We start from the raw sequence: 107,135 nt of genomic DNA, 5'->3' as shown, positions 1-107,135 counted from the left end.
ACTCGAATCCTTGCATTTATTGCCTACTTCAACCGTACGATGGCAAAGCCTTTTAAGTGGACTTATAAAGGAAAGGCTCTGGCAGTTTAACGGTAGACATTTTTACGCCGTAGTGTACTAGTAGTTTTCCTCGCCCAAATTCTATGCCTGACGCAGCTCAGGGAAGTCTACGAGTGGGTAATCGTACCGATAGTCCTGTTAGAATTGTCCTTTTGCTCCGCAAAGGTTCGCAAACATCGTGGAATCAAGTCGAACCTTTAAACTGGGACTTTGCCCCCAAAGAGGGTGGTTCAGAGGGGTTGCTGCTATCTTTACCCAGTGAAAAGGTGGTACTGCGTAAGGGAGATATTATTTTTGCCTTTGCGATCGATGGCTCTAGGGCCTATTGGGGACCTAATGTTGTTGGGGAAACCGATGCTCCCTTTTGGGACAAACAGCACAAAGAATGGAGCATGGTCTTACAGCCCTAAGTTGAATAAAGTTGAATAGGACACTCTCAACGTTCGATCAATAGCAATGTCCAGTTGCAGGGCTGTTGTAAATCGCCAAACGCTCCCTGCATCATAAATCCTAAAGCTTCACGGGTGGGAACGTAGCTGCGCGACAAATAATATCCTGGTTCTGCAGTGACTCCATCTAGATATTGGAGATCGGAGGTTGCATCCACGGCAAAGAGGTGATTGGAACCTTTTACTGCCATCGCGATCGCATACTTAGGACTGTGTTTGTACTGTTCTGGAATCATAAATATGCCGTAGACATTGTGTTGCCCAAACCAAGGTTGCACGATTACTTTTACGGCACGAATTTCGCGAACTTTGGGGTTATTACTCATGCGCTCTGAGCTACATAGGTTAGTAGGAGGCTTTAGCCATAGCCATGTGAAGATGCCTACGATCGCAATGGGAATGCTGACGCACAACACTACTAAGGGTTTAATTTTTTGCCTGTCGATCATCCCCATCCTGCACGCTCAAAATCTCGACAACGAATTGCTGACTCAGTCAGGGCTTCGAAAGGATGGAGCGGACATTTGAGCCGATAGTTCCCTGTAAAGTAAACGCAATTGCTACAAGGAATTTGATGCAAATATTGAATGCGCTTAATACCTCGAACCACTGAGGCGATCGCATCCCAGATGAACCAAGCGATCGCGAACCAAATTATGACAGGTAGTACAAATTGAGTAATGTATGTCTGTATCATTTTTATATCCAGAAAGCCTCATGTGACAATGCTATGCCCCAATCCGATCGTCCATTATCCTCTTTTTCTCCGTCAAATTTCGGTGCGGAAGCTTACTTTCAGCAGGGGATCGAACTTAGCAAGATCGGGCAGTATGAGGCGGCGATCGCTTCCTTTAGCAAAGCCGTAGAAATTCAGCCAGATTTTGCCGAAGCCTGGAACGATCGCGGCATTGCCCTTAACGATCTAGGACAGTATGAAGACGCCGTGCATAGTTACGATCGCGCGATCGCGTCGCAACCTAACTTGCATCAAGCTTGGTACAACCGAGGTATTGCTCTGGGGAATTTGGGGGATTACGAAGCCGCAATTGCCAGTTGGGACAAAGCGATCGCCTTGAATTCTAATTTTGCGGAGGCTTGGTTTAATCGCGGCTGTGCCATGGGCAATCTAGAGCATTACAACGGTGCGATCGCCAGTTGGGACAAGGCAATTGCCCTAAAACCCGACTATGCTGCGGCTTGGTTTAGCAAAGCCTGTATTTATGCGGTTCAGTCCGAGTTGGAACTAGCCTTGGTGAATCTCAAGTCTGCGATCGATTGCAATCCTGCTGTTTATTGTCGTTTGGCAAAGGCTAATCCTGCGTTTGCTGGCTTACGCCAAGATTCGAGATTCCTAGAGCTTTTAGAGAATACCAGCGGATTCGTATAAACGCCTGATAATTGCCATAATGCGGCGATCGTAGTTAGGGTCAAGCGCCCAGCGATCGGTGAGTTGACCTAAGAGGGGTGCAACTCCACGCGTAATGTAAGGAAACCTCGGATCGACCACTGCCAAAACCAACGGAGCAGTACTGGCATAGGCTTTTAATCGTTGAATCTGCGCTCTCACTCCCGTTCTCTGGTCGGGGAAGCGATCGCCATGCAGCCCACCGCCCACTACCCCCAGTCCGCCAAAGTTGTTTTGCTCGGGCAAAATATCGCCGCCAAATTGTAAAAAGTTTGTCTCCAGACACATTTGGCAAAAAGCAATGTCGTGATTGACGCCTTCGATCGCAGCTTCCTCGCGATAGATTCTAGGTAAGTCGCCATATTTAGCGATCGGAACCTCATTGATCTTGAGGAAGGAAAGCAACTGGGCTTCGGATGTATTTCCACTTCCCATAATCCGATCGATTTGACCGAGGCAAGCCTTTAACACCATTTTGAGAATCACCATACGCCGCAGAGAATCAAAGGAAATTGAAATACTCAGATCTCGCAGGGCGATCGCTTGTACGTAGACGGTTTTGCGATAAATGATGCGTCGAATATTCACAGTTTGCTGGACAGTTAATCCCAACAAATCCAGTAAGGATTCTGGAATATAGGCATTACCAAATAGGATAATGCCACGTTGTTTTTGGATTTGACCATTGATTTGGATGGCAACGATGGGCAGATCGTCAGGCTCTGACGAGCGATCGCTGGAAGCCTGACTGAGCGCCTGATTCGATCCTCGATTTGCTCTCAATGGGGGAGGGTTAGTATGGTCGCTAGAAAAGGAAATAGAACTAGATGACTTGTCTCCAGAATCCGTGGTAGGAGGAACAACAGTAGGATTATTTTGGAGCGCCTCAATCGATCGCAACCATTTTTCTAAGCCATCTGCCAACCCTAAGGCAAAATCGCGACGGTGCGTTTGCAATAAGCTCCGATCTTGGGAATTCGTAAGAAATCCTAATTCGACCAGCAATGACTGAGGGATCAGATCGCGACAAAAAGCTAACCTTCCCAAAGATGCCTCTGTGTCAGGTTTTATGCCCCGACTCGGTAAACGTGGAACGCGTTTGATCAGAGCATTGAGCAAAAGTTCGGCTTGGCGGCGGCGATCGCTATTCAAGGCAATGTAAAACGCGGCGGCTCCCCGTATTTCAGGGTTATCCAACGCCCCCATGCGAATCTCTAGTGCCACATCCTGCATGTTACCGCGTGCGTTAATCCACTCTATCGTACTGGTTGCGTTGAGCGCATCATCAGGAGCCTCAACTGTGAGTCCGCGCGATCGCAGCTCCGCCACGATCAGATCTCGCGTAGCAATCATCTCAACCGCCTCATTTGTCCCCCCAACTTCGGCACCAGGATTTCGCAAAGCCCCCTCAAAGCCACCCCGTCCCGCCGAGATAAAGATCTTGCCAGTAGGAGCTTGGGCACGGGCAGTATATTGCGTGGCGATCGCGGTGAGAACTGCCCCTGCGCCAACCTGAAGAATAGTCCTTCTACCAATTCTTCTCATATCAAAACTTCAGGCTTACCCCCCATCCTTTCAACCATGATAGATATCTCTTCTGCGAATCAAAAAACTAGGAATTTCTGGTTTGCGGCGGGGCGTTTCCCAAAGGGAATCACTTTTCTCACTGCCGTCAGTTCTTTCTATCCTCTCATTTTTTTCACTTCTGTCGCTTTTACTATGCGCTTTAACCTGCTCGGCGATTTCCTTTAAGACGTTTGCCTCATCGTTAATACTGGCAAAGGTGACGAGCAAAGTTTCGATTTCGCTCATGACCGAAGCAATGCGATATCTGGATTTAATCTGATCGGCTGATGCCCAAAAAGTTTCTGCTTCATGGGCGGTACAGTTCGCTAGCAGATTCTCAATTTCTTGTAAAACATATTCAATCTGAGTGTTTTGTGGTGAGAACTCAACGACCTTCGGATGGGAATTGGAATTAAAACGGTGGGAGAGGATAGAGGGGGTAGGATGAGCATCACTTTGCATAGGGAATCTCCTGAGCTAATTTTTGAAAATCTGAAATTGGGATACGCTATGTGCAAGAATCTATCTAACTATTTTGGGAAATTAGTTGGGATAAAGTTGGTTAGGGGATTCTGTACTGTTTGATATGCCGCCCACTGAGTTCTTGTTCGATTGGGCGATTAAATTGCGAAAGCCCAAATCGGTCAGCGTAACCAAAATGCGCGTAATGTTTCTGCGAACGCGTCTTTTTTGCAGAAAACTGGGTAAATCAGGACGATATTGCCGAATTGTGTTTCTCATATCCTGTAAAGCAACCCAAACACTAGAAATTTCTTCATGCGTACAGACAAGCAACAAGTTCTCGATCTCTCTTAATGTCGCCACGATGCGGCGGTGCGCATCCCAAAAGGAATCGCTGATACTTTCGCTGATACTTAGTGGCAGTAAATCAGGCGCGAGCCAAGGGAAAACAAAATTTGGTCGAGTTTGGGTGCTCATGTTTCGATCGCTTTGTGTTTGGGTTACTGCGGTCTGCACCGCTGCGCCAGAGGATGATTTCGCTCTAACTTCTAAAAAATATTCATAATTTAGCGAACCTAGTTGCGTTTTTTTAGACACTGATAATGAACTAGCGTTGCAATACCAGTGTGCGCCTACAACCTTAGTTTTCTTAGGCAGGTTTGTAGACCAGAAAAAAACAGTGCTTTTGTCTGCAAACACATGAACAATCAAGCTATCTGCGTTTGACTTTTCGCGAATGTTGATTCAGGATGAGTTTGCTCGACAAAAAGGTTGATTGTCCGAAGCATAGTGTAGGGAGCAGAACTGGCTCAAATCAAGATGACGCATGCAGTGCAGCAAAACTAACAGCGATCGCGCTCGAAGCGTTGTAGTCTGAAGCGATCGCAGGTTAAGTTTTAGACTTGCTGAATTTTGGAAACGCGCTGAGATCTTATGAATGGCAATCGCTTCTGATTAGATGAGGCGATCTCTGGAAAACAGAATTGTAAAACCCTCTTGAACAAAATGGCGATCGTGAGTCAATATTCGCTCGATGTCCATTTGCCGCATTGTTACCATTGAGATGCAGTCTGTGAGGCTATATCCCTTATCTAGTCGCTGTTCGTATAATTCCAATCCACCCAAAAAGGTCTCATGAGACTGAGGTAACACGATTACCTTGTCCGAATCTACATTAAGCAGTTTCCGAACTGTAGTTACTGCTCGATTGCGTAGTTTTACGCCACCTTCAGACAAGAAATTGAGAACTTCTGTAAGTACTTCATCGGTCGTAATAATCTTTGTTTTACCTAGCTTTTCTGTAATTGCGATCGCTTGGTTGTGGAAATTATCGCGAGGGCTGAGTAATGCAACCCAATAGAAGGTATCGGCAAAAATCAACTCGGTCATAATTGCGAATTGTAGAGATAGCGATCGTGATGCTCGGCACCATCAGTGGGCAAACATTCCAAATCTTTGTCTGATAGACCAGTCGCAAAAGACGTAGCGATTCCCAATAGAAATGAACTTGTATCTTCTTCTGATTCTCTCGCTAAATTCTCTTCTACCAGTTTAGAGCCTAGAACTGGGCGATGATTTGGATCCAGCCGCCACTCTAAATAGCTGACAAAATCTAAAACCTCTTGTAAAACAGGTTCAGATAAAGCTTCTAAATGCTCTAGCTTGCCTAAAATAAGCTCTTTTACAGCGTTCATGTTCCAAGCCTGATATCAATACACATATTTTACTTGTCCCTGCATAAATTTAACCAAATTGGCTCAATTTTCTTGTTTGATTTAGTTGTAAAAACCAGCAGCGATCGCGCTCGAAGCATTGCCGTCTGAAGCGATCGCAGGTTGAGTTTTAGACTTGGTGAATTTTGGAATTGCGCTGAGATGTTGGGACTAATCGCTTATTAGAGAATCGACTAACCAATCAGAGTTCTATTCTTTTGTGAGTTCTTCTAGCATGGGGAAGAGAATATTTGTGACTGGCTTCATCACTGACTCTAGAAGCTCTTTTTAGGTAAAAATGCGACTACTTTTAGGTCTTTTGAGTGGCAGGTTGAGTTTTAGACTTGCTAAATTTTGGAATCGCTTGTTTGGGGATGAATGCAAGCAAAATTAAGCAACCATAGAGTTATGTTCTATGTCTTGATATCTGCCACGAATTTGCACGTACTCATCTTCCAATAAAAAATCTTTTACTTTCTCATAGTCTCGCTCGGAATAGACTATTTTATAACCTTCAGTTGGATCGTACACTTTATAGCTACCGTCTGCATCTCCAACTAGCATTAACACATAGGGAAGGTCGGAAGTTGGATCGACCCACATTTCAATAAATTTCCAACTAGATAACTTCGCTTGGTTTTGTGCGCGGAATGACATGATATTCACCCTTAATGATTTTCATTTCTGCAAAATATAATGGCAATCGATTCCCTTCTAGATCAATTCTATATCCAATTGCCCGATCAAAATACATCCCATAGCGTTCGTGACCTCTTACAGTACCAATAAGTTGACCATCCTCAAACAAAGCCTCTGTAACCAAGAGTAAAGTTTCTCTATCGTTAAACACATGCGCCTTACCGTCTTCCTTTAACAGTTTTAACATTTGTGGTGTATCTGGCAAGTGCTTATGTATATGCTTTTCTGCTAAATTAAGCCCTCTTGGCGGTCTACGATTTTCCTCATCCTCTTGTGGCATAACCTTTCCACTTGATCGCCTTTTTGTGATGAACTGTAGATAAACAGCGATTGTACACTTAAACGATCTTGTTATAGGTAATCTTATTGAGCAACATGTACTTTGTCTATGTTCAGCATCCCCTTAGTTTTCGGACAATACTCAAGATTTCCCCTCTTCCAAAGAATGCGCCATAGTATGCCAAAAGAATTGAATTATAACTAGCCTCAAAGTCCTCAGATTTTGGAATAGTAGTCACATATAGATGCTGACCTCCTAAAGGATGACTATAATGGTATGCGTAATGTCCATCACTCATTTTCCCAGCGAGAACGGAACCTTCAAAATCTCCTCTTGATAATCCAACAATTCCACAATATTTGCTCCTTAAAAGCTCATCACGTAATTCATTTAGATTGTGAATCATGGGGTTGCTTGTAAATGGATCGTGATCGGTAAACATATGGGAAACACTTTGCTTAGAGTAGCCCGTATATCCTGTGACGTAATAAGCAAAATGTTCACAGTTTCGATGACCTAGATGATAGTCAATTCCTGTTGTCATCTCTTTAATCCTTTGATTAATCAAGGTTTTACTAGCTCCAGTGCTCTGTTCTAAAGTGATTTTTTTTAACTCTCCATCACTGCCTGGCAATTTGTAGCTTAAACCAGATCTGAACAATTCTTTTGTAAAGACATGACCTTTACTTCCCATCCAAGATGTTCCATCCCAAGGTCCCCACTCCACTATTTTCCCATTACCAATATACACAAAGAAATGTCGAGTATGAGCAACCAGTTCAACGGACAGAATATCACCTATTTGAAGTTCCATTTCTACAACACTATTCTTGTTTTTGCGAACACATCTATGATTAAAAGCTGTTACGTAGCAAAAACTAAGTGAAGTCGCGTCTGATTTTTTCTATAGCTTGATTTAAGCTATCGGTATGAATCCAACCAACAAAACCACCAAAAACCATGTTGCCTTCAGTATCAGCAATAAAAACATGGTTAACACCCACAGGATTTTTGAACATCTTTAGCACTGATCCATCACGAAGAGTAAAACGAGGTGTCGCTCGCTTGAAATCCCTGCTATGAGCTTGTGTCATACCTGGGACTTGATTCAGTACATCCACAACTGGCTCGGCTACGCTTGATATTTTGTTAGCACTTTGTGTAGGTCGATTCCATTCATTGACAGAATCATGAATCTTTTCATAGATTTTAGCAACAGGCTCTAATGATTCAAACATACTTTTCCTAGTGAGTTGATGACTATTATCTATTACATCACAAAAATCTCATACTAAATAGCTAAATTTTACTAATTTTAAGATCGTCACTTGACATCTTCAACCTGTTGAATTTGTAATTGCTGGCTGGAGATTTCAGATTTATGCGAGGTTGTGGTATCGAGAGTTAACTTGTAGCAAACCTAGGAAATTCTTTGCAGGCTGAGTTGTTTGTCAATGTCGATCGCTACGAGTTGTCCGCTGCGATCGAACGTCACAGAGGTAGAGATTTTTTGTTTGACGAAGGGAATGGAAATCGTCCCGACGAGCGTATTCTCCGATCTCCATTCGCCTCTATAGCTAGCGGAGCCTAGTGGTGCGTAGAGCGAACTACCAAACTGGTAAAACATTTGTCGCCATTGGGTCGTGACTAAACCGATGGGCACGTAATCGCACCAGAACTGTCCTTGTTTGCGCGACAGGGGTAGCCAAGGCATGGCGATCAAGAGAGCAGCGAGGGCGGGATCGTTGCCTACGAGGCGATGAAATACAAAGCCACTGTCATCGCGGCGGAAATATAACTTTGCTTTGCCCGAATCTAGATAGAACGTACCATCGATCGCCATCCGAACCGTCACTGTTAGAGGCGTTAGCGATCTCCCTTTCCGCAAGACTTGAAACTTAATTTGCGAATCTAGTGGTAAGGATAATGCTTGGAGCAAAGCCCGATCTAAAGACACAGCCTCAACCTCCGCAGATTCCGTTGGTGTGGATTCCGCACAAAACTCGTCGTTGACGCGTAGGTTGGCAAAGCTAAAGGGAACCGTGGTAGCACCAATCTCTGGTGTGAGTTGGACTTGAATGTGAATGTGAGGTTGCGGCGAATATCCTGAATTCCCACAGCGTCCGAGTAAAGTACCGCGTTCGATCCGATCGCCTTGATTTACGACAATACTATCTTGGGCAAAATGGGAAATCTCCACATAAAAGCCGCGATCGTCAACCAGAATCACATAATTCCCCCAATTCCGATCTTGGTCTACGGTTCCGATCGCACAGTCAGGCAGATCGCGCACCACGCGCGAGACCCAGCCTGAGACTGGCGACAGTACGGGCTTTTGAAAGGCATAGTAATCGCTGAGTTGGAGACCTGACTCCCGAAAGGTTTGTCCTTCCTCATCCCGAATCACAAAATCGTAGGCATAGCGCCAGAGTCCTTGATGCGTCCAGCGTCCATCGCAACCCTGCCAAACCATCCATCGTCCTGCAAAGGGTAAGGCGATCGCGTGACCGCTACCTTGATGGCGCTGTCTTTCCGTGAGTTCGTAGTCCAAAGTCTTTTCGGGGGAAGCCTGCGGATACTTGGCAAGTAAGCCTCTGCCCACGCTTCCCAATAGATACAACAGCGATAGGGTGACGACATTATAGGGAAAGGCATGGACGGGCAAACCGACCGCCGCCCAAAACACGCTGACCGCTTCGCCTAGAATTGCCGTCATCACCACTGCGATCGCGGCGAGAGCATAGCTGCGTACTGAGGGCAGCAGATAATATCCCCCGATCGCGAGGGCAACCAGAATATAGTTCAGCGTGGCTGGATCGTAATATACGTAAGCAAACGTGCCTGTGAGAATGCCGCGTGTATAGGTTCCCAAGGCATAGCCTGCGATCGCGAGAAAGAATTGAATGCGGGAGTTGATCAGCAGCAACAACATTACCACTATGCCCACCCAGATATTGGGCAAGAAGAAAATCAATCCCAAGGTTCGCAGAAAGCCTTCAAATTCTAACGGTAAGCCAATCGTGTAGGTGTGAACGGGCAGAATCGCTGCTTGCAAACCCGCATAGCGAAAGGCAGCCAGATGCACGATCCAACTTACAGCAACAAAGGGAAGGCTGAGGACGGGAAGTAGTAAAACCGTTCGCAAAATATGCGACAGCGACCATGTTAAGACAAAAGCAAAGGCTCCCGCCGCCGCTGATAGGAATAAGGAGGCAGGACTGAGTTGGAAGAGATATCCCACGCTCAATCCCGCCAAGAGTGGGTTGAAGAGTAACGGCGCGAAATTCAAATAGTCCTGCTTCAGCTTTGCCACGGTAGCGAAGGTAACCGCTGCCATCAGTCCTGTCAGTCCCATGATTAAAACCGAGGGCTGTAGGAACATTGCGATCAGCAGGCAGGCTCCCATACCCGCACCGCGCAAAAACATAATTTCGGCAATTGCAGCACAGACCGCTTGCAAGAAGTGCTGGGGGGCTTGCCGCCATTTCATCAAACGTTTCCAGTTTTGCCGTAAATACGGCTTGGATAGAATTGCCCAGTTAGAATTTCCGAGAGAAGGCGATCGCTGACGAATATTCAACATCGATAACTATTCCAATTTAATGTTTGTTTATGACAGCTTGGGAAAGGATGGCATAAGTTGGATGAACCTCTCCCTCCCAACCTCCCTCTCCTGATAGGAGAGAGAGGAGTAAGAAAATATAAAGCTTTTAAGCCCCTCTCCTCGCAGGAGAGGGGTTGGGGAGAGGTCTTATTTCCATCCCACACTTGAAAGTTGAGGCAAGGCGTTAAAAGCATTGGAGGCAAGTCTGGCTGGCAGGTGTTCGCGCCGTTCCAAATCGCTGAGGTCTTCCGCTGCTCGAATCAATTCCACTTCGCCTGTTTCTGTAACCAGCACGACATTGGGGCGGTATTCGATAAACTGGAGCCATTGCGTATTGTTGTAGGCTCCCACCGTAGAAATCACCATGCGATCGCCACGGGAAAGCGGTGGTAGCGAAATGCTTTCGGCAATCACATCAATATTCATACACATGGGGCCATAAACCACTGAGGGTTCGGCAGTTCCAGGTACGTGGCGATCGAGGGCAATGTCAAAACGATACCAAAAACTCGTGAATAGCAAATTCACCCCCGCATCCATGACATAGGCGCGAGTGCCATCGGGTAGGCGTTTTGTGCCGCAAACGCTGGTAATTAACGAACCTGCCTCATCGACCACAGCGCGACCTGATTCGATAATCAGTTTAGGTGTATGCCCCGATCTGAGATGTTTCCAAAGGGAATCGCAGATGGCATCGGCATATTCCTCAATCGATGGTAAGAGCACATCGGCGGCATGGTAGGTTCCTTTTAAGCGACTGCGTGATGGGAAACCGCCACCAATGTCAATGTATTCCATCTGCCAGCCATAGAGGGTTTCGATGTCATAGCCAAATTTCACCATTTTCTCGACTTGGCGACCATAGGCACTAGGTTCCATGATATACGTGCCAATGTGGCTATGCAGCCCGTTAATCTTTAATTTACCGCCCCGCGCAATTCGATGAATCGCTTCCATCGCCTGTCCTGATTCCAAATTGAAGCCAAAGCGCGACCAGCAAGGTTGAATCCCCGCATCGAGGTTGAGGCGAATGCCCACAGAAATGGTTTGACCGAGTCGCGTAGCGATCGCTTCCAAATCCTCAATTTCATCCAAGTGATCGATATTGATCGTGACACCATCGCGCACGGCTGCCTCCAACAGATCGAAGGGTTTGTGGGGGCCATTCAGAATGATATGCTTGCCGGGAATGCCCAAAGCTTTTGCCTTGTCATATTCCATTTTGGAAACCAACTCGGCGATCGCGCCCTCTTGATGCAAAATCGCGCAAATGGCTTTCAAATAATTGGTCTTATACGACCAACCAAAGGTGACATCGGGATAGCGGGTGGTGAAGGCATGACGCATCGTGCGGAACTTACGGCGCAGCGATCGCTCGGAATAGACAAATAGGGGCGATCCGAACTGGGCGACGAGATCGTCAACGGAAACGCCAGCGATCGAGCTTTTGATTTGGTTGTATGCCGAGGTGTGACCTGTAAATTTATTCATTAGCCCGCTCTTAAGTTGTTGAATGGAAGGCTTTTCATAGGTGGAAGTAGCAGTTTTCATTTATCTTTCTCCTGAAGTGACTAAGGTTTGAAAAGGGGCGGCATCTGTGACCATTTCATAGGTGTAGCGCACCAGCAGTTTGCCAGCTTTGTAAGGCTGTAAGGGCGGCATGGGCAATCCTAGGGCTGCTCTTACCATGCGGGACGGTAAATTGATGCCCACGGCAGTGGCAAAGTATGTCCAAGCAGGGAATCGCGGATTGATTTCAATTAAATAAATGGTTCCATCGGTGGTGGCGATACATTCCAGTTCAAATGCTCCTCTCCAATGGGTATGTTCTAGAAAAGCTTTAGCTGCTTGGAATAGCCCCTCGTGATGGATGGTCACACCACTCCAGATCTTGCCCAGTTCGGTCACGGTCATTTTTTTGATCGCCACCAAGCCCAGATCGCCGCCAGTGCCGTCTCCCACGCCAACGAGGTTGAGTTCGGCTCCTTTCACTACTTGTTGCAGGATCACGGGATAGCCCCATTCGGCGGCTAACTGATGAAATCGTTGGATAGCTTCTGCTTGCGTCCAGACATGATATGCCTTGCAATAGGTTCCCTTCACCATTAAGGGCAATCCCAACTCGGCGATCGCGGTCTGTAATTCCACCACGGAGGTGACTGTAGCAGTGCGTGGGGTTTGCATACCAAAACTAGCGGCGGTTTCTGCCAAACGGGCTTTATTGCGTAAGGCAAATTGGGCTTTGGTCGGCAGATAGGTGTGAATTCCCCGCGATTCTAATTCCGTAGCGCAATGGATATAGAGGGGCAGTTCCACATCAAAATTGGGGATAACGCAATCGAGTCCCATCCGTTCTTTAATCCTCTCCAATCGTTCGATCAAAACCTCTGGTTCTGAGGAGGGGTAGGGCATGATGTAACGGCGATCGAACAGCCAGTCCATATATAGCCCCGGTTCCATGGCATCGTAGGCGAGACCGACAATCTGCATATCCAGTGCTTCGTCTTCGCGCAGGCTGCGGGCAATGCCAGTGCCGGGTCCTGGATTGTCAACGGCATTGATCCCTGAAACGGCGATCGTGGGATGGCTCATCGTTTTGCTCCTGTTAGGTTTGATTGGATGAATCCGAGCATTTCCAGTTGTTGCATAAAGTCTGAGACATCGCGTTCTGTAGAACTTTGAGCGATGCCAAATTGTTCGGAGAGAAGCAGGGCGATTTGGGTGCGATTTTTGCCCTGTTGGAGTTGTTGCAGGACTAAATGACCACAAGAATTGAGCGTATAGGTCTCGCCTGTCGAGGTATCGAACCCAAATCCATCGTCGGCAACTGTAAGTGTTTGTAAGGCTGTCATCTCTATTTCCTTATCTATGTTTAACGTCAATTTTGGATTTACCCCCTTTATCCCACCGAAAGATCGGAACCCTAGCTCCCTTCCCTTTGAAAGACTGCGATCGCATAAACTCTTGCTTCGCTTAGGGGTTCGATCCCCCCCAGCCCCCTTATTAAAGGGGGGAGAAGAATCGAAGTCCCCCTTACTGAGCCGCGAAGCGACTTCCCGAAGGGTAGGGGGATGCCCGATAGGGCAGGGGGATCGAACCTCTCGGATAAATGGGATGTGTGTAGGAGGTAGCGTGCAAGGGTGGCGTAAATTCTTTAGGTGGAAGAAACGTTCTACATCTCCTATTAAGCTGCCTCAAGATGACAACTCAAGCCACAATTTGATTACAGTTTTGTAATTTTGGCGGAGGCGACTGCCAGTAAAATAGGTTGCATATGCACATCCTTTACGTTGAAGACGAATTAAAAATTGCCAACTTTGTCTGTGCCGGTCTGAAGGAACAGGGGTTTGTTGTGGACTATTGCGACAATGGCAACGATGGCTATCAGTACGCCCTCGATCGCGAATACGATGCGATCGTCCTAGACATCATGCTACCGGGTAAAGACGGGCTGGCGATTCTCAAAAGCCTGCGCCGTGAGGGGCGAAACGTCCCCGTGATTTTATTAACGGCTCGTAACGAGTTGGACGATCGCTTAGAGGGGCTAAATTTGGGTGCAGATGATTATCTTGCCAAGCCCTTTTTTGTCGAAGAACTGGTGGCGCGAATTCACGCACTGGTGCGGCGAATTTCAGGCGATCGCCAAAATATTCTCAGTGTGGATCCAATTAAGCTAGATCGCATCACCCGCGAAGTCACCTGCAATCAACAATCGGTCGAACTCACCTCTCGCGAATTTAACCTACTGGAATACCTGATGCGATCGCCTGGGCGCGTATTTACCCGCACGCAGATTCTCGAACATATTTGGGGCTATGACTTTAACCCGAGTACGAATTTGGTGGATGTTTGCATTCAGCGCATTCGCAAAAAGCTCGATCGCGTCGGCGGGTCAGGTTGCCTAGAAAGTATGCGCGGAGTTGGTTATCGTTTTCGCAAACCTGAGATGAAATCGTGAAACTACCTTCTTTTCGGCTACATTCTTTCCGTTTGAGGGTTGCCTTGCTCTCGGCTCTACTGGCAGGGGGGGCGATCGCGGGGTTTAGTTTTCTCTCGTTTTTGCTGTTTTACCAAGCCAAACTCTCCAGCCTTGACAACGAAATCAAAGACCAGTTACTGCGAGAGGCTTCAGCCCCCAGACCGACTTCCCATTGGGAATCCTATGCGCGATCGCGTTCCTCTTTTTTTGGTGAAGATACCCAGCCTGCGATCGCCCTGATTGCGATCGACCCAGAGGGGAAAACGCTCTATAAATCTGATAGCTGGAGTTCCGAGTTCGATCGCACGGCACTATTCCCACAACAGACTTCCTTAAAAAATGACCTGCAATTCCCGAGCGCTTCCCTGATGTTTGCTGGTAACAGAACCATGGTCTATCAATCGGTTGCTTGGAACTCCGATCTCGAACCCATCGCTCAATTACCGCCCCCTCCTCCCGATCGAGAGGCACAATCTCGACAAACCCGCCCGACACAACCCCTGCCCCCACCCGACCGACTGCCTCCACCACAATTCAGACCGCCATCCCCCCAACCGTCAGGACAAATTCTACCGCAGCCATCGCCACCCGTAAGCCAACCATCATCCCCACAACCATCCCCACAGCCATCAGGGCAAACTCCAACGGTGAGAGTGACATCCCCGACCACAATCCCCACGCCCACAAACACGATCGTACCTCCATCCCCACAACCGTCAGGGCAACCCACAGACTCTCAAGGGATACCATTGGGACTTCCTGCACCCACAGGCACGATTGCGCCATCCCCGCAAATCAACTCGGGTGGGCAAACTCCAAATAGCAAGGAACCATTATCCCCAAGTAAATCTGGAGGACAACTTCCAGAGTTGAAGCCACCTGACGGACTGCCGCCGACGGTCGAACAAGCAGGCAAACTCTCTAGTTTTGTCACCCAAACAACCAGCACGGGAACTTGGCGAATTGGGGCTGTGTCTTCTCCTTTTGTGCGGATGGCGATCGCGGTGAATTTGCAAACCATCGATCGCGAAATGGGGGCAATTCGTAATGTCTTTTTCCTGACGATTCCCTTGACGCTACTTTTAGTCATGCTAGGGGCATGGTGGATGTCTGGAGGGGCTTTAAAACCGATCGAAAAGATTACGGGAACCATTCGACGCATCACAGCAAAAGGACTGAGTCAACGCCTTCCGATTGCGGGTACGGATGAAGAATTGGTGGAACTACTGCAAGTCTTCAATCAGATGCTGGAACGTTTAGAGCGTAGCTTTACCCAAGCATCTCGCTTTAGTGCGGATGCCGCCCACGAACTCAAGACTCCCTTAGCGATTTTACAGGGAGAATTGGAACGTACGCTCCAAGAAGCCGATGCGGGTTCGGAATTTCAACAGCGCCTGAGCAATCTGCTCGACGAAGTGCGTCGGCTCAACTCAATTACCCGCAAACTCTTGCTGCTCTCCCTTGCCGATGCGGGGCGCATGTCTGTACATAAGATCGCGATCGATCTATCGCAGGTTCTATCCGAAATGGCGGAGGATCTTGAAATGCTAGCGCCCGATCTGGAGATTCACGTCCAAATTGAAGCTGGGTTGCAGGTGCAGGGCGATCGCGAACTCTTGACTCAAGTGCTACAGAATCTCATGGGGAATGCCATAAAATACAATCTCCCCGAGGGTTGGCTGCGGATTAAATCTGGGCGGGACGGTAATTTTGTGTTTATTACGATCGCCAATCGTTCCAAGGATATTCCTGAAAGCGATCGCGCCAAAATTTTCGATCGCTTCCATCGCGGCGATGCTGCCCGTACCCGCCATGTGGAGGGGTTTGGGTTGGGACTGAGTTTATCCCAAGAAATTGCCCGCGCCCACGGTGGCGACCTCAAACTAGATCGCACACCTGCGGGGCATACGGCTTTTACCCTGACGATTCCCGCTGCCAAGCATTATTAACGCGTGAAATTAAGGCTCGAAATTTGTGGGGTCTGACGCGCTTCCTGTCGCGAGAATACCAGAATCAGGCGATCGCCACTGTACAGACGCAGCTTATCCGTTTCCACTTCAAACCGAGTGGTTGTTTCTAGTAATTTGAGAAAAGTTGGCTCCACGTTATTCTCATTCAGACAAGCCATTTTCGTGCTAATAATCTGAGAGAATTTCAATTTTGAGCCTTCAACCTTGACACTTCCCGCAATGCGATTGCAGCCACCTGAACCTGAAAATCGTCGCAGTTCTCGATCCAGCTCGATATAAGCATCGTTGGCTTTGACTGGACGACTGTTCATTTCGACAAGCTTCCATTTCTTACCCCAAAGCGTGGCATTGGCATTCACATCTGCTTGCTGTTGGCTATTGGAACAGGTTGGGCGATATTCCCCAACATTTACAGGCTTTAAATCAGGCACATCATCGGGCTTGAGCGTAAAGGTAACAAAGCTTTTCCCAGAAGGGCAACAGAGGGCATCGGAGGCACGGTATCGATTAAACTCTGTCAATACATTGGTGGGACTTGTTAGGTGAATATTGGCGATCGCGCCATCGGTGCGCGAGTCCATGGCTACAGGAGAGAGCGTACCCGCATATCTTCCTTCCCAATACACAAAAGATTGGTACTGCATCGGACGGCACATGCCATCAAAACCAGAAGTTGCCGTGATAATTTGAGTTTCACCATAGCTCTGCACCGAGCCGTAAAGCTTCCAGCCTTGACGTACTAACGCTTCCTCTGCGGGGCTGTTAGGCGATCGCACTTGACTGAGGCAGCGTTTGTCAATCTCTCCACTATCTGCCGCAGGGCGAGGCAATTGGGGTAAATTCCCATTAACTCGATTCCAATTTTGCAAGGGGCGATCGAGCCAAGATGCCTTTGTGGACTGGGCTAATGTGGATTGGGCGAATACCGAGACAGATGGAAGGCTGAGACAAAGGCAGATAGAGAAAAGCAGATGAGATTTTTTATAGACCATGACTTTGCTTGACTTGAATTCGGAATAAGGATTGTAGGACGAAACACTGGGCGTATGGGCGATGGAAGGCATGTATCATCCACTGCCCTATGAAAATTAGGTAGGGGCGATGCCCCCCCGTGCTCGCCCTAATTGTCTGGATAGGTAGAATTTATCTAGGCGAATTTGGGATGATGGAGAGACGGGAGGAATTAACCAAGATCGAGAATCTTAGGAATTCTTATCCCAATGATAAAGGGCTGAAACCAACTCTTTTCTTAGTTTAACGCGAATAGAGGCAAAGATCTTGCTAATGTCACAAACCTATCGAAAGGATAGAATTTTGAGTAGGTTATGTAGGATCTTTGGGGGTTGGTATTGGGTGTGGGGCATTTTGAGGAAGATCGTCGATCGCATCGCGAGAAGGCTCTACCCACATCTGTTGTGGAATTCCGATTTGAATGCCTTGCAGATCGAAGGCGATTTTGAGGCGACGGCGCAACTCCCGCGCTACATCAAACTGTTTTAGAGGAAGCGTTTTAATCCATATTTTGATTTCAATCCCTGCATGGGAAATTTTCTCTATGCCAAAAACTTCGCCAACATCGAGGATTTGGGGTTCCCATGCTGGATCGTTGGCTAATTGCCTTGCCTCTTGCAATACAATTGCCAGTGCTTTATCGACATCCGTATCGTAGGCAACCTCCACCGAGAAATCACTGCGCGACCAAGTGCTGGTCAAATTGTCAACTTGGGCGATCAGGCTATTGGGTAGCGTGATCAATCGCCCATCACCCGATCGGATCTGGGTAATGCGCAGGTTAACATTTTCCACAATCCCACTCGCTGAACCAATAACGATATAGTCTCCAACAGCGTACTGATCTTCCATCAAAATCATTAAGCCATTCACTAAATCTTTGATCAAGTTCTGTACCCCAAAGGAGACCGCTAAAGCCAGCAAGGTTCCGAATGCCAGTAAGGAGATCGGCGCAATATTGAGAAATTGCAAAACCCAAACAACCGCAAAGCAGTAAATCAAGACCGTTTTCATTCCCTTCAAGGCATTTACGGTCGTTGCCAGACGCTGCGATCGCCTTTGGGAGTTCTCAATCGTTAGGGTGTTTTTTTCCCAGATTTGCAGCAGCCCGTCGATCGCTAGATTCGTCAAGCGGTTGGTGAAGCCCGTGACAAACCAGACGATCAAAATCAAAATGGGGGTAGACACGACGCCCAGTGCAAAGGGACGGGTCTGGGGAAACTGATATAGAGCTGCGGCAATGCCACAAACCCAAACAAATACTATTGCCCAAAATACCAACCACCGCAGGAGTCCCACGATTTGCAAGCGCCGCTGAATGTTGATTTGACTGCTAAATTGTTGCCGTAAGTTCTCTAATAACTGAAGTTTATACTCATGAACTGCTTTACTCGCGAGTGTTTCATCGCTGACCTGTGCGATCGCGTGACTTTCTAAATGCTTCGTCAATATTTCTTCTCGCCATCCCAATCCCCTCCAAATTATCCATAGCAAAATACTGGAAGCGATCGTCGCGATCGAGATTTTGACGGCATCGCTAATTTGCTGTTTAAATGCTTCTGGTTTGCGCAGTTCCAAAGCCTGTTGTAATTCTTTCTCTAGTGATTTTTGCCAACGCGCGGCTAAGAGTTCCTTCGTTGTAGCATAGTACTGAGCGTCTGTATCCGTGACCGTCAATAACACCCTTGGTTCCGCTAGACTCGCATCTTTCGCAAACAAAAGCGGTTGCTGATTGAGCGTTTCGCTAAACACCTGAATGGTGTCTGGATCGAGAGGGGTGGGACGTTCCCCTAGGGAGTCGAGAGATATCGACCGTTTTCCCAATGAATCAAGGGCTGAAGATTGATTGGATTTTAGGATTTGCTCTAGATTGGCTTCGATTTGATGCGCCCTCACCTCGACGGGAATCTGATTGCCCAATTCATTACGGTTGAAGACTGCGGGGGAAGCAATTTTCAACACTTCTTTCCCATCCAATTTTACATCGGTCACCTCTAGCAATCCTTGTCGAGTCACGCCCATCGGGAGTTGAGGTGTATTTGACTGGGGCAATGTTGGCATCTGACCGAACGCGATCGGACTCCAAACAGTTAAACCAAGAACTATCAAGAAACCCACGAATACCCAGATTAGAAAATACCTTACTCGTGAAAAAATTTGTCCCATAAAATCCTCCTTGCAACCGCCCTGTTCCTTGAAAGGTGGATGCAAGTATCATATACCTGATGGCACAGGAAAATCTAAAAGTCCATTTTTTAGGCGCGGTGAGTAAAGGATCTTTCCTTCTTGAGTAACTACCTCTCCACCAATCCATTCACTTGTGTCTGATGGTAACATTATGCAATTAGAAGCGCTCAACTTCTGGATTGGTGTTGATTTTACCAACCACAAATTTTACTTGCATTCCAGAATTATAGGTGGCTCCAGCTCTTGTGGTTTGATCGATGGAAATTAGGTAAGCCATTGGTTTGTCTGGTTTAAGCAGAGGACTAAAAGCGTCACCAAAGTCGAGGGTATAGGAATTATTCGCAATGGAAACTCCTTGGGGCGGATCTACTCTGGGTGCGATCGCATAGACCCGTTCTTTAAGCTTATTCCCTATTTGCTTGCCATTGCGATCGTAGAGGCTCACCGTAACCTTGACTTGCTTCAACTCATTTAAGAGGTTTCCTCGATCTTCCAAGTAGATTTTGCTGGGATCTTTGAAAAGATAGAATCCCTTAAATTGAAATTGCCGCAGTCGATTTGGATGAATTCCATTCGCGATCTTTACAATGGTTATATCTTTTTGGATATCCACATCTGATTCCAATGTACCAGGAATCGTGAGGTTTAGCATTCCCGAAGCTACAATCGTAGACTCGATCTCAGGATCGCCAAGATCGGTGAAACTCTTTTCGGTTGCCCAGACGACTTTGAGCGATCGCCGTTTGGTATCAAGTAATGCGTAGGCATCGCTCGCATTTGAGCCCGACGCTAGGAGTTGCCCCAGCCCATTTTTATCTAACCAGTTGTTTTTAACGAACGGGATGGTTTTTCCTGATAGTGTAGACACCTTTTCACTGTGGGTGAGCTTCTCTGTGGGAATCGTGGTTCCCTGAACTAACCAAACACGACCATAGGCACCAGGAGTTCCATCACTTCCGTTTCTGCCATTCTGACCTTGGCTACCATTCTTACAGGTGTGGCGATCGCGGCGATCTACCCCAATATAGTGCCAACGATAGCGATAATTATTATCGGAGCCTACATGGCTGGGTCTGCTAGGCTCGTTGTCGCCTAAAAAAGGAATCCCCGAACAAAGAGTAGTTCTTTGGCGAATGGCTTGCCAAGGTTGTTTTTCATCTTTAATCGGTTGCGATCGCAATTCCCATATGCAGTAAGTAACTTCCCATGAGGACTGTTGACAAGTGCAGCCATTGCCCCCCTGTGCGCCCAAGCCGCCGCGTCTGGGACGACCGCCATTATTTTTAAGCAGAACATTTTTTAGCTGGGAAATTTCGTCAAAATAGATCGTAGCGTTGCCGCCGTTCCCACCATTGCCGCCACTTCCCCCGTTACCGCCATTCCCACCCTGTGCGCCCATGATGCTGAACTCAGGTTGCGGCTGCTGGCATTGGGTGGCATTTTCGCCCAGTGATGCATTTTCGCCATCATCGCCTTCACCCCCAGATAGGTCATAGGCGATCGCTTGGTTTCCTGCCCTGATGATTTGCTCCTGTCCATTCAGCCCGTTGCGCCCACTTCGACCATCCATGCCATTGCGACCGGGAACCCCAAAGATTTGCGACTGCGCATAAATCGTAGTCGCTGCAAAAATACTAAGGAGTAACGTAAATAAAGAAAATTTGAGTAATATTTTTCCTGCGATCGACCCTGTTGTCCCCAGCCCAAAAAAAAGCATGAATTTACGCAGCTTCATGTGGTTGTCCCATCCTTCGTTTTTCTACAAATCACACGCGATCGCCAACTTACCTTGAAATCATCCTTATGCATATCTTGAAATGAGACAAGATCCCTTCACAATAATTTGGCTGATTACTACCGACCGACAGAAGACTAGATTTTGTTCCCACCGATCTAGAAATTACAAAGCTCACACCCCTAAAGGTTGGCGACTACCAGCTTGTTCTAGTAACGATTCTACTTTTTGTAAAAGCTCAGCTGTCGTAAAGCCTTTGGTGAGATAGTCCGTTGCTCCGAGACGTTGCGTTTCCCTAGACCATTCTTCAGCTAAGCGCGATGAAATCACCAAAATCGGCATATCCATGCCAGCTTGACGGCAGCGATCGATCAAGGTAAAGCCATCCATTCTAGGCATCTCAATATCCGTAATCAAAATCGATGGCTGAACCTGCGCTTGTAACCATTCCCAAGCCTCTTGCCCATCACTACAGGTGCGAACGTTATAGCCTTGCGAACTCAGGCTGCTCTCAATGCGCCTGCGCATCAGCGCTGCATCATCAACCACGACTATCTGTCGGGCAATTAGTTCGCTGGTAGTCCCTGAAATTGCCTGCATGGGGCTATCTATGCGCATACTTGTGGACTCACCTGAATGAGATTCGAGCAGCAAGGCATCAATCAGAGATAGGGCATCAATTACAGGAATGAGTTTCCCTTCAGATGTCAGGCTTACACCGACGATCCCTGCGGGTGCAATCAGGGGGTGAGGCAGGGGATTGACCAACAGATCGCTTTGCCCCATCAGGTTATCTGCTACTAACCAAACTCCCCGATCGCTTTCTAAACGTTTGGCGCGCACTGCGATCGCGTTTGGTAACACAGGTCGTCCAGCAGTACTACTATGCCAATATTGAGATAGGTCGAGGGCAGGGATTTCACCTGTATTTTCTGAAATGATGAAGTTGTAGGGGTGGTTGTCTTGGGGATCGACCTGTTTCCAGAGTAGGTCGCCTAGCAGCATGGTTGTGAAAACTTCGGCCGTGGGAATGGCAAATATGCGATCGCCTGCTTGTAAGAGCATACAGCGCACAAAGAGCTGGGGCACAGGAATTTGGAGCGTGAAGGTAGTGCCCACGTCGATCTCAGAATGCAGCCGCAACTGTCCACCCAGCGTTGTAACTTGGCTGGCTACCACATCCATTCCTACGCCGCGCCCAGAAATATCGGTAATTGTTTGAGCGGAGGTAAAGCCTGGTTGACAAATCACATCCAGCAATCGCGCTGAGGTACTCGTATCGGTCAGAGACAAACCGTTCGCTTGGGCAATATTGCGAATCTTGGCAGGGTCAATTCCCTTACCATCATCTTTAACTTCTAAGAGAAACACATTCCCGCGACGGAGCAAAGAGATTTCGATGTTGCCCTGTTCGGGTTTTCCTTTGCTTTTGCGATCGTCGCGATCCTCTAACCCATGATCGTAGGCATTCCGAATCAGATGCAATAAAATTGGTTCGAGATTGCGAAGCGTACCCGCATCTAACTCCAATTTTTCGCCACGCACGGACATTTGAGCTGGCTTGCCAATCCGCGTGGTTAAGTCGCGTAAAATTCCTCTTGCACGAAAACTTAGCGCTTCAAAGGGGAGTAGACGGCTCTCTTCAAGGGTTTGCTGTAAACTGCGCAAACTGACATCGAGTTTTTGGAGGCTTTCGGCGGTGCGTCTAGAAGCTTCACCCGTTTCTGCCCCTAGCTCGATCAACCGCAAACTGATTTCTAACAGTCGATTGATGGCTAGATAACCTTGGCGATAGCGTTCTACTTTCAGTCCATCTTGTGAATTGGATGCCTCAGAAAGGGCGTAGTCATCCTGTACATCTCGCAATTGACCGATGTACTGCACGCTATCTTGGGCAAGGGCAACAAGCGGCATCAGGTTGGTTTGCACAGATTGATAAAAACCTTGCGTGGCACGGGCTGCCATCAGGGTTTCGATCAGATGCTGAGAAGAGCGATCTAAGCGTTCGAGGGGAACTGGGATTTGAATATTTGCGGTTGAAGTTGCCACGATCGCAGCAGGTGCTTTTTTCTCAGGTGCTCTGGTTTCTTTCGAGGGTAAAGCTGGCGAGGTGGAGGGAGTGGATTCTTGGGGCTTTGGCGTTTTTACGACAACAGGTTCGGCAACTTGGCTTGGAGGTTTAGGCGAATATCCGCCCAATTTGGCTGCAGCTTTGAGCGATCGCAGGTAAGGCATCCACTGTTCTACCCAAACGGCAGCGTCGGAATTAGCAATTAGTGTTTGACCTTGGGGCAAGAGCCGATCTTGCCATTCCGCAGCAAAACCCAAATCCGTGCCAATTTCTGCCAATTGCGCCAGGGTTTGCTGGGCAGTTTCTATAGTATCCAAGGGGACATTCCCTGAAGCTGGCAACTGCTCGATCGCCATCTCTAGCTCTAGAACCACCAGATCGAAGCCTTGCTCGGCAAATTCTCGATACAGTTGTTTTTGTTCGTTCCATTCGCTGAGATAGTCTTGCTTAATGCCTTCATGGAGCAACTGAATGCGCTGAATTGCATTGGAGGAACTATGGGCATCGGTTGATTGGAGGCTACCAATCAGTAATTCTCCTGTTTCGTTCAGAATTTGTTGGAGCTTTCCATCGGTAAGAGAAGGGGCTATTTCTAGATGACGCAGATCGGAGAGCAAATCTTCAAGCACGGTGGCAATCTCTAAGATTCTCTCTGCGCCTACGGTCACCGATCCACCTTTGATCGTGTGTACCGAACGATAAAGCTGTTGAATATCTTGCGTCCATGATGCTGCATTGAGCTGCGCGACTGTATCCACATACAGTTGCAGATCTTTTTGCGTATCTAGATAAAAGAGATCCAGCAGTTCTTGCTCAAGGGAATCGGTTGTAGTGTTGTTTTCGGGGCGATCGGGCTGCTCAGAATTCATCTTGGCGAACGGAACTGGGTCTGAGCCTTTACTGGTATCTAACTGAATGGCGTTAGGGATTTCCTGCTTTGCTGTTTCCTGTTTTGGCAAAGAGATCGCTGAATGCTCGGGAATGATATATGGAACCGGCGATCGCTTCGTGACAATTCCGCCATGTTTAGCACATTCTTTGAGCGATTTCAGATAGTTCGCCCAATGCGCCAACCAGTAATCGGCTTTGACATGCTCGAAGAGTAATTTACTTTGCGCGATCGTCTCATCCCAGTCTTTCCCTAACCTTAAATCGACCCCTATTTCTTGAAGCTGCTGGATCGTTTGCCGCGCGATCTCGATTGTAGAATTGGGGATTTGACTGTCTAGGGTAAGCATTTCTAGCCCCATCTCTAAGTCAAGCACCATTAAAGCAAAGCCCTGCTCGGCAAATTCTTGATGGAGTTGGCTATATTCATTCCACTCAGGTAAGAATCTGGCTTGTACCTCTGTGCGTAGGTCTTGAATCCTTGCGATCGAGGCTGAGGGGACTTCTAAAATCCGAATGCTCCCAACCAGAAGTTCGCCCGATTCTGTGAGAATTTGCTTGAGTTTGCCATCTTGTAGAGGTGGTGCCAGATCGATGTAGCGCAGATCGGAGAGTAGATCTTCTAAAACAGCGGCAACTTGTACAAGTGGTTCGGCTCCCACGGTGACAGCTCCACCTTTGATCGTATGCACGCAACGATAGATTTGCTGAATGTCATCTTTCCATGATTCGGCATTTAGCTGTTGTACTTTTTCTTCGTAGAGCTGTAAGTACTTTTCAGTGTCTAACTCAAATAGATCGAGCAGTTCCTGTTGTAGGTGTTGGATGTCAAAATTAGAATTGGACATTTGATCGGTTTCTATCTAGCTAGAGAATTGTTTCTAGTATCCTCTTCAGTTACGATTCTTACCAGTCAAGATCGATACATCTTCTATGGCGTAATCATTCTCATCCTTGCGATCTATGTAACCGACTGGAATAAATTTGGTGTCAACTGCCTCCAGTTGCGGATTGCTAGGCTGAAGCTGAAGTTGTTGAGGCAAACGGAAAAATTGTACTTTTTCCAGCAACTGCCTTGCCAATTCTCCCATTTGACCTGATTGCTCGCGGGTAAATCGGGCTTGGTTTGCCGATCGCTCTGCTACAACCGCAATATTTTGAATTGAACTCAAACTGAGTTTGACAGCTTGGGCAATTGAAGCAGATGACTCGGTTACCGAGCGACCGATCTCCGCTACCTGCTCTGTGGCAGATTTAATATTGTTAAAGGATTGACTGGACAACTCGATACTATTGGTAAATTCTTCTACGAGACCGCTAACATCTCGCACATCTTGGTCGATTCCCGATACGACGACTTCGACAAAACCCGTACGCTGTTGCAATACGATCAGCCCTTGATTGGTCTGGTTTGCAAGATTATTGACTTGATTGGCGATCGCTTCAAATTCTCTTGCCACACTGGCAAACTGATCGGGGTCTCTTTGTTCGAGGGCTCGTGCTGCCACCATAGAGGCATTCATTGCTAGAACCTGCGTTAAGGATGCCAGTCGCTTTTGATCGAGTACAAATTTCTTGGCTAAGTCCACAAACTCGCCTAAATTTTTAATTCGTTTTACCATTTGCACGGTGCCGTCTTGCAGGGAATCGATCGAAGCAATCAAACTGGCGATTTCTTGTTGACCTTTGGTGACAGCAATTTGGGCTAGCTGTACGGCTTGGTTGGTTGAAACTGCCTGTTGAGAAGCTTTCTGCGCCTGTTGGTTCATATTATCAATCCCTTCTCGCACCTCCGCGACCGATCTCGCTTCTTGCTGAGCATTTTGAGCAACGACGATCGCTTGCTTCTCTAAAAACTCTGCCCCTTGGTTTACTTGCTGTGCGGTATGCAACACAGCGGACATCACTTCACCCAACTGCTCGATCAGGCGATTGAGCGTGTCGGCAATTAACCCAGTTTCGCGATCGCTGACTTTTGCCTGCACCGTCAAATCCCCCATTTCTAGATCGGAGACAATATCTAATAACTGGGCTACATCTTCCTGCAATTGGAAATTTTGCAAGGATGTCTCTGATTGAATCTCAAGCTGTTCTAGCTCTCTTTGGTTGATACTGTCAGCCATTTGGTTAAATACAGTTGCCAAGACGCCAATTTCGTCCGTCGATTTGACATCGGCTTTTGCGGATAAATTGCCACGAGCGTACTCGCGAGCGACGTCCTCTAGCTTTTTAATCGGTTTGCTAATACTGCGTCCGATCGCCACACCAATTAAAGAACCTGCGATCGCCAGAAACGCACCTAATCCTACAATGAGCAGAACCGCTTGAGAAAGCAAACTACTCAACTGACTGTGGCTCGTACCGCGCAACATCACGCCTACAGGTTTACCTGAAGCATTTAAAACTGGCGTAGCTGTCACCGTAAATATTTGACCGTCTACAGTTACATCCTGAGAAACCAATGCATTGGGAATCAAGTGAGAAAAAGCCGCACCTCCTGCGGTTTGCCAAGTTGCAATGTTGGTTGGACTGACTGGGGTGAGTGCCCTATTAATCAGATCGGTGGAAAAACTGGATAAGAGTTGAACCTGCCCATTTTGACGAATTTGCCCAAGCAGGGGCGAACTCTTTACTGTAATCAGGGTTAACCCACTTTCTAAGGTTTGATTGCTGCGATCGGCGATCGCGATTTTAGGCGGAGCAATTACATCTCCAAAGATCAAGACACCCACGATCTGACCGCCAGAACGTACGGGAGTAACCACGTAGCGCACCAAAAAATTGGGCGTGTCGGTGGCACTTTTGCCCAACTTCTCTGCTAATTGAGGACTTTCTAGCGCTAGATCCCCATAAGGCAAAACTTCAGTAGAAATCACCTGCTTACCCGTGGCGATCGCCTGCGTGACTAAGCCGCTTGGATTGAATTCATTGCCAGTACGATTTGTATAAGCCGACTCAATAATTTGCTTATTGGGATTGACTAGGGTGGCAAATTCGATCTCGCGCACGTTAGCCTCATTTGCCAAGATCTCTTTAACGGTTGGGTTCGATTTATTCGCCAAAGCTGCGGCAATAATTGCCGTATTTTCAGATTGACCTCTAGAGCCAAAAGCCATTTGATTGACTTTGATGTTGTAGTTGGTAGCAACCACCGAAAGTTCGGACTTTGATTGACTGATCAACTGGGTACGCAAATTGCGATCGACGATCGCGATCGCCACAGCCAAACCAATTAATGAGAGCAATCCCGTGATTCCCAGCGCAACACTCAATTTGGTCTGAATGGAATTTTGGCTGGGTTTTGTCTTTTCTGCTGGATCTCGATCTACCTTTTGAAGTTGTTGCCTTGAAGTCTCGGAAACATTAAGACTTTTGCTTTTTGCAAGTTGTTGCTTTCTCAGAGCCAGATTTCTTTGAGCTACTGGAGAAAGATTTTGTGATGGCGTATTTTTTCCCATATTTCTCTAGGCACTGCTGTTGGTAATCAAGTTTTTGACTGAATTTCTGCTTGTGGGCTTACGCGCGCGTGCTATGGATTGGGAGTTTGTTTGGGCTCTTGATTAGGATTGGTTTTCTTGGCGATCGTGCTTGAGCCATCAAGCTTGATATCAAACACATCATCAAAGTTAACATGAGATAAGTCATCCTCCAATCCTTCAGCAGATGCGTCATGTAACGAGATATTAAAGCTAAAATCAGATTCTTTATAGGTTACGGGAACGGGAGGAGTAGGCGTACCAAAGGTAGGTTCGTCATCAAAATCATCAAATCCAAACGAAGATATGGCTTCGAAGTCCAGATCTTCATCAAAGTTTGCCAGAGATTTCAGCCCATCAAAGGGCGAACTTGGGATGGTGGGTGGAGCCTTGGGGCTGGGAATAGGGACAGAAAAGAATCCAGAAGTATCTCGATCGGAATCACCATTGGGAGCACCTTTAAATGACTGACTTGTATCTGGTTCTGGAATGTGGGTTTCCTGTTCGGCAGATAATTCTATCCCTGTATCAAGGAGATCTGGTTGGGATTCAACCGCATGAGTAGATCCATGACTGACATCGGCTGCCTCTATTCCAAAATCTACATTTCCAAGATCTATATTGAATTCATCACCAGAATTTCCAAGATCTACATTGAATTCATCGTCAGATTGAATGCTTGTAGAGAACACATCCATAGATGTGTCTAACAATTCTTCAGAAGCAATTGGTAAGGTTGTATCTTCCTCTGAATCGCTAGCTAATTCATCAGGATCGGAGGGGAGATCGTCTTTCTCTTCGATCAAATTTGAGCCATCCAGCGTGATTTCAGTTACCTCATCAAAATTAAGATCGAGCAATTCCTTAAATTCATCATCCTTAGGCGTTTCATCTATGGGTTTGTCAAAACTAAAATCAGGATCTAGATAGACAACTGGAATTGGGGCAGTAGGCATACCTAATGTAAAATCAGGAATGTCATCAAGCTCAACGATCGGGATGTCATTGAAATCCAGATCTTCATCAAAGTTGGAAAAGGATCTCAGCCCATCAAAGGATGAAATCGGCGTGGGTGGGGTCTTTGGCGTTGACATGGCAGCAGCAAAGAATCCTGAAGTATCTTGATCTGAATCTCCATAAGGAGTGCCTGTAAATACTTGACTCGTTTCTGAGGCGCGATCGCCATCTAAAGCTTCTGGTTCGGAAATCAATTCATGATTTACTTCAGGGGGCACTTCAGTCTCTGACTGAAATTCTGGCAGATAAAAAGATGCATCGCTCAACTCAGCAGTTACTTCATCTTTAAGCTCCGCGATCGCTTCATCGTCTAAGAAACCGTACGTTGAGTCATCCAGCAATTCTTCAGGATCGGGAGTGAAAAAGACCGCCTCATCTCCATCCTCTGAGCCATAAAGCCCTAAACTTGCGTCCTCTAATTCAGGATCGGGTTGTGGATCGTCATTCTGTGCGATCGGAGTTGAGCCATCCAACGTGATTTCTGTGACCTCATCAAAGTTAAGATCCATCAGATCGTTAAATTCATCGTCACTGGGTGCATCCTCTATGGGGGTGTCGAAACTGAAATCAGGATCGTGATAGGCAACTGGAATAGGGGCAGCAGGTGTGCCAAGCGTAGGTTCGTCAATATCGTCAAACTCAATCGTCGGTATATTGTCCAAATCTAAATCTTCATCAAATTTAGAAAAAGACTTTAGTCCATCAAAAGACGGAATAGGTTCTAAGGTATCTCTATCCGAATCTTCAGATGAACTATCGGCGATCGCTTGGCTTACTTCTGACTCTTCTTGAACCCCATCTATTGCGTCAGTGTCCTCTAATTCTGCGATCTCGGCAACGAATTCAGGAATTGCTTCTGCTTCTAATTCTAATGCGCGATCGGTTTCGATGCTAAGCTCAAAGATCTCGTCAATTTCAGTCTCAGCGTTAACAATTTCTGAACTGAATTCATCGTCTAGTAGAATACTAAAAGGAGAGGATTCGGTTGATGAGGTGTCTAGCAATTCCTCAGGAACAGAAATAGGTAGGTTTTCATTATCCTCATTTTCTTCTACTTCTAAGTCACGAACATCCGAGTCGTGCGTAGAGGAATGCAAGTCTGCGATGATATCTAAATCTTCTAAATTAACGGTTTCAGGAGTGTTTATGTCTGAGCGATCGCTTTGTTCGCTATCCAATCCAGAATCAGGTGAGGGAGCATCGAATTCTGCATCAAGCTGACGAAGAAGAGCCAAAGAGTCAGTTAGTTCCTGCTCAAATGCCTGCCTGTCAACGAAGGGATCGGACACTGTTGCTTCGAGAGGAAGCACTGGGGGAAGAAAATCAGAAGAAGCTGAGAACGCATCACTAATATTATTTTCTTCTTCTAAAACATCATTTTCTAAATCTCCAACAAAAGGATCGGATGGAGTCTCTGCCTCTAAGTCGGGTGTGTCTTCAAGAATCTCAAGATCGAGATCGGAAGAGATTGCAAATATGTTGTCAATGTTAGCGTCAAAAATATCATCCTCAAAATCAGAAGCTGGCTCAAATTGATAGTTTACTTGCCCTTCTTCTAGATCGTTGGCTAGCGTCTCCACGAGCGCTTGAACTTCTAGATCGGGAATCTCCATAGGACTCGCATCACTATCAGAGTCCACATCAGAAGTGTGCGATACTGCTGGAATTAGGCTTACAAACGGATCGCCAAGGGTAAGGCTCAGAGGTTCGCTTGGAACTTCGCCCATAGGATCTTCATCCATGAGATCTTCAACTTGGGTCGCATCTGGAGGAGTCTCGGTCATCTCAAGGTCGAGCATCATGGCATCAAATCTTTCATTGATATCAAGATCGGTCATCGCATCAAGATATGAAGCGTCAATTTCAATATCTTCTAATTCTTCATTGGGAGATATTTCTAGGTTGAAACTTTCTTCCGAGACATTGCCCTCTGAGATGTCAGGCACTGAAACTTTCGATTCTAAACTACTGCTTTCTCGAACAGTAGACTCTAGAGGTTTTAGAACGCTCTCAGGATTAGAAGCCAAAAGATTAGGCTCTACAATGTCGTTTTTTGGGTCGTTTTTGGGCGTGTTTTGGGGAGCTTTAGATCCTGGAACGCGCGACAAGATAATTGGTTTAAGTAGATTAAATCCTCGGAAGTCATCTTCTAAAATGCTTCGTTTGGGAAGATTCTCTTCTGAGATAGGAGGCTCTACCTTCTCTACATTCTCTGTCGGGATATTCTCTATAGTATTCGCCGTTGAGATATTCGCCGTTGGGATCTCTACCAGAGGCTCAATGGCATCGCTGGGAATGATTTCTGAAACAATTTCAGGATCTGACTCTGCTTGAATTTCTAGGTTTGCTACTGGATTTATCTCTGGGCTCACCTCTGCATTTACTTCTGTGTTGACAGGTGTGGAATCCTCGACTAGCTGGCTTTGCAGAAATTCGTTGGAGTCGTATGTATCTGTAATCGCCAGAAGTTCCTCATCGACTTCCAAGTCTGTAATGTCTTGACCCAACGTCAGATTGAGAGCGCTCTCAGAATTGGAGGTTAATTCAAATTGCGGCGTTGTTGTATCACCAGTCACCATAGAGAGCCCCGTAGCGATCGCCGCAGGTACTACGAGTGGCAGTACAGGGGATATCTGCGGTGATGCTTGCACCTCAGTGTCAAGCAAGGAGTTGGCGGAGAATTCTTCACGATCGTCTTGTGTTGCGATCGGAATGTCATCTGGTTCCAGCTCAGGTTCAATCTCAGATTCTGTCTTAGCTTCAGGCTCAATTTTAGACTCAACTTCAGGCTGAGTTTGAGGTTCTTCGGCTTCAAGTTCAGCTTCAGGTTCGGCTCGAAATGCAAGAGGTACAGAAGTGCTGAGGTCACTTGCCCCATTCGCGATCGCCAGCGAATCGCTTTCAGGACTTGCTGGCAAAGTGTCAGGTAAGCGGAAAAAGCGAATTCCCTCTAGCAAATGCTGTGCCAAACTTCCCATCTGTTCGGCTTGTTGTCTAGCACTGCCAGTCAAATCGGCTGTTCGCTGTGCCAGAGTTGCAATCTCACTCATATACTTCGCAGTGGAGTCAGAAGCCAAAGCGATTTCCAAACTTGACTCTGTAACTCTTTGACCGACTTCTACGACCTCTGTAGTTGTAGTCTGGACGCTGTTAAATGCGAGTTGTGACTGCTCAACCCCTGATGTAAACCCTGCAACCAGTCCGCCCAGATTTTGAACTTCAGCATCCACGGCTGACACAACCGACTGAATCTGACTCGTGCGTTGGCGCAAAACCGTCAAACCGTCACTCGTTTGTGTTGCTAGGTCGTTTACCTGTCCTGCGATCGCTTCAAATTCTCTCGCTACACCCGTAAACTGTTTGGGATCTTTTTGCTCGGCGGCGCGGGCAGCTACGAGTGTGGCGTTGATTGCCAGTACCTGGGTTAAGGAGGCGATTTGACTCTGATCTTGAACGAACTGTTCGGCTAAACCGACAAATTCTCCTAGGGTTTTCATGCGTTGCACGATCTGCGCCGAACCTTTTTGCAGCACTGTAATGCCAGCGGTCAGTTGATTAATCGCAACTTGACCTGCTGCCACAGTATTTTGGACATCTTGTAACGCTTGGTTGGCGATTTGAACTTGACTAGCAGAGTTTTGCGCCGATAGTGCCACCTGTTCCGTGAGCGCACGACCTTCTGCGACAGATTGTGCTTGGTTAACTGTATTCTCAGCTACCGTTCTTGCCAGTTTTTCTAAATCTTCGGCTCCACTCGCCACTCTTTGAGCGGTTCCCAAAACGCTAGCAATAATCTCAGAAAGTCTTTCCCGCAAACGATTTAACGTGTCGGCTACCAATCCTGTTGCGCGATCGCTAACTTCAGCTTCGACCGTCAAATCTCCTTCTTCTAGCGAAGATACCACATCTAGTAGGCTTCCGACTTCTCCCTCTAAGATTTCCGATTCTCTTTCCGCAAGTTTGATCACGTTAAGTCGCTCTTGCTCCTTAACTGCTAGGGTAACTTCCCGTTTGATACGTTCTTCGCTATTGGCTATCTGCGCCAGCATATTGTTAAACGAGGCATCTAAGCGATCGATTTCATCCTTGCCCCTAGGTAACAGTAGCTCTCCCCCTTTCTCTTCAGCCAGCTTGTCGCATTCGTTGAGAATAGGTCTCAGCCGTCGATTGAGCGACCAGACAAACCAGATCACAATCAAAATTAAAACGCTTCCTACCCCTACAGTCGTCCCTACTGCGATCGGCAGCACTTGCTCTAAAACGTAGGATTCGGGCAAGACAGCTAATACCCACCATTTAATGTCGCGAATTTGCCGATAAGCATAGTATTTGCCATCGATTTGGATAATTCCAGCCGTTTTTCCTTGTATCTGCGTCCAAATTGCCTTTAATTCAGGAACTGTTAGATAGCTTTCTCGTGCTTTTGCTTTGTTGACATCAGGGGGATAGGAAAGCAAATTTCCAGCTGGACTCAGAACAATAAAGGTGCCAGCATTTCCCAACACGTTACTGCTCACCTTCTGTGTGAGCGTTACAATACTTACATCTGCGCTGGTTACTCCCAGCAATTTTCTGTTGTCAAGTTGCTTGCTATCGCTATAAAAGGGCGCAACGTAAGAAGTAAGCGTCAACCCATTGCTGGCTTCATAGGGCTCCAACCACAGACCTTCTTCGATCGCTGTTGGTTCGCGCCAGTATTTTTTATCTGGGTAGTTGTCTGATTCAAATAGCTCTGAATAGATCGTATCTGCATTCGGCGCCGGTAAACGTTGACCTGTTTTTAAATCAGCTTTAACGCCAGGCAATTCGCGGTAAAAGGATGGGTAGTACCACTTGCGATCTGCGACCAAGGTATTGGGAGCTTGACCAACGCCGAGGGAGATCGCAAAGTCTAAGCGCTTGAAATGCTCGAACACCATCTTTTTATAGATCTCAGGATCCTTGATTCCCATCCCATGAAGTGCTTTAACTGACGCAGCTAAATCGAGTGCCGATTGCCGAGTTGGGCTGAGTTTTCCCTCGATCTCACTGACTTGAAGACTGAGATTTTTTTCAATCTGCCGTTGCGTTGCGCTGGTTAATTCCCGATAGTACAGGTATCCTGAGGTTCCCAAACCGAGGATGGCACTACCCAAAACCAGAACCAATAACGTAGTTCCAATTGTTCCTCTACTACGTTTTTGTTTTGTTGGCGAATGCTCGATCGCTTTCTTGCTCTTTTTGCTTGAAAGCTTAGAAGATTCTGACTGTGAAGGTTGGTTGGTTGTAAGTGCCATAGAGATTGATTGAATCAGGAATATGTGCGTTTACGGAACCTAGAAAGTTCTAAGATTTAGTGTTTTGAATCTAGCCATTCTACGATGGTGTAGCTTGAATGTGCCATCTTTGCGGTTGCCAAATCTGACTTGGAATTTGCGAAATCAGCGACTCGATCTGAATGTAGTCAGGATCGGGAATACTGCCACTAGAACGATCGCTTTTTGAAGAAATCGACTGGGAACTATCCAATTTACGGGAAATCATTTGCTCGTATTGCTCCAAGGTTACACTTCCTACTAATTTGTCAACAACCAGCCCAACTCCCTCGATCGCTTGAGCTAAGTCGGTTAAATGTATAACAGTTAATGTCTCTGGCACAAGAATTTTGGGCTGTCCTAGAGCTTGCCGTAACAGCAACAAAGGAATAACAGCCCCTTGCCTATGTACAATGCCCAACACAGCAGGGTTATAAAAAGGAAGAGCCAAAATTGAAGCGCGATCGATCAACAGTACCTCTCTAACAAAGGCATCAGGAAACACTAAGGTTTGCTCACCCAAACTGGTAAGAACGTAGCGGCTATAGGATAGAAGCAAACCAGATCCTGTGTTCATTTCACTTTCTGTAATATTTCTGTCAGTGTTTCTCGACTTACAGGCTTGGTTAAGTAGGCATTGGCTCCTCGTTTCAATCCGTAATCTACTTCTAGTTTTGTCTTTTTGGTCGAGCAAAGAATTACATACTGCTCGGCAGTTTCCTGATTGGCTCTGAGCGTACGAAGAAACTTGTAGCCATCTTGATCGGGTAACACAATATCTAAAAACACCGCTGAATACTTTTTCTCGGCGATTTTCTCTAGGGCTCCGTTTGTGGTTTCACAGACATCAACCGTATGCCCCAAGTCCTGTAAGAGTGACGCAAGTAGATGCCGTTCTGCTGCACTGTCATCAATGATTAAGAAGTTATCCATTATATCTATCAAACTTGGACTATCTCTACAAAACTAAGGAGTGTATATTTCCTAAGCATTATCATAAGGCACAAATCTAAAAAGGACTCTTTTTGAGTATTCCCCGTTTATTTCCTCAAATTTCCTAGGTTTGTTCTAAAAAATGCTTAAACAGATTCTAAATATTTATAGGTAGCTAGTTAAATAACTATTGTTACCCAGACCGTTTTACCTCTGATTGTTATCTAGCTAGGGTTATGAGCGATACTCCCCTCAGATTCTGAGTTGCTTGCCTGCTTTAAAAAAATTTAGGGGTAACGGCTTTAAGCCCTCCGCTTTACATTAGTTAACTAAATTTAAAAATGGTTGTGAATTAACAAAAATAGGTACAGTTTTGCAGAACTATGGGGCATTAACTCATGATAACGAGGCTATCGTAACTACTCTGCTACTATCCCACACGAATACCCTGACTTTTATATTTAAATTTTATCCTTTTTATATTCTAAATTGATTGACCGATATTATTTGCTAAGGTCAAACTAACTTATCTGTAGATAAAGGGGCAATCTCTCTCAGTAGCGTCCGCAACTCATCGCGAAACTTCTCAGTCTCATCAGAAGTACGGGGCTTTGCAATAAAGCGACAACTTGCCCACCTTGCTCGAAAACTATTGGTCATACTATTCTCGGCAGTTACTAGTACGAGAGGCAGTACGGCTAATTGGGGTTGGCGACGGATTTGCTTAATTAATTCAAATCCGCTGAGACCGGGCATATTAATGTCAATAAAGACAACATCTGGTTCGTAGGCAACGATTAAATCGGTTGCTTGCTCTGAATTATCGGTGAGATTAACTTGATACCCCCAACCGCTCAGTAGTTGTCGAAATTGTCGCAGTAACACAGGCGAGTCATCGACCACAAATATTTTGGGCTCATGGCTCCCTGCGCTAGGTTCTGAAGGTGGGTTTAAGCCACCCATTTCGCCTAATTTCTCGGCAGATTGACGATCTGCAAGCGGCAAAATTGAAACTATTTTCTTTTGAGCCAACTTATCTAGTAATAGTGCTGTACGAAATAGCGGTTGTTTGAAACTATCGGCAATCTCACTAATGCGATGTTGCCCCGTAGTGACTTTGGCAAATAGCGGGAAATTATCATTGCCGACCCTTGCGAGTAAATTTGCAGCGTCTAAAAGTTGAACCTGCTGGTAAGGATGTTTGACACATTGAAACTGCTGCCATTGTTTGGCTTCTCCACTGGCATTACCCTCCAGTAATGCTAACTGCAAAATTGGCAGATCGATCGAAAGGTCGTTTATAGGTTTCCAAACAAATGAAAACTTATCTTCGAGGTGTAAAGCCAGTAGACTTTCTAAAATGATCTCTCGAAGTACTTGCTTTGTGTGATCGGGATATCGTTTATAGACTTGGGTAACAAAGGGAAAACAAAAAGGACGATTTGCTTGTTTTTTCTCCCAGTCTGGTACGCGAGAAAACTGTAACCCTTTACCCGCATATTTTCGTACGAGTGTAGGGATTATCTGCCCCTCTTCTTCGATCAGTACTAAGCCCCCCCCTTTAAGCAAAACCTTCCAACGATGATAGGCAGTTTCAATATGTAAAATACCTACTGAGCGGCTCATCACGCGCATGGCGGCAAGGAGGATATGTAATGTAGCACCTGAAACAACCTGATTGTCAGCTACAGTACTGAGACTATTTCCCAAATTTTGAGGAGTACTTGACATGGCGATCGCATCGGGTTGGCTAAGTACTTCTTCTTGTGAAAGATAGATCATTGCAATTTATCATTGACCGCATCTTAGATATTATCAATCAAATGCCTCTTACTTTGGTTTTATTGGATACAATGCATCGTTTCATTTATCTTATGCAATTTAAATTATTTTTTTAGTTTATAGATTTTGTCCTAACCATCGAATATTTTTAAGCTTTTTATCATTAATATTTCGATTGCTCATCATCAAAAGCCTAAACAACTACAAATTTTTTATAACTTTTATTAGTAGGTTAATTAATTATTAAAATTGACGATTGCAATCCTTTTTTGAGAAACATCTTGCGAACATTTCACTGGTTTTGAATTATAGGCAAGATACTCATAAGACCAGTAGGTTTTATGAATGATTTTCGTTGGTTAGATACAAGCGAACTTAAAAAACTTATACAATTTTTTTGCTTAGCTTTGTTGGACATAGTACAAATTGCCTACAAACACAAATAAGCTCGCCAGAAATACAACAAGAGATTTATAAAAACTATCGGTAGATCGACCTATAGCAATCCTAAATCAATCGTGAGATAGGGTTTGGTGAAATGAACTCTACGAGCATTTTCTGTTCTCACAAATCAGATCGGATTGCTATAGAAGCCGTAGTGAAAATCATGAAGTTGCACCCCTCAAATAATTGGGTCAGTTGGGAGTGGTGCAAGTTCGCGTAATAGTGTCCGCAATTGTTCTCGAAACTCTTGGGTTTCCGCAGAAGTGCGAGGTTTTGCTAAAAAACGACAATGAGCCCACTTTGCTCTAAAATTATTTGCCATGTTGTTTTCAGCAGTAACCAAAACCAGAGGGACTGAAGCTAAACTAGGTTGCCGCCGAATTTGTTTAATCAGGTCAAACCCATTGATTTCTGGCATATTAATGTCCATAAATACAACAGAAGGCTTGAACTCTAAAATTTGCTGTGTGGCAGTAGCAGCCTGATTGACAAGATTAACTTGATAGCCCCAACTTTTTAATAATTCCCCAAATTGCTTAAGCAAGACAGGCGAATCATCGACAACGAGAATGCGGGGTATGGCGATCTCGTCATTCTCTTGAAACGCGCGATCGATAAGTTCTCTTTGGGGTTGCCGAGATTGTAGTGGCAAAATTGCGACCGAACGATTTTCTGCCAGTTTGTCAAGTTTTAGAGCCGTTCGAGAAATGTGCTGCTTAAAGTGATCGGCTATTTCACTGATACGATGTTTACCCTTTGTCACCTTAGCAAACAGGGGAACATGAGCGATCGTATGCTCTTCATCTAAAAGCTGTACAGTTTGGTAAGGATGCCGTACGAAGCTAAATTTTTCCCATTGTTGTACGCCACGGGTTGCGGCATCTTCTAAAACAGAAAATTGCCAAATTGGTAAAGAAATTTGAGTTTGTGCTGGTGCAGGTTGCCAAACAAAAGCGAAATTATTTTCCAAATATAAAGCTAATAAATTTTCGAATAAGATCTCTTTTAATGCTTGACGCACTGATTCAGGATCTTGCTCAAAGATCTGGCTGATCAGTTGATAAAGCTGATAGCTATTGCTTTGTTTTTGGGTTAACTCAACTTGAGCCAAGGCTCTAATTTTTTGGATTTTGAATTTACGCAATAGCGTTGGTAAAAATTCATCCTTCTCTTCAATCATGGCGATACTGCCACCATACATCAGAATTTTCCAACTCAGGTGTGGTGTTTCTACCTTGACAATGCCTGTGGAATTAAGTAAGAGGCGGAGCATTGCCAACAAGCTTTTGAGTGTCATGTTTGTAACAACCTGCCCTGCTGGAACCATACCAACGATGTCAAGTTGACCACCTAGGGTGTTAGATGTAACAGCAGGCTCTTCATAACTGTTAAATGTTGTGGGGATCTGAGACATTGCTGAACTGCGGTAAGGAAGAGCTTGAACAAATTGGAAAAACGTAACTTTTTTAAGATAAAGGGCTAGAAAAATTCTTTATCTCATAGCCTAATGCGTCGTGTGAGACTCGGAGCGCAAGCAATAAGTTGTTATAACTTAATTGCTTGTAATGAGTATGAGAAATATACCAAATTTAACTCCTTGCTGCCCTAAACAATATATATAGCTACACCAAACATCATATTTTGTAGCTATGTTATGTGAAGCTAACTGCTTGTGCGAGTCTGCTTTAGTATAACTGAGGGCAAGTAGAAATCTTGGGCGATCGCTTGGGCTGTATGTCTTCACAAAATTTATCATTACAAGATTTGTCTGTTCTTTGCTTACATGGTCATCCTGGTAGTGGTGCAGCGATGACTGTATTTGTCGAACACCTAAACAATAGAGGGTTAAAAACCTCGGCACCCGATTTGAGAGGCTATGGCAAATCGAAAAATCGTCAATCTTTTTCCATGCAAGTACATGTGGAGGATCTGAGCGACCTCTTAAAAAAGCAGCAAGGAAAATATATTATTTTAGGCTGGTCGCTGGGGGGGATTTTGGCACTCGAGTTAGCCTTGCAAGCATCTCGCTCTGCCACAGACTCCGATCCACTCGCTACGGGTCAACTGGTTGGGCTGATTTTAATTGCTACGGCGGCGCGTCCTCAGAGTAGTTTGCCAAGCGTGACTTGGTGGAAATATGCCAATACGGGTTTGGCTGTCCTAAGTAAGTTAGTTTTTCCCCATTGGCACTGGGTAACTGAGCGAATCGGTAAGCGATCGCTGCTGAAATACTTAATTCAACAACATACGCCCTTTGCCTACGATCGCATTGCCCATGAAGGCGCTAGCGCCTTTCTGCAAACCTCGCGTTCTGCCACGCAAGCCCTTTCGGCTGCCCTCCGTCAAGGCTACGATCGCAGACAAGATCTAGAGCAGATTGTGATTCCCTGTTTGATGTTGGCTGGTGAATGCGATCGCCACATCACCGCTGCCTCAAGTTACGACACTGCTTCACGCTTGCCTAACTGCGAATATATCTGCTATCCCCAGACTGCCCATCTTTTGCCTTGGGAAATTCCCGAGCAGGTTTTGATGGATATCGACCGATGGCTAGACAAGCATTTTGCGCCATAAGTGGGATTAAGGATATTATTTCTGATTTTATTTTTTGGGGATAAGCCCCCAAGTTATAGTTCAGCCCTTAAAGCCCTATGCGAATTCTTATGTTTTTAGCACTACCAAATTCCTGTAAGTATTCCCCACCACTGGACAGAAGCGCTTGGGATTGTTAAGGTGAGCGGTGAGAGTGCCCCTAAACATCTCTCTCCTTGCCCCATAATTTTTTATGATCGACGACTTTAATCTAGCTTTTTCTGTAGATCTGTTAGCTGCCTCACTTTCCCTCGATCGCGGAGATACAGATGCCCTCTTGACACAGTTGGCTCAAAAATTAAAAGGTGCTTTACCCAGAAATACACAAGTCCAGCGCAGTTGGTTTGGCTTGGGGAGCATTCAAACGGTGACGCTTTGCTTTGACGATTATCATTACCAAGTGAGTCGCGAACCATACGGTGCGCTCTCAAATCGGGCGATCAAGGTGGTGCGTGGCGTTAAGATTAAAACCACTGAGCTTACAAGCGCAGATTGGAATCGTCAAGTTGCGGAAGCCCTAGCTCGGTTGGCAGCACAGAGTACGGAAGTTCGCGATGGCTTAAACCAATTTATTGGGGGGTAGACAAATCCTATGGGACTCATCGACAAAATTTGGGTTGCGATCGAGACGCGATCGCGCGAGCAGCCAACTCGCAAACCTCCATCGCGCCCGATCGTAGCCACCCCCCATATCAAGACAGGAAATATATTTGCAATCGCCAAGCATCGACTTGACCAACAAATTCGGATTCGCAAACAAACAGGCAAGCCGTTTTTTACGAGCGACCTCAGCACGAATGAATACCTGCTGGTGCGACAGGTGGGTTTTGACCCGATTGGGTTAGTCATGGGCACGAGTTTTTACCATATCGGGTTTTACCGCAACTTTTGGGGATATCGCAATTACACAGGTGAGGTCGAAGTTTTGACCCAAGCGCAACTTGCGGCGCGGGAACTGGCAATGCAGCGCATGCAGCAAGAAGCCGCCCTCTTGGGCAGTCATGGGGTAATTGGGGTGCGGTTGAAGCAGTCGCGCAAAACTTGGATTCCTGGTGTGATGGAATTTACAGCGATCGGAACGGCGATTCGCAAGCCTGGGTTTCCTGCCGCGCAAAATCCCTTTACGAGCGATTTAAGCGGTCAAGAATTTTGGCAGCTCCACCAAGCGGGATATCATCCTAAAGGGCTGGTGTTTGGCGTTTGTTCCTATTACGTGCATAGCGATCGCGCCACAAGGCAACTCACGAACGCTTCTTTTTGGAATCGCGTTTTTGGGCAGGGACGACAAAATCAAGAGGTGGTGCAATTTACCCAGGGCTTTCAAGATGCTCGCGAATTGGCAATTTTACGATTGACCGAAGATGTCAAGCTCTTGGGTGCGGAAGGAGCCGTCGGCATGCAGATCGAAGCGCAGGAAGAGGTGTTCGTTTATCAACCTAGGTCGCTTTGGGGTTTGCTATTCCAACTCTTTTTCATGGGTTTGTTTCTCTCCTTCTTTATCGCTATATTTTCTGGGAATTCTAAGGCGATCGTTCCCCTGATGAATTCACTGATGAATTTACTTTTTCCGTTACTTAAGTCTGGAGGTGTTTTCGCTATTCCTGTGATTCTCTTCCTGATTTCAACTTTGACAAGCATCCTGAATAGCCTTCTCGGCAATGTTGGTCCCTGCAAAGATCTGCTCGTTCATTTTGTGGCAATCGGTACGGCAATTCAGCCAGATGATGAGATGCCGCAGCAAAACCCGATCGGCAAAACCCTTCTGATTTCCCCCCTGAATAAGCGCTCTTAATCGATCGCGATTGAATCATCGTTCCCAAATTATCTTTAAAACTATCTTTAAGATTCTCTCAAAATTATCGATATGACAAACCAACCACCCAATTCTCCACGTCCTGCGATCGCCTCCGATCTGCCACCCCACGCCCAAGAACGAATGACCAGAATGCAGCAGGGGGGCAAGCAGAGCAATTTGTTTACCAGCGATCTTTCTGTGAATGAGTTTCTCTTGGTTAAAGAGGCTGGGTTTGAGCCTTTGGGTTTGGTGGTGGGCTGCTCCATGTATCACATTGGGTTTCAGTGGGCAGGGATCAACCAAAATATGGAAATGACTACCCTCTCTCAGGCAATGTATCACGCCCGCGAGTTGGCAATGACGCGGATGCAAGAAGAAGCGGAGGCTCTCGGGGCTGACGGCATTGTGGGCGTGCGGCTGACTGCCAAACACATGACTTGGGAACCGAATATGGCGGAGTTTGTAGCGATCGGAACGGCTGTCAAGGCTCGCAACCATGCCATATCTTACCGTACTGTCCAAAACAAACCCTTTACGAGCGACCTGTCTGGACAGGACTTCTGGACATTATTACGAGCGGGCTATCGTCCCTTGGGATTGGTCATGGGCAACTGCGTCTATCATGTCGCCTATCAAGGCTTGGGGCAATGGTTTAGAACGATTGGCAGAAATGTGGAAATGCCTAACTTCACGCAAGCCCTCTATGATGCCCGCGAAATCGCCATGGAACGGATGCAGGATGAAGCCTCTCAACTCCAAGCTGAGGGGATTATTGGGGCAAATATCCAAGAGCATCAATATGCTTGGAGTTCCCATGTGATTGAGTTTTTTGCGATCGGTACCGCAGTCACGCCTACGCGGGACGATCACCAGATTCAGACACCCCAGTTGATGCTTTCGCTCAACGATCCACCCGCATCCATATCTGTAGTTGCGCCTCCTCCTGCGATCGGTCATTAAATTAAGAACTATCTATGTACAACGGACAAATTTTCAGTTTGAGTTTGGGAATTCTCTTGGCTGGGTTGCCTAGTCTTGCAACCACGCAAGTTCCTTTACAGGATTCTAAACAAGAGAATAAACAAGAGAATTTAGGAATTCCAAAATTAGCTCAGGTGCTCGTACCCTTACCCAAACAAGCTATCAATCCCCTCAGCGATCGCTTGGTGGACGATCTGTTTGACTGCGATCGCGCCCAACTTCTCAAAGCGATTGACTATAGCATCCAATACATTCGCACGCCCAAGGCTGCCGATCGCTATCCTGTCGGTGAGATTAGTCGCGATCGTATGGAACGCAGCCTCATCCGATTTCGGCAATTGGTGCAAACTTCGCCCAATGCTGTAGAACTGCAAAAAGCCGTGCTGCAAGAGTTTGACCTGCATAAATCGATTGGACTCGATCGCAAAGGCACAGTACAGTTTACTGGCTATTACGAAGCCGTCTATAAAGCCAGTCGCACCCGCAATGGGGAGTTTCAATATCCCATCTATCGCTTGCCCCCAGATTTTAGCAATTGGGAACGCCCCCATCCCACCCGAGAAATGTTGGAAGGGAGCAAACGTTTAGCAGGCTCGGAAATTGCTTGGCTCAGCGATCGCTTTCAGGCATTTCTGATCCACGTTCAAGGCTCAGCCCGTCTGGTTTTGAATGACGGCTCTTTAATCACCGTGGGCTTTGCGGGGAAAACCGATCGTCCCTATACCTCCGTTGGGGCGGCGATCGTGCGCGATGGCAAAATGCGTCTAGAGGATGTCACTTTGCAGTCCTTAATGGCATATTTCCAAAAGCATCCGCAAGAATTGGTTGGGTATCTCAATCGCAATCAGAGTTTTGTGTTTTTTCGCGAGACCAATGGTAGCCCTGCGATCGGTAGCTTGAACGTACCTGTAACGGCGGAGCGATCGATCGCCACTGATAAATCGATTATGCCTGCGGGTGCGATCGCCCTGATTCGCACGCCACTCCCCTTTTTAAACCCCGTTACTAATACCTATGAATTTCGCCCTGTCAACCGCTTTGTGCTCGATCAAGATACGGGCGGCGCAATTAAGGGAGCAGGACGGGTTGATATTTTTATGGGCACTGGAGAAGTGCCAAAACAACGGGCAGGACTGATCAAATATGACGGTGAGCTATATTATCTCGTACTCAAGAAATGAGAGGCAGGTATTATCTGTCAGCGATCGGTATTTTGAATCTCTGTAGCAGCACCTTCGATCTGAAACCGCCTTCCTGAAAAACCTTTTTGTGGATATCGCAAATAGTCATCCCTCGCATTGAATTCGATATAAATGCTTCCCAATTACTTTTAGTTATCCATAAAGTTCTGATTCTGCATAAATCCTATCGAAATTCCGTTGAGATCGTAGCAAAATCCTTTTAGAGATTGAGATTCCATATAAATTCCATGTGAATTTAGTATAAATTCTTTTGAGATATAACTTCTGTATAACTTCTGTATAACTTCTGTTGGAATTCTATTAAAATCTTTTCAATGGAATTATTCTCTATAAATCTTGGATAAACTTTACTATCCCATCGAAATTCTGTCGAAATCATAGCAAAATCCTTTTAGAGATTGAGATTCCATATAAATTCCATGTGAATTTTAGTATAAATTCTGTTGAGACAAGACTTTTGTATAACTTGTATAACTTCGCCTGTATAACTTCTGTATAACTTCGCCTAGTTGTAAAAACTAGCTGAAGATGAGTAAAATTATCTGCACAACTCGAAGTTCTATTTTACCTCTATGGCTGTATCAGCCTAAAGGTTATAGATTTTGGGTCCATAATTCCAAAATGCCTGTTTGTCAACGCAGGTTTTGATTCAGTTAGTTTAAGGGCTTTAATATATTTAATCTTTAACAGATTTACGAGGAGTTTGACCTAGTTGTAAATCTTCTGAGCGAGCAGGGTAGAGGTATTCTTCTATCCCCTAATTTGTCATGGAAAATTAAGGTTAAACATTCCATTTGATCTTGCTCATCCAATCTTAGGAATGTTCGAGACTCAGAGAAGTTTAAATAGAATTGAGAAATTCAAACAGGAATTAATTAAGCTTCGACTTAAAACAGTCAGAACGCTTTATCCGAAAGAGACTTAGCTTTTTACATGAATTTTAATCATTAAAAACATGATGGCTATTGGTAATCCGAGTACATATTTGTCACCCCCCCCTAGGGACATCACTGTAGAGATGCCTCACTCAGTTCAAAATTTGATTGGCTCGCCCGTAACTGACCTATCATTTGACGAGCAGATTAGCCTGATGATTTCTTGGGCAAAGAAGCGGCTGAGTAAGGTAGTTTGCGTTGCTAACGTGCACATGTTGATTGAAGCGAAAAGAGATGCTCGCTTAGCGGATGTGCTAGAGCATGCCGATCTAGTCACACCAGATGGCATGCCGTTGGTTTGGATGCTGCGACTGTTGGGATCGACGCGATCTGAACGCGTCGCTGGCATGGATATTCTAGAAGCTGTTTGCCAACAGGCATCTGAAGATCGCGTGAGTCTCTATTTCTTGGGTGCAAAGCCTGATGTACTAGATAAGATTCGCGAACGTCTCCTGTATAACTTTCCTACGTTGCAGATAGCTGGTATGGAAGCTCCCCCCTTTCGTCCTGCCACTGCCGATGAAGATGCAGAAACGGTGCAGAGAATCAATGCTAGTGGCGCAGGCATTTTGTTTGTTGCCTTGGGCTGTCCCAAACAAGAATTTTGGATCGCGCAACATCGTGACAAGATTCAAGCAGTTATGATTGGCGTAGGAGCAGCGTTTCCTTTATACGCTGGTGTCCTCAAACGTGCGCCTAAGCCAATTCGCCATTCTGGGCTTGAGTGGCTTTATCGCCTCTGCCAAGAGCCTAAGCGTCTTTGGCCGCGTTACGCTAGCACAAATCCAGTTTTTCTATGGTTAGCACTGAAGCAACTTCTAACATTTGCGATGTCTAGAAGTAAGGTTGGACAATTTTTCTCTGAGACTTCATCGTTTTTTGCTAATATGGTTAAAAAGCTAAAGAAATAAGGATGGAAAAGGCTCCATTTCCTTATAGTCAGTTTAGAGTCAATATAGTTTGGTTAGCAGCAACGCTAAAAATAAATTGGGATGATTGCATTTCAGTAGCTGAATACTTTACTTAGTTATTTAGGAGCGAGCTTTGATGGTCTTTATCGATCTCAGTTTCTCCAACGTAGTCCTCCCATTTTCTCTGTTTATGAATGTGGGAGGTCGAATTGCAGAACAGGTGTGACCGAAATCGGAAGCGATCGAAACGACGGGCTATTTACTGTCCAATCCATGGATGTCATCTTGATAGCGTCAGTCGAAAATATCCGTTATTTGCCGATCGGGTAGAGCAGCTACAGCAAAGAGGGATCCCGAAACAAAATGCATTACTGTTAGTAGCAACTCGAACGGCAGTACCGTTAGAGGGAGAATGGGTAGAGGCTTTTTGGTGCGAGCAGTGCCAGCAAACCAAGTGGTATCACATTCGGAAGAATGAAGATGGCACTTTTAAAGCTGAGATTGCCCCGAGGGATCTCTGGCAGTATGTCACAGGGGTAATCGACCCTGACGGGAATTCTTCTGTGGGTGAGTTTACGCGTAGAAATGCACGGATGCTTGGCTGCGGGGGCATCAGTGATTTCCAATTTGTATGTTAGGTGCTTCTTTCTATATTCATTATTCGTTACATATATACATCACGCCTTCTCCTACAGTTTTGTTAGAGTACAAGAAAAGCGATCGCTGCTTAACTTCCCACTCCAGAGCATTTATAAATAGGGTGATTGATATAGTACTTTTAAGTAGTTTATTGACTGCCAATATTCAACCTCAGCTTTAGTAAAAATAAAGATAAAGATAAGGCACACTAAATAATGCCAGTAAATAATGATGTCAATTTGGGAAAGGACGTAAAAATTTTTCATCCCAGTCTTGTCAATCTCTATGGGTGTACTGTTGGTGATGAGACCAAGATTGGGGCATTTGTGGAGATTCAGAAAAATGCCACTGTTGGGAGCCGGTGCAAAGTCTCCTCCCATAGTTTTCTTTGTGAAGGGGTCATACTTGAGGATGAAGTGTTTATAGGTCATGGAGTTATGTTTACCAATGACCTTTATCCACGTGCCACAAGTGAAGATGGTAGTTTGCAAACGGAGTCTGATTGGACTGTAGTCAAGACATTAGTAAAGCGCTCTGCCTCGATTGGCAGTAATGCCACTATTCTAGCAGGAGTGACAATTGGTGAAAGAGCGATTGTTGGGGCTGGAGCTGTTGTGACGAGGGACATTCCTGCTCATGCCATTGTTGCAGGAGTCCCCGCCAAAATTATTGGTGATGTTAGATACCATAGTAAAGTCTTATCAGAGGTCAACGGTAGTTCAGATAGTAGAACAAATTAAGCACAATTATTAGCGGAACCTATGGAAAATAACGTGAATATTGGGATTATTGGCTATGGTTATTGGGGACCGAATCTGGTTCGAAACTTTTCAGAGATTCCTAGAGCGCAGGTGCGAACGGTCAGTGATTTTAAGCCAGAATTGCTGGCAAAAGTACAAGCACGTTATCCAACAATACAGGTAACGACGAGGTGTCAGGATATCTTTACAGATCCAAAAATTGATGCGGTGGCGATCGCTACGCCAGTTTCTACTCACTTCGATCTGGCACTGGCGGCATTGAAAGCGGGTAAGCACGTACTGGTTGAGAAGCCTATGACTGTTACAACTGAGCAGGCTATGAGGCTAATCGACGAAGCGGAAAAGCGCAAGCTTGTTTTGATGGTCGATCACACTTTTGTCTATACAGGTGCAGTTCGTAAAATGCACGAACTTGTTAGCAGTGGAGAACTAGGTAGTATCTACTACTATGACTCTGTGCGCGTCAATCTGGGACTCATACAACACGATGTTAACGTTCTTTGGGATCTGGCAGTTCACGACTTATCAATCATGGATTATGTATTGCAAGCTAAGCCTTGTGCGGTTTCAGCTACTGGTGTGAGCCACGTTCCTGGTGGTATGGAGAATATTGCCTACTTGACATTGTTCTTTGCTGATAACTCGATCGCTCACATTCATGCCAATTGGCTAGCACCTGTCAAAGTACGTCGTACTCTAATTGGTGGTAGTCGTAAGATGATTGTCTTCGATGACTTAGAACCGAGTGAGAAGGTTAAGGTGTACGACAAGGGCATTACGCTCAGTACCAATGCTGAAGAAAGCGTTTACCAGATGCTCGTTGGCTATCGTGCAGGGGATATGTGGGCACCACAATTAGATATGACAGAAGCTCTACGAACAGAAGGAGTACACTTTATCCGTTGCATTGAAACAGGCGATCGCCCGATCACCGATGGAGAAGCAGGAATGCGCGTAGTCAGAATTCTCGAAGCTGCGACAAAATCGATCAAGCAACAAGGCCAATTAGTAAAATTAGACTTAGCGGAGGTAGCAGCGTGATTCCATTTGTAGATCTGAAAGCTCAATACCTCAGCATTAAAGATGAAATCGATACTGCAGTTTTGAAAGTCTTGGAAAGTACCCAATTTGTTCTGGGGGATGAGGTGACTGCTTTGGAGCAGGAGTTTGCTAACTATTGCAATGCAGAATATGGCATTGCGGTAAATACGGGAACTAGCGCTCTTCACCTAGCACTGTTAGCTGCGGGTATTGGTTCTGGGGATGAAGTAATTACCGTACCCTTCACTTTTGTTGCTACCGTGGCAGCAATTGATTACACTGGTGCCAAGGCTGTTTTCGTGGATATCGATCCAGTTTCCTATACTATAGATGTCACGAAAATCGAACAAGCCATAACCGAACGGACAAAGGCAATTCTGCCAGTGCATCTGTACGGTCAACCAGCAGATATGGATCCAATTTTAGAGATTGCTAAGCGGCATGGTTTGATTGTGATTGAAGATGCTGCCCAAGCCCATAGGGCGGAGTATAAGGGGCGTCGGGTAGGAAGTATTGGAGATATTGGCTGTTTCAGCTTTTACCCTGGTAAGAACTTGGGGGCTTATGGTGAAGGAGGCATGGCAGTTACCAACAATCCCGAATTTGCAAGTACGATGAGGATGTTGCGTGACTGGGGGCAGGAACGAAGGTATCACCATGTTCTCAAGGGCTATAATTACCGCATGGATGGTATTCAGGGAGCAATTTTGCGTGTGAAATTGCGCTATTTAGATCGGTGGACGGAAGCACGTAGATCCCATGCAGCACTTTACGATGAGCTATTGAAAAATTCAGGCGTAAAAACGCCGATCGCAATGCCATATAGCTACCATGTTTACCATGTCTATGCTGTGCGTTCCCAAAATCGAGATGCGCTGCAACAGAAGCTCAATGAAAAAGGAATACAAACAGGTATTCACTATCACATTCCCGTACATTTACAAACAGCTTATACCGATCTAAGATATAAACTTGGTGACTTTCCTTGTTCTGAAGTTGCAGCTAGTCAAGAACTTTCACTGCCCATGTATGCAGAGATCTCCCCAGATCAACTAAAAATTGTTAGTACTGCTTTGAGTGAGAGAATTTAATGTTTGAATCAGCTAAAACTAGGATCGTTCAAGCTGTACATGGTTCGCAAGAGTTAAAGCCAGATCCAGAGTATGAAGTGGAACTAGCAAAGTATTTGTCTCATCAGTACAGCAAGGATGGATTGATGGAATTGTACTCGCGCTTTGTTACAAGCGATGGCGACTTTGATGGGCTAATGCGGCGTGTTGTTTGGCGTGCCGTTGCACGTAGATTTGGACATAGCGTTCGGATTGGCAATGGGGTAGGCTTCAAACATCTTGAGACCTTTGAGATTGGGAATCAAGTATTTATTGGATCTCAAAGCTATATTCAAGGTCGGTTTGATGGTACTTGTTGTATTGGCAACCATGTTTGGATTGGTCCGCAGAGCTACTTTGATGCTCGCGATCTGATTATTGAAGATTACGTGGGATGGGGACCAGGTGCAAAAGTACTAGGTTCCACACACACTGGATTGCCGATTGACGTTCCCATTATCCAAACAGACCTAGAAATCAAATCGGTCAAAGTTAAAACTGGAGCCGATATTGGTATGAATGCAGTTATACTCCCTGGCGTAACAATTGGCGAAGGCAGTATTGTTGGTGCTGGAGCAGTTGTCACTAAAGACGTACCTGCTTATGCGATCGTGGCAGGAATGCCTGCTAAATTTTTACGCTGGCGCGAAGGATATCAATCATTGGGAAACATTGCAGAATATGAAAAATAGTCGAGTATTGGTTACTGGTGGTGCAGGTCTGGTTGGTTCCCATATTGCTGACCTACTCGTTAAAGAAGAAGTTGCGGAAATTATCCTTCTAGATAATTTTACGCGCGGACAGATAGCGAACCTAGCTTGGGCAAAGGAAAATGGCTCTGTCAAAGTTGTTGAAGGCGATATCCGCGATCTCAAACTTCTAGATGAGGTGATGCAAGGTGTGGACGTTGTCTTTCATCAAGCTGCAATTCGCATTACCCAATGTGCTGCAGAGCCTCGTCTAGCACTAGAAGTGATGGCGGATGGTACTTATAATGTACTGGAAGCCGCAGTTAAAGCCAAGGTGAAAAAAGTAGTTGCTGCATCATCCGCATCAATATATGGGATGGCAGAGGAATTTCCAACTACTGAGTTGCATCATCCTTACAATAACCGTACTCTCTACGGCGCTACCAAGATTTTTAATGAAGCATTATTACGCAGCTTCTATGATATGTATGGACTAGATTATGTAGCCTTACGTTACTTCAATGTCTATGGTCCGCGTATGGATATTTATGGTGTCTACACCGAGGTGTTAATTCGGTGGATGGAACGCATTATTGCAGGTCAACCTCCATTGATTTTCGGTGATGGTAAACAGACAATGGACTTTGTATACATTGAGGACATTGCTAGAGCAAATATCTTGGCGGCTAAAGCCGATGTCACGGATGAAGTATTTAATGTTGCTAGCAGTGTCGAAACTAGCTTAAATGACTTGGCTTATAGTCTGGCTAGGGTGATGGGATCGGATTTGCAGCCAGAATACGGTCAAGAGCGTAAAGTGAATCCTGTAGCTCGAAGACTTGCAGATGTGACTAAAGCCAAGCATCTGCTTGGCTTTGAGGCAGAGGTATCTTTAGAAGATGGTCTGCGCAAGCTCGTAACTTGGTGGCGCGAACAAAAGTTAGCAAAGGAGGCAGGCAATGTCTAACAAGTTGCAAAATATTCCGATCGCTAAACCTTGGATGGGCGAACCAGAAGCGGAAGCAGCTAGTCGGGCGATTTTGTCTGGTTGGGTTACTCAAGGACCAGAGGTTGCCGCGTTTGAGCAAGAGTTTGCGACTTATGTAGGAGCAAAATATGCTTGTGCTGTTTCTAATTGCACCACAGCGCTGCACTTGGCTCTTTTAACTATTGGCGTGCAGCCTGAAGATGAGGTGATTACAGTCAGTCATTCTTATATTGCGACTGCCAATAGTATCCGCTACTGTGGCGCGGTTCCAGTATTTGTAGATATCGATCCGCAAACCTACAACATCAATCCAATTTTAATTGCGGATGCCATAAGCGATCGCACTCGCGCCATTTTAGTGGTTCATCAAATTGGGATGCCTTGCGATCTTAAAGCGGTTTTGGAAATTGCCCACCAGCACAATTTACCTGTGATTGAAGATGCTGCCTGTGCGATCGGGAGTGAGATTCTTTGGAATGATGCATGGGAAAAAATTGGTAAGCCTCACGCTGATATCGCTTGCTTTTCTTTCCATCCCCGTAAAGTGATTTCAACGGGTGATGGTGGCATGTTAACCACAGCTAATCCTGAATGGGATCGCCAGTTTCGACTCTTGCGGCAACATGGCATGAGTGTACCTGATACTGTGCGTCACGGGGCAAAACAAGTCATATTCGAGTCCTACCCCATGTTGGGCTACAACTACCGCATGACTGATATTCAGGCAGCAGTCGGACGGGAACAACTCAAACGCCTACCGAAAATTGTGGAACGCCGTCGTTATTTAGCGCAACGATATCACCATCAGTTGGCAGATATAACTGGATTAAAATTACCAACAGAGCCAACCTGGGCAAAGAGTAACTGGCAAAGTTACTGTATCCGCTTATCTCCACAGTACGACCAACGCCAAGTGATGCAAACAATGTTAGATGCTGGAATTAGCACACGACGGGGGATTATGTGCGCTCATCGTGAACCTGCATATCAGATTGAAGCTTGGTCTTGTGGAGTTGCTAAAGAAAAGTGTCAGTGTAAAACAGGAAGTTGCGATCGCTTACGAGAGAGTGAAATAGCACAAGAACAGTCCATACTGTTACCCCTTTTCCATCAAATGACCGATCAAGAGCAAGAATATGTCGGTAAGGCTTTTGAAGCCAATCTAAGGCTAATGAAGGTTTAATTCAACTAACCGCGAATTAATGAGGAGAGTAGCAGTTTTACATTGCTAAGGTTTATGGATAAAATCTCTGCTGATTTACTCAATCGTTGGCAAGAAGAAGGTACTTGTCTTGTTTTACTCAGGGGTAGTGCTACAGTCGGACACACCTTAGTTGCTAGTCTATTCGACAATAATGGCTTGAGTTTTACAGGAATAACCATTAACTACCAATGGCAACATTCAGAAAACGGCAGTTGGATCGATATTGTTGGAGAAACAGCGCGATCTCTAACATTGGCTGAATCTTTAATCGGACAGCAGGTGCGGATGTTGGCAAACTTCGCCGATTCATTGGGCAGCAGCAAATACGTTGCCAGTTCAGGAGTGCCTGTCGCGGCGCAAAATGCGATTGTCCTAGAGAACCAAAAGCTAGGGATAACAGATTGGAAGCTTTCAAATGTAGCGACTAACAATGAGATTGCTGGATATGGGGATGCAACCAGTATCAACATAGGGCAAGTGCTAAACCTGAAAATCTCCTTAGCTCAGGTCGGACAGTACAATCTTGATGTGTATCGCTTGGGATATTACAACGGAAAGGGAGGTAGGTTAATCGCCAGTGTTGCAGGACTCAATGGAGTGACTCAAGCGAGTCCAACCATTACAAATGCCAGTACCAAACTGGTTGAATACAAATGGACTACTTCCTATATCCTGCAAAGCCACAATGACTGGACTACAGGTCTTTATCTGGTGAAGTTGACTGACTGCGGAACGGGGAAGCAAAATTACATCCAGTTTGTGTTGCGTGATGATAATCGCCCAGCAGATTTGGGTTTCCAGGATGCCATTACCACAGCTGCTGCTTACAACAATAACGGCGGTTATAGCGTCTACGACTTTAACAGTATCGGTGGCACCCGCGCTTACCAAGTCTCCTTCGATCGACCCTTCCAGTATGGTGCTGATGTTGGTTCAGAACAGTTCAACAATATGTTGACCTGGGAGTACAATATGACGCGCTGGTTGGAATCCCAGGGCTATGATGTCTCCTATTACACCAATCTAGATGTGAGTACTAATCCCTTACAACTGTATTCCCAGAAGATATTTCTCTCAGTTGGTCACGATGAGTACTGGTCAATGGATGAGCGCAATAATGTCCAAAAAGCTCGAGATAATGGTATCAACCTAGCTTTCTTTTCAGCTAACACTGCCTACTGGCAAGTCCGATTTGAAGCTTCCAGTAGCGGACAATCCAATCGCGTAATGACTGTGTATAAGGATACTTCAGGAATTGGTAAAGGTGAAGCACTCGATCCTATTGCTCTAACAAACCCTAATGCAGTAACTACGCTGTTCCGCAGTCCTGAGGTCAATCGACCGGAGAATGAATTATTGGGAGTTGGGTACATAGGAGATTGGGGCGCCAATAATGTTTTCAATGGCTTTGATTATGTAGTCAGTAATGCTTCGGATCCTTACTATGCAAATACCGGACTCAAGAATGGAGATAAACTTACAGGCTTAGTGGGTTATGAATGGGATGGCTTGCTAAACAACGGGTCTACCCCAACTGAACTAGTTGTCTTATCGCGATCACCTGTGCAATTTTTAGGCGAACAGCCACAAGTGCCGCCAGGAACTAATACGGCGATCTCAAATGCCGTACGATATACTGCTGTGAGTGGTGCAAAAGTCTTTTCAACCGGCTCTATTCAGTGGGTATGGGGCCTAGATAATGACTGGGTTACCACTCCTCGTGTTGAAAACAGTAGTAGGCTAAGAAAGATTAAAAATTGGTTGAGAACGATGAAAAAACTTTTGAAACCTAGCTTAGATAGTCCAACAAGAGTTGCCATTCCTTGTATTGATTCTCGGACCCAACAAATTGCAGTTAATGTGTTTGCTGATATGGGAGTTAAACCTCAAACTCCATCCGCCCATATTGTTGTAGCATAACTCACACAAGTAAAAAGCGTTGAGGGACTGATTGATTTCTCAACAAAAAAAAAGCTGTTATTCATCTTTTATAATGCCCCACATATGTCCCTTATATCTGTCGTAATCCCTGCTTACAAACGTGGGCACGTAATCGAGAAAACTCTGAGAAGTGTTCTGGGGCAAACCCATCAAGACTTGGAAATTCTTGTAGTTGATGATGGCTCTAGAGATGACACAGAATCAGTTGTTGCATTACTTGCAAAAGAAGACCACAGAATCCGTTACTTTTGTCATGAGACTAATCGAGGTGCCCAGGCAGCTCGAAACACTGGTGCTCAGGCAGCCAAAGGCGAATGGGTTGCCTTCTTGGATTCGGACGACTATTTTACTCCAAATAGTCTGGAAGTGCGAATGATCGTCGCTCGAAGTGAAGGAGTGAAAGTTGTACATTCCGAATGCGAAGTTCTGCGAAAGGGTAAAGGCATGGTTGCTTATGGAGTTACGCCATTGCATGGTCACGTCTACCGCGATCTTTTGAATTGTCCTGGTCCCTTATTCTCGGGACTTTTAATTGCCAAGGAAGCACTTGAGAATATTGGCTATTTGGACGAACAAATTATTTCTTATCAGGATTGGGATACGGTAATCCGATTAGCAAAATATTATTCTTTTGGTTTCGTGGTAGAGCCTACATTTATCTATGATTGTCGTGGTGATGACAACATATCTAAAAACATGCTTCGCGAGGCTCAAGGTTACAGGCAAGTATTCAATAAGCATTTTTTCGAAAACGTCAAGCAATTGGGTCCACGTACAGTGGCTCACCATTATCGAAGTATTGCTGAAAGGTATCAATCAGCTGGCGATCAGAATTCTGCCCGACGTTATCAGATCCTATCTCTTCTATGGTGGCCCTTTCGTTTCAAAACTATTTATCACAAGGTTCGACAACTAGTCCGAACTTAAAGCCTGTTTGAGAATAGAAAAGCGCCAATTCAAGGATGAAATGCAACGGGGTCTGATGAAGCAAAGAATACTTCGTAAGGGGTGCGATAGTCAAGAGATTTTCTCGGTCTGTGATTGATTAAATCCACTGCCTTCTGAAAGTCTTCTCCATTTACGATTTTGAAGTTTGTGCTTTTGGGATAGAACTCTCTAATTAATCCATTTGTATGTTCATTCAATCCACGCTCCCATGAATGATATGGATTGGCGAAGAAAGTCTCTAGCTTCAAGCTTTCAGATAGCTTCTCATGTCCACAGAATTCTCTTCCATTATCAAATGTCATCGTCTTACAGAATGCTGGTTTTACAGGCTCAAATAGTTTGATTGTTACTCTATTTATTTCTGCCATCGTCTTGTTTCTCGCTAAACCTGCAAGTAAGTACTTTGATGCTTTGTCAACATGCGTAACCACAATACCAGTGTGGTTGCAGCTGATTACGGTATCACTTTCCCAATGTCCGATCTCTGTCTTTAAATCCGCGATTTTGGGACGGTTCTCAATTCCGATCCGATTTGGGATTCCGCCTCGCTTTTGGTTCCGTCCTTTCCGTCGCCGCTGTTTCTGCTTTTGCCTTAGATATTGTTGATATATTCCCATCTGTTGATGGTTGGTATAGATCATTTGATAGATCGTCTCATAGCTAATTTTAGCTAATCCTTCAAGTCTCATCCTGCCTGCCAGTTGTTCTGGGCTGTGGTGTTGCTCTAATCGCTGTTTTACTTCGGCGATCGTCTTGGCACTGACACTCTGGAATATCACCTTTGCTTGTTTGCGGCGTGTTTTCATCTTCTCCGCCGCCGTATCTGGTAAATAGACTCTGTGGCGCTCATCTGTGTTGCGCGATAGTTCTCTTGATATCGTACTTTTGTTTCGATTCAGGCGGCGACCAATCTCTGACATCGATAAGTTGTCTGTTACTCGCAGTTTATAGAGTTCGCTTCTTTCTGAGGTGGTAAGATGGGTAAAGCTCATGAGGATTTCCTGATTGTTGTGATTATCATCAGATTATCCTTATGAGTCCCTTTACGCAAAGATCTCTAGGTGTTGCATTTCATCCTTGAATTGGCGAAGTTAAGCCAAACTTATGCGACAGAGCTAAGACTCAAAATTATCAATTCAACATTGAAACACTACCGTAAGTAAGCTAGCAAGTATCATTGGTCGTTAGTCAGATCTGTGGGATATGGTAATGTCGTCGTAGCTCTCATGATTCAGCAACTTTTTATTACTCAGATTATAGTTGTGAGAGCTTTCTTGCATTCTCAAACTGCTCTTAGGTGATTTTGCCATCAGGGAGTTTTATGGAATTTACAAAGAACCAAACTGATACTGCCAAAGGTGTAGCAATTTGTTTGATGTTTGCACATCATTTATATGCTTTCAAAGATAGACTTCTAAATGGTAATAGTTTTATTCCTCTAGTACCCTTTTTCAAGGTAGAGGATTACATAGGAACATTTGGGAATGTATGCGTGTCAATGTTCTTATTCTTATCTGGCTATGGATTGTTTTTAGGTTATCGTCGCTCTCAAAAGACAATTTTACGCTATTCATTCGTCAAAATTAAAGATTTTTACTTAACTTACTGGCTATATTTTCTAGTTTTTGTACCCATTGGAATCATTTTCTTTAAACAAGTACGTCTTTGGGGCTCAAACCAACTCCGTTACTCTGCTGAACCAATAACTTTCTTGAAGAATTTTTTGGGTTGGGAGTCAACATACAACGGAGAATGGTGGTTTGTTCGGATGTTTATAGTCACACTTGTTCTATTGTTCCCCATTTATACTAAGCTCACAGAGAAAAATATTATCTTGACTCTATTAGTAAGTCTATTCCTATTTTCTTTTAGTATCAAAATATCTCCTGAAATAGATCCTTACAAACAACTCGGCTTTGTTATTTGGCAACCATCATTTGCTTTGGGGTTAATATGCGCTAAGTCAAAATTTTTTTCAAGCCGTTTTATCCGGAACCTTGATGAATATGGATGGATATTTGTCTTTCCTTGCCTATTAATTTGCTTAATCCTTAGGATTAAATATCAAGGTATTGAAGCCACGTATGATTTTTTAGTTGTGCCATTTTTTATATATCTTTCAATTAGAGCAGTGGAAATACTATGTTTATCTCCATTATTTATGTACTTAGGTAAATCCTCTTTCCCTCTGTGGCTTGTACATTCCTTCTTTTGTTACTACTACTTCCAAGATATTATTTACTTCCCTAAATGGTCTCCTTTAATATTTGTCTTTTTAATGGTCATGTCAATGTTATCAGTTTTAGTAGTAGAGTATTTGCGTTCCCATTTTCTACACTTCAAAAGTTTAAGAACCTATTTAAGAATTCAAGATCGCACCTAAAAAAACTATAAATGCTAATGAAGAATTATTTTTATTCCATAAAAGGTACTCCAAGCATATAATACTAATTTATCAGACGCAGAGTGGTAAATCAGTGCTCTCATTTCTCATTCTGACAAAACTATTAGAATGATGTAGCCCAGTCACTACAAACTTTTGCGAAGTAGTAAACGGTATTTTTGTCATTATCAGATGAAGAACGATTGTACGTAGCGAAACTTGCCACATGATCTTCCTTTATAATCAACTGATTGTCAGGTCTTTTGCCTACTTCCTAAATCCAACTAAAGTTATCTCTGACCCACCTAGTCTTCTCTGCTCCAACATATCTGGTATCGACGAAGATCTTCTCTAATCTCTCTAAGAGAGGAAAGGTCAATTTTTTAGAGAAAACTTGCTGAGCTGGAATTAAATCCAATATTTATTAGATCCATCCAAACCATAAAAAACGTTGCTCTTAACAAATATGGATGTATTCAAAAAGCTTCCTCAAGCTAACAGGACCAGTTACATGGTTCAGTTAGATTCTCTAAGAGCACTAGCTTTATTTGGGGTAATGGTTGAGCATTTTGTACCACCAAGTACATATACTTCTTTTATATCTTCTTGGAAAACAGCTTCTCCTATAGAATGGGGATCGGGAGTTACGCTTTTTTTCGTACTTAGTGGTTTTTTGATTACTGGAATTCTCTTGCGCTGCCGAGATATCATTAGGGCAAACGATCAAAGGATCGGATTTACACTTCAAAGATTTTACATACGCCGTTTTCTACGAATCTTTCCAATTTACTACCTGACTCTTGTAGTTGCTGCAATTATATTCAAGAGGGTTAGAAGCGATTTTTTTTGGCATTTAACGTATACAAGCAATATCATGGTTTTTGTCCAAGATTCATACGATCAGTATGCAACACACTTTTGGACATTAGCGATGGAAGAGCAATTTTATCTAATTTGGCCGTTAGTGATACTATTGCTACCTCAGAGATATCTGCTAAAAGCCATTTTTACAACAATTACTCTAGCACCTTTATTTAGATTTATAGGTTGTTACGGTTTAAACCTAAGCATAACCCAAATTGGGGTCTTTCCTGCTGCCTCTTTGGATGCACTTGGACTGGGTGCATTGTTAGCATTCTACATACACAACTACGATCAATTCAAACAGGCCAAACAGAGTTTATGTAAGTTTGGTCTATGGGTTTGCTTACCATTAATGATTTCTTTTATAATCATTTCTTTTATATTTAGAGGAACAGTACTAATTAATATTTTGATTAAACCAACCATTTCATCTATTTTCTTTGTATGGTTAGTCAGTACTGCTGCAAAAGGATTTGATGGCATTTTAGGAAGATTTCTTGAACTAAAACCTCTCGTATTTATCGGTAAAATTAGTTATGGAATCTATATTTATCATAATTTTATGAATCCTATCTATGACATACTTTCTTGGTACTTAAATTTACCTACTTCAATTCCATTATTGCTGGTAATCGCTTTAAAGGTTATAGCTTCATTCGCCATTGCCATCCCATCCTGGTTCCTTATTGAAAAGCCGATTAATAATTTTAAAAGGCATTTTGGGTATGAAAAAGCGTCATGGAAACTGAATTAATAATCTAGTGGAGGAAAGGCTATATGAACTATCCCCTTGCTGTTGCTGCACCTGATATTGGAGTAAGGTCGGAAACCTTTATCCGGCGACATATGGAAGATCTTCTACCTGGAGCTACGGTGGTACTTACCCACAATGTCTCAGGCCCCGATGCAGGACACTGGAATGTTGATGCCCCGTTTTTAGTTTGTAGGCAGCGGGCACCTAAGAGAGAGCCAATAAGATGGGTTCTACAAATTGCAGAAAAGCCAACTATCCAACGCTTCTTGAAGCAGCACCAAGTTCAAATGATTTTAGGGGAATTTCTGGAATATTCTTTTGATTTTTTTCAGCTAGCACAGGAATTCAATATTCCCTATTTTGCCCATGCACATGGTTGTGATGTTTCACTAGCCTTGCGTAACCCGACATGGCAGAAGAAGTATCTTGACTATCAAAAGGCAGCTGGAATTATTACGGTAAGTGAAGTTCAGCGACAAAGGCTGATTGATTTAGGGCTAGAATCTAATAAGATCTGCACTATACCATGCGGTGTAGATGTACCAGATGAACCGATTAATCGACCAGAAAGAGACAATGTTCGTTGTCTTGCGGTAGGTCGAATGGTTCCTAAGAAAGCTCCCATTATGCTCTTAGAAGCGTTTCGTCAAGCTGTCAATGTATGGCCTGACCTGAGGTTAGACTATATTGGTACTGGAGATCTACTTCCTGCAGTGAGACAGTTCATCCATGAATTTAGTCTCTCAGATAAAGTAACCCTCCACGGAGGTCAACCAAATGAGACTGTTCAACAATTCATGAGAGAATCAGATATTTTTCTGCAACATAGCATGACTGCTCCAGATGGTGATGAGGAAGGACTTCCAGTCGGAATCTTAGAAGCAATGGGCAATGCCCTGCCAGTTGTTTCCACCCGACATGCCGGCATTCCTGAAGCGGTTTCCGATCAAATAACCGGATTTCTGGTAGATGAAGGAGATTGTTTGACGATGGCACAGAGGATCGTAGCGCTTGCACAAAATCCAGAATTACGGACAAAAATGGGATTTGCTGGGTGGCAACGAGCCAAGGAAAAATTTACGTGGGAAAAGGAGAAAAATAGCTTACTTCAAGTCATGAATCTTGTTTAACGAAATGTTATTAATAATCGAATGCGTGGGAGATCATCTAGAAAAATGGCTGACAACAACCTCAATCTTTTGCGAGAGGAAGGCATTCGAGCGATTCCCAAAAATCTCGAGGTTTTCAACAACTTGCTCTTAAAAGCTGAAGATTTAGTGAGTCGAGAGGAGTTTGATGCTGCCGCCGCATACTTGCAGATTGCAGCATCCCATGCAAATGTCAACCATTGTGGGTTTTATAGCTGTCCCAGGCTGGAGCAGATTCTTCTCGAAATTGGTCAAAGAGTTATTTCAAAAAATTTGTACTCTCGAGAGGAGGCTTCTTTCCCTGGAGGAGTCAAGAAGATTTTACACGTTTCTACACATGTTAGTGATATCGGTGGGATTTCCAGATTGCTTCAGCGCTGGATTCAACAGGATTCCGAGCGATCTCACTCTGTTGCCCTAACAAAACAGGGTGAGGTGCAAGTTCCTGCAATCTTGCGGGATACGGTGTCAAGCAGTAAGGGTAATATTCATGTACTGGATGCAGAGATTGATAGCATTACCTCTATTGCCAAACAACTTCATGAATGCTCATTAGACGCAGATATAGTTGTTTTACATACATGGGAATTTGATGTTGTACCCACAATTGCATTTGCAAACAAACAAAAGTCACCACCAATCATCTATGTGAACAATGGAGACCACTGGTTTTGGCTTGGAGTGAGTATTAGCGATGTGGTGGCAAACCTTCGTGAGTCTGGTATGCGTTTGTCAGAAGAGCGTAGGGGGATTGAGCCAGAGCGCAACATGCTTCTCCCAACAATTCTGGAGCCTCTTCAAAGAACACTTTCTCGATCGGAGGCAAAACGACTTCTAGGAATAGATCAAAACTTTACTGTACTTCTATCCATAGCTAGAGCGGCTAAGTATAGAACAATTAATGGTATGAGTTTTGCTGATGCTCATATCCAGTTGCTCAAGCAGTATAAACAAGCAGTATTGATTGTGATTGGGCCAGGTAATAGCGACGAAGATTGGTCGGAAGCTATTAGTCAAGTCGATGGGAGAATTCGAGTTTATGGAGAGACTAAAGATACAGCTATATTTTATCAAGCAGCAGATATTTATGTTGACTCTTTTCCTTTTGTTTCAATAACTTCTTTGCTAGAGGCTGGTAGTTTTGGGGTGCCTTTAGTAAGTCGCTATCCATACTCTTCAGAAGCCTGCGCAACTCTTGGAGCTGACATGCCAGGTTTGTCTGGGAATCTCATCAGAGTCAAAGATATTGATGAGTACACAGCTGTTTTATCTCGCTTGGTTGAAGATCAAAATTATCGATTATCCTTAGGGCAAGCTACAAAAAGTAAAATTGAGTCAATTCATTGGGGGGGCAGTTGGCAAAGTGCCCTAGATAAGGTCTATCATCAAGCAGTTACTTTGCCACCAGTGATATTTCCACCCACAGCTTTGGTAGATAAGGTATCCCTAGACGAGCCGGATATTTTTTTGCCTTCTGTGAATGGTATTGAGATTAACAGGATTATGCAATCTCACTTGCCATACATGCCATTCCGACATCGTCTGCTTATTTGGCTAGGTATGGTTAGACGATACGGCTTCCATAATAATCCACCCAATGCTTTAATATCCGGGAGATTTAGAGCAAGATTCTACACATTGCGCTCTCGTCTGTCGCATCCTTTGAGGTTGTTGATGTCCTCAAAAAAGTTGTAAATGTAAATGTATATGCTCTACGCTCAATCTTGCTTGTACTCTAAATTTATTCCTTGCTAAATAGAGATCACTTTGAACTAGGATGCTACATTTATGTCGCAATTTGTAACTAAATTTTCATACCTTACTAAAGGGCATCACAAGACACTTGTTGCGATGACTTTTGTATTCCTCCTTGTCTCGGTTTTGGAAGTTATTGGAACTGGTATGATTGGTCCATTCATTGCTGTCGCTACTAATCCAGATTTAACTAAAACTTATTATTGGTTGAACCTAATCTATAGCAAATTAAACTTTAGCTCTGAACAGTATTTTCTGATTTTTTTAGGTGCGGTAGTTTTGATTGCCTATTATGTAAAAGCATTTTTGAGTTTTGAAGCTCAAAAAGCAGTGTTTCAATTTGGTCATGCCTTGAAAGGAAATCTATCCTATAAGCTCTTAAAAGCATATCTTGCAGCTCCTTACAGCTTTCATATACGGGTTAATTCTGCAACAATGATTCAGAATGTTACTGCTACTACAGATAACGTTTGCATTGGTGTAGTAATGCCTCTTCTAACAGCTATTTCTAATTCTGCTATCATCTTAGCCTTAACTTTACTTTTAATTAAGACTAGTTACATGGCAATGTTTCTGATAGCCCTACTATTTCCTGTTGTCGTTGGGCTAATCAAACTTCTGAGAAGTCGCATAGCTTTCTGGAGCAAGGAAGGGTGGGGGGCTTCAGAAGAGATGATTCGGATTCTGCATCATGGTTTAGGAAGTTTGAAAGAACTCCGTGTGATTGGTTGCGAATCTTATTTCGAGCAACAGATGGAGCAACAGACAAGGAGGTACGCCAAAAATGTATCGTTGAATCAAAGTTATGGCAATCTTCCGCGCTTTGTGATTGAAGCGTTTATGATTACCTTTCTAGTTAGCTTTACAATTTTGTATGTCAATCTAAATCGAGGACAAGGACAAGATCTGACTGCTATTTTAGGTATCTTTGCCCTTGCCTCAATTCGTCTTCTTCCAGCAATAAGTAATTTAGTTGGTAACATTAATACTTTTAGGGGAAATACCTTTGCCATTGATAAATTGTTCTTTGACTTTAAGGAAATAGAAAAAGGAATGGTTCTGCCTAACGCTAGTATTAATCATCTCCAAAAAAACTTGTCACTTGGTTCAGATGCAATTCCCCTTTCATTGAGGAAGCAGATAGTTTTAAACAAGGTTACTTTTCAGTATCCAGATACTTCAAGGAAGTCGTTAGACGAAATTTCCTTGACAATTCAAAAGGGTCAGTCCATCGGTCTGATTGGTAAGTCAGGTTCTGGTAAAACGACTTTAGTGGACATTCTGCTGGGTCTTTTCATTCCTCAATCTGGAGATATCATAATTGACGGAGTTTCAGTCTACAACAATTTACGTGCTTGGCAGAATATGCTTGGTTATGTTCCCCAGTCCATATTTTTAATCGACGATACCCTTGAACGAAATATTGCATTCGGTGTTACAGATGAGTTAATCGACCAAAATAGATTAATAAAAGCAATTGAAATGGCTCAACTTAGTGAAGTGGTCGCGCAACTTCCAAACGGTATCAAAACCGTCGTAGGTGAGGGTGGAGTGCTCTTATCTGGAGGGCAACGCCAAAGAGTTGGGATAGCTCGTGTTCTGTATCACGAAAGAGAAATATTGGTGTTTGATGAAGCAACTGCTGCTTTAGATAATGACACAGAACGGCTTGTTACAGAAGCAACCAAGGCATTGAGTGGTAATAAGACAATCATAATTATCGCTCATCGTCTTTCCACTATTGAACATTGCGATCGCATTTACCAAATAGAACAGGGAAAAGTAATAAAATCAGGTACCTATCAAGAAGTTGTTTTAGGGCAATAAGAAAAATCGATGAACATAGCATATGCTACCACCTACGATGCAAGAGCTTTGACAGGATCTAACGAGTGGTCTGGCTTAGGCTACTACATTTCACAAGCTCTAAAAAATCAAGGGATAGAACTAGGGTATCTTGGTCCTCTGGAAGAGAAGTTTACACTTAGAATTGTGCAAAAGTGTAAACGCCGATACTACAAATTTTTTCAGGGTACACATTATGAAAAAGACTCAGATCTACAAGTTTTGAGGGATTATGCTCGTGAGATTTCCAAAAAACTTTCAGCGAGTAATGCTGATGTCGTGTTTAGTGCAGCAATAAGACCTATTGTCTATCTTGATTGTAGTCAGCCGATTGTTTTCTGGGCAGATGCGACCTATGCTGGGTTAGTAGATTTTTATCCTCAGTACGCTAATCTCTGTCAGGAATCGCTTGAAAGTTGGCACATGATGGAAAAGCTAGCTCTTGAGAAGTGTAAATTAGCAATTTACGCTTCTGACTGGGCTGCTCAATCGGCACTTGAATATTACAACGCCGATCCAGCTAAAGTGAAGGTGGTACCCTTCGGCGCAAACATTGATAGTGATAGAACATTGAGTGAGATTAAGGATTTGATTGAAGCAAGATCTTCAAATCGATGTAAGTTATTATTTTTAGGTGTTGATTGGTATCGCAAAGGGGGAGATGTGGCACTAAAGGTTGCTGAAAACCTCAATAATCTAGGTTTGAATACAGAATTAACAGTTGTTGGTTGTGAACCAATTGTAGAAGATTCTTTGCCCAGTTTTGTTAAACCATTAGGCTTTATCAGTAAATCTACAAGTGCTGGAAAAGAACGAATTAATCAACTCATTGCAGAGTCTCATTTTCTCATTCTACCTTCAAGAGCAGAATGTTATGGTGTCGTATTCTGTGAAGCAAATTCATTTGGTGTTCCTTGTATTTCTAGGAAGGTCGGCGGAATTCCAACAATTATCAAACCAAATGTAAATGGTAATCTGTTTGATCTCAATGCTGAAACATCTCAATATTGTGATTACATCTATCGTCTATTTGCTAACTATACGGATTATAAAAAATTAGCATTTTCTGCTTTTAATGAATATCAATCACGACTGAACTGGGGAGTTTCTGGGCAGAAAGTCAAAGAACTATTACAAACACTAGTATAGGTTTAAAAGGATATGTACAAACTGCGTAATTCAATTGCTTCTTTGTTACGTAATACATTGTATTTTCGTGGTAAGCGTCATCTAGGTAACACGATCGGCAATTTAATGACTAACTTCGATAGCGACCAAGAATGTATTTCAATAATTAGAATGCAAGATGGAAGCAAGATGCAGTTAGATATACGCAGTAGAACAGAACAGTGGTCTTACTGGAATGGGAATTATGACAACGATATAATTTCAAGATTGTCGAACTGCCTTAAGGAAAGATGCATTGTATTTGACGTTGGTGCTAATATTGGATTTTATTCGGTAGGGTTAGGTCGCAGGTTGCAACAATTGAATGGTCTACTGTATGCTTTTGAACCAGTCAAATCTAATTTTGATCGCCTCACAACAAATATCACATTAAATAACCTTGAAGAAATTGTGTTGGCATACAACATTGCACTTGGTGACCATGAAGGATTTATCCAAATGTCCATGGAGAATGAAAACAATGCTAAAACAGGTAATGCAGTGATGGTCAAGGGTGAAATTCAAAATAACTATTTTGGAGCGAACTCAACTGCACGTTTGACACAGATTGATACTTTTGTAAAAGAACAAAAAATTGAGAGGTGCGATCTTATCAAAATTGATGTTGAAGGAGCCGAGGTCATGTTTTTGCATGGTGCCATATCCTTTCTTAGTAAAACCCGTCCAATCATTTATGGCGAATTTAATAATTACTTTCTGCCAAGATTTGGACATTCATTTCTAGATGTGATAGATATTGTTTCGCCTTGGAACTACCGCTATTTTTGCCAAATTAAATCTGGGCAATTTATTGAGATAAAACAACCTAAGCCCGATCTTGAACATATTTTACTTGCACCATCAGAGACATCAGATTCTGTTTTGAATCAATTGGGAGTAGTTCAAGAATAAAGGTTAAAAGCTTAGTGGTGCAGAAAAATCTGAACATTTTTGAAAGTCTTGTGCGGTAAGGCTTTCAAAAACGCTCGGCGAACAGTTTTTTATCTGCACCTGTGGGATGCACCCATAAATTTAACGAGAATTAGGTCGTTTGAGCAACGCTTTCTAGCGAATTCAGTAGTCTCATTTGAGACTTAAAAAGTTTTCTGCACCACTAAGGGTTAAAAGGGTGGTGTTTACGAGGTCATAAAGATGGATTTCAAATCTTTAGTCAGCATCGTAATTAATAATTATAACTACGATCGCTTTCTTGCTGAGGCAATCAACAGTGCTTTAAATCAAACCTATCCTCATATTGAAGTCATTGTTGTTGATGACGGTTCTACGGACAACTCTCGTGAGATTATTGCTGGATATGGCGATCGCATAATTCCTCTTTTACAGCCTAACGGCAAACAAGCTTCAGCTTTTAATAGCGGTTTTGCTAAAAGCAAAGGTGATATTATTATTTTCCTGGATTCAGATGATTACTTATTTCCTAATACAGTTGAAAAAATTGTTGCAATTTGGAATTCAGACCTCTCTAAGGTACACTATCGCTTAACAGTTGTTGATTCGATTGGGGAATCGCTTGGCTACTCATCTCCTCAAGGCTCTAGTCCTTTATCGAGTGGTAAAGTATGGAAACTCCTTTTGGATAAAGGTGGATATGTCAGTACTCCAACTAGTGGTAATGCGTTAAATCGTTGTGTTCTGGAAAAGCTATTTCCCATCCCTCACGAATACAAGTTAACAGCGGATGATTATCTGTCTTTCCAAGTTCCTTTTTACGGTGACGTTGCAGCAATAGAAGAACCACTTGGGGCATACAGAATTCACGATACTAATCAATGGGCGTTGGCAACGGTCAATAGTAATCGCTTCCAACGTTTTGTTCACCATGACTTGCAAAATTTCTCCCTCCTGACTCAAACAGCAAAAAAATTCGGCTATGAGATTCCTTCTGATTTAGAACAACGCTCGATCGGACGCTTATGGTCTCGAATTATTTCTTTGCGTTTAGATCCTCAAAACCATCCAGTCAAGAGCGATCACCCACTTAATTTAATTTACTGTGGAATTCGCTCTTTATGGAAATACTCAGACTTTAACTGGCAAAAGCGACTTTTCTATAGTCTATGGTTTATCTGGGTTGGTTTGCTGCCATTGCCTCTTGCAGAACCTGCCATGACATGGTTGTATGCACCTCAACATCGACCCAAATTAGTTGATTGGGCTGTCTCTAAAATTCGTGTTCTTGTTAGCTAAGAAACTTAGTCCACAAGAAATTTAAATTAAATTGTTTCTAGAGCCCCGAACCAGATTGTAGTAAAACATCTTGACCAAAAGAAATGAGGCTAAAGCAAGGATGAAAGAAGAATACCATAGTAATTTAGCTGTGACCCAAGCAACCGTTCCTAGCAGTTCTTTAAGGGTTCTTTTTGTCAGCCATGCTTATGTCGTGGGCGTAAATCAAGGCAAGTTGGCTGCGATCTCCCAAGTCGAAGGCATAGAAGTAGGACTACTCGCTCCTAGTAACTGGAGAGCATTAGAGTGGAACCGTTTGCTACCATTAGAACGTCCCTATCCTAACCTCCATCTCTATGAAGCTCCTGTCATGTTTTCGGGTCGGGTCGGAGCCTATTTTTATGCCCCATGGGCTCTCTGGAAAGTCTTACAAGACTTTAAACCCGATATTATCCAAACTGAGGTGGAAGTATTTTCGGTCTGCGCTTTTGAGGTCGCTATTTTCTCGCGCATGATGGGCAAACCAATGGTTGTATTTGGCTGGGAAAATCAATTACGCCAACTACCACTAGCTCGTTGGCAAACTTGTCAGTTTGTGCTCAACACTGCCATTGCAATTATCTCGGGCAATCAAGACGGAGCCGAAGTAATGCAAAAGTGGAACTATCGCGGCTTATTAGAAGTGATGCCTCAAATGGGTGTCGATCCCCAGTTTTTTGCCCCATCCACAAAATCTCCACCTAATGCATCCACGTTTCGGATCGGCTTTCTCGGTCGATTAACTCAAAGCAAAGGCATCGATTTAATTTTTGCCGCTGTTGCTCAGCTCCGCGATCGCGGGATCAACAGTCAAATTATTCTCTGTGGTTCTGGATCTGAAGAAGCCGCACTGCGAAAACTAGCAGAAGATCTGCAAATTGCCGATCTCGTCTTATGGCGCGGTGCAGTTCTCCATAGCCAAGCCCCTGCAGAACTTAGCTACTTTGATGTATTAGTACTGCCTTCAAGATCGACCTCAAATTGGAAAGAACAATTTGGTCATGTTCTGATTGAAGCTATGTCTATGGGAATTCCTGTTGTAGGTTCCTCTTCTGGCGAAATTCCTAATGTAATTGGGCGATCAGATTTGGTATTTCAAGAAGATGATGTTTCAGGATTAGCATCAATTTTAGAGCGCCTATTTCGCGAACCAGCTTGGCGCGAAGAAGTTGGACAATATGGTATCAGTAGAGTTCATCAAAATTATTCCCATCAGAAAATTGCCGAGCGGTTAGTCAATCTTTGGCAAACTGTACTCGACGATCGGAAAAACGACTCACATCTCTCGAGCTAGCAGCGATTTATTGGAGCTATAGACAATGCAAACAGGAGCTAATTAATGCGAGTTGTAATTGTTCGTAGAGAGCTAGGAGTTGCTCCCAGTATGGACGTATACGCCAATAATTTGGTTGCCGAATTAAAGCAGTTGCGACCAACATGGGAAATCACAGAAATTGCTCCACAACCTTGGAGCGATAGTCAAGAGAATCTCTGGCACTCTGGTACGGGCTTTCGCAAGTATTACGAACGTTTTTGGAGTCATCCTCAGCAAGTTTGCCAAATACAAGGAGATGTTTATCACATCATAGATCATAGTAATGCTCACGTAGCGTATTGGTTGAAAAAGACAGGAAAGACGATAGTTGTTACCTGCCACGACTTAGTACAATTTGTCTATCCAGAAATTCTTAAGGGGCAATCCCGTTTTCCTGCTTTCAGTATGGCATCTTGGCAATATTCAGTTATGGGAATGCGTGATGCCGATCACGTGATTGCCGTATCTTCAAATACAGCAAAAGATGTTGCCAAAATGTTAATGATTCCTCCAGAAAGAATTACTGTTGTTCCCAATGGAGTTGAATCATTTTTTCGTCCACTTCCATCAGATGAAGTAGCAACCATACGGCAACAATACGAAGGATCGGCTGAAACTTTCTGCCTATTGAATGTAGGCTCGACCCATCAACGCAAAAATATTCCTACAATTCTTAAAGCTCTAGTTATGCTGCGCGATCGCGGTATGGCAATCAGGCTTTGGAAAGTTGGTGATGAATTTACAAAAGAGCAAACTGCATTTATTCAATCTCATAACTTAGAGGAAATTATTACATTCATCGGTAAATCTGATAAAGCATTACTTGTGGGGCTTTACAATGCTGCCGATGCGCTGATCGCTCCTTCTTTGTACGAAGGATTTGGATTAACAGTATTAGAAGCAATGGCTTGTGGTATCCCAGTAATTTCTGCCAATGTCTCTTCTTTGCCAGAGGTGACTGGGGATGCGGCAATTCTGGTCGATCCGCTTGACGTGGAGGAGATTGCTAACGCAGTTTATTCCCTACGAAAAGACCAAGCTTTATACCAAAGCTATATTGAGAAAGGATTTACAAGAGCCAAACTCTTTTCTTGGACGAAATCTATCGAACACGTTGCACAAATTTACGAAACCCTGAAGAGATTCTAAAAATTTGGGAAATAAATTTACAATCGATGAATAAAAACAAATTATTGGGCATTGAGTTTTGCCGAGGACTATCAACTTATGCAGTGATAATTGTTCACTCTGGAGATGAAACTTGGGGTCTTCCTATAGATCCTAGTGCTATAGCATTTCGCTTAAATTTCTATTTTGCTGTTCCATTCTTTCTCGCAGTAGCTTTTTATTTCATGACTGCTAAGCCAGAGATTGCCTACTCTTGGAAATTCTGGAGATCGAGAGTTGAGCGTATTTTAATTCCCTATGCTATTTGGAGTATCATCTTTTTTGTGTTAAGGGTAATCATTTTTACTCTTACCAACAAAACTGACAGATTGCAGCAATTTTTACAAGATCCTCTATCAATTGTTTTCTTGGGTGGGGCTTCCTACCATCTCTATTTCTTGGCGCTTTTGTTTGCAGGAACGTCTCTGGTATTGTTGATGCCATTTATGGAAAGGCTGAAAATTGGCAAGAGAGTTTTACTTTTTCTCTCAGTTGTCAGTATTGCTTTATATCACTTACTTGAAATTTCTGGCAATTCATTTCAACTAGGTACAAATGTTGCCTTTCAAAATTTCTTGAGTTATTGGCAAATTAATGCTGAGCAGCATCCTCTGCTTCGGCTAATGTTTGTTGAGATTGCATGGACTATAAGGTGTCTACCGTATTTCTTTGTCGCACTAACATTAAATCGACTCCTTCAAAAAACAATATTCTTGCATACTAGATTTGTTACTGTAGCATTAGCGATTTTATTCTTATGTACTGATATACTAGGAAGTTCTTTCTTGCCTAGAGCCTTACAAGAAATCATCCTAGCAGATACCCTTCTCCTATTTAGTATTTCTCTATCTAGCTATTTGAGTGACAATTCTGTAGGCAGCTTTTCAGCTAATGTTGGAGCATGTTCCTTTGGTATCTACTTAATTCATCCATATACTATGAATATTGTTAAATCTTTAGTAGGTAAAGTAATACCAGAACTTACGGCTTCCATCTCAATTTCTTCGATGTTAGCTCTTTCTATTCCTTGTTTTTTGCTCTCTTGGGTCGTAGTTTTTTATCTAACTAAAAACAAGCTGACAGCAAAGTACTTATTTGGCATCTAAAACAAAGACTGGAATTACTTGGAGTGTCAAATAATTGCTGGCATTTGAGTACGAATATAAATTTGATTGTGAGACTAAAAGTGAATATTTTCTGAGGACGTCAAGACTATGAAGGTTCTGATCTCTGCCTATTCTTGTGAACCTGGTAAAGGCTCCGAACGAGGAGTTGGTTGGAATGTTGCTCGTGAGGTTGCCAAGTACCACGAAGTGTGGGTATTGACCCGACCTGATGAAAGTAAGGAAGCAATTGAAGCGGAACTTGCCAGCAATCCAGTTCCTAATCTCCACTTTGTTTACTTTACTCTTCCTTTCTGGCAAGACAGTTTACGTTGGGGACAATCGGGTGCGATGCAACTGCACTATTATCTTTGGCAAATTCAAGCCTATTTCGTGGGATGGAAATTGCATCAGGAAGTTGGCTTTGATGCCATCCACCATGTCACGTTTGTGCGTTACTCTTGTCCTAGTTTTTTATCCTTCCTACCCGTACCGTTTATTTGGGGACCCGTCGGGGGTGGGGAGTCTGCACCGATGACTTTCTGGAAAGATTTTACTTGGAAAAATAAACTCTATGAGACCTTGCGATGGGCATGGCGATCGCTGGGAGAACTCGACCCTTTTACACGCATAACAGCTCGACGCAGTGCGATCGCCTATGTTACCACCGAAGATACGGCAAAAAGAGTGCGTGAGCTAGGTGCTCCTAACGTTCGGGTTTCCTCGGAAACTGCGATGTCAGGACAGGAAATAGAACAGTTTGAGTTTGCCCAATCTCACGCGAATGATGAGTCTCCGATTCGGTTTATCGGCATAGCTCGTCTATTGCATTGGAAGGGGTTTTATTTGGGATTGCGTGCCTTTGCCCAGGCTAATCTTCCCGATGCTGAGTATTGGATTTTAGGCGATGGCCCAGAAATGGAGCGACTGAGAGAGCTAGCTCTCGACTTAAATATTGCCAATCGGGTAAAGTTTTGGGGTCTACTACCGCGAGAAGAGGTGCTTCAGAAATTAGCGCAAGCTTCGGCTTTGGTTCATCCTAGCCTGCATGACTCGGGTGGATGGGTCTGTCTAGAAGCGATGGCAACTGGTAAACCCGCGATCTGTCTCGATCTAGGAGGCCCAGCAGTGCAGGTGACAGCGGAAACTGGCTTTAAAGTGCCAGCTCTCGATCCCGAGCAGGCAATTAGCGGTTTGGCTGAAGCTATGATTCGTCTTGCTGGCGACAAAGACCTACGATTACAAATGGGGCGATTGGGACAGCAACGCGTGAGAGAATGCTATAGCTGGGAAGTTAAGGGCAAACAGCTAGCCCAAGTCTATGAAGAAATTGTTGCTGGCAAAAACGCTAAATAATCAGTCGTCATGCATGTTCTAATTTCCGCATTACATAGGCCTTCAAAACCAACAGGAGTTTGCAGACATGCAGCCAATCTCGCTCGATGTCTTGCTGACACAAAAGAAGTCAGCAAAGTTACCTTGCTTATAGGGGAATGGCAACGCCATTATTTTAAAACTGTTTTTAATCTTTGCTCGAAAAAAATCGATGTCGTTAGCGTTGACTTCAAAAATAGTTCGTTAGCGAGAAATATCTGGTTTTTGTGGGGGCTACCCAAACTTGCCAACCAACTTCATCCTGATATTGTCCATTTGTCTTTTCCAATGCCGTTTGCGCGATCGCGATTTAACTGCCCTGTTGTTGCGACAATACACGATCTTTATCCCTATGAATGTCCTGAAAACTTTGGCTTTCCCAATGTTCTCTTTAACCGTGGGTTTCTCAAGCAGTGTATTGCGAACTGTGATGGTCTTTCTTGTGTCTCGCAGATGACGTTAAAAAATCTACAGTTCTATTTTCCTGATGCTTGCTCCCAAAAACATACAAGCGTTGTTTACAACTATGTAGACTTCAGTCAAGTTGTTTCAAAAATTCCTAAACCCTTCGATGCGAATAAGCTTCCTTCTTTTTTACTTACTGTTGCCCAGCACCGCAAAAACAAAAACCTCGATCTGCTGATTCAATCCTATGCACAACTCAGAGGAACTGGTCAATTAAGTAAGGCATCTCAATTAGCGATCGTGGGCAGCAATGGTCCTGAAACTGAGAATCTTGTTACTTTAATCCAAAATCTTGGACTGGAAAATAGCGTGTTGCTACTATCCTCGATTGATGATGGTGAGTTGCGGTGGCTGTACGAAAATTGCCAACTGTTTGCGATCGCTTCTTCTACCGAGGGGTTTTGTCTGCCTTTGGCTGAAGCAATGTATCTTGGCTGTACCGTTGTTTGCTCGAATATTGCAGTTTTTAGAGAAATTGGCTCGGACAATTGTACTTACTTTAATTTAGAAGGAGACTCGGTAAGCAAACTGACCCAAGCTATCGCGCAAACCTTAGGGCAAACTTTACCCAGACAGGATTCGGGAGACGCACGGTTCTCAAAATCGAGTGCAGGCGATCAGTATTTAAAGTTTTACTCTGCAGTTATCATAAAAAACATCAGTAGGATAATGAGATAGTAGCCAATCTAGATCGTAAATGCCCTTACAAATATTCCTAGCTTTCTCAACAGCTTTTTTTGGCAGAATTTTTTGCTCTGTAACTCGCGCTCCTTCCTTCCTCATCCACGCTCACTTAGTAATTATCCCCTTATTTTTTGGAGTTGTTTTATTTAAAACATACTTTAATGCTCGAAAAAAAATTGCAGCTACTTGGCTTCTTCTCGTGGGGCTCCTGCTCCTATTCTTAGTCATAATTGCTAGTACAGTGTTAAATAATGCAGGCTTAATCAATGCAATTTTACTCTTCTTGATGCTTGGTGAACCTTTTATGCTTTTGGCGGCTATGGTTTGCGTGCCAATGTCGCTTTTAAATTTAAAACGGTTTCAAAGCTGGTTAATTGGTGCTTGTTTTGCCAACATGGCTTTAGCTTTTATCCAGTATCTATTGTTAGAATCAGGACGCATTTATGCAGGAGGATTAGATGGAACTGATGGAATGGCGGGAGTTTTTTTTGTTTCGGGAGCGGGAAACTATGTATCTACGACAGTTTCCTTGTTCTTTAGTTTTTATTACTTCATGTTTGTCAGAGAATCTCCTCTTTGGTTGCGATCGGCTACCGTTTTTTTCGCTTTCTTTCAATTGAAACTCTCTGATTCAAAGCAAGTACTTGCGACCTTGATGATTGCTGCAGTAATTGGAATCTTTACCCATATTAAAGATATCAAAAAAACACTTCTATATCTGTTTGCTTCCGTCATAATTGGTTCAGGCTTTAACTGGTGTGTATACAATCTAGAAGGCTTTGAAGCTTTTAAAAATTATGCAACAAAAGATGTTTACGGACCTGACGGTTTGGCAGTTCAAACTAAGTTTGCAGCATTTCGGATCATTCCTACTTACTATCAATCTTTCTTGAACGAGTTACTTGGACTAGGACCTGGTCATACTGTCGGACGGCTTGGTGGCTGGCTGATTCAAGAGAACTGGAAAATTTTAGGACCTTTGGGAGCAACAGTACATCCAGCAAGCGCGGCTGTACTAGAAGTGAATCGGAATAGTTGGATCGCACAAGAATCTACTATGTACTGTGCTTTATTTGGCTGGGCTGGCATTTGGGGAGACTTAGGATATTTAGGAGTGGCATCATATCTTTTTCTTTGGTTTTTGGTTTGGCACTATTTCTGTCTTGATTACTTTTCTAAATTTCTAGTGCTTAGTACGCTGGTTTTCGGTCTGATATTTACCCAGATGGAGGAACCAGGATATACACTCTATGCAGTAGTCCTAATCGGACTTCGACGACTCGAATTTCAATTCAGTAGTTTGGAACATCAAGAATATAAAGCAGTTTCTTAAAATTCGATAGTGTTAGTGTCACGAAGTTTTCGCCACTTGCAAAATGCAATTTTGTAATGCTTTTGCTGTAAGGCTTTAAAAAATCAAGTTTCTTGGTGGCGAAAAAATAAAGACACTAACCGATAGTTAAGTTTCACCTGAGAGACATGAAAACATGAGACCAAATCGCTTGGGTATCAGGATTCTGAAGTGTAACAAAATTTTGCTTCTTTTAATGCTTGGCGTGTTTGCGGAGACAACTTTTGGTTCCAGATGCGAGGGATAGAATAAGAAGGATAAATAATCATTGCAAAACCTAAATACCAAGTGGCTTGTATATACTGCTTTTCTGCAAAGAATAATCCAGCTTTTCTATAAAAAAAACGCCCCAAAGTTTGCAGGTTTTCGGGCAATCGGGAGAGAATCGGTCGCTTTTTTTCCTCATGTTCAAACTGAGCAGGCTCAGGTAATTGGGCACCTGTTCTACGAGCTTGATGACGGGCATATATGCATCTTGCAAAAAATTGTTGTAAAAAGAACTTTTGCATAGAAACACTCTGTAAATGTACGCGGTACAATAATAAAGGTTCTGGTATAGCGAGAATAGAACCATGATCGGATATACGACTTAGTAGATCCAAATCTTGAGCAAATGTAAATCTCTCATCGTATTCACCTACTTTCAACAAAATTTCCTTCTTCAGTAGGACTGTAGGTTGAATTACAAAAGGAATCATTCCATCGTTTAAAATTCGATGGAATTCTTCTTCGGAAATAGGTCCTTGTTGCTGCAAACTTAGTACTTTTCCTGTTGAACTGATATGATAAGCATAGGTTCCCCAAACCAATACTTTAGGATTAGCATTAGCTGCCTTAATTTGCTTCTCAAATCTTTCTGGCAAGGCAATATCGTCAGCATCTATTCTTGCAATCCAGTCATACTTAGCTTCTTTAAGCCCTGTATTTAAGGCATGGCTAATTCCTTTATGATTATTTTGAATTAATCGTATCCGCCGATCTAATTTAAGATAATGCTTCACAATATCTACGGTATTATCAGTAGAACCATCATCTACAATAATTAGTTCAAAATCACCAAGTGTCTGATTCAGAATGCTCTTAATTGCCTCATCGATAAATTTTGAAGCATTATAAGCAGGCATAACAACACTAATCATGCAAATTATTACTCCTGATATCTTAAGGTTATCAATGGCAGAATCTGGATTTTGGGAACCTTTTGGTATGAGTTTTCTATTAGGGAATGAAGAGTTTTAGTACTTTTTTCAAAAAACTTTCACTATTGTTTAGTTTAGTCTAGAACTTATACATTGACCAACAAAAAGTTTTGTGAAGGAGAAGTATGGAATGGGTAATAATATCTTGGCAATCCCAAGACTGAGAATCTAACCCAGCACCTTGACGAGCTGTATCCCTCATTCCTATACCTAATTGAAATAACTAACGACTTGCTCTAATCGCTTTTCTATCTACTCTAATCGCTTTTCTATCATTGTAGTTAACTTTAGGAATGAGCCCTTAGCTGCTCTAATCATCTGTATAACTTACTGATATCAATCTCACACTTTTTCGATTCAAAATCCAAACATGAAGTCAAATCGTGTCTTTGTAGCTCTTCTCTGCTTCTTTATATCAATTCTTCTGATCGCCCTCACCAACGCATTTTCTTACCAGTTTGCTGGTAAAACCGTTATCGTTGAATCGGCAATTAGATCTCCTGAGAGCAAAGTTGAATGTGAAAACTCCTTGTCAGAGTGCAAGGTGGGATTAATAGCTTATGTTCCTACGATAGAATTCCCTGCTGATGCTGGTTTTATCGATGTGCGCTCTTTTGGTGCTAAAGGGGACGGTATCCATGATGATACAACCTCTATTCAGAATGCGATCGATCGAACCTATACCTACAACGGCGGACATCCGAATAATTTTAGGGTGCTCTATTTTCCCAACGGAACCTATCTGGTTTCCAGACCAATCTTCTGGCGTCGTTGGGTCACGATTCAGGGACAAAGCCAAAATGGTACGGTCATAAAACTCAAAAACAACGCCCAAGACTACGGTATGGGGCAGTCAAAACCAGTATTACATGCCTATTACAGTAACAATGAGTCCTTTGCTAACTATATTCAGAATTTGACAGTGAATACAGGGAAGGGAAACCCTGGAGCAATTGGGATACGGTATAACAATCACAACGAAGGGATGATTCGTGACGTTACCATTCGTTCTGAAGATGGACAGGGCGAGATTGGACTCGATCTAACCGAAAATGAATTTGGTCCTGCTCTGATCGAAAACCTGACGGTTGAAGGTTTCGATCGCGGCGTCGTTACCGTTGGCAGCGTTTCCCATGCGACATTTCTTAACCTTACGCTTAAAAATCAGCGTATTGTTGGATTTGAGAACAATCTGCCCGTATCGATTTACAGCCTGATCAGTCAGAACAAAGTACCTGCGATCGTCAATAGTGGCTTTTATCTTTCTCATATCGTGTTGGTTAAGGCTACGCTGATAGGAAGTGCGAGTTCGGTTTCAGCGATTCAAAACCAAGGAGGTTTTTATGGTCGCAATATTTCTATTAGAGGTTATAAAAATCTACTGAACGACTCGGGAACGCTGATCCCTGGGCCGACACTAAAAGAATATGTAAGCAAAAATGATGAGCAACATACGCTGTTTCCTGAAGGGGGCACGGGACATCTGAAGATGCTCTATGAGGCTCCGCCAACACCAATTTTAGAACCCGTAAGTGCTTGGATGAAGCCATTGGATGTTGGTGACGATGATACCGCAGAAGTTCAGAAAGTTTTTGACTCAGGTGCATCTACCATCTATTTCCCTTTTGGAAAGAACTATTCTGTGCGCCGAACGATTACCATTCCGACAACCGTGCGCCGAGTGGTTGGCATGCATAATGGTCCCAGCACATCTTTTGGAAATTCTAATGATTATCTTCCTGAAGATCGCCCCATTATCCGCATTGTCGGTGATACAAAAGCGCCCTTAGTACTCGAATCATTCTTCCCTTCTCGCTGGCCCTATAACGAGGCTCGTCCTGGTATTGAAATTGCTTCAAATCGCCCCGTTTATATGCGGTCTTCAGGAGGTGGGGTACTTCACCTAGCTGCAGGATATTCTGGAAATGTCTGGCTTGAAGATACGCATACGGATATTCGCATTCACGGGACTCAGACCGTTCGCGCTGTTCACTACAATCCTGAAAACAATCAGTGGGTAAAAGATCGCACCTATGTTGTGAATGAGGGAGGCAAATTTTGGTGCTTGGGCATGAAAACCGAAGCGATCGCGCGTCATGTGGATACCCAAAAAGGCGGTCAAACTGAAATTCTCGGCGGATTTTTTCGAGATCATAAAGTCCTTGAGGGTGATGCAGTGCCCTATTTTTCTACGACAGATGCGGCGATTAGTGCCACCTATCTACAATACAATTGGGGTTTTGAGGGCAACACCCGTGGGTTTGAAGCCGTAGAGACCCAAGGCTCAACTACCAAGGAACTGAGGCTTTCTCGCGATACTCACCGTATCGGCATATATCGTGGGGGCAGATCAAATCGCGGGTAGATTGCGTAACATAGAGAGGATAAACGTTAAAACCCCTTTTAAGGAAACGCATGGTTGACCAACTAATTCGTGCCACTGCTGCTGATGGTGGCGTGCGGGTTGTCGGCGTAATTGCCACCCAACTGACCAATGAGGCATCTCGTCGTCACAAACTGTCAACGGTTGCTACTGCCGCCCTCGGTCGTGCCATGAGTGCCAGCTTACTCTTAGCTTCGAGTATGAAGCGTCCCCATTCGCGGGTGAATATAAGGGTGGCAGGCGATGGTAATTTGGGCTTGGTGTTTGCCGATGCTGGCATGGACGGCACGGTCAGAGGTTTTGTCGCGAACCCCAGTTTTGATTTACCGCTCAATGCTGATGGCGATCCCGATGTGCGGGAAGCGATCGGAAAGACAGGTTTTCTCAGGGTGATGCGAGATGTTGGGTATGGCGACCCTTTCGCGAGCACGGTTGAACTGGTTTCAGGTGAAATTGGCGAGGATGTCGCTTGGTATTTGGCTTCCTCGGAGCAAACCTTTTCTAAGCTGATGGTGGGCGAATTTATTGGAGACAGCGATCTACCTAATGGGGATGCGTCACGCCGCAAGGGTGTAAATGTTTCCGCAGGAATTTTGCTCCAGATTTTACCGAAAGCCGCTAGAGATGAGAATTTAATGGCGCAAATTGATGCGCGGGTCGAGGCTTCTGAGGGGCTGACCCGTTTGCTCAAGCAAGGCAAGTCCCTAGAGCAAATTATGTCTGAGATTCTCGGCGATCTAAATTTGCATATCTTTCCTGCTACGCAGCCCGTGAAGTTTCAATGTCCATGCTCGTTAGAGCGGGTATTGGGCGCACTCAAAATGTTTGGCGAAGCCGAACTCAAAGACATGATCGCCAAAGATAATGGGGCTGAGGCAACCTGCCATTTTTGCGCTGAGGTCTATCGTGCTGACAGTCAACAGTTAGAGGAGATTATTAACGGCTTAAAAGCAGAAACCAGCGTCAATAATTAGCTCGAACTTACTGCACAGATCCCCGACTTTTTCTACAATTCCTCTTGAATTTGCAACAGATCGAGTTTTGAAAATGGTATGAGCCAGTAAAGGGTATTTGCAAATTTACAAACAAAGTCGGGGATCCTAACCGAGTTTATCCGAACAAAAACAAGATAGATCTAAATTATGGATTAGAAAACGCCATGATTTGTACTAACACTCATTGAGTTCGTCATTGCAGTTAATGTCAGAACCCGGTGGAGTGGGGACAGGATCGCAAGGAAGTTCGATGCTAAAGCAACTACCAGTATCGACCTCACTCGTCAAGTTAACAACACCTCCATGAAGTTCGGTAATCTGTTTCACCAAAGCTAAACCTAAACCCGTTCCTGTATACTTCCGATTGAGAGCGCTATCAATTTGCATGAAGGGTTTAAACAATTTAGGCATATCTTCTGAGGCAATGCCAATTCCAGTGTCAGTTATGGCTATTTTGATATAGCTGCTTGTTGGTAATGGAACGGGTATCTGTTCGTGTGAGAGCCGATTTTGATACGCATTCGTTATATCTTGAACGCTTAATGGTTCTAGCGCTTTATTTTGTTGGTGATGGCTTGCCTCTAAAGTAATATGTCCGCCTTCTGGCGTGAATTTAACCGCATTGTTGAGTAAATTAATTAAAACTTGCAGGATACGACGTTCATCAATGAATACTTTTGGAAGTTGGGTCGGAATGTTCGCTCTTATCTGAATATTTTTTTTCTGAGCCTGTTGTTTAATAAATGCGATGCTAGAGTTACAAAGAGTGCAGATATTTGCAGGCTGAAAATCTAGCTTGATTTGTCCCGACTCAATTTTGGCAACATCTAGAATGTCATTAATCAGTGCTAGTAGATGAGTACCACTGTCTTCGATTATTTTTATAGATCTGATTTGTTTCTCGTTTAACGAACCAAAAATCATGTCTTGCAATGCCTCAGACATACCTAAAATGGCATTAAGAGGCGTGCGGAGTTCGTGGCTCATGTTGGCGAGAAACTCGTCTTTCAGGCGAGTCGCACGGATGAGTTCTTCATTTGTACGCTGGAGTTGGACTTCTGCTTGCTTGCGATCGCTAATATCCGTTAAAATGCCTTGCTGACCCACTACTTCGCCCGCAGTATTGAGAATGGGGGTTGAACTCACCCTCACCCAAACATAGGGACGATCGGGGTGGCAAAGGCGAAATTCTAGTTCGCCTGCAGCCGAGTCTCTTACCAAAGCTTGCCTAGAAACAGTTACTCTCTCACGATCGTCAGGATGTATCGCCTCAGTACAGTGCTTCCCAATCCACTCGCTGGCTTCCCAACCAGATATGGTTTTAAATTGTGGTGAGAGATAGGTAAATCGCCCCTGCTCATCCATCGACCAGATCGCATCTTGCCCACCTTCCACCAAACGACGGTATTTAGACTCACTCTCTGCTAATTCTGCCTCGATTCGCTTGCGATCGGTGATATCGGTCAGCGTGCCGACATAGCCGATAAGATTACCAGCATCATCAAACTCTTGAACGACGTGAGAATAAAACCAATTGATCGTGCCATCTGGACGTAAATGCCGACCCTCTCCAGTTTTTAAAAACTGAGAATCTGGAGAGGCATGTTCATGCAGGTAATCCAATTCTTTAAGCGTATGATCGAGATCGTCAGGATGCAAGGCATTCATCCACCCTCGCCCCAAAGCCGATTCCGCAGTGCGACCTGTCATTTTGCACCAACGATGGTTCACATAGGTGCAACTGAGTTGTGGATCAAATCGGAAAATTGCCACAGGTGCAGCAGCAGCTAAGTTTGAATACCGTCGTTCGCTTTCTTGGAGTGCGAATTCTATTTGTTTGCGTACCGTAATATCTGTGTCGGAACCAATCATGCGAATGGCTTTTCCTGTCTGATCTCGCAAAACTTGTCCCCGATTGACAATCCAAATATAGGAGCCATCTTTGCACTGTGTCCGATACTCTAATTCACAAAATTCTGTCTCTCCTGCAAGATGGGCATTGAGTTGGGCGAGAGTGCGATCGTAGTCGTCAAGATGAATTCGACTCTCACATTCATCAACCGAATCACTAATCTCGTCCTCAGCAAAGCCCCGCATCTCTTTCCATCGACGGGAATAAAATTTCTTATTTCCTAGGATATCCCAATCCCAAATACCAACATTCGATCCTTTGAGCGCCAATTGCCAACGCTCTTCGCTCATTTGTAAAGCCGCAGTGCGTTCTTTAACTCGATCTTCTAGTTCTTGATTGAGTTGGGTTAGGGCTTGCGTTAACCGTTCGCGTTCGCTTTGTAACTGTGCTTGGGTCGTTGCTTGCTGGCGGACGATGGAACTTAATGCTTGATTGAGACTGGCATGACCGATCGTTCCTACTAACCGATCGGTATTATCCACAATGGGTAGGTGGCTGATTTGATGCTGCTCGAAGAGATTAAGTAAGGAACTGAGATCGTTTAATGCCGATTCTCTCACGGTTATAGGTGGATGGCTCAATACTTGTCGTAGCGTTAGATGCTTCACTGGCATCTGCTGAACGGTTAGGCGTAACATATCTCGTTCTGTTAAGAGACCGACAACCTTGTCATTTTCTACAACCACTATGCAACTAGCACTAGTGTTATTTGCCCCACTCATTGCAGTCATTGCCTCAATTACCATGCTGTCAGGTGAAGCACAGGCTGGATTTCTAATAACCGCTATCTTGAGTGCGGCTGCAATGTCTACCATAGGGAAAAGCAACTGATCTTAATGTTGTCAGTGTTTTCTTAATTATTACATGTCGGATGTTAGAGGTATAAGTTGTTTGTAGCCTTGCTCTTGAAAAGCTAGAACAGCCTGAGATTTCTGGCTAAATGGCAGTTGTTAAACAGGGAAAGTATAGTTGAAGCCTTGCTATTGAAAGCTTTTATCCTACATCCTTTGCATAGAATCGTAGATATAGCAATCCTAAACGATCCATGAGAGATTCTTTCTTCTGCATAGAATCGCAGGGTCAATTCATGAATTGACCCTGCGAAAATTGGGTAGGGGCAGTGCCCCTGTGTCTGCCCTTACCCCTTGTACGCCCAATATTTTGTCCTAAAAGCCTTAACCCGAATTCAGGTAAATTCACAAAAAAGTCGGGAATCTTAATCTGTCCTCGTGCAAATTTCCGTTTGCTCGGATGGAAATAGCCCAAGTTTGGGCTGCTAAGTTTCAGGTAGGTAGTCTTCGTCTAGAACTTGCTCGACTGTAAAGGGATGCTCTAGAGGAAATATAGCGATCGCCATGCCTGTTTCTGCGCTAGCTAGCTTTCTTGCACCTAGATAGCAGTTGTCAAACTCCTGTAAGAAGTATCTTTTTAGGCTGGGACTCGTTTTGAAGGCTTCATCTAAGCGGCGACGATGTTCTAGCAACGTGTAGCGCCAACTGTTTGAACGCTTTTCTGGCTGATATTTATATTTCAACAAGTGCATCAAAATAATTTCCAAATTACTTTTAATGGCTTGTCTTTCACTTCTTCCCATGCTTTCAATTTCTTCGATCAAATTCTCAACATCCAATGCTGCCAAATTGCCTTCCTGCAATAATTGCACGGCTTTCTCTAACCAAAGCGAGAAGTCTTGTTCGTAAAGTTGAGCGTGGAAGGTTGTTTGATGAGATGTGGTGGTCATCGTGTTGAGGGAAAAAGGAAAAGGGTTAAAGATTACGTTGTTTTAGTTCCAGTGGTAATGCGTTCAAGCGACAATATCAAGGATAACGGCGATGCGATCGCCTTGGGCATTGGTAATAATGTTGTGATTACCAAATCACTTGTAAATAGCTGCATTGATTCATCCACCAAAGCCAAACATGGGTATCGAGAATAATCATTGCTCGGCTTCCCATAAGGTATCAATCGGAGAAATGATGTCATTTTCAAAGGTGATACTGCCTTTAAGTGGATTGGTTGTTTCTAAGAAAGCGAGATTTGAAGTAATTGGCATGGGTTTTCTGAATGCCAAAATGATACGGTGGAGCATTTCGAGATGCGTGTCATCGATCGCATCAATGGCTAGTTTTAGCTGATCTCGGCTAATCATTGGCTTAAGGGCACCTCTAAAAACTCAAAGTAATTGAGAATATGAACGAAGCATCAAGGCTTTTAGGCTCTTGTTATTGAGAATAAGTCAATTAATAGAGGTGCCCTTAACAAAGAAAAAGTTTTTGATAAAGTTTATCCTAGCAAAAAACAAGACTGCAGGGGTTAGGCAAGAGAGTCAAGTCAATAGGCTCGATCTGCTGCCATTATAAACTTTGCTCATTTCATCAACTTCGATCGCAGAGTCTCTTCTCCAGCGATCGCGACTTACTTCCCCAGCGATCGCAAGTTTTCTCTAAACGATCATAATCTTCCTCTCGCGATCGCTAGAACTCTTTACTAATATAGGATATACACTTCTTCTTTATGCAATAATTGAACTATAAAAATAAAGGAGATAAAATGGCAAATAACCTAAACGAGGCACAGATAGATGCTATAAGAAATCCACGAATAGAATGGTCAGATAAATATCATAAAGATGGAAGTTCGTCTGGAGAATTTTTCTTTAATCTTGCTCCCTTTTCATTGCAACCCAAAGAGCATGGAATTGGGATTCATGCCACGTATTGTGATGATGGGAGGAAAGTAATTGTACAGGGGCATAAAGGTTCGGTGGGTGTTCTTTGTGGTTTGGAGGATTGTCTAAGTGAACTACTATCCAACTTGGAAGAGGTGTATGAAATCAGCTTCTGCCCATTAGACAAATGCCTGCAACGTATAAAAGTTAGCACTGAAAGGAGAATGGGCACTGACTTAGTTGAATTTACCTAGTCTTGATAGTTGATAAAAGAGCGATGTCAACCACTTATACAACTTTGTGTGAAAAGCTGAAGCAAGATCAAGGATAAGGAACCTCCGTTCGGGTTAAAAGGAACCTCTGCTCGGGTTAAGACGATTTTATAGGTTATTCTACGACGAAATTATATTTTTGCTGAATTACTTTGTTCTTTAAAAAGTTCAGTAGACTTTTGAAAGTCTGTTTGTGCTCCCTGATAATCTCTTAATTCGGACTTTGCAAGCCCACGATGGTAGTAAGCATTAGCGTCGTCAGGATTGATGCGGATAGCTTCTGTGTAATCAGTAATTGCTCCTTGATAATCTCCTAATTCTGACTTGTCTAACCCGCGATTGTAGTGAGCATTAGCGTCGTCAGGATTGATACGGATAGCTTCTGTATAGTCAGAGATTGCTCCCTGAGCATCTCCTAACTTTGACTTCGCTACCCCGCGATTACCGTAAGCATCAGCATAGTCAGGATTGATACGGATAGCTTCAGTATAGTCAGCAATTGCTCCCTGAATTTCTCTTAGTTTGGACTTTGCTAATCCGCGATGGTAGTAGGCATAATCGTCAGAAGGATTGATGCGGATGGCTTCTGTGTAGTCAGAGATTGCTCCCTGACAATCTCTTAACTCGGACTTAGCGAACCCGCGATTGCCATAAGCATCGGCATAGTCAGGATTTAGACAGATGGCTTCTGTGTAGTCAGAGATTGCTCCCTGATAATCTCTTAATTCGGACCTAGCTAACCCACGATTGCTGTAGACATTAGCATGGTCAGGATTGATACGGATGACTTCAGTGTAGTCAGCAATTGCTCCCTGATTATCTCCTAACTTTGACTTCGCTACCCCGCGATTGCCGTAAGCATCAGCATAGTCAGGATTGATGCGGATAGCTTCAGTGTAGTCAGCAATTGCTCCCCGAATTTCTCTTAGTTTTGACTTTGCTAATCCGCGATGGTAGTAGGCATAATCGTCAGAAGAATTGATGCGGATGGCTTCTGTGTAGTCAGAGATGGCTCCTTGATTATCTTCTACCTTTGACTTCGCAATCCCACGACTGTAATAAGCATTAGCGTAATCAGGGTTGAGACGGATAGCTTCGGTGTAGTCAGAGATGGCTCCTTGACAGTCTCCTAACTTTGACTTCGCTACCCCGCGATGATAGTAAGCATAATCGTCAGAAGGATTGATGCGGATGGCTTCTGTGTAATCAGAGATGGCTCCTTGATTATCTTCTACCTTTGACTTCGCAATCCCACGACTGTAATAAGCATTAGCGTAATCAGGGTTGAGACGGATAGCTTCGGTGTAGTCAGAGATTGCTCCTTGATAGTCTCCTAACTTTGGCTTAGCTAACCCTCGATTGTAGTAGGCATCAACGTTGTCAGGATTGATGCAAATGACTTTATTGTAGTCGGCAATTGCTCCTTGATAGTCTCCTAAATCAACCTTTGCTACCCCGCGATTGATATAAGCATTAGTGTAATTAGGATTGATGCGGATAGCTTCAGTGTAGTCAGCAATTGCTCCCTGAATTTCTCTTAGTTTGGACTTCACTAGCCCCCGATTATAGTAGGTATCAGCATAGTCAGGATTGATGCGGATATCTTCTGTGAAATCAGCAATTGCTCCCTGATTATCTCCTAACTTTGACTTCGCTACCCCGCGATTGCCGTAAGCATTAGTGTAATTAGGATTGATGCGGATAGCTTCAGTGTAGTCAGCAATTGCTCCCTGAATTTCTCTTAGTTTGGACTTCACTAGCCCCCGATTATAGTAGGCATCAGCATAGTCAGGATTGATGCGGATGGCTTCTGTGAAATCAGCAATTGCTCCCTGATTATCTCCTAACTTTGACTTGTCTACCCCGCGATCGTAGTAAACAAAGGCAAAGTCAGGATTTAGACGGATGAATTCTGTGTAGTCAGCAATTGCTCCCTGATAATCTCTTAATTCGGACTTAGCTACCCCCCGATTGTAGTAGGCATCAGCATAGTCAGGATTGATACGGATAGCTTCTGTGTAGTCAGAGATTGCTCCTTCTTTGTCTCCTAAAATAGACTTGCATGTTCCGCGATTGGCATAAGCATCGGCAAAGTCAGGGTTGAGGCAGATGGCTTCTGTATAGTCAATAATTGCTCCCTGATAATCTCTTAATCTAGACTTTGCGGAACCACGATAATTGTATACTTCGACATATGAAGGTTCAAGACGAAGAGCTTTGTTGAAATCAGCAATTGCACCTTTGATATCACCTACTTCGCGCTTTATTAACCCACGAGTAGAGTAATCTTCAGCATGACTCGGTTCGAGATGGATGAGTTCATCGTAATCATCAAGTGCTTCTTCGTAGTTTTTTAATCTTATCTTCGCTATTCCTCGATAACGGTAGGCTTCTGTAAAATCAGGTTTTAGATGTATGGCTCCTGTAAGGTAATCAATTGCTCCTTGATTATCTCCTTCATTTAAGGTTTCTAAACCACGATTAAAATAAGCTTCCAGTCTATTCATATGGATTACTCTTAAGTAATTTTTTATACTCTTGTCTTGCAGACAGGTACACTTTAATACCAGTGATAAACTAGCCTTATAACTTTATACGTTTGATTCAGATGACTTTCGTGCGGTCAGTAATCTAGCTCCGCATTGATCGCAAAACTTAGCTGTTAAAGGATTTGGACGATCGCAAGCAAGACAAAGGCAGTTGCTCATGCTTCAAATTGTTGGAAAATCTGGCTTCAACAATTATGACATTTTCATTAGTAGTTGCAATCTGCCTTAGACACAAATTAACCTTTAACTTCGGATGTTTGGCTCATCCCCACCTTAGAACTCAAGAGTTGTAAAGCAGCGACATATTGTCCATCATCTTTTGTGCCCAGTTTCTCGCGGGTGAGCGGTTCGGTGAGCTTGACCTCAACATCGGGCGTAATTCCTTTTTTGTGAATGTCGTGATGTTTGGGCGTTTCATATTTAGCGATCGTTACAGCTAAACCAGAGCCATCATCGAGATCGTAAAGCGACTGAATCAAGCCCTTGCCAAAGGTGCGCGTTCCTAACAAAGCAGCACGTCCATTCTCTTGCAATGCGCCTGCAAGAACTTCGCTAGCACTTGCCGTACCCCCATCAGTCAAGATCACCAAAGGATCGCCTGTCAGTGCAGCATTCGTCGCAGCATAGCTTTCTTGCAAACCTTGCCGATCGCGGGTAAACACAATTACGCCTTCGGGCAACCACATCCGCGCAATTTCTAAGCCAGCATCAAACAGTCCACCGGGATTGCCACGCAGATCTAAAACATAGCGATCGGCTCCCTTGGCTTCGAGTTGCTTAATCGCCTTTGACATATCTGTGGCAGCATTGCCATTAAATTGACTCAGCCGAATGTAGCCAACCTTATGCTCTTCTTCTTGGTTGAGCTTGGCAATTACAGGGTTTACAGCAATGCGATCGCGTTGAATCGTCACCTCAAGGGTGTCAACCTTATTGTTTAGGCTATTCTTTGTATCCTTAAGATCGGGGGCTTGGCTGACTAATTGCGTCGAAACAGGTCGTGCGATCGTCAGCGTCACTTTTGAGCCAAGACTACCGCGCATGCGTTCGGCGCATTCATCTAAAGTCATGTTTTCCGTAGAGGCATTGTCGATCTTGACAATGCGATCGAGCGATCGCACGCCAGCTCTATCCGCAGGAGAGCCTTCGATTGGCGCGACGACAATAATGCTGTGCGATGCTGTATCGACGGCAATTTGCAACCCTACGCCTGTGAGTTCGCCAGCGGTGCTGGTTTGCATGCTGCGAAATTGATCGGGTCTGAGTAGGCGCGTAAACGGATCGTCCAGCGTCGCCAACATTTCTTGAATTGCCGTGTAGGTTTCATCTCGGCTGTTAAATTTACGGTTGGCAAATTTGCGCCGAACTTTGTACCAGTTTTGATGGTTAAAGCTGCTATCAACGTAGGAACGATTGACCAGTTGCCAAACGTTGGTTAAAAATTTTTGTTCGTTGTTGTAGTCCGTAACGGCTGCGATCGCACCACCCATAAAGAGCAACTGTGCGCTAAAAACGATGGACAAAACTACAAGCCAAGACCAAAATTTACGCTGCTTCAACATGCTTTATAAATTAAAAAATTAAATAAGAGGAAATAAAATCTGATTTTATTCTCTCCATGTTACCCAATCCTGACCATACGTCACAGGATACAGTTCGTCGATCTTCAACGCGAGTTAGATTTGGGTTAGCGCGAGTTAGATCAAGAATAGTTGCTGAACTTCAGCCAAGGAAACTTCCCACAATAATTCTGGTCGCCATGTATCTGCGTCAAAGCTTGACTCACAGCCGCGATCGTAGGCAGCTTTTAGCCTTGCTTCAATGGCTTTTTCACCCTGTCCTGATAGGGATACCTCGCGCCCAATACGTCTCATCAAAGCCGCTAAAAGCACAATGTGAAGCAGCATAAATTTTGAACCCAGCAGAAATGCCTGCACCTCAGCCTCACCGATCGCATCCGTACCATAGCCAGTCAAAACGTGAACGCCATCGTGAAGCTGCTTGCGCCGCGCCCCCGTGGTCAAGGGGGATAGGCGATTTCGATCGAGAAAATCAGCCCAAGCTCGTCCAAAACTGCCAACAGGCAGCGATCGCAACTTAGCAATATCCACAATGGGCAGGACATTCAAACCCATCACGCCTGTAATGAGATCGACACCTTTTAAGAAGGGATCGACATTGCCAAATGGTTGAATGGCAGTGAGAAAAGAGAGAGTAGGATTAAGCATAACGGTATGGGGAGTAGGAATAGTTATGTCAATGAATTCCAGATTTAGTGTCAGTTCTAGATAAAGGCGCAGCCTTTGGAATAGAGATGTTCGTAAATCGCAAACTTAGAAACCAAAAGCCGCACCTGTCTGGAGAAACTTCGATCGTTCGCGATCGCCAGAATGGGAAGCCTAATTCCCACGATTCATAAACTGTTGTTGCATATGCTGCCGCATTTTTTGTTGCTGCTCGGGGGTGAGAACGGCTTGCATCTGTTTGCGAGACGCTTGCATAATCGATCGGATTTGCGCTTTTTGTTCGGTAGAGAGAATAGTATCCATTGCATCCTTCATATCTTCACCATTGGCGATCGCCGTTTTAACCTGCTGTTTTTGCTCAGGCGTGACAATACCTTCAATTTGAGAACGGGTTGATTTGCGAATCTGATCCAACTGTGTTTTTTGCTGTTCGGTCAAACCAAGATCTGGGGGCATCATATGTCCGCCACCGCCTGGGTGGGGAGCCATCATGCGATCGCCACTGGTTGGGCTACCAGGCATAGATTGGGCTAAAACAATGGTAGGGGTTGCGATCGAGAGGGCTGCGATCGCACCAGTTAGAATCGGAATCAGTTTGAGTTTCATAGAATTTGCCTTTTTTGTAAGTGTTTAACAATGCCAACATCCTAGAAACATTTACTGGATTTGCCATGCCGCAAACGTCACGAATACTGCTGTGACAAAAGTCATAGTTTTGCCGTAGATGATAAAGTAAAAGTAGAAAGGGAGAAGGAAAAAGTTATGCTTGAAACGATCGCCACTTCTATTTCGCCATCTTTGTACGAGCGCGACTATTTGCTGTGGGTTGAGGAGACAGTGAATCAGCTCAAATTAACCCCTAGTCTAAGGAACTACTTTACAATCGTCTTTGATGAAATCTATGCTGATGCCCTCTCTGAGGCGCGAATTGAATATCCCCATTCGCAATTTCCCGATCGCTGGCAATTTGAGCATGCGGTGGATGCCATTTTAAGCACGACCTTTTGGCATCAGGAGTAGGTAAGCGTAAGCTATTGCAAAGGCTAAAATCACAAATAAACTCTGGCAGCAGGTGTAGCAATGACCGTCGCCACTCAGAAAATGACCCTAGAAGAGTTCCTTGCCTATGAAGATGGCACGGATTATTTATATGAGCTAGAAAATGGAGAACTAGTCTGGATATCTGCTGAGAGCGAAATCAATCGCCGAATTGCCATGTTTTTGCTCATATATTTCAGTCAACAGGGGATTCCCTCCGAGCGATTGACCATGAAGACAGAAATAGCAGTGAGTGGCTCGAGAGTATCCGTGCGCGTACCAGATTTACTCGTGTTGTCGGAGGAATTAGCCACACTACTTGAAGGCGCAAGCAGATCGATAGTGTTAATGGATATGCCACCACCTTTACTTGTCGTAGAAGTTGTCAGTCCCAACCAAGAAAAGCGAGATTATCGTTACAAACGGAGTGAATACGCAGCTAGAGGAATTGCGGAATATTGGATCGTCGATCCGATCCAACAAAAAGTAACGATCCTAGAATTGGTAGAAGGTTTTTATGAAGAAAAAGTTTATCAAGACAGCGATCGCATTGAGTCATCCCTATTCGTGCAAATCGATCTGAGTGTCGATCGCGTATTGCAACTAAGCTAAAAATAAGGTCATGACAAAAGTCATAGTTTTTAAGTGCGAGAAAGTGACTAAAGAGCGCGATCGAAAGTGACACGATGCCATACATTAAGAGGTATGAAACTGCGATCGCCCATTCATACGCACCCCTTTAAACTGCTGCTCTATTTAGAGTGGGCATTACTCGCGATCGCTTTTTTGACAGAAGCCTTACCAGCTCCAGTGCCCTCCCTTGTGCCGAATGGCACTGCGTTCAACTTGCTGAGCTTATTGGGGTTTGGCTTGATGGGGTTGTGGCTACCTACAAGGCGTTGTCGGCACAAACTGGTTTATACAGGCATCGAAGTTGCGCTGATGCTATTCATGATCATGCCTAGTCGGGTCATGCTGTTGCCCCTAGTCTGTGTGGTTATGGTAATCCGTGGTTGTGTGATGTTTTCTATGTCTGGTCGAATCGCGACCGTTGCTACTGCCTTTGGACTGTTTCTGGTGGGGCAGATGCAACATTTTCAAAGGTTCCAAACTCTTGTTCCATCTAGATTAGATGCTTTACGAGTTTTTAAACTCCATGGGGTAGACCCCCTCGCATCTGGACTGGATTCGCTCAAGCAGTTCCAGATTGGCTTATCGATTATTGTGGGTCTATGTCTAATCTTTGTGTTATTGCTGGTGAATGCGGTTTTATCAGAGCGACAGAGTCGTGAAGAACTCGCAATCGCCAACGATCGCTTGCGCCGTTATGCCTTACGCATTGAAGATCAGGCAAAACTAGAGGAACGCAATCGCATTGCCCGTGAAATCCACGATTCTCTAGGGCATTCTCTCACTGCGTTAAACATTCAAATGGAAACGGTTCTAAAACTCTGGCAGGCAAATCCCGAAAAAGCCGCCACTTTTTTAGCCGAAGCCAAGCGCCTTGGTTCCACAGCTTTACAGGATGTCCGTCAATCGGTTGCTGCGATGCGATCGGATCCGCTTGAGGGGAGACCTTTAGACGAAGCGATCGCTTCTCTCTGCCAAGAATTTCATCGCTCGACTGCGATCGTGCCTGACTTCCAAATCGATGTACCCGAGTGCATTCCATCAGATATTAAGGTCGCTGTATTTCGGATCGTACAAGAGGCTCTCACCAATATATGTAAATATGCTGAAGGTGGGCTAGAACCACTAACCGTAAAAATTTGGTTGCAGATGCAGAATGCGAGTTTGCATTTGCAAATACAGGATAATGGCAAGGGGTTTGAACTAGGACAAACCAGGACAGGCTTTGGCTTACAGGGAATGCGAGAAAGAACGCTTACGCTGGATGGGCAATTTCATATTCACAGTGCGATTAACTCAGGCTGTGAGATTAATGTCTATTTCCCTCTTCCCAAGCTAAAACTGACAGGTCCTCCGACTCCTTTACCCCTAGTTCCATCTTGGAATCGAGAAATAAAGCCAGACAGAGGGCATTGCCTCTAAACACTTTCGGGGTTGAATTCTAAAATTTTGTGCTTAAGCCCTAACTATCAACAAAAACTATGATTCGCGTTCTGCTAGTTGACGATCAAGGTTTAATCCGTCAGGGTTTACGGGCATTACTGGAGCTAGAGCCTGACTTAGAGATTGTGGCGGATGCCGAGAATGGTGAAGTTGCTCTAAATCTACTGGAAAGCTTGAATGCCACGAAGTCATTACCCGATGTCGTTTTGATGGATATTCGGATGCCAATTATGGATGGTGTTGCCGCAACTCAAATCATCAACCAAAAGTTTCCTAGTGTGAAGGTTTTGGTGCTGACTACCTTTGACGATCGCGACTATGTGACAGAAGCCTTGGCAGTAGGAGCAGTCGGCTATTTACTCAAAGACACCCCTTCCGAAGAGTTAGCCAATGCGATTCGCACGATCCAAAAAGGCTACACGCAGTTTGCCCCAGGGATTTTGCAAAAAGCCTTGCCCAAAGCGAACTCATCCCTAGCCACACCCACGAGCAACAGCAAACTGAACGCGAACGAACAACTGCCCTCAGGATTTCACGATCTCACCACGAGAGAGCGGGAGGTGTTACGCCTAATTGCCACGGGCGCAAGCAATCGAGAAATTGCCCAATCTCTCTATATTTCTGAAGGTACGGTCAAAAACCACGTTACCAATGTACTCAGTCGCCTCAATTTACGCGATCGCACCCAAGCCGCAATTTTTGCCAATTCAATTTTGGAGTTGCTATGAAGTTTTCAAATTCTGGGCGAAGCATTCGCAACGATTCCAGTTTCCATCAGCAAAATCTATCTGTGTGAATGCTTCGCGATAAACCGTAGGGGCAATTCATGAATTACCCCTACGGTTCTCTACTATTATTTAACATCATCTTGAGACTCAGAACTAGACGAGGTGTTAGTTGTGGGAAGATCGACTAGATCGTCTAGGCTAGGAGCGCTTCTAGGTCTCTTTTTCCGCTTTTGTGCGGCTCGCGCCCAACCCGTGATTCGCCAAATACCAAAAAATAGTCCTGCGGATACCAGTGCTTCAAAGTTCCATTTTACAGACTGCTTAATGAGTCGGCGAAATGCATTCCTTTTTGCATTTTCAATGCCATCTTTGACTGCTGCGTCTTTTTTCGTGAATTCAGTTTCAAGCTGTTTTCTTAATGCTTGAGGGTTGCTCAGATCTAACTTGACTCCGCTGTTTTGCTGTTGTAGAGCAGTAGCGCCTTTAACGAGATCGGCATCACTCACATTCTTGAGATTATTCATCGCCTGCTGAAACTGGGAAGCTTGCCGAGAAAGCTGAAAATTAGCTTCGGTATTGTTGTTGTTATTGATGCGAATGGTGACGCTAATTCCAGCGAACATCATCGCAATAAAAAAGATTGCCAGCAACAGCGAAAGCCAAGAAAGAAGCTTTGTGATGGATTTACCCAATGATGTTCTGGCTTTCGATTCACCATAAAACACAAAAACCAACCCGAGAATTGGCACTGGAACGCTGCCAACCAAGCTACCTAATGTTTGAAATACCCAAGTTTCGTCAGTAAAGCGAGGAGGTATTAAAGCATCACCAAAATTAGAGATCGTCAGCAGCAAAAGACCATAGCCGACAAATCGAAGCAGAGAAGCAGAAAGATCGTTGTTACTATTGGTGGTCATACCATAATTCAGGACAAAAGTGCCAAGTATGTTAATAGAAAGATGAATTTTAAGAGGTCGGAAATCTCGGTTTCCACCATTCATACCATGAAATCCAAGCTTTTTCTAATTTTTGCTCGGCATTGGCAACTGAGTCGCCCTCTAAAGAAGTTGACAGTTGCGACCATAGACAGCGACGATCGCGCAGATCGTCTTGTCCCAGTAACCAACTAATAATTGTATTTGGCTTGAGCGCATAGGCACTCATATTTTCGTCAAATTGCTCGGTGGTAACGGTGCTTTGTCCTCTGGGGTTAATACAGGCACTGAGATAAATGCGATCGCGAACGGTAAAAATTGTGTAATGCCCCAGCCCTTCTTTATAGCGGATGCCTTTTCTGATTTCGTCAGGTTCAGCTTTAAGCTCGGCATAATCTTGCAAAAAGGCAGTCACGTCACCTGTGGTACGAAACAGATAGCGCACATCAATGTCGATCGGGTTGCGATCGATCGCAAACTGGTAGTGCATTCCCACCTTATAGCGTACTTTTGAGGCGAGTCTAGGGGCATCTTTATCGGCGATCGCCGTACTACGATTGGCTGGTTGCCAGTTTGCGATATCGATCGTGTTTGGAAACGTAAAAGGGGTCGGGTTGCCAACATTGGGATCGAAAATAGATTTTGCCAAAACCACCAAACTGGCACTAGCAATTACGGCTAAGAGAGAAAATCTGATTTGCTGCCACTTGAGCATCTTAACGATTGGGGTTGTTTTTATTTTTCTATCAGTATTTCAGGAATTGGCTCAAGAATTGATCGTAGTTCGCGAAAAAGTTCGTTAGCATCGCCCATATTTCGCGATCGCTTTTGCTTGACCCAATTCTTTGAAGTTAAGCCATGCCCACATTTGGTCTCCGTAGGAAAAATGCCACCATTCATTGGGGTGACGTTGAAACCCATGGGCAGCCATAATTTGACATAGTAGTTCTCGATAGGCGTGAAACGATCGCGCTTCGGGACTGGTGGCAGTTTGAAAATAATTGGGAAACGAGCGATCGCTAATTTCATCAATGGCTGAGCCCATGTTAATTTCCTGCCGATCGCGATCGACTAAGGTAATATCGACCGCCGCACCCGTGCTATGGGGTGGTGGCGTGTTTGGATCGTCACTTGGAATTGCCCAAAACTGAAGTACCTCTGCCATCAACTCACGTTCCTGTTGCGCCGATAAATGCTCTCTGTCTAACTCTTGAGCCTTTGCTAGCTCGCATAGCGTATGCTCCACCATAAACCTTTGTACGGGAATGGGGCGATAGGCGTCAAAAACTTTGATCTGCCAACCAGCATAAATCGTCTGTAAAAATTTTTGGGCAGCCTGTAAGCGATCGCATACGCCTGTTCGCAAATAAAAAGGGGACTTATTACCATAGGGCGCACCCAAGGCTTGATAGGCATGAGGTGCTTGAATTACAAAGCTTTGAGAGATTTCTACTAGGGGCTCGCCGCAGTCAGCGATCGGAATAATTTGATATGGCTTCACAATTTAGTTGTGCCAAAACCATGAATGTTCGTTATCATTATCCGCTAAATCTTTCGATTCGCAAAACTAGAAGACTAGTACTTTTACCTAGATACAGCTAGAATTTGCCTATTACAAAATGTAACAGTATGTAACTGTGAGGAGGGTAACGCTATCGTTTCTGTCACACCAGCAAATCCAGTAAATGTAGATCAAGTCCAGTCCAAGCCCGATGACGAGCAGGGGGCTTCTGAGCTACATGTGATCGGTAGAGCTAGCTTGCAAGGTCATGTCCCGATCAGTGGCGCTAAAAACTCGACCCTAGCGATTATGGCGGCAGCATTGCTCTCCTCAGATGGTTGCCGTATTTACAATGTGCCCTCCTTGGTCGATGTCCAACGCATGACCGATATTTTGGCAGCCTTGGGTGTAAAAATTACCAGAACCCATGATGCCCTTGACATTGACACCAAAAATATTCAACAGAGTTGTGCGCCCTATGAGCTAGTCAGCCAACTTAGAGCTAGCTTTTTTGTGATTGGTCCCCTGTTAGCCCGACTCGGTTCGGCTCGCGTGCCTCTACCTGGAGGATGTGCGATCGGAGCTAGACCTGTCGATCTGCATGTGCGTGGCTTGCAAGCCTTAGGGGCAGATGTCCAAATTGAGCATGGCATTGTCCAAGCCTACTCGAAGCAAAAGGGTGGCAGATTAAAGGGAGCCAAGATTTATCTCGACTATCCCAGTGTTGGGGCGACCGAAACCCTGATGATGGCGGCTACTTTGGCAGAGGGAGAAACCATCATTGAGAATGCTGCCCAAGAGCCAGAAATCGAAGATCTTGCCAACTTCTGCAAATCGATGGGTGCCAGAATTCAAGGTGCAGGCACAAAAACGATCTTAATTGATGGTGTTCCTAGCCTGCATACGACCAACTTTGGTATCATTCCCGATCGCATTGAGGCAGCAACATTTATGATTGCAGCAGCGATTACCCGTTCTGCACTCACCCTCTCGCCTGTGGTTCCCGAGCATCTGATTGCCGCGATCGCCAAACTCCAAGAAATTGGCGTGCGTGTCACCCAAGAGGCGGAAGATTGCCTGCGGGTCGAAGGCAGCGACCTCTATCGCGGTACAGATATCGAAACCCTTCCCTATCCAGGATTTCCCACCGATATGCAGGCGCAGTTTATGGCATTGCTCACGGTGAGCGAAGGCAATAGCGTAATCAAAGAAACCGTATTTGAAAATCGCTTGCAGCATGTCGCCGAACTTTGTCGGATGGGAGCGAATATTCGCTTGAAGGGAAATGTGGCGATCGTTAAAGGCGTGCATAGCTTGTCTGGTGCACCTGTGATGGCTACCGATCTGCGTGCTTCTGCGGCGTTGGTACTGGCAGGTCTAGCGGCTGAGGGTGAAACCATCATCAAGGGTCTACATCACCTCGATCGCGGCTACGATCGCATTGAAGAAAAGCTTCGCAATCTCGGCGCAAAACTCTATCGCACCACGGAATCCTAAATCAGTTCCATTCAGGGGAATCGATAGATTCCCCCGATGTCAGAATATTATTTAATGGGAACTGGCATTTTGGTGACTGATGTCCATTACTTTAATGGTAATTGCTCAACCCACGGAAATTGACAAAAACGCCAAAACTGGCAGAGTAAAAGCATGAAAGAACTTCCCGACTTAAAACAGCAAACAGAGGCAGCGAAAGATGCCTTGATAGTAGAGCTATGGGAAGAACTGCAAAAAATACAACGGCAGTTAGAAAAGAAGCCAAAGAAAACCTCAAGAAACTCAAGCTTGCCGCCCGCCCAGGGATTCAAAGCAGATGTAGCGAAGAGCAAGAGAAAGAAACAAAACGGGCAGGAAGCATAGGAAGAGAAAGCGGCGGTCGTCAGTTAAGTGAGAATCCAGACCAAATCATTAAAGCAACCGTAATACCATTTTCAAAAAGTGATGCAACGCATCTTTTTGAAAAGACCGCGCGGAGCGCGGAACACAAAACCCGATCTGTCGCAATTTCAAGAGAAATTGGTATAAAAAGCTGTACAGGATGTGGGAAAGAGATCGCAGAATCGATACAGACACGGATGGAACGGTATGACAAAATCGACATTTCACCAATCAAACCAATCGTGACCAGAGTAGAAAGATATGGTTGTAAATGCGAAAATTGTGGACAGGAACAAATACCCGAAGCACCCGCAGGGATGGTATCAGGAAGTCCATTTGGGCAACGCATCGCCGCCTTAGTGACAACAATGAGATACAGTCACGGGATCAGCTATCGTCGAATGCAGCAAATGATGGGAGAAGTATTTGGCTTAGATATCTCTGAAGGAGCGATCGCCAACCTGTTATCAAGAGTCAAAGGGCAACTAGAACCAGAAGTAGAAAATATCGTCGAAGCAGTCCGAAATTCACGACTAGTGTGCAGTGATGAGACCAGTGCAAGAGTGAATGGCAAAAATGCGTGGGAATGGGTATTTCAGAACGAGCAAGTATGTTTCCATATCATTCGACCTTCTAGAGGAGGAGATGTGATTGTGGAAGTGATGGGAGAACATCAACCCGAAGTGTGGGTGTCAGACTTATTTAGTGCTCAAAAGACACATCCAGCAGCAGAATGGCAAGTATGCCTAGCCCATCAACTAAGAGATTGTCAATATGGCATCGACGCAGGGGATGAGGTTTTCTCTGGCAGAATGAAAAAACTGTTGCTACGGGCTTTTTCACTCCATAGACGATGGGCAGATTTAGCAGAAACCACACGTTATCAATATCGATGTAGGTTGTATCGAGACCTTGAGGCAGTTCTAGCTTTGTTGCCCATACAAGAAGATGGAGTTAGATTACAGAAACGTTATCTGGAGTTACGGGAAAACTTATTTCTATTTTTAGATGACCCCACAATTCCACCCACAAATAATGCAAGCGAACAAGCACTTCGTTGGAGTGTCATATTTAGAAAAATCACGAATGGCTTTCGTTCTGATTGGGGAAAAGATCTATTTGCGGCTGTTCGTTCTATTGTCAATACTGGAAAGCGACAAGGTTTATCTGCTTTTCAGTCGATTCTTGCGGCTTTGAACCCTCTCGAAGCCTTATTCCCTCTAAGTTGAGCAATTACAACTTAAGTTCATCTAACCCGAAGAAGCTCCGGTCTAGAAGAACGTCTTGGGCTTTCTGATAAGACGACTCAAGCATAAACTCTGAGCGGCTCTTGCCCTGCACTTCAGCCGCACGATCAATTACATCTCGTTGGTTTTGCTTAGCTCGGATATTGATTGTGACATCGCAGGTCTGGCTAACCGACCCTTCACAGGCTGAGGCGGACATAGCGCTTACCTCTAACGCTTCAATTGTAACGCGACCTCCTTCAACTGCCTCAATCTGAAGTTTAAAGCCATACAACAAACCCATTCCCACTAAAGGATCTGCATCAGAAGCTGCAACATCAATAATTTGCTCCTGACCATCCCAGATTACTGAAGCCTTGTATATTTCAAAAACTACTTCACTCCCATCACCTAATGTACCAATATCTCGATAGTGCCAAGGTAACCCAAGAGCTGTGATGATAGAAAGCGGTAAAGACAAAAAACTGGTGAATCCTGTATCAATGACAGCATCAAAGGCTATTTTGGGTGAACCGATACGACCGACTGCAACTTTGATAATCGCTTCACAATTATTATTAACCACACCGAACATCATAAGGACTTTTTCAGACTGCGACTGCCAAAACGAAAGACGGCTCTATGTCCAATCCGAATCACCCAAGGTTGAGCATCGGGCTTACGTTCATAAAGTTTATCAACCGCTAAAAGCGTTGAATTAGCCACCTCAAAATCTCCAGTCTCAATGTCAATAGCAACTATTTTGCCGTGATTGCCCTCTTCGACCTGTGGACGTATTTGCGTTTGATAAATTAGATCGCCACGTTGGGCGAACTCTTCTTTGCTGTAGCGGGGTTGACGGATTGCCATGATTACGACTTTTCCTAGATCGTTACCTTATCTGGCATTATAACTGACCAGAAGCTGCTCCAAAAAATTTGGTGTCACAACCAACTATCTCTATTCCGTTCGCTGCATTTGGATTTTAGACTGTGCCTCACCGATAGCTTATAATACATTATCCTCGTATGATTGGGAGTTTAAACGATGTCTCTTTCTGAGTTAATTCCTTTAGTGGAAAATCTGAGCCAGTCAGACAAATTATCACTCTTCAAACTCTTAGCCGCACAAGTTCCAGATGCTGAACTACAAGCTATCTTTTCTGCATCAGAGTATCCAGTTTGGTCGCCCTATGACGTAACAGAAGCTGCAAACATACTGACCAGAATTGGATAAAGGCTGCAAGTTGTTCGATCGCTTTTTGTCCCTATTCACTGTTGGCTAGGCTAGGCGATCGCTGATGTATTTACCGATGCTCCAGTATAGTGCGATCGGTTCTTGATTTACGGTGGCGATGACCTTTTGCTGAGCAGTTTTGATAAGGGTGAGAACTTCAGTAAATTGAGGCTGCAAAGAGTCTGTCATTCTGGCGTTCCTGTCTTCAATTTTGGGATGAGAGCGCTAGCATCAGTCTATCAACTGCCCAATGGGTTTATAGAGCAGTATTATCTTTAACTTTTCCGAACTCAAAAACGAAGCGAACCATTTTTGCTCGCATAATCTCGACTAGAAACAGACAATATTAACGGACGTAACTGTTTGGCATAACGATTGAGTTCAGCCGCTACAGACAACCTTTGTTTTGTTGAACTAGTCATGTGTCTTTGACCACTCGCTTTCTCGTAAATTTCGCACCCAAGTAGTGCTACCTAAATCTTGACGATCTCGCCACATTCCAACAAAAGGATCGTTCACTAAATCAACATTCAATGAAGGAGAGATCGGTTCAGCATATGTGTACTTCTGCTTCAAGAAGGCTATCAGACTGACTACTTGGCTTTGCGCGTCAGCAGGGAGAGATAAAAACTCGCTTAAAACCTCCTGATTTGTCATGGTTGTACCCTCTAAAAAGAAATAAGCATCTTCACTCCAGTCAATTAAGATTATAACGGCAATAACGTTTTTGAGTCCAATCTAGAGTCAAAACGAATTTTTATTAACTAATTAGCATTAAAAAGGCGTGTCACATTTTATTAACACACCCGACAAGATCATCGATCGCACTTTACGCTAGCTTACGAGCAAGTTCATCTGACTAACATAGCTGCATCGATCGCAAAAAGTACCCTTAGAACTTTACGCTGTGCCTTGTTTTTTGCCTCAAACTCGCAACCACAATCGGACATTGCGCCTCCTTGGCGATAAGTTGTTCGATCGCTTTTTGTTCCTATTCACTGTTGGCTGGGCGATCGCTTATGGATTTACCGATGTTCCAGTATAGTGCGATCGCTTTGGTCTAACGGTGAAGTTATGCCGCGATCGCTTACTCACGTTGATGCTTTATCTGCTCGCTTCTAGCATCTCGAACGATCTTAATCCCTCCACGTATAACTACGATTGAAATTATCAAGCCAATAATTAAGTCAGGAAAGCGCGAATTCAGAAGATTCACCAGTAAACCAGCAACAACTACACCTAGGTTTGCAATCACGTCGTTACTTAAAAAAGTCCAGCTTGACCGCATATGTACTTCATCATGTCGATGTTTAGCCATAAGAAACATGCAAAATGAATTGGCAATCAATGATAAGAGAGCGATGCTCATCATCAAGCTAGATTCTGGCTCACTGCCAAAGATGGCTCGTTTAATCACATCAACCTAAACAAAGCTCGCTAAGGTAGTTTGAAAAATGCCACTTAAAAAAGCTGCGCGGATTTTTTTCGCTTGTGATTTACCAATTACATAAAGCGAAATTCCAAAAACTGCCGCGTCAGCAAACATATCGAGGGAATCAGCAACGAGAGCAGTCGAACGAGCTAACGTCCCAGCAATAATTCCAATGACAAACATGGCTGCATTGATAGCAAAAAGTACCCTTAGAACTTTACGCTGGGCCTTGTTTTTTGCCTCAAACTTGCAATCACAACCTGACATTGAGCCTCCTTGTCGATAAGTTGTCCGATCGCTTTTTGTTCCCATTCGCTGTTGGCTTGGCTAGGCGATCGCTGATGTATTTACCGATGCTCCAGTATAGTGCGATCGGTTCTTGGTTTGCGGTGGCGATGACCTTTTGCTGAACTTTGGATAAGGGTGAGAACTTCAGTAAATTGAGGCTGCAAAGAGTCTGTCATTCTGGCGTTCCTATCTTCGATTTTGGTGTGAGAGCGCTAGCATCAGTCTATCAAATGCCCAGTGGGTTGATAGAGCAGTATTTTCCTTAACTTCTTCGAACTCAACAACAAACGGAGCGATCGCTATTGGTATAACGATTGAGTTCAGCGGCGGCTAATAACTTTAGCATCCCCTAAACCACCTTCATTCCGCCGCTGCAACGATTTGTTATGCTGCTTGTACCTGCTAGTTTACTGAGTCTCCAACAACCGTAAGTTTATTAGTAAAACTGTGGTTTGAGCAGACAGAAACTCACAAGGTTGCATAGATAATCTTTAGTATACTGAAATGGAGGCTATTTTCTCTTTCGGGTCAATATTATCAACAACAAAATCATGGATTTTCCGATCAAGTAGCTTCAGCTTATCAGCATTCTCTCCACCAAGTTTCCAATAATTTTGATAATCATAAGTCGTAAGATACAATTGGCTATCGAAGCTCACTACAATTAAATCATCTTTGTCAATTTCTTCGTCATTTTGCGAAGAAAGATCAACTCTCTCTAATAAACACTCAAGAACCGTTGAACTTTTTTCTAGTTTTCGTTGCTTTTTCTGAACTTCATTGAAACACTCTTCAAGTCTGCTGATATTTTCATCTTCTACCTGAATAATTTCCTTCCAATGATCAAGGCTCAAGGTGAATAACCATTCCTTAAAATTTGAATATTCTGTTTCAGGGTAAATTGCTTGATAAGCAGTGCTCAAAGCAATAGCTATCTGGCGATCATGAACACCCAAGCTAATTGCATATACTGCTGCGGTAGTTGATACTCCATGAGTTACAAACGAAGTAAGACCTTTGAAAATATTAGGAAGTTTTTCTCCATTTAAGTAGAAGGTGACATGACTAATTAGAGAGTTAAATCCCCAGGCAAAAGCATGAGTCACTTTTTCTAGCTTTTTAACAACATTTTCAGTTTTTCCCTCAAAGTATAAATCTGCTAACTCCTTGTACCCTTTACCCTGAAGCCAATCTATTAAGGGATTAATGTTATTAAGCTGGAGAAATTCATTAAGTTCTGGAATTTTTTTAAATAAATCATAAGTCTCTTGCCAAAATGCTTCAGGTAAATCAGTTAGATTGGTGTAATCATCTATTCTTTCAACGAGTCTCTGAGCATATTCTGTTATTAGCTGATTGCCATCTATTCCCAAACCAGTAAGATTAAACAATCTACGCTGTTGAATATCTGGCAACCGATTTTTGAGTGATATCGCTCTTACTTTTAGAGCATCTTTAAATTCAGACAAAATATCTTGCAGATCTAAGGATTGAACACTACATAACAATCTTTTAAAGATGATTTCAATTTTTTCCTCGTCAACCTCATCAATGCAAGATTCTAGAATCCATGCCAAAATCTGTGAATCTAAATAGGATAAAATTTCTGTTTGACTTTTTCTTGCATTCGCTGTCATTTTTGTTGTCCAGTTCTCATAGTTATCACCATCTTTTCTAAACTGACTTGTTGAGGATTTTGCCCACAGAGATAAAAATTCCTCAGTTGTCTCAAGTGAGAGCAACCTTAATTGGGTTAAATTTCTTATACCTGAAATAATAAAACTTTCTGATACTTCAGTTGATTCTTCGCTTTGAACTCGCTTCAAATCCTTTTCATCACAAAAAATAATGTGCCCTTCCGTTTCAGCTCCAGCCCGACCAGCACGCCCGACTGTATTGGCATACTGAGACATAGTAATTGTGCCGTACATAGACAATGAATGAACAATTACATTCTTAATTGGTAGGTTTACTCCCTGAGACAGCGTAGTGGTAGAAATAATCAATGGAATAATATTACTTCGTACTGCATTTTCTATACGCCGTCTAACTGTACTGGGAAGTTCAGCATGGTGATAGCAAAATCCATGACTAATAGCTTGCACAAGTAAATGCTCAGAACCAAGCAGTTCAGCAAGTTCATGTGAAATCTGCTGCATTTCTTGTGAGATTGCTAATGGCTGATCTCTTAAGATTGAAATCAAACGATTAGCGATCTCTTCAACAAGAGGCTTGGTTGTTGTAAAAACTAAGGTGGAACCAGTTTCTATATAGTATCGAGACAGTCGTGCTGCAATCAAAACACTGTCTATAGAATAATAAGATTTGCCTTTTTTGTTTTTACGTTTAGTTTCACATTGAGATTTCAGAAAATTTAGTGGTATGAAAAAATTATCGAATGGATAATCATCAGTTTGAGCTAAGTACTGAACTGTAGCCCTTGGGTCTCTTCCCTGACTCCATTTAAGATATCCTAATCTTTGCTTAGTAGGTCGCCAATCTATTTTGACAACATTGTGCTCGTCACCACAAAGCCATTTAGCAAAATCTCCAGTATTATTGATAACTGCGGAAATTCCAATGACTCTAGCATGATTTTTTTCTGCAATTGCCAGCACTCGTGAGTAAGTTAACTCTTGCCGTAAACTTCTAGGACTTGCTGCTGCGGAATCATGCGCTTCATCAATGATAATGAGAGCAAGCTTATTCTTAAATTCTTCATTGCTACGAGTTAACAGATCTAGTTTTTCAGGTGTCAAGACAAAAACCTGATTATCTTGAAGAATATCTTCTTCTAGCTGATTAAAATCATAGCCACCATAGAGGATAGAAACGCCTATATTGACGCGGGATAAGCTGATAGATAGACTGCTCTCTACTTCGTATGCCAAAGCCCTTGTTGGCACAACATAAGCACAAATTCTATCTGGTTTATTATTAAGTGCGTGGTAAATTGCTATCTCAACTGTTTTAGTTTTTCCTGCACTTGTAGGCATAGCAATAATGAGAGACTTATCCTCTAGTAAACCTTCTTGTAAAGCCTTCTGTTGTGATTTCCACATTGACATCATTGGAAATTTCCCAAGTGTGGATAGGAAGCGCAGGTATAGCTTCCAGTCATCTCGACTATCGGCAAGACGGATGTTGATGAGTTTCTGTGCTGAATTATCGATTAAACTTTTGAGATAATTGCCTATGGAGCACAGGAGAACATAAGAACGATAATCGCCAATAGTTGCATATTGCTTCCCCGCAGATGCTATTAGGTTAGGAATTTCCAACTGATGCAACTCATCCCCTGTACGAAGGTATTGAATAAAATGTGCGAATGCTTTAGCAGTTAGATAATCACCAATGTCACTAATTTTTTCAGCTATCCAGCACATCCACTCTTCTTCTTCAGGCGCGTGTTCTGGTTCTTCCAATTTCTTCTGAGAAAATTTGAAAAAGAAGTGAGCCAGAGTATCTTGTATTTGAATTACTTCTCCATTTAATAGGTATGAAAGAAGAATTCTTGGTATATCGGACTGTAAAGAATCTTTAATGTCTTGATTGCGTAGAATTTTTGATGCGAGAACTTTGGCGTTAGCGTTATAACCTGCCAAACTATAAAGTAAAGCACTTGTAACGATATTATCTACAGCACTAAAGTTTTGACCATCCTCAAGCCTCAAAATTGCCAATCTTTCATGAATTACAGCCGCTTCTTTTAGTACCTTCTCTGCCTCATCAGAATCATCCGTCAAAAGATTATATCCTGTTGCTCCAAGGAAGTTAGCTGCTTTCTCTAATTTAATAGGATCATACTTGTAATCGATAGATGTTCTTTTTTGATTCTTTAAATCAACGGTTAAAGCTTCTGAGGCTAATTGATTATGCTCATTCTTAAAGACGGAATTAGCAAGTAGTTTCTGTACATCTTCTAATTCGTTAATTTCAACGTTTGGGAGTGATATTTTTGTCGGAGTCCTATTTTCTTCTGTTAAGGCTATTTTTTGTTGATGCTCTATCCAATTTGGGATTAGAAATGTATTAATAGTCAAAGGCGGCTGAATGGCATCAACAACAGCATCAAAATGTGTATCTTTCCATTTGCTTTGCTCTGTCACTATGAAAGCTAGATATTCAGTCTTATAGCGATGATTATAGGTATCAAGAAACTGTTTAACCATCCTAGCCTGTTCATATTTCCCAGATGTCTTAAGAAGATTAATGATAAAATCTAAAAGGGTTATTGAGCCTTGCTGAACGTTGAGTAATCCATCACTAGCTTTTTCAACAGCTTGCTTCGGATTACTGCCATAATTTTTGACTTCTACAACTAATAATTTCTCTGGTGTGCCGTCTGTTTTGAATCTCATTCCAAGTAAGTCATCTCCATGCATTGCCATTTTTCTATTGGGGGCAAAACGGAGTTTAAAGACAGGGATTATATAGTCTGTGGAACCAAGTATGTAAGAAGTCGCTATTGCCTCACCAATTGTCCCATTCCAAACTTGGGTATTATTCTCAGTGGCTTCATGAAGATACTTGACAATAGACTCTAATCCATTTTCTTTAAAGTTCTCTATCTCTTCAAGAATACTGTGTGGATGTTGGCAGAAATAGGGAATAACGATTTTTAAGTGACGTAGAAAAGTTTCTACATCGTTTGGAGTAATTTTTTGCTTTTTAATTTCATTTTCAGTAGGAGTGGAGCAAGAAACAAAAACTAAATTATCTATGAATGCTTTGAGAAAATCCATTTTTTTTACTGTAAGAGTTATTGTAGTGAGTAAGCTACGAAATCTTAATTCTATCTATACTCTTTTTCTCTTTAGTAATTTTCATAGTAATTTTCACGAGATCTTAACCCATAACCAAGCTAGGTAAATCGTACAGGCTTGAGAGGTGCGGCATAACGCTCCCACTCACCGGACGCATATAACCTTTGAATTTCACAGATCAATTTACTTCGTTCCGGTGCAGTGGGCTAGTTGGGTGACAGAATGAGTTATCTTAGCTATGCAAAATAGTCATTACTGAATTCTAAGTTGGTGAAATTGAAAACTCTGGTTGCCTAGCTCGTAAACATTAACAATTTTTGTGACTATTGAACCATCTTGCAAACTAAATTCCACAATAAAATCACGTTGTGGCGGATTCGATTTTAAGAGATAACCTGCTAATTGAACTGATTTTACACACTGTTGTGACTTTAGCCACGACTCAATCTCATCAAGCGACTGGGCGTTGTTAATCGCCTTAGCTAGTGTAGTTTTGAAAATCTCAAAATCGTTAGTTGAAAGTGAATCAGTGCACATATCATTCAATACTTTTAGTAACCTACCCTTTTCTTAAGATCCAAATGGTACCTGTCCCAGGTCGGTACAATGACAGGTGATCTAGTTTGCCACTACTGTCATAATCAAATGCGAACGCTCGATCAGCAGGAGATTTGAGATCGTAGCTACCAATTCCACTACCTGGGTCGCCTTGTGCGTAAACTGGAGTAAAACTCCCACCACTATTCTTCAAAATCCAGATGGTACCNGTCCCAGGTCGATACAATGCTAGGTGATCTAGTTTGCCACTACTGTCATAGTCAAATGCGAATGCTCGATCGGCAGGAGATTTAAGATCGTAGCCACCAATTCCGCTACCTGGGTCGCCTTGTGCATAAACTGGAGTAAAACTCCCACCACTATTCTTCAAAATCCAGATGGTACCTGTCCCAGGTCGATACAATGCTAGGTGATCTAGTTTGCCACTACTGTCATANTCAAATGCGAACGACTGATCGGCAGGAGATTTNAGATCGTAGCCACCAATTCCGCTACCTGGGTCGCCTTGTGCGTAAACTGGTGCAAATGGAACCAGTTGTGCAAACTCCGTAGTTCTCGTACAATCTTCACCTCTGCACCCATTATTAGGACAGACAAGGGAGACAAAACAAGTACCATTTTGGACAAAATCTGTTTCTCCACGAACAAGAATTCCTTCAACCTCGTGAGTATTACTATTGAAGACAGGAGAGCCGGAATTACCTCCATAGGTATCGAGGTTGGCTACAAAAAAATCATTAGGGGTGTTGTTTCGAACTGATGCATTGCTAGCCACTTTCGTCGGTAATCCAGCAGGATGACCAATGACATGGACGGCCTGCGTATCACCTATTTTGCCAGCTTGCCGAATTTGAGCAATACGATGGTTTGTAACAGGACGATCGATACGAA

Annotated in this window: 92 protein-coding genes and 2 pseudogenes (1 of these 94 only partly in view); 47 read left to right on the top strand and 47 right to left on the bottom strand. The window is 43.9% G+C overall.

Going from position 1 to position 107,135, the window contains the following annotated elements; translation table 11 throughout:
* Nucleotides 1–143: 143 nt before the first annotated feature.
* On the top strand, nt 144–470 hold the full coding sequence (locus ACP2WE_RS03575) for a hypothetical protein (protein ID WP_425214212.1): 327 nt from the start codon (nt 144–146) through the stop codon (nt 468–470).
* Between the two features lie 26 nt (nt 471–496).
* Here the strand turns inward: ACP2WE_RS03575 and ACP2WE_RS03570 are convergent, their stop codons facing one another.
* Both ACP2WE_RS03570 and ACP2WE_RS03565 read right to left on the bottom strand, forming a co-directional pair.
* Entirely contained in the window at nt 497–958 is a 462-nt protein-coding gene (locus ACP2WE_RS03570) for a hypothetical protein (protein ID WP_425214211.1), read from the bottom strand.
* Nucleotides 955–1,206 carry a hypothetical protein gene (locus ACP2WE_RS03565; protein WP_425214210.1) on the bottom strand — a complete coding sequence of 84 codons (252 nt, stop codon included), beginning with the start codon at nt 1,204–1,206 and terminating at the stop codon, nt 955–957. Before ACP2WE_RS03565 ends, ACP2WE_RS03570 begins: the two co-directional genes overlap by 4 nt.
* A gap of 33 nt (nt 1,207–1,239) precedes the next feature.
* On the opposite strand from ACP2WE_RS03565, the gene ACP2WE_RS03560 reads away from it, so the two are divergent.
* Complete coding sequence (locus ACP2WE_RS03560; RefSeq protein WP_425214209.1) at nt 1,240–1,896, top strand: tetratricopeptide repeat protein; 657 nt, start codon at nt 1,240–1,242, stop codon at nt 1,894–1,896.
* On the opposite strand, the gene ACP2WE_RS03555 is transcribed toward ACP2WE_RS03560, so the two are convergent.
* The 13 genes from ACP2WE_RS03555 to ACP2WE_RS03495 all read right to left on the bottom strand — a co-directional run bounded on the left by ACP2WE_RS03555 (nt 1,870) and on the right by ACP2WE_RS03495 (nt 13,089).
* Nucleotides 1,870–3,459, bottom strand: a complete 1,590-nt coding sequence (locus ACP2WE_RS03555) for an N-acetylmuramoyl-L-alanine amidase (protein WP_425214208.1) — start codon at nt 3,457–3,459, stop codon at nt 1,870–1,872. The two genes, ACP2WE_RS03560 and ACP2WE_RS03555, sit on opposite strands and share 27 nt — an antisense overlap.
* Nucleotides 3,460–3,489: 30 nt before the next feature.
* Complete coding sequence (locus ACP2WE_RS03550) at nt 3,490–3,942, bottom strand: hypothetical protein (protein WP_425214207.1); 453 nt, start codon at nt 3,940–3,942, stop codon at nt 3,490–3,492.
* An 81-nt stretch (nt 3,943–4,023) separates the two neighbouring features.
* Entirely contained in the window at nt 4,024–4,539 is a 516-nt protein-coding gene (locus ACP2WE_RS03545) for a hypothetical protein (RefSeq protein WP_425214206.1), read from the bottom strand.
* Nucleotides 4,540–4,896: 357 nt separating this feature from the next.
* Nucleotides 4,897–5,331 carry a type II toxin-antitoxin system VapC family toxin gene (locus ACP2WE_RS03540; protein ID WP_425214205.1) on the bottom strand — a complete coding sequence of 145 codons (435 nt, stop codon included), beginning with the start codon at nt 5,329–5,331 and terminating at the stop codon, nt 4,897–4,899.
* Nucleotides 5,328–5,636: a hypothetical protein gene (locus ACP2WE_RS03535; RefSeq protein WP_425214204.1), complete on the bottom strand. Its 309-nt coding sequence runs from the start codon at nt 5,634–5,636 to the stop codon at nt 5,328–5,330. Before ACP2WE_RS03535 ends, ACP2WE_RS03540 begins: the two co-directional genes overlap by 4 nt.
* A 408-nt stretch (nt 5,637–6,044) precedes the next feature.
* Complete coding sequence (locus ACP2WE_RS03530) at nt 6,045–6,311, bottom strand: hypothetical protein (RefSeq protein ID WP_425214203.1); 267 nt, start codon at nt 6,309–6,311, stop codon at nt 6,045–6,047.
* Complete coding sequence (locus ACP2WE_RS03525; RefSeq protein ID WP_425214202.1) at nt 6,274–6,633, bottom strand: DUF6972 family protein; 360 nt, start codon at nt 6,631–6,633, stop codon at nt 6,274–6,276. Before ACP2WE_RS03525 ends, ACP2WE_RS03530 begins: the two co-directional genes overlap by 38 nt.
* 112 nt (nt 6,634–6,745) lie before the next feature.
* On the bottom strand, nt 6,746–7,447 hold the full coding sequence (locus ACP2WE_RS03520; protein WP_425214201.1) for a lecithin retinol acyltransferase family protein: 702 nt from the start codon (nt 7,445–7,447) through the stop codon (nt 6,746–6,748).
* A gap of 64 nt (nt 7,448–7,511) precedes the next feature.
* Nucleotides 7,512–7,871 carry a hypothetical protein gene (locus ACP2WE_RS03515; RefSeq protein ID WP_425214200.1) on the bottom strand — a complete coding sequence of 120 codons (360 nt, stop codon included), beginning with the start codon at nt 7,869–7,871 and terminating at the stop codon, nt 7,512–7,514.
* A 182-nt stretch (nt 7,872–8,053) separates the two neighbouring features.
* A complete protein-coding gene (locus ACP2WE_RS03510) occupies nt 8,054–10,216 on the bottom strand; it encodes an urea transporter (RefSeq protein WP_425214199.1) in 2,163 nt (720 codons plus the stop codon).
* Nucleotides 10,217–10,384: 168 nt separating this feature from the next.
* Nucleotides 10,385–11,788, bottom strand: a complete 1,404-nt coding sequence (locus ACP2WE_RS03505; protein WP_425214198.1) for an alanine racemase — start codon at nt 11,786–11,788, stop codon at nt 10,385–10,387.
* Nucleotides 11,789–12,829 (bottom strand): ATP-grasp domain-containing protein, encoded by a 1,041-nt coding sequence (locus tag ACP2WE_RS03500; protein ID WP_425214197.1) that lies wholly within the window; start codon nt 12,827–12,829, stop codon nt 11,789–11,791.
* Nucleotides 12,826–13,089 (bottom strand): PqqD family protein, encoded by a 264-nt coding sequence (locus ACP2WE_RS03495; protein WP_425214196.1) that lies wholly within the window; start codon nt 13,087–13,089, stop codon nt 12,826–12,828. The genes ACP2WE_RS03500 and ACP2WE_RS03495 overlap by 4 nt, the downstream gene beginning before the upstream one ends.
* Nucleotides 13,090–13,511: 422 nt before the next feature.
* On the opposite strand from ACP2WE_RS03495, the gene ACP2WE_RS03490 reads away from it, so the two are divergent.
* Together ACP2WE_RS03490 and ACP2WE_RS03485 are read left to right on the top strand one after the other, a co-directional pair.
* Nucleotides 13,512–14,195 (top strand): response regulator transcription factor, encoded by a 684-nt coding sequence (locus ACP2WE_RS03490; RefSeq protein ID WP_330481608.1) that lies wholly within the window; start codon nt 13,512–13,514, stop codon nt 14,193–14,195.
* Nucleotides 14,192–16,165: a sensor histidine kinase gene (locus ACP2WE_RS03485; RefSeq protein WP_425214195.1), complete on the top strand. Its 1,974-nt coding sequence runs from the start codon at nt 14,192–14,194 to the stop codon at nt 16,163–16,165. The genes ACP2WE_RS03490 and ACP2WE_RS03485 overlap by 4 nt, the downstream gene beginning before the upstream one ends.
* Here the strand turns inward: ACP2WE_RS03485 and ACP2WE_RS03480 are convergent.
* The 10 genes from ACP2WE_RS03480 to ACP2WE_RS03435 form a co-directional block, all read right to left on the bottom strand.
* Nucleotides 16,162–17,178 carry an META domain-containing protein gene (locus tag ACP2WE_RS03480; RefSeq protein WP_425214194.1) on the bottom strand — a complete coding sequence of 339 codons (1,017 nt, stop codon included), beginning with the start codon at nt 17,176–17,178 and terminating at the stop codon, nt 16,162–16,164. The genes ACP2WE_RS03485 and ACP2WE_RS03480 overlap by 4 nt on opposite strands.
* Nucleotides 17,179–17,509: 331 nt before the next feature.
* A complete protein-coding gene (locus ACP2WE_RS03475) occupies nt 17,510–19,363 on the bottom strand; it encodes a mechanosensitive ion channel family protein (RefSeq protein WP_425214193.1) in 1,854 nt (617 codons plus the stop codon).
* 178 nt (nt 19,364–19,541) lie between these two features.
* The gene (locus ACP2WE_RS03470) at nt 19,542–21,119 is read right to left on the bottom strand and encodes a hypothetical protein (protein ID WP_425214192.1); all 1,578 of its coding nucleotides are present in this window, start codon (nt 21,117–21,119) and stop codon (nt 19,542–19,544) included.
* Nucleotides 21,120–21,293: 174 nt separating this feature from the next.
* Nucleotides 21,294–24,926, bottom strand: a complete 3,633-nt coding sequence (locus tag ACP2WE_RS03465) for a response regulator (RefSeq protein WP_425214191.1) — start codon at nt 24,924–24,926, stop codon at nt 21,294–21,296.
* Nucleotides 24,927–24,971: 45 nt separating this feature from the next.
* Nucleotides 24,972–27,536: a methyl-accepting chemotaxis protein gene (locus tag ACP2WE_RS03460; RefSeq protein WP_425214190.1), complete on the bottom strand. Its 2,565-nt coding sequence runs from the start codon at nt 27,534–27,536 to the stop codon at nt 24,972–24,974.
* Nucleotides 27,537–27,607: 71 nt separating this feature from the next.
* Entirely contained in the window at nt 27,608–33,847 is a 6,240-nt protein-coding gene (locus tag ACP2WE_RS03455) for a methyl-accepting chemotaxis protein (protein ID WP_425214189.1), read from the bottom strand.
* A 79-nt stretch (nt 33,848–33,926) separates the two neighbouring features.
* Nucleotides 33,927–34,442 (bottom strand): chemotaxis protein CheW, encoded by a 516-nt coding sequence (locus ACP2WE_RS03450; protein ID WP_425214188.1) that lies wholly within the window; start codon nt 34,440–34,442, stop codon nt 33,927–33,929.
* Complete coding sequence (locus ACP2WE_RS03445) at nt 34,439–34,798, bottom strand: response regulator (protein WP_425214187.1); 360 nt, start codon at nt 34,796–34,798, stop codon at nt 34,439–34,441. Before ACP2WE_RS03445 ends, ACP2WE_RS03450 begins: the two co-directional genes overlap by 4 nt.
* Nucleotides 34,799–35,314: 516 nt before the next feature.
* Nucleotides 35,315–36,580, bottom strand: a complete 1,266-nt coding sequence (locus ACP2WE_RS03440; RefSeq protein WP_425214186.1) for a response regulator — start codon at nt 36,578–36,580, stop codon at nt 35,315–35,317.
* Nucleotides 36,581–37,202: 622 nt separating this feature from the next.
* Nucleotides 37,203–38,438 (bottom strand): response regulator, encoded by a 1,236-nt coding sequence (locus ACP2WE_RS03435; protein ID WP_425214185.1) that lies wholly within the window; start codon nt 38,436–38,438, stop codon nt 37,203–37,205.
* A 320-nt stretch (nt 38,439–38,758) separates the two neighbouring features.
* Between ACP2WE_RS03435 and ACP2WE_RS03430 the strand changes: the two genes are divergently transcribed.
* The 15 genes from ACP2WE_RS03430 to ACP2WE_RS03360 all read left to right on the top strand — a co-directional run bounded on the left by ACP2WE_RS03430 (nt 38,759) and on the right by ACP2WE_RS03360 (nt 54,739).
* On the top strand, nt 38,759–39,598 hold the full coding sequence (locus tag ACP2WE_RS03430) for an alpha/beta fold hydrolase (protein ID WP_425214184.1): 840 nt from the start codon (nt 38,759–38,761) through the stop codon (nt 39,596–39,598).
* Between the two features lie 211 nt (nt 39,599–39,809).
* Nucleotides 39,810–40,199 (top strand): hypothetical protein, encoded by a 390-nt coding sequence (locus tag ACP2WE_RS03425; protein WP_425214183.1) that lies wholly within the window; start codon nt 39,810–39,812, stop codon nt 40,197–40,199.
* Between the two features lie 9 nt (nt 40,200–40,208).
* Complete coding sequence (locus ACP2WE_RS03420) at nt 40,209–41,408, top strand: heavy metal-binding domain-containing protein (protein ID WP_425214182.1); 1,200 nt, start codon at nt 40,209–40,211, stop codon at nt 41,406–41,408.
* A gap of 72 nt (nt 41,409–41,480) precedes the next feature.
* The gene (locus ACP2WE_RS03415; RefSeq protein ID WP_425214181.1) at nt 41,481–42,371 is read left to right on the top strand and encodes a heavy metal-binding domain-containing protein; all 891 of its coding nucleotides are present in this window, start codon (nt 41,481–41,483) and stop codon (nt 42,369–42,371) included.
* A 14-nt stretch (nt 42,372–42,385) separates the two neighbouring features.
* Complete coding sequence (mltA, locus tag ACP2WE_RS03410) at nt 42,386–43,573, top strand: murein transglycosylase A (protein ID WP_425214180.1); 1,188 nt, start codon at nt 42,386–42,388, stop codon at nt 43,571–43,573.
* 976 nt (nt 43,574–44,549) lie between these two features.
* Nucleotides 44,550–45,440, top strand: a complete 891-nt coding sequence (locus ACP2WE_RS03405) for a WecB/TagA/CpsF family glycosyltransferase (RefSeq protein WP_425214179.1) — start codon at nt 44,550–44,552, stop codon at nt 45,438–45,440.
* A 209-nt stretch (nt 45,441–45,649) separates the two neighbouring features.
* On the top strand, nt 45,650–46,078 hold the full coding sequence (locus ACP2WE_RS03400) for a hypothetical protein (RefSeq protein ID WP_425214178.1): 429 nt from the start codon (nt 45,650–45,652) through the stop codon (nt 46,076–46,078).
* Between the two features lie 216 nt (nt 46,079–46,294).
* The gene (locus ACP2WE_RS03395) at nt 46,295–46,819 is read left to right on the top strand and encodes an acyltransferase (protein WP_425214177.1); all 525 of its coding nucleotides are present in this window, start codon (nt 46,295–46,297) and stop codon (nt 46,817–46,819) included.
* A gap of 21 nt (nt 46,820–46,840) precedes the next feature.
* Complete coding sequence (locus ACP2WE_RS03390) at nt 46,841–47,881, top strand: Gfo/Idh/MocA family protein (RefSeq protein ID WP_425214176.1); 1,041 nt, start codon at nt 46,841–46,843, stop codon at nt 47,879–47,881.
* Nucleotides 47,878–48,972, top strand: a complete 1,095-nt coding sequence (locus ACP2WE_RS03385; RefSeq protein WP_425214175.1) for a DegT/DnrJ/EryC1/StrS family aminotransferase — start codon at nt 47,878–47,880, stop codon at nt 48,970–48,972. Before ACP2WE_RS03390 ends, ACP2WE_RS03385 begins: the two co-directional genes overlap by 4 nt.
* The gene (locus tag ACP2WE_RS03380) at nt 48,972–49,682 is read left to right on the top strand and encodes an acyltransferase (protein WP_425214174.1); all 711 of its coding nucleotides are present in this window, start codon (nt 48,972–48,974) and stop codon (nt 49,680–49,682) included. The genes ACP2WE_RS03385 and ACP2WE_RS03380 overlap by 1 nt, the downstream gene beginning before the upstream one ends.
* On the top strand, nt 49,672–50,646 hold the full coding sequence (locus ACP2WE_RS03375; RefSeq protein ID WP_425214173.1) for an NAD-dependent epimerase/dehydratase family protein: 975 nt from the start codon (nt 49,672–49,674) through the stop codon (nt 50,644–50,646). The genes ACP2WE_RS03380 and ACP2WE_RS03375 overlap by 11 nt, the downstream gene beginning before the upstream one ends.
* On the top strand, nt 50,639–51,850 hold the full coding sequence (locus ACP2WE_RS03370) for a DegT/DnrJ/EryC1/StrS family aminotransferase (protein ID WP_425214172.1): 1,212 nt from the start codon (nt 50,639–50,641) through the stop codon (nt 51,848–51,850). Before ACP2WE_RS03375 ends, ACP2WE_RS03370 begins: the two co-directional genes overlap by 8 nt.
* A 54-nt stretch (nt 51,851–51,904) precedes the next feature.
* Complete coding sequence (locus ACP2WE_RS03365) at nt 51,905–53,791, top strand: N,N-dimethylformamidase beta subunit family domain-containing protein (protein WP_425214171.1); 1,887 nt, start codon at nt 51,905–51,907, stop codon at nt 53,789–53,791.
* 84 nt (nt 53,792–53,875) lie between these two features.
* Nucleotides 53,876–54,739: a glycosyltransferase family 2 protein gene (locus ACP2WE_RS03360; protein WP_425214170.1), complete on the top strand. Its 864-nt coding sequence runs from the start codon at nt 53,876–53,878 to the stop codon at nt 54,737–54,739.
* 29 nt (nt 54,740–54,768) lie between these two features.
* On the opposite strand, the gene ACP2WE_RS03355 is transcribed toward ACP2WE_RS03360, so the two are convergent.
* Nucleotides 54,769–55,752: an IS30 family transposase gene (locus ACP2WE_RS03355; protein WP_425214169.1), complete on the bottom strand. Its 984-nt coding sequence runs from the start codon at nt 55,750–55,752 to the stop codon at nt 54,769–54,771.
* A gap of 329 nt (nt 55,753–56,081) precedes the next feature.
* Between ACP2WE_RS03355 and ACP2WE_RS03350 the strand changes: the two genes are divergently transcribed.
* The 14 genes from ACP2WE_RS03350 (at nt 56,082) to ACP2WE_RS03285 (ending at nt 74,343) form a co-directional block, all read left to right on the top strand.
* Nucleotides 56,082–57,143 carry an acyltransferase family protein gene (locus ACP2WE_RS03350; protein WP_425214168.1) on the top strand — a complete coding sequence of 354 codons (1,062 nt, stop codon included), beginning with the start codon at nt 56,082–56,084 and terminating at the stop codon, nt 57,141–57,143.
* A gap of 511 nt (nt 57,144–57,654) precedes the next feature.
* Complete coding sequence (locus ACP2WE_RS03345; protein WP_425214167.1) at nt 57,655–58,761, top strand: acyltransferase family protein; 1,107 nt, start codon at nt 57,655–57,657, stop codon at nt 58,759–58,761.
* A gap of 23 nt (nt 58,762–58,784) precedes the next feature.
* Nucleotides 58,785–59,891, top strand: a complete 1,107-nt coding sequence (locus ACP2WE_RS03340) for a glycosyltransferase family 4 protein (protein ID WP_425214166.1) — start codon at nt 58,785–58,787, stop codon at nt 59,889–59,891.
* Nucleotides 59,892–59,936: 45 nt separating this feature from the next.
* Nucleotides 59,937–61,604, top strand: coding sequence for a glycosyltransferase (locus ACP2WE_RS03335; RefSeq protein ID WP_425214165.1), 1,668 nt, complete (start codon nt 59,937–59,939; stop codon nt 61,602–61,604).
* A gap of 93 nt (nt 61,605–61,697) precedes the next feature.
* Nucleotides 61,698–63,491: an ABC transporter ATP-binding protein gene (locus ACP2WE_RS03330; RefSeq protein WP_425214164.1), complete on the top strand. Its 1,794-nt coding sequence runs from the start codon at nt 61,698–61,700 to the stop codon at nt 63,489–63,491.
* A gap of 9 nt (nt 63,492–63,500) precedes the next feature.
* A complete protein-coding gene (locus tag ACP2WE_RS03325; RefSeq protein WP_425214163.1) occupies nt 63,501–64,658 on the top strand; it encodes a glycosyltransferase family 4 protein in 1,158 nt (385 codons plus the stop codon).
* A 12-nt stretch (nt 64,659–64,670) separates the two neighbouring features.
* Nucleotides 64,671–65,588: an FkbM family methyltransferase gene (locus ACP2WE_RS03320; RefSeq protein ID WP_425214162.1), complete on the top strand. Its 918-nt coding sequence runs from the start codon at nt 64,671–64,673 to the stop codon at nt 65,586–65,588.
* Between the two features lie 240 nt (nt 65,589–65,828).
* A complete protein-coding gene (locus tag ACP2WE_RS03315) occupies nt 65,829–66,884 on the top strand; it encodes a glycosyltransferase family 2 protein (RefSeq protein WP_425214161.1) in 1,056 nt (351 codons plus the stop codon).
* Nucleotides 66,885–66,984: 100 nt separating this feature from the next.
* Nucleotides 66,985–68,196, top strand: a complete 1,212-nt coding sequence (locus ACP2WE_RS03310; RefSeq protein ID WP_425214160.1) for a glycosyltransferase — start codon at nt 66,985–66,987, stop codon at nt 68,194–68,196.
* Between the two features lie 45 nt (nt 68,197–68,241).
* Complete coding sequence (locus ACP2WE_RS03305) at nt 68,242–69,366, top strand: glycosyltransferase family 4 protein (protein WP_425214159.1); 1,125 nt, start codon at nt 68,242–68,244, stop codon at nt 69,364–69,366.
* Nucleotides 69,367–69,392: 26 nt separating this feature from the next.
* Entirely contained in the window at nt 69,393–70,490 is a 1,098-nt protein-coding gene (locus ACP2WE_RS03300; RefSeq protein WP_425214158.1) for an acyltransferase family protein, read from the top strand.
* A gap of 108 nt (nt 70,491–70,598) precedes the next feature.
* Nucleotides 70,599–71,843, top strand: coding sequence for a glycosyltransferase family 4 protein (locus tag ACP2WE_RS03295; RefSeq protein ID WP_425214157.1), 1,245 nt, complete (start codon nt 70,599–70,601; stop codon nt 71,841–71,843).
* A 9-nt stretch (nt 71,844–71,852) separates the two neighbouring features.
* Entirely contained in the window at nt 71,853–73,004 is a 1,152-nt protein-coding gene (locus ACP2WE_RS03290; RefSeq protein ID WP_425214156.1) for a glycosyltransferase family 4 protein, read from the top strand.
* A gap of 19 nt (nt 73,005–73,023) precedes the next feature.
* On the top strand, nt 73,024–74,343 hold the full coding sequence (locus ACP2WE_RS03285) for a hypothetical protein (RefSeq protein ID WP_425214155.1): 1,320 nt from the start codon (nt 73,024–73,026) through the stop codon (nt 74,341–74,343).
* Nucleotides 74,344–74,519: 176 nt separating this feature from the next.
* Here the strand turns inward: ACP2WE_RS03285 and ACP2WE_RS03280 are convergent, their stop codons facing one another.
* Nucleotides 74,520–75,500 carry a glycosyltransferase family 2 protein gene (locus ACP2WE_RS03280; protein WP_425214154.1) on the bottom strand — a complete coding sequence of 327 codons (981 nt, stop codon included), beginning with the start codon at nt 75,498–75,500 and terminating at the stop codon, nt 74,520–74,522.
* A 430-nt stretch (nt 75,501–75,930) separates the two neighbouring features.
* Here ACP2WE_RS03280 and ACP2WE_RS03275 point away from each other — a divergent pair, with 430 nt between their 5' ends.
* Together ACP2WE_RS03275 and hslO are read left to right on the top strand one after the other, a co-directional pair.
* Nucleotides 75,931–77,925: a glycosyl hydrolase family 28-related protein gene (locus tag ACP2WE_RS03275; protein WP_425214153.1), complete on the top strand. Its 1,995-nt coding sequence runs from the start codon at nt 75,931–75,933 to the stop codon at nt 77,923–77,925.
* A gap of 50 nt (nt 77,926–77,975) precedes the next feature.
* Nucleotides 77,976–78,917 (top strand): Hsp33 family molecular chaperone HslO, encoded by a 942-nt coding sequence (gene hslO / locus ACP2WE_RS03270; protein ID WP_425214152.1) that lies wholly within the window; start codon nt 77,976–77,978, stop codon nt 78,915–78,917.
* Nucleotides 78,918–79,112: 195 nt separating this feature from the next.
* Here hslO and ACP2WE_RS03265 read toward each other — a convergent pair whose 3' ends face one another.
* Both ACP2WE_RS03265 and ACP2WE_RS03260 read right to left on the bottom strand, forming a co-directional pair.
* On the bottom strand, nt 79,113–81,665 hold the full coding sequence (locus ACP2WE_RS03265) for a PAS domain S-box protein (RefSeq protein WP_425214151.1): 2,553 nt from the start codon (nt 81,663–81,665) through the stop codon (nt 79,113–79,115).
* A gap of 461 nt (nt 81,666–82,126) precedes the next feature.
* Nucleotides 82,127–82,591 carry a DUF29 domain-containing protein gene (locus tag ACP2WE_RS03260; protein ID WP_425214150.1) on the bottom strand — a complete coding sequence of 155 codons (465 nt, stop codon included), beginning with the start codon at nt 82,589–82,591 and terminating at the stop codon, nt 82,127–82,129.
* 57 nt (nt 82,592–82,648) lie between these two features.
* Between ACP2WE_RS03260 and ACP2WE_RS03255 the strand changes: the two genes are divergently transcribed.
* Nucleotides 82,649–82,786 carry a hypothetical protein gene (locus tag ACP2WE_RS03255; protein ID WP_425214149.1) on the top strand — a complete coding sequence of 46 codons (138 nt, stop codon included), beginning with the start codon at nt 82,649–82,651 and terminating at the stop codon, nt 82,784–82,786.
* Here ACP2WE_RS03255 and ACP2WE_RS03250 read toward each other — a convergent pair whose 3' ends face one another.
* A complete protein-coding gene (locus ACP2WE_RS03250; protein WP_425214148.1) occupies nt 82,787–82,999 on the bottom strand; it encodes a hypothetical protein in 213 nt (70 codons plus the stop codon).
* Between the two features lie 401 nt (nt 83,000–83,400).
* Between ACP2WE_RS03250 and ACP2WE_RS03245 the strand changes: the two genes are divergently transcribed.
* Nucleotides 83,401–83,772 (top strand): hypothetical protein, encoded by a 372-nt coding sequence (locus ACP2WE_RS03245; RefSeq protein ID WP_425214147.1) that lies wholly within the window; start codon nt 83,401–83,403, stop codon nt 83,770–83,772.
* 149 nt (nt 83,773–83,921) lie between these two features.
* On the opposite strand, the gene ACP2WE_RS03240 is transcribed toward ACP2WE_RS03245, so the two are convergent.
* From ACP2WE_RS03240 to ACP2WE_RS03220, 5 genes are all read right to left on the bottom strand, one after another.
* The gene (locus tag ACP2WE_RS03240; RefSeq protein ID WP_425214146.1) at nt 83,922–86,297 is read right to left on the bottom strand and encodes a tetratricopeptide repeat protein; all 2,376 of its coding nucleotides are present in this window, start codon (nt 86,295–86,297) and stop codon (nt 83,922–83,924) included.
* Nucleotides 86,298–86,575: 278 nt separating this feature from the next.
* Nucleotides 86,576–87,901, bottom strand: a complete 1,326-nt coding sequence (locus ACP2WE_RS03235; RefSeq protein ID WP_425214145.1) for a S41 family peptidase — start codon at nt 87,899–87,901, stop codon at nt 86,576–86,578.
* A gap of 135 nt (nt 87,902–88,036) precedes the next feature.
* The gene (locus ACP2WE_RS03230; protein WP_425214144.1) at nt 88,037–88,567 is read right to left on the bottom strand and encodes a Coq4 family protein; all 531 of its coding nucleotides are present in this window, start codon (nt 88,565–88,567) and stop codon (nt 88,037–88,039) included.
* 56 nt (nt 88,568–88,623) lie between these two features.
* Complete coding sequence (locus ACP2WE_RS03225; RefSeq protein ID WP_425214143.1) at nt 88,624–88,749, bottom strand: hypothetical protein; 126 nt, start codon at nt 88,747–88,749, stop codon at nt 88,624–88,626.
* Complete coding sequence (locus ACP2WE_RS03220; RefSeq protein ID WP_425214142.1) at nt 88,739–89,191, bottom strand: Spy/CpxP family protein refolding chaperone; 453 nt, start codon at nt 89,189–89,191, stop codon at nt 88,739–88,741. Before ACP2WE_RS03220 ends, ACP2WE_RS03225 begins: the two co-directional genes overlap by 11 nt.
* Nucleotides 89,192–89,347: 156 nt before the next feature.
* Between ACP2WE_RS03220 and ACP2WE_RS03215 the strand changes: the two genes are divergently transcribed.
* The 4 genes from ACP2WE_RS03215 to ACP2WE_RS03200 all read left to right on the top strand — a co-directional run bounded on the left by ACP2WE_RS03215 (nt 89,348) and on the right by ACP2WE_RS03200 (nt 92,424).
* Nucleotides 89,348–89,605 carry a DUF29 family protein gene (locus ACP2WE_RS03215; protein WP_425214141.1) on the top strand — a complete coding sequence of 86 codons (258 nt, stop codon included), beginning with the start codon at nt 89,348–89,350 and terminating at the stop codon, nt 89,603–89,605.
* 60 nt (nt 89,606–89,665) lie between these two features.
* Nucleotides 89,666–90,235 carry a Uma2 family endonuclease gene (locus tag ACP2WE_RS03210; protein WP_425214140.1) on the top strand — a complete coding sequence of 190 codons (570 nt, stop codon included), beginning with the start codon at nt 89,666–89,668 and terminating at the stop codon, nt 90,233–90,235.
* 66 nt (nt 90,236–90,301) lie between these two features.
* A complete protein-coding gene (locus ACP2WE_RS03205) occupies nt 90,302–91,675 on the top strand; it encodes a sensor histidine kinase (protein ID WP_425214139.1) in 1,374 nt (457 codons plus the stop codon).
* A 59-nt stretch (nt 91,676–91,734) separates the two neighbouring features.
* Nucleotides 91,735–92,424, top strand: a complete 690-nt coding sequence (locus ACP2WE_RS03200) for a response regulator transcription factor (protein ID WP_425214138.1) — start codon at nt 91,735–91,737, stop codon at nt 92,422–92,424.
* Between the two features lie 125 nt (nt 92,425–92,549).
* Here ACP2WE_RS03200 and hpsJ-A read toward each other — a convergent pair whose 3' ends face one another.
* The 3 genes from hpsJ-A to ACP2WE_RS03185 all read right to left on the bottom strand — a co-directional run bounded on the left by hpsJ-A (nt 92,550) and on the right by ACP2WE_RS03185 (nt 94,860).
* Nucleotides 92,550–93,341: an HpsJ-like protein, cyanoexosortase A-associated gene (gene hpsJ-A, locus ACP2WE_RS03195; protein WP_425214137.1), complete on the bottom strand. Its 792-nt coding sequence runs from the start codon at nt 93,339–93,341 to the stop codon at nt 92,550–92,552.
* Between the two features lie 49 nt (nt 93,342–93,390).
* A complete protein-coding gene (locus ACP2WE_RS03190; RefSeq protein ID WP_425214136.1) occupies nt 93,391–94,074 on the bottom strand; it encodes a cyanoexosortase A system-associated protein in 684 nt (227 codons plus the stop codon).
* An 84-nt stretch (nt 94,075–94,158) separates the two neighbouring features.
* Complete coding sequence (locus ACP2WE_RS03185) at nt 94,159–94,860, bottom strand: M15 family metallopeptidase (protein WP_425214135.1); 702 nt, start codon at nt 94,858–94,860, stop codon at nt 94,159–94,161.
* Between the two features lie 240 nt (nt 94,861–95,100).
* On the opposite strand from ACP2WE_RS03185, the gene murA reads away from it, so the two are divergent.
* From murA to tnpC, 3 genes are all read left to right on the top strand, one after another.
* A complete protein-coding gene (gene murA / locus ACP2WE_RS03180) occupies nt 95,101–96,357 on the top strand; it encodes a UDP-N-acetylglucosamine 1-carboxyvinyltransferase (RefSeq protein WP_425214134.1) in 1,257 nt (418 codons plus the stop codon).
* 153 nt (nt 96,358–96,510) lie between these two features.
* Nucleotides 96,511–96,720 carry a DUF6444 domain-containing protein gene (locus tag ACP2WE_RS03175; protein WP_425214133.1) on the top strand — a complete coding sequence of 70 codons (210 nt, stop codon included), beginning with the start codon at nt 96,511–96,513 and terminating at the stop codon, nt 96,718–96,720.
* A complete protein-coding gene (tnpC, locus tag ACP2WE_RS03170) occupies nt 96,663–97,967 on the top strand; it encodes an IS66 family transposase (RefSeq protein WP_425214226.1) in 1,305 nt (434 codons plus the stop codon). Before ACP2WE_RS03175 ends, tnpC begins: the two co-directional genes overlap by 58 nt.
* Before the next feature lie 4 nt (nt 97,968–97,971).
* On the opposite strand, the gene ACP2WE_RS03165 is transcribed toward tnpC, so the two are convergent.
* The 3 genes and pseudogenes from ACP2WE_RS03165 to ACP2WE_RS03155 all read right to left on the bottom strand — a co-directional run bounded on the left by ACP2WE_RS03165 (nt 97,972) and on the right by ACP2WE_RS03155 (nt 98,834).
* Entirely contained in the window at nt 97,972–98,184 is a 213-nt protein-coding gene (locus ACP2WE_RS03165; protein WP_425214225.1) for a type II toxin-antitoxin system TacA family antitoxin, read from the bottom strand.
* A gap of 12 nt (nt 98,185–98,196) precedes the next feature.
* Nucleotides 98,197–98,562, bottom strand: a pseudogene (locus ACP2WE_RS03160) (clan AA aspartic protease); the annotation flags it as partial.
* The gene (locus ACP2WE_RS03155) at nt 98,559–98,834 is read right to left on the bottom strand and encodes a hypothetical protein (protein ID WP_425214132.1); all 276 of its coding nucleotides are present in this window, start codon (nt 98,832–98,834) and stop codon (nt 98,559–98,561) included. The pseudogene ACP2WE_RS03160 and the gene ACP2WE_RS03155, both read right to left, overlap by 4 nt.
* Nucleotides 98,835–99,011: 177 nt before the next feature.
* Here ACP2WE_RS03155 and ACP2WE_RS03150 point away from each other — a divergent pair, with 177 nt between their 5' ends.
* Nucleotides 99,012–99,200, top strand: a complete 189-nt coding sequence (locus tag ACP2WE_RS03150) for a hypothetical protein (RefSeq protein ID WP_425214131.1) — start codon at nt 99,012–99,014, stop codon at nt 99,198–99,200.
* Between the two features lie 45 nt (nt 99,201–99,245).
* On the opposite strand, the gene ACP2WE_RS03145 is transcribed toward ACP2WE_RS03150, so the two are convergent.
* The 3 genes from ACP2WE_RS03145 to ACP2WE_RS03135 all read right to left on the bottom strand — a co-directional run bounded on the left by ACP2WE_RS03145 (nt 99,246) and on the right by ACP2WE_RS03135 (nt 99,857).
* Nucleotides 99,246–99,389: a DUF1016 N-terminal domain-containing protein gene (locus ACP2WE_RS03145; RefSeq protein ID WP_425214130.1), complete on the bottom strand. Its 144-nt coding sequence runs from the start codon at nt 99,387–99,389 to the stop codon at nt 99,246–99,248.
* 101 nt (nt 99,390–99,490) lie between these two features.
* Nucleotides 99,491–99,622 (bottom strand): hypothetical protein, encoded by a 132-nt coding sequence (locus ACP2WE_RS03140; protein ID WP_425214129.1) that lies wholly within the window; start codon nt 99,620–99,622, stop codon nt 99,491–99,493.
* Complete coding sequence (locus ACP2WE_RS03135; RefSeq protein ID WP_425214128.1) at nt 99,615–99,857, bottom strand: hypothetical protein; 243 nt, start codon at nt 99,855–99,857, stop codon at nt 99,615–99,617. The genes ACP2WE_RS03140 and ACP2WE_RS03135 overlap by 8 nt, the downstream gene beginning before the upstream one ends.
* 250 nt (nt 99,858–100,107) lie before the next feature.
* Here ACP2WE_RS03135 and ACP2WE_RS03130 point away from each other — a divergent pair, with 250 nt between their 5' ends.
* Nucleotides 100,108–100,245: a hypothetical protein gene (locus ACP2WE_RS03130; RefSeq protein WP_425214127.1), complete on the top strand. Its 138-nt coding sequence runs from the start codon at nt 100,108–100,110 to the stop codon at nt 100,243–100,245.
* Between the two features lie 42 nt (nt 100,246–100,287).
* Here the strand turns inward: ACP2WE_RS03130 and ACP2WE_RS03125 are convergent.
* Nucleotides 100,288–100,899 (bottom strand): annotated as a pseudogene (locus tag ACP2WE_RS03125) (cation efflux transmembrane domain-containing protein).
* On the opposite strand from ACP2WE_RS03125, the gene ACP2WE_RS03120 reads away from it, so the two are divergent.
* The gene (locus tag ACP2WE_RS03120; protein WP_425214126.1) at nt 100,899–101,042 is read left to right on the top strand and encodes a hypothetical protein; all 144 of its coding nucleotides are present in this window, start codon (nt 100,899–100,901) and stop codon (nt 101,040–101,042) included. The pseudogene ACP2WE_RS03125 and the gene ACP2WE_RS03120 sit on opposite strands and share 1 nt — an antisense overlap.
* A 369-nt stretch (nt 101,043–101,411) precedes the next feature.
* Here the strand turns inward: ACP2WE_RS03120 and ACP2WE_RS03115 are convergent, their stop codons facing one another.
* Nucleotides 101,412–105,665, bottom strand: coding sequence for a Hachiman antiphage defense system protein HamA (locus ACP2WE_RS03115; RefSeq protein ID WP_425214125.1), 4,254 nt, complete (start codon nt 105,663–105,665; stop codon nt 101,412–101,414).
* Between the two features lie 1,049 nt (nt 105,666–106,714).
* Nucleotides 106,715–107,135: part of a trypsin-like serine peptidase coding region (locus ACP2WE_RS03110; protein WP_425214124.1), annotated on the bottom strand (this coding region is incomplete at its 3' end). 595 nt of the annotated region lie beyond the right edge of the window; the window shows 421 of its 1,016 annotated nt.

Source organism: Tumidithrix helvetica PCC 7403 (assembly GCF_965232925.1).
In the GTDB taxonomy this organism is placed as follows: domain Bacteria; phylum Cyanobacteriota; class Cyanobacteriia; order Pseudanabaenales; family Pseudanabaenaceae; genus Tumidithrix; species Tumidithrix helvetica.
Note: the sequence above shows the minus strand (reverse complement) of the source record. Positions and strands in the feature narration are given on the sequence as shown.

Coding starts and splice junctions, on each gene's coding strand:
- ACP2WE_RS03480 (WP_425214194.1), bottom strand. CDS start 17,178: ATGGTCTATAAAAAATCTCATCTGCTTTTCTCTATCTGCCTTTGTCTC.
- ACP2WE_RS03240 (WP_425214146.1), bottom strand. CDS start 86,297: ATGAATAGACTGGAAGCTTATTTTAATCGTGGTTTAGAAACCTTAAAT.
- ACP2WE_RS03395 (WP_425214177.1), top strand. CDS start 46,295: ATGCCAGTAAATAATGATGTCAATTTGGGAAAGGACGTAAAAATTTTT.
- ACP2WE_RS03380 (WP_425214174.1), top strand. CDS start 48,972: ATGTTTGAATCAGCTAAAACTAGGATCGTTCAAGCTGTACATGGTTCG.
- ACP2WE_RS03250 (WP_425214148.1), bottom strand. CDS start 82,999: ATGATTAGCCGAGATCAGCTAAAACTAGCCATTGATGCGATCGATGAC.
- ACP2WE_RS03465 (WP_425214191.1), bottom strand. CDS start 24,926: ATGTCCAATTCTAATTTTGACATCCAACACCTACAACAGGAACTGCTC.
- ACP2WE_RS03115 (WP_425214125.1), bottom strand. CDS start 105,665: ATGGATTTTCTCAAAGCATTCATAGATAATTTAGTTTTTGTTTCTTGC.
- ACP2WE_RS03300 (WP_425214158.1), top strand. CDS start 69,393: ATGAATAAAAACAAATTATTGGGCATTGAGTTTTGCCGAGGACTATCA.
- ACP2WE_RS03560 (WP_425214209.1), top strand. CDS start 1,240: ATGCCCCAATCCGATCGTCCATTATCCTCTTTTTCTCCGTCAAATTTC.
- ACP2WE_RS03145 (WP_425214130.1), bottom strand. CDS start 99,389: ATGACAGACTCTTTGCAGCCTCAATTTACTGAAGTTCTCACCCTTATC.
- ACP2WE_RS03365 (WP_425214171.1), top strand. CDS start 51,905: ATGGATAAAATCTCTGCTGATTTACTCAATCGTTGGCAAGAAGAAGGT.
- ACP2WE_RS03150 (WP_425214131.1), top strand. CDS start 99,012: ATGTCTCTTTCTGAGTTAATTCCTTTAGTGGAAAATCTGAGCCAGTCA.
- ACP2WE_RS03360 (WP_425214170.1), top strand. CDS start 53,876: ATGTCCCTTATATCTGTCGTAATCCCTGCTTACAAACGTGGGCACGTA.
- ACP2WE_RS03290 (WP_425214156.1), top strand. CDS start 71,853: ATGCATGTTCTAATTTCCGCATTACATAGGCCTTCAAAACCAACAGGA.
- ACP2WE_RS03535 (WP_425214204.1), bottom strand. CDS start 5,636: ATGAACGCTGTAAAAGAGCTTATTTTAGGCAAGCTAGAGCATTTAGAA.
- hpsJ-A (WP_425214137.1), bottom strand. CDS start 93,341: ATGACCACCAATAGTAACAACGATCTTTCTGCTTCTCTGCTTCGATTT.
- ACP2WE_RS03340 (WP_425214166.1), top strand. CDS start 58,785: ATGAACTATCCCCTTGCTGTTGCTGCACCTGATATTGGAGTAAGGTCG.
- ACP2WE_RS03510 (WP_425214199.1), bottom strand. CDS start 10,216: ATGTTGAATATTCGTCAGCGATCGCCTTCTCTCGGAAATTCTAACTGG.
- ACP2WE_RS03135 (WP_425214128.1), bottom strand. CDS start 99,857: ATGACAAATCAGGAGGTTTTAAGCGAGTTTTTATCTCTCCCTGCTGAC.
- ACP2WE_RS03450 (WP_425214188.1), bottom strand. CDS start 34,442: ATGAACACAGGATCTGGTTTGCTTCTATCCTATAGCCGCTACGTTCTT.
- ACP2WE_RS03475 (WP_425214193.1), bottom strand. CDS start 19,363: ATGGGACAAATTTTTTCACGAGTAAGGTATTTTCTAATCTGGGTATTC.
- ACP2WE_RS03155 (WP_425214132.1), bottom strand. CDS start 98,834: ATGGCAATCCGTCAACCCCGCTACAGCAAAGAAGAGTTCGCCCAACGT.
- mltA (WP_425214180.1), top strand. CDS start 42,386: ATGTACAACGGACAAATTTTCAGTTTGAGTTTGGGAATTCTCTTGGCT.
- ACP2WE_RS03330 (WP_425214164.1), top strand. CDS start 61,698: ATGTCGCAATTTGTAACTAAATTTTCATACCTTACTAAAGGGCATCAC.
- ACP2WE_RS03505 (WP_425214198.1), bottom strand. CDS start 11,788: ATGAAAACTGCTACTTCCACCTATGAAAAGCCTTCCATTCAACAACTT.
- ACP2WE_RS03320 (WP_425214162.1), top strand. CDS start 64,671: ATGTACAAACTGCGTAATTCAATTGCTTCTTTGTTACGTAATACATTG.
- ACP2WE_RS03515 (WP_425214200.1), bottom strand. CDS start 7,871: ATGTTTGAATCATTAGAGCCTGTTGCTAAAATCTATGAAAAGATTCAT.
- ACP2WE_RS03495 (WP_425214196.1), bottom strand. CDS start 13,089: ATGACAGCCTTACAAACACTTACAGTTGCCGACGATGGATTTGGGTTC.
- ACP2WE_RS03530 (WP_425214203.1), bottom strand. CDS start 6,311: ATGTCATTCCGCGCACAAAACCAAGCGAAGTTATCTAGTTGGAAATTT.
- ACP2WE_RS03430 (WP_425214184.1), top strand. CDS start 38,759: ATGTCTTCACAAAATTTATCATTACAAGATTTGTCTGTTCTTTGCTTA.
- ACP2WE_RS03260 (WP_425214150.1), bottom strand. CDS start 82,591: ATGACCACCACATCTCATCAAACAACCTTCCACGCTCAACTTTACGAA.
- ACP2WE_RS03325 (WP_425214163.1), top strand. CDS start 63,501: ATGAACATAGCATATGCTACCACCTACGATGCAAGAGCTTTGACAGGA.
- ACP2WE_RS03370 (WP_425214172.1), top strand. CDS start 50,639: ATGTCTAACAAGTTGCAAAATATTCCGATCGCTAAACCTTGGATGGGC.
- ACP2WE_RS03165 (WP_425214225.1), bottom strand. CDS start 98,184: ATGTCCGCCTCAGCCTGTGAAGGGTCGGTTAGCCAGACCTGCGATGTC.
- ACP2WE_RS03190 (WP_425214136.1), bottom strand. CDS start 94,074: ATGCTCAAGTGGCAGCAAATCAGATTTTCTCTCTTAGCCGTAATTGCT.
- ACP2WE_RS03210 (WP_425214140.1), top strand. CDS start 89,666: ATGACCGTCGCCACTCAGAAAATGACCCTAGAAGAGTTCCTTGCCTAT.
- ACP2WE_RS03255 (WP_425214149.1), top strand. CDS start 82,649: ATGCGTTCAAGCGACAATATCAAGGATAACGGCGATGCGATCGCCTTG.
- ACP2WE_RS03235 (WP_425214145.1), bottom strand. CDS start 87,901: ATGTTGAAGCAGCGTAAATTTTGGTCTTGGCTTGTAGTTTTGTCCATC.
- ACP2WE_RS03175 (WP_425214133.1), top strand. CDS start 96,511: ATGAAAGAACTTCCCGACTTAAAACAGCAAACAGAGGCAGCGAAAGAT.
- ACP2WE_RS03350 (WP_425214168.1), top strand. CDS start 56,082: ATGGAATTTACAAAGAACCAAACTGATACTGCCAAAGGTGTAGCAATT.
- ACP2WE_RS03295 (WP_425214157.1), top strand. CDS start 70,599: ATGAAGGTTCTGATCTCTGCCTATTCTTGTGAACCTGGTAAAGGCTCC.
- ACP2WE_RS03265 (WP_425214151.1), bottom strand. CDS start 81,665: ATGGTAGACATTGCAGCCGCACTCAAGATAGCGGTTATTAGAAATCCA.
- ACP2WE_RS03470 (WP_425214192.1), bottom strand. CDS start 21,119: ATGAAGCTGCGTAAATTCATGCTTTTTTTTGGGCTGGGGACAACAGGG.
- ACP2WE_RS03490 (WP_330481608.1), top strand. CDS start 13,512: ATGCACATCCTTTACGTTGAAGACGAATTAAAAATTGCCAACTTTGTC.
- ACP2WE_RS03415 (WP_425214181.1), top strand. CDS start 41,481: ATGACAAACCAACCACCCAATTCTCCACGTCCTGCGATCGCCTCCGAT.
- ACP2WE_RS03460 (WP_425214190.1), bottom strand. CDS start 27,536: ATGGGAAAAAATACGCCATCACAAAATCTTTCTCCAGTAGCTCAAAGA.
- ACP2WE_RS03275 (WP_425214153.1), top strand. CDS start 75,931: ATGAAGTCAAATCGTGTCTTTGTAGCTCTTCTCTGCTTCTTTATATCA.
- ACP2WE_RS03555 (WP_425214208.1), bottom strand. CDS start 3,459: ATGAGAAGAATTGGTAGAAGGACTATTCTTCAGGTTGGCGCAGGGGCA.
- hslO (WP_425214152.1), top strand. CDS start 77,976: ATGGTTGACCAACTAATTCGTGCCACTGCTGCTGATGGTGGCGTGCGG.
- ACP2WE_RS03345 (WP_425214167.1), top strand. CDS start 57,655: ATGGTTCAGTTAGATTCTCTAAGAGCACTAGCTTTATTTGGGGTAATG.
- ACP2WE_RS03230 (WP_425214144.1), bottom strand. CDS start 88,567: ATGCTTAATCCTACTCTCTCTTTTCTCACTGCCATTCAACCATTTGGC.
- ACP2WE_RS03455 (WP_425214189.1), bottom strand. CDS start 33,847: ATGGCACTTACAACCAACCAACCTTCACAGTCAGAATCTTCTAAGCTT.
- ACP2WE_RS03310 (WP_425214160.1), top strand. CDS start 66,985: ATGAAAGAAGAATACCATAGTAATTTAGCTGTGACCCAAGCAACCGTT.
- ACP2WE_RS03435 (WP_425214185.1), bottom strand. CDS start 38,438: ATGTCTCAGATCCCCACAACATTTAACAGTTATGAAGAGCCTGCTGTT.
- ACP2WE_RS03500 (WP_425214197.1), bottom strand. CDS start 12,829: ATGAGCCATCCCACGATCGCCGTTTCAGGGATCAATGCCGTTGACAAT.
- ACP2WE_RS03215 (WP_425214141.1), top strand. CDS start 89,348: ATGCTTGAAACGATCGCCACTTCTATTTCGCCATCTTTGTACGAGCGC.
- ACP2WE_RS03565 (WP_425214210.1), bottom strand. CDS start 1,206: ATGATACAGACATACATTACTCAATTTGTACTACCTGTCATAATTTGG.
- ACP2WE_RS03355 (WP_425214169.1), bottom strand. CDS start 55,752: ATGAGCTTTACCCATCTTACCACCTCAGAAAGAAGCGAACTCTATAAA.
- ACP2WE_RS03405 (WP_425214179.1), top strand. CDS start 44,550: ATGATGGCTATTGGTAATCCGAGTACATATTTGTCACCCCCCCCTAGG.
- ACP2WE_RS03525 (WP_425214202.1), bottom strand. CDS start 6,633: ATGCCACAAGAGGATGAGGAAAATCGTAGACCGCCAAGAGGGCTTAAT.
- ACP2WE_RS03200 (WP_425214138.1), top strand. CDS start 91,735: ATGATTCGCGTTCTGCTAGTTGACGATCAAGGTTTAATCCGTCAGGGT.
- ACP2WE_RS03220 (WP_425214142.1), bottom strand. CDS start 89,191: ATGAAACTCAAACTGATTCCGATTCTAACTGGTGCGATCGCAGCCCTC.
- ACP2WE_RS03520 (WP_425214201.1), bottom strand. CDS start 7,447: ATGGAACTTCAAATAGGTGATATTCTGTCCGTTGAACTGGTTGCTCAT.
- ACP2WE_RS03305 (WP_425214159.1), top strand. CDS start 68,242: ATGCGAGTTGTAATTGTTCGTAGAGAGCTAGGAGTTGCTCCCAGTATG.
- ACP2WE_RS03575 (WP_425214212.1), top strand. CDS start 144: ATGCCTGACGCAGCTCAGGGAAGTCTACGAGTGGGTAATCGTACCGAT.
- ACP2WE_RS03570 (WP_425214211.1), bottom strand. CDS start 958: ATGATCGACAGGCAAAAAATTAAACCCTTAGTAGTGTTGTGCGTCAGC.
- ACP2WE_RS03335 (WP_425214165.1), top strand. CDS start 59,937: ATGGCTGACAACAACCTCAATCTTTTGCGAGAGGAAGGCATTCGAGCG.
- ACP2WE_RS03375 (WP_425214173.1), top strand. CDS start 49,672: ATGAAAAATAGTCGAGTATTGGTTACTGGTGGTGCAGGTCTGGTTGGT.
- ACP2WE_RS03540 (WP_425214205.1), bottom strand. CDS start 5,331: ATGACCGAGTTGATTTTTGCCGATACCTTCTATTGGGTTGCATTACTC.
- ACP2WE_RS03390 (WP_425214176.1), top strand. CDS start 46,841: ATGGAAAATAACGTGAATATTGGGATTATTGGCTATGGTTATTGGGGA.
- ACP2WE_RS03420 (WP_425214182.1), top strand. CDS start 40,209: ATGGGACTCATCGACAAAATTTGGGTTGCGATCGAGACGCGATCGCGC.
- ACP2WE_RS03140 (WP_425214129.1), bottom strand. CDS start 99,622: ATGACTAGTTCAACAAAACAAAGGTTGTCTGTAGCGGCTGAACTCAAT.
- ACP2WE_RS03440 (WP_425214186.1), bottom strand. CDS start 36,580: ATGATCTATCTTTCACAAGAAGAAGTACTTAGCCAACCCGATGCGATC.
- ACP2WE_RS03550 (WP_425214207.1), bottom strand. CDS start 3,942: ATGCAAAGTGATGCTCATCCTACCCCCTCTATCCTCTCCCACCGTTTT.
- ACP2WE_RS03445 (WP_425214187.1), bottom strand. CDS start 34,798: ATGGATAACTTCTTAATCATTGATGACAGTGCAGCAGAACGGCATCTA.
- ACP2WE_RS03280 (WP_425214154.1), bottom strand. CDS start 75,500: ATGATTAGTGTTGTTATGCCTGCTTATAATGCTTCAAAATTTATCGAT.
- ACP2WE_RS03285 (WP_425214155.1), top strand. CDS start 73,024: ATGCCCTTACAAATATTCCTAGCTTTCTCAACAGCTTTTTTTGGCAGA.
- ACP2WE_RS03425 (WP_425214183.1), top strand. CDS start 39,810: ATGATCGACGACTTTAATCTAGCTTTTTCTGTAGATCTGTTAGCTGCC.
- ACP2WE_RS03245 (WP_425214147.1), top strand. CDS start 83,401: ATGGCAAATAACCTAAACGAGGCACAGATAGATGCTATAAGAAATCCA.
- ACP2WE_RS03315 (WP_425214161.1), top strand. CDS start 65,829: ATGGATTTCAAATCTTTAGTCAGCATCGTAATTAATAATTATAACTAC.